Genomic DNA, 111,413 nt, shown 5'->3' on the forward strand with positions numbered 1-111,413 from the left:
ACCTTGCGGCTCGCCGCCTTCACCGTCGGGTCCACGGCGGTGTAGATCGGCAGGCCGTCGGTGGTCGTCGAGCGGCTGATGTCGTAGTGGCCCACGGCGATCGTGGCCACGTAGCTCGCCATGGGTTCGGCGGTGTGCCAGCGGAAGGTGGTCCGGCTTCCGGCCGTCGTCTCGCTCGTCAACTCGCCGTTGGAGACCGCCTGCAGGCCCTTGGGAACTGTCACCGCGATGTCGTAGGTCGCCTTGTCGGAGGGGTGGTGATTGCCCGGGAACCACGTCGTGGAGCCGATCGGCTCGCCCAGGGCGAGGGCGCCGTCCGCGGTCGGGAGCCAGCCCTCCTTGGAGCCGTCGGGGTCGGTGATCGTCTGCGGGGTGCCCCGGTAGCGGACGGTGGTGCGGAAGGTCTCGCCCTCGTCGAGGTCGTCGTGGGGGCGGACGGTGAGTTCCTGGCCGGCGCGGTTCCAGCGGGCGGGGCGGCCCTCGACGCTGACGTCCGTCACGTCCAGACCCCTGAGGTCGAGGTCGAAGGCGGAGAGGTCATGGGTGGCGCGGGCGGTGACGGTCGCCGTGCCGGTGAGGCGACCGCCCTGCCGCTCGCCGTCCTTCGGGTCGTACGCGAGGGTCAGGTCGTAGTGCGTGACGTCGTAACCGCCGTTGCCCGCCTTGGGGAAGTACGGGTCCCGTACGCCGGAGCCGCCCGGTGTGCCCCGGACCCCGCCGTCGCATCCGGCGAGACCGCCCCCGGCCAGGAGGACGGTGAGCAGCAGGGCGGCCGGGGCGAGGGGGACGGATCGGGGCACGTCCGTGATCCTAGGCGGCCGGGGGGCCGGCACGGCGTGACACCATCGCGTACGTGCTCGACATCGGCTACGCCCTCTCCAACCGTTTCCCCGACCCGCCCCAGACGGACTACCGCCGCGTGGACGTCCACGCCCTGCGGCACGACCTGTTCTGCGGGGACGTCTATCTCGCCGACACCAAGGCCGACCGGGAACTGTCCACAGCCTGGGGATGGGTGCCGGTGCTCGACTTCGCGTGGGCGTTGTGCGACATCGTGGAACAGCTGGACAAGGACCCGGCGGGATCGCGTGCCGCGCGTCCGCAGCGGGCGGAGCTGGACTTCACGGAGACCACCGACCGCATGCTCTTCGAGCGGCGGTTCGGGTGGGTGGACGTCGAGTCGGACTGGATGCCGGCCGACGAGCCACCGCTGTCCTTCTCCCACGGCGAACTGCGGCGCGAGGCACGGGACTTCCTCCAGGACCTGATCGCCGACCTGGTGGACCTGCACGAGGACCTCGGCGAGAACCCGGCGATCTGGGCCCTGCAGGCCAAGTTTCCCCGGGTGGACTGACTCACGAGGGGCACAGACACGGTCCCGCCGATAGGCTGAAGACGCTCGGGTACCAGTGCGCACTCCGCAGGAGCTTCCGCGATACGCAGCACAGGAGGAACCGTGGCCGGCCAGTTCGAGGCGACAACCGACATCAACCGCTCCATCGAGGACGTCTTCGCCTTCCTCGCCGAGGGGACGAACGACCCCAAGTTCAGCCCTCGGGTCCAGTCGATCGCGAAGAGCCCGGAAGGGCCGACGGCCGTGGGCACGGTCTTCACCAGCACGGTCAAGGACGCCGGCATGAAGTCGGCCCGGACGTTCCGGATCACCGAGTTCGAGGCGCCCCGTCGGATCCGCTGGGCGGAGACCTCGAAGAACTCCGTGACGGCGGACGAGGGCGGCTACGACCTGGAGTCCACCGGTCCCGGCACGACCCGCGTGCGGATCTACAACGTCCTCGAAGGCCACGGCATCGGAAAGCTGCTGGTGGGCTTCGCGGCGGCCGCGGCCCGCAAGGACGCGCCCGCGTTCGGCCAGCGGATCAAGACGGCGGTGGAGGCGGAGACCAAGCCGGCCTAGAGGCCCGGGGGCCTTGGGGCTCCGCGGGCTTCGAGGTCTGGGGATTTCGAGGCCTGGGGGCTTGGGGACCCGCGGGCTTCAGGACCCGCGGGCTTCAGGACCCGCGGGCTTCAGGAGTCCCCAGGGCCCTGCGAGTTCGCGCGCATTCCCCGCCACAGCAGATCCGTGAGGTCCGCGATCTGGGCCCGCTGGTCACCGCCCGGGTCCAGGAGGAGCAGCCCGCCCAGGCCCCGCATGACCGTGCGCGGGTCCAGGTCCGCGCGCACGGTGCCCGCCTCGACGTTGGCTCTCACCAGCGCGGCCAGCGCGACGGTGACCTCCTCGTAGGCCCGGTTGTACACCTCGCCGCCGGTCGCCGCGGCCCGCAGCGCGTCGCCCAGGCCGCGCTTCGTCGCCATGTAGTGGGCCAGGTGGTCGGTGACCCAGATCCGGAAGGCCTCCTGCGGCGGGTGCGCCTCGATCAGGCTCGGCACGATCTCGATGAGGTGCCGCACTTCGGCCTGGTAGACCGCGAGGACGAGCGCTTCGGGCGTCGGGAAGTGCCGGTAGATCGTGCCGACGCCGACTCCGGCCGCCTTCGCGATGGCGTTGAAGGAGACCTCGCCCGACTCGGCCAACGCCCGCTCGGCGGCGGCGAGGATGCGCTCGCGGTTGCGTCGCGTATCCGCTCGGCGCGAGCTGATGGGCTCCGTTGTCATGGTCACAGGCTACTTTCTTGCCGAGCGGATAATTATCCGGTACGTTTCCGAGACCAGAACGGATAATTATCCGCTTCCTGTGAGGAGAGGGCCAACCATGAACACATCCCTTGTCGGAGCCACCCGCTCCACCCCTGCGGGGAACTGGATCGACGGCCGGTGGAACTTCGGCGGCGAGATACACGAGTCCCTCGACCCCTCGACGGGCAAGGCGGTCGGCACCTTCCACTCCGCGGGCGCCGCCGAGGCGCGGTCCGCGATCACGGCCGCCCGGGAGGCGTTCGACACCACCGGCTGGTCGCGCCTGGCCGAGCCGCGGGCCCGGGCGCTCGACGAGTTCGCGGACCGCGTCGAGCGCCGCACCGACGAACTCGGGCACCTGCTCTCCCGGGAGACCGGCAGGCTCCTCTGGGAGACGCGGATGGAAGCCGAGATGGCCGCGCGCCTGCTGCGCCTGAACGCGGCCCGGGCGCGGGTCCAGACCGGCGGGCAGGCCCTTGAGCAGGCGCCGGAGACGTACTGGCACGCCGTACCGGAACCGGCCGGCGTGGTCGGGATCATCGTGCCGTGGAACGGGCCGCTGCTGCTCGCCGTGCGCGCGATCGGGCCCGCGCTCGCGGCGGGCTGCACGGCCGTCGTGAAGCTGCCGGGGCAGACGGCGCTCACCAACACGCTGCTGGCCGAGACCGTGGCGGAGACCGTCTCCCTGCCGCCCGGGGTGCTCAGCCTCCTCACCGAGGCGGGCAACGAGGTCGCGCCGCTGCTGGTCGACTCACCCGAGGTCGACGTGCTGAGCTACACCGGCAGCACCAGGGTCGGCCGGCTGGTGGCCTCCGGGGCGGCGGCCCGGGTCAAGCGGACGACGCTCGAACTCGGCGGCAAGACACCGCTGTTGATCTTCGACGACGTGGACGTCGACGCCATCGTGCCGGTCGTGGTCCGGGCGGCCACCCTCATGAACGGCCAGTACTGCGCCACCGGGTCACGCGTGCTGGTGCACCGGGCGGTGGCCGACGAACTCCGCACCAAGCTCAGCGCCGCGCTGCGGTCGGTGCGGGTCGGCCCCGCCGACGACCCGGCCAGTCAGCTCGGCCCGCTGATCGACAAGGCGGCCGTCGACCGGGTGGACCGCCTCGTCGAGGAGGCGGCCGGCTATGCGAAGGTGCTGGTCCGCGGCGGGATTCCGGACGAGCCCGAGCTGCGCGACGGCGCGTTCTACCGGCCGTCCCTCGTCGAGACCGACGACGTCGACGTGCCCCTCGTCCAGGAGGAGGTGTTCGGCCCGGTGCAGACCTTCGAGGTCTTCGAGGACGAGGCCGACGCGATCCGGCGGGCCAACGCCACCGATTTCGGCCTGGCCGCCTCGGTGTTCACCGCCGACGACTTCCGGGCCCGCCGGGTCGGCCGCGAACTGCGCATGGGCGAGGTCTGGTTCAACGCGCACGGGATGACGACCTCCCAGCTGGCCGGAACACCGGTCAAGCAGAGCGGATACGGCAGCTTCGGCGGTTCCGCGGCCCTGGAACAGTTCCAGGTCCTGAAGAGGTACGGCACCGCACGGCCGAGGTGAGGGCACGCCCCCTTGAGCCCTCAGAGGTGAAGGCACGCCTCCTTTGGCCCTCAGAGGTGAAGGCGCGCCCCCCTTGAGCCCTCAGCCTTCCACCCTGATCCCCAGCTCCCCCGCCAACACCGCCGCCAGATCCACCAGTTGGGCCGGGCTGATCACCGAGCCGGCCAGTTGGCCCACGCCCCGTGCGATGTCCAGTTCCGCCGCGCCCCTGAGGTCCACGTCCTTCAGGACCGCGCCCGTCAGGTCCACCTGTCTCAGGGCGCAGTCCACGAACTCCACGCGTTCCAGGCGGGCGCCGCCGAAGTCCGGTTCCACCAGGACGCAGGACTCGAAGACGACGTCCTTGAGCCTCGCCGTGCGCAGGTTGAGGTAGTCGATCTTGCCGCCGCGGATCACCACCCGTTCCAGTACGGCGCCGTGCAGCTGGGTGCCGCCCAGGCGGGCGTCGATCAGCTCGACGTCACGGAAGGTGGACTCGGCGAGGTCGGTGCCGACTCCCCGTAGGCCGGTCAGGACGGAGTCCAGGACGCGGGCGTGGTGCAGTCGCGTCTCGTCCAGCGCGCACCCCGTCAGCGCGCAGTCCATGAAGCGGGCGCCCCCGCCGTCCTGCCCGGCGAGGTCCAACTCCCGCAGCTCCAGGCCGTCGTAGTCGCCGTCCGGCGCCAACTCCCCGTCCCTGAAGGGCTCCAGCGGGGGAAGGCGGATCTCCGGGCGGCGCGCCGCCTTCACCGCCGTGGCACCCGTGCCCGTCGCGCCCGTTCCGCCCGCACCACTCGTCGCTCTCCTCGCCATGGGCCCATCCTGCACCCCGCCACTGACAATCCCCCGGGCCGGGCTCTGACCAGCGACTACGCACCCTCATGTCACATTTCCGGGCCCCGATCAGTCGTACAGGGAGAAAGGCCGTACAGAGCGGGACCCGATCCGAGGGAGAGCCATCCATGCACCGCATCACCGTCATCGGCGGCGGGTTCGCCGGACTGACCGCGGCCGTCACCGCTGCCGAGGCGGGCGCCAAGGTGACCGTGTACGAAGCGCATCACACCCTCGGCGGGCGGGCGCGGACCGCCGAGGGGCCGTATCGGACGAACGACGGACCGCACGCGCTGTACAGCGGCGGCCCGCACTGGACCTGGCTCAGGCAGCGGGATCTGATCGGGCCGCTCGCGCCGGTGCCGCCGTTGGAGGCGGCCCGGATGCGGCTGCGGCACCAGGGCGTGCTGCGCCGGACCCCGCCGTTCGCGATGCTCAAGCTGCTGCGGCCGGGTGTCCAACAGGCGCCTGTGGACGTCGACTTCCGCACTTGGGCCACCGGAATCGCGGGGGAGGAAGGGGCGCGAGCCGCCGCCAACTACTCCGCCGTGGCGCTCTTCCATCACGATCCCGGCGCACTGTCCGCCGCGTTCGTGCAGGAGCGGTTGCGGCGGGCGACCAGGTTGCCGCCCGAGGCGCACTATCCGCGCGGCGGCTGGGCGACCGTGATCGACCGGATGGCCGCGCGGGCCTGGAATCTGGGCGTGCGGATGGAGACGCTGGCGCGCGTCGACACCCTGCCGACCGATGGGCCGGTCGTCGTCGCCACCTCCCTCGACGCGGCCCGGCGGCTGCTCGGGGACGACTCCCTGACCTGGCCGAGCGGCCGTACCGCACTGCTCGACCTCGCCCTGCGGACCCGGCGCGGGGACGCCTTCGCGGTGTCCGACCTGGACTCCCCCGGCTGGATCGAGCGGTTCACCGCGCAGGACCGGACCCTCGCGCCGGCCGGCGAGCAGCTCCTGCAAGGACAGATCCCGCTCGCTCCGCACGAACGCCGGGCCGACGGTGTCGCCCGCGCCGAACAGCTCCTCGACCTCGGCTTCGAGGGCTGGCGCGAGCGCGTTACCTGGCGGCGCGAGGGCACCGCCAACGGTCGTACGGGAGCCGTGGACCCGCCCGGCTCCAGCTGGCGGGACCGGCCGGCCGTCGAGCGGGGCGACGGCGTCTATCTCGCGGGCGACCAGGTCGCGGTGCCCGGTGTGCTGTCCGAGGTCTCCTTCAACAGCGCGCTGACCGCCGTCTCCCTCGCCCTCGGCGCACGCGGCCGTGACGCCCTTGACCTCAAGCATGCCTGAGGTTGGAGGGTGGGTCGCACGAGCCAAGAGGCCCGCAAGCCAAGAGGCCCACGCGCCGGACGCCTCACGGACAGCAGGCCTCACGGACAGCAGGCCTCACCGACAGCTGGGGGAACCACCATGCACGCCATCCGTCTGCACACCTTCGGCCCGGCCGAGAACCTCACCTACGAAGAGGTCCCCGACCCACTGCCGGGCCCGGGCCAGGTCCGTATCGCCGTCGAGGCCGCCGGAGTGCACCTGCTGGACACCGCTCTGCGCGAGGGCGACCAGGGGCCGCTGCCCCGGCCGACCGTGCTGCCCACCGTGCCCGGCCGTGAGGTCGCCGGGGTCGTCGAGTCGCTCGGCGAAGGGGTCGCCGAGCTGTGGCTCGGCCTGCGGGTGGTCGCGCATCTGGGCTTCGCCCCGGGTGGGTACGCCGAACTCGCCGTCACCGATGTCGACCGCGTGCACGAGATCCCGGCGAACCTGGACTTCGGCGAGGCCGTCGCCATGATCGGGACGGGGCGTACGGCGATGGGGATCCTGCAGTTCGTCGAGCTCGGCGGGGACTCGGTGGTCGTGATCCCGGCCGCCGCCGGTGGGATCGGGACGCTGCTCGTGCAGTACGCCAAGCACGCCGGTGCCCTCGTCGTGGGGCTGGCCGGCGGGGCCGGGAAGGTCGCGCGCGTGCAGGCGGGCGGCGCCGATCTCGCCGTCGACTACACGGATCCGGGGTGGGCGGAGAAGGTGCGCGCCTTCCTGGGCGGGCGGCCCGCCACCGTCGTCTTCGACGGGGTCGGCGGGGCGGTCGCCCGGGAGGCCGTGGGGCTGCTCGGGCCCGGCGGCAAGCACCTCGTCTTCGGGTGGTCCGCCGAGGGCATCCGGGGCGGCGAGCCCTACCTCGTGGACGGGGTCTCCGAGCAGGTTCTGGGCCCCGTGATGATGCGGCGGGCCGGCGGCCCCGACCCCGTACGCACCCTCGAACTGCGCGCCCTCGCCGAGGCCGCCGAGGGCCGGCTGATCCCCGCCGTGCAGCGGTTCCCGCTCGCCGAGGCGGCCGCCGCGCACCGCGCGCTCCAGACGCGCGCGACGACCGGAAAGGTGGTACTGGAGCCATGACCAGCAAGTCCGCACCCGAAGATGCGACCGGCCCCCGTTCATGGTCTTCTGGCCAGATGAGTGGCACCCGGACAGGTGAGAACGGCCCGCCCGTGGACGCCGATCCCCGCCGCTGGTGGGGCTTGGTGATCATCGCGCTGGCGCAGTTGATGGTGGTGCTCGACGCGACCATCGTGAACATCGCGCTCCCGTCCGCCCAGACCGACCTGCACATGTCCGACGGCAACCGCCAATGGGTCATCACCGCCTACACGTTGGCCTTCGGCGGGCTCCTCCTGCTCGGCGGCCGGATCGCCGACCTGGTGGGCCGCAAACGGACGTTCATCTTCGGGCTCATCGGCTTCGCCGCCGCCTCCGCGCTGGGCGGCGCGGCCACCAGCTCGGGCATGCTCTTCGGCGCCCGCGCGCTGCAGGGCGTCTTCGCCGCCGTGCTCGCGCCCTCCGCGCTCTCCCTGCTGACGACGACCTTCACCGACCCCAAGGAACGCGGCAAGGCCTTCGGCATCTACGGAGCGCTGGCGGGCAGCGGTTCGGCGATCGGGTTCATCGTCGGCGGGCTGCTCACCGAGTACCTGGACTGGCGCTGGTGCCTGTACGTGAACGTGCCGATCGCGGTCGTCGCCGTCTTCGGCGCCTTCGCGCTGCTGCACGACCGGCCGGGACACAGCGGCGCCCGGCTCGACGTGCCTGGTGTGGTGCTCGGTTGCGGCGGTCTGGTCGCGATCGTCTACGGCTTCAGCGAGGCCGAACCCCGGGGCTGGAGCGACCCGTTGGTGCTCGGGCTGATCTTCGGCGGGGTGGCGCTCCTGGTCGCGTTCGTGTGGTGGCAGACGCGGGCGCCGTCGCCCCTGCTGCCGCTGCACATCGTCAAGGACCGCAACCGTGCCGGGTGCTTCCTGACCATGGGGCTCGCCGTCATCGGCATGTTCGGGCTGTTCCTGTTCATGACCTACTACCTCCAGGTCATCCTCGGCTACTCGCCCGTGAAGACCGGTCTGGCCTTCCTGCCGCTGACCGTCGCGATCATCATCGGCTCCACGCAGATCTCGGCCCGGCTGCTGCCCCGTGTCGCGCCGCGCGCCCTGATGGTCCCCGGCATGGTCCTCGCCGCCGGCGGCATGCTGATCCTCACCCAGATGACGGTGAACTCCGACTACCCCACCGAGATCCTGCCCGCCCTGCTCCTGATGGGCCTGGGCATGGGACTCACCTTCATGCCGGTGTTCTCCACGGCCACCGCCGGAGTCGCCCCGCAGGACGCGGGCGTGACCTCGGCGACCGTCAACACCTCGCAGCAGGTGGGCGGTTCGATCGGTACGGCGCTGCTCAACACCATCGCCACCACCAGCGGCGCGACCTACATCGCCGCACATCTCCACAACCCCGCCCAGCGCGCCCTGGTCACCAGGGAGGGCATCGTGCACGGCTACACGGTCGCCATCTGGTGCGCCGTCGGCATCATGCTGCTGGCCGGTCTGGTCGCGGGCCTGATGGTCACGGCGAAGCCGCCCAAGCAGGGCGCACCGGCGGAAGCGGCGGTGCCCGAGTCGGTCGCGTGAGGAATCCGGTGGCATGAGAAAGGGGGCCGCGATCCACGCGGCCCCCTGCCCCCTCCCCCGACTACCGCACTCGACTAGGTCACTTGGCGACCGCCTTCGTCGCCTTGCTCACCGCCGACCCGTCCTTGTGACCGGTGCGGTGGGCGACGACCTTCACGGTGATCTTCTTGCCCTTCTGGGCCGCCTTGAGCACCAGCGAGGTCTTGGTGGCACCGCTGATCGCCTTGCCGTTGGCGTACCACTGGTACGAGTACGTCGTCGGGCTCGGACTCCAGGTCCCCTTGGTCGCCTTCAGCGTCTTGCCGACCTTCGCCGTCCCGCTGATCACCGGCACCTTGCTCGCCTTGGGCGCGTCCCCCTTGGCGACCGTCACGGCCGCCGAGGTCGCCGTGCCGTTCCGGTACCCGCTCCTGACCGCGGTGACGGTCACGCTCAGCTTCTTGCCGACGACCGAGGCGGGGACGGTGTACGTCGACGCGGTCGCGCCGCTGATCGCCGTACCGTCCGCCTTCCACTGATAGGTGTACGACGACGGCGCGGCCGACCAACTGCCGGGCGCCGCCGTCACCTTGGCCCCGGCCTTGACCGTGCCCGTGATCTTGGGGGCGGCGGTGTTGGTCAGTTGGGCCTGGGTGACGGTGAAGGTGCCGCGCTGGAACTCGCAGCACCCGGCGAACACGCTGACGTTCCAGGTGCCGGGCGTGACGCCGGTCAGGTCGAGGGTCGCGGTCAGCGTGCGGTTGTCCGCGGAGACCGAGTCGGTCTTGGCGGTGACGGTCGTGCCGTTCAGGTACAGCCGGACCGTGGCGGTCGCGGGGAGCGCGGTGCCGGTCACCGTGAGCGTGGTCTTGGTGCCGGACACGCCCGTGTCGGGGCTCACCGCGCTGACGGCCACCCTGTCCGGGCCGCACAGCGAGGACGCGCAGGTCAGCTTGGCACTGTAGGCGGTGGTGGACGTCTTCTCCGGCAGGCCGAGCACCAGCAGCGAGGGCGCGGATCCGCTGGTCGAGCCGCCCGCCGAGCACGCGTAGCCGGAGCTGGACCCGTAACAGCCGTTGGCCCACTGCGCGTTGTAGAGCGAGGGCACCGCCGTCTCGGTGCCGCCGGCGGTGTCCTTGATCTCCGCGTCGAAGCGGTCGTACCCGGCCGTCGGCAGTACCGCGCACACCGCGCTGTGCTGTTCGTCGAGCGTTCCGGTGACCGGCCCGTAGCCGTAGGACACCGACGGGACCCTGGTGCACTCCGGGGCGGGGCCGGCCGCGGTCGCGATGCGCAGGGCGTCCAGGTGGTACTCAGGGGCCGCCTTGAGGGTGGCCGGGGTCTGGACGAGGACCTGGTGGACGGTCGAACCGGTGGCCGTGCAGGCGCGGTTGGCGAAGGAGCACTCCATCTTGCCCGCGCCGTCCAGCACGGCGGTGTTGGCGGTGCCCAGCGCGTCCCGCACATTGACGTGCAGGACGTCGGTGGCCGCGTCGGTGGTGATCTGACGGCAGCTGACGGTACCGGGCTCGCCCTGGGCGACGGTCGTGGACGGCCCGCCCACCTTCGTGGCCGCACCCTGCACGCAGCCCACCGAGGACGCGCTCGCCGTCACGTCACGCCGGCTCAGGGTGTACGTGGCGGGCAGGTCGCGGCCGGTGACCAGCACGGTGTGGGCGACGCCCGGGGTCAGCGTGCAGACCGTCCAGCCGTTGGTGGTGGCGGTGCGGTCGCAGACCTTCTTGCCGGTGGCGTCCAGCACGGAGAACTTCGCCGGTACGCCACCGGAGGTGCCGATCAGCTGGAAGAGCTCCGCGCCCGTGTGGGAGTAGGCGGGGATCGTCATGCACTGCGAGAAGACACCGCCGCCGGTGGCGAAGGCGGCCTTGGCGCCGTCGGCGGTGAAACTGCCGGCGGCCAGGACCGGGCAGTCGCCGGCCGCGTCGGTGCGGTGGAAGGCGATCGTGTAGGGGCCGGTGGCGTCCTCGCCCGAGTCGTCGGTGTGCACCAGCGCCCGGTAGGGGGCCCGGCCGGTCAGCTCGCAGTCGCCGTCCGACAGCTTCGTCTCGTCGCACAGCACGAGGCCGTCCGCGTCGTAGACCGCCAACTCGGCGTCCACGCCGGACGCGGCGAGCGGGGTGAGCGCGGCGATGGAGGCGCCCTGCGGGAGGTCCAGGGTCAGGCAGTCGTACTCGCCGACCGTGCTCAACTCGCCCTTGTACACGCCGGTTCCGGTCGACACGCAGCCTGCGTCGGAGGCCTGGTCGAGGACGATCACGTCGTCACCGCTGTCGGAGACTCCGATGACGGCGGTGTAGGTGCCCGCGGCCGGCAGCCGGCAGGGGTCGCTCTCCCGGCAGGCGATCTTCCCGGCCGCGTCGTAGACGAGGGCGGGGCTCGCGGAGTCGTCGTCGATCTCGTGGACCAGGTACCGGCCGGCCTTGCCGACGGTGAAGGTGAAGCAGGGGTTGGCCTGGAAGTCCAGGCCCTCCAGGGTTCCGAAGGGGCGTACGGACGCGGTCCGGCAGCCCTGCGGGTCGGACAGCGAACGCACCCGGGCCGTGTACGCGGCGGGGAAGCCGTGCTCCGACTCGGTCACCCGGGAGATCAGCCGGTAGGGACCCGTGCCGGGCAGCACACAGCTGAGGGTGTCCTCGTCGTCCTCCGTGATGCGCGGGCAGACGCGGACGCCGGTCGAGTCGGTGATCCACGCGAGGACGAAGCCGTAGACCTCGGTGGCCCGGCTGAGCAGGACACGCTCGCCCGGTGTGCCCTCGAACTCCTGGCAGTCGATCTCCACTCGGCTCGCCGAGGTGCGGACCGGCGAGGGCACGTCCCAGGCCGTGGAGACCGGCGCCAGGCAGCCCTCCGTGGCCGAGCTCAGCGGGACGACGGTGAACGGGATCTCCATGTCCGACCAGCCGTTGTTGACGACCTGGAGGGTGTAGTCGCCGGCCGTCGGGACATCGCAGCGGCCCGCCTCGGAGAACTGCTCGTCGTAGCAGTCGACTTCGGTGCCGTCCGCGGCGAACAGGCGGGCGTACGCGCTGCTGCTGTCGTCGAGGGTCACCAGGTAGCGGCCGGCCGCCGGGGCGGCCATGGTGAAGCAGGCAGTTCCGTCGATCGGGACGCTCGCCTTGTTGAGGGCGTCCCCCGGGTCGCCGAACGAGGCGAGCGCGAGCGGCGCGCACTCCGGGTCGGCGGCCTCGGCGGTGCCCGCTCCGGTCAGCGAAAGCAGTCCGGCGAGCAGCGCGACCAGGGCCGCGAGAGTGGTGAACCGTCTGTGCCCGGGTCTCGGACAGCCAGCGGTGTCGGACATGAATTCCCCCTGGATCATCGGCCTTTGGGGCGATGATCGCACACGGGTACGACAGCGCACCCGTGGGTTTCAGGAGGTCTCCGCAGCCTCAGTGGCGGCCGGACACCCGGTCCGCGATCCGGGCCAGCCGGGACGACCGCGCGGCGTGCGTGGCGGACTCCCGCCGGTCCGCGGTCCGGTAGGTGGCGTACATGCCCTGCACGCCCAGCCAACGCAGCGGCTCCGGCTCCCACTTGCGCACCCGGTGGTTCACCCAGGGCAGTTCGGTCAGCTCGGTCGGGCCGCTCTCGCCGGAGTCGGATCGCACGAGGTCGCGGAGTGTGCGGGCCGCGAGGTTGGTGGTGGCGACGCCCGAGCCGACGTATCCGCCCGCCCAGCCGAGCCCTGTCGAGCGGTCCAGGGTGACCGTCGCGCACCAGTCGCGCGGCACCCCGAGGACGCCCGACCAGGCATGGGTGACGGCGACCCCGGCGAGGGAGGGGAAGAAGCGGACGAGGAGGTCGCGCAGCGCCTCGATCGTCGTCTCCTGTGTCCGCCCGTCGTTGTCGGTACCGGATCCGAAGCGGTACGGCACCCCGCGCCCGCCGAGCGCGATACGGCCGTCGGCGGTGCGCTGCGCGTACATGTACGCGTGCGCCATGTCGCCCAGCGTCTCGCGCCCCGCCCAGCCGAGCGCCGCCCACTGCTCCTCCGTGAGCGGCTCGGTGGCGATCATCGACGAATTCATCGGCAGCCACGTGCGCTTCTGGCCCTTGAGGTCGGCGGTGAACCCCTCGGTGCAGCGCAGGACGTAGGGCGCGCGGACGGTCCCGTACGGCGTCACCGCGTGCTTCGGCCGGATCTCCGTGACCGGCGTCGACTCGTGGATCGTCACGCCGAGGTCCTCCACGACCGCGGCGAGCCCCTTCGCGAGCTTCGCCGGGTGGAGCCGGGCGCCGTGCGGGGTCCAGGAGGAGCCGACCGCGTCCGCGACGGTGATCCGCTCGGCCGTCTCCGTGGCGCCGTACAGCTCGCGGTCCTGCTCCCCGTACGAGAGCTCGTGCGCGTGGAAGTCCTTCAGGCGGGCCAACTGCGCGGGTGTGCGGGCGACTTCGAGCACCCCGCCCTTGTGGATGTCGGCCTCGATGCCCTCCGCCTCGGCGACCGCGATGACCTCGTCGACAGTGTCGTTCATGGCCTGCTGGAGGCGTACGGCGGCCTCGTGGCCGTGCAGGGTCGCGTACCGGTCGCGGCCCGCGATGCCGTTGTAGAGCCAGCCGCCGTTGCGCCCGGAAGCGCCGTAGCCGCAGAACTTCCGCTCCAGCACGGTGACGCGGAGACCGGGCGTGGCCTTCTTGAGGTAGTACGCGGTCCACAGTCCCGTGTAGCCGCCGCCGACGACCACGACATCGGCGCTCGCGTCCCCGGCGAGCGGCGGGCGCACCGCGGGGAGGCCGTCGTCCGCGTACCAGAAGGAGATGCCGCCGTTGACGATATCGGTCGCCGAGGTGCCCATACAGTGACGCTAACCCTTGACCGGAGCCCTTGTCTCCTTCGGATTCCGTGTTTTTCCGCGCCCCCGCGTCAGCGGATAGCACCCGAGCCCGATCAGTACGGAGACGAAGTGCCCGAGATCGGTGAAGGTGGGCGTGGAGGTCAGCGGGTAGCAGTAGACGCCGAGCACGACCGCCAGGTACAGGTACCGCCAGGGCGCCGGGATCCGGTACGTCAGCACCGCGACGACACCGGCCAGCGCGTAACTCACGCCGATGTCCAGGGTGTTGAGCGCCGAGTGCGGGGCCATGCCCTCGTTGACCGCCCGCAGCAGCGCGCCCTCGCTGATCAGCGTCGCGAGCACGTGCGCGGCCACGCAGACCGTCAGCCACCGCAGGGTGCCGAGCCAGCGCTCGGCCTGCGCGTGGAAGACGGTGTAGAGGACGGCGTACGGCACCCAGCGGCCGCCGTCGATCCACATCGCGCTCTGCACCAGCACCCGCACGGGGTTGTCCGACAGCTCGTTGATGTTGGTGGACCGCTGCCGCAGGAACTCCTGCTCGAACTCCGGCGACATGTGGTGCATGGCGACGGTCGTGACGAACAGGATGGCCAGCCAGGCGTACGTCCCGGGCGCGCTGCGGACGTACGCGCCCACCCTCCTCAGCCCCCGGTCGATCCGCCCCCGATCAATTCGCATGAGCCGATTCACGCACGCAAGTATCGTCGCGGGGGTGATCGACATTCCGGGCGGGCTGGCGGCGGCGCAGGAGAAGTACAACGGGGCGGTGGGGCGGGACTTCGTGGCCGGGCTGCCCGATCTGGCGGCCTCGTTCCTGGACCGGTGGGGGCTGCGCCTCGACGGTCCGGCGATGCACGGGGTCTCGGCGCTGGTGCTGCCGGTGGTGCGGGCGGACGGCGTGCCGGCCGTGCTCAAGCTGCAGCTCCTGGACGAGGAGAGCGTGGGCGAGCCGGTCGCGCTGCGCGTGTGGGACGGCGACGGGGCGGTACGGCTGCTGGACCACGACGAGCCCACCGGCACGATGCTCCTGGAGCGCCTCGACCCGGCCCGCATGCTGTCCTACGTACCCGACTCCCGCGAGGCCGTCCTGGTCATCGCCGATCTCCTGGCCCACCTGACCGCGGGGCCAGCCCCGGCCGGCCTGCGCCGCCTGGGCGACATCGCGGAGGCCATGCTGGAGCGGACGCCCCGGACCCTGGAGCGCATCCCGGATCCCGCCGACCGCCGACTGGTCGCGGACTGCGCGGCCGCCGTGCGCGAGGTGGCCGACACCCCCGGTGACCGGCTCCTGCACTGGGACCTGCACTTCGAGAACGTCCTCGGCGCCGACCGCGCCCCCTGGCTCGCCATCGACCCCAAACCCCTCGCCGGCGACCCCGGCTTCGACCTCCTCCCGGCCATCGACAACCGCTTCGACCCGGCCGAGGTCCGCTGGCGCTTCGACGCGATGACGGACGTACTGGGCCTGGACCGGGAGCGGGCCCGGGCCTGGACGCTCGGCCGGGTGCTGCAGAACTGTCTGTGGGAGGTGGAGGAGGGGCGGTCGCTGGAGGAGGAGCAGGTGGAGATCGGGCGGCGGTTGCTGGTGGGCGGGGTCGGTTAGGGGCCTGTCCGGCGGCAGGTCCCGCCGGACAGGCCCTGGTCACTGGACCCGAGGTGGGCTCAGCGTTTGAGCGTGAAGGTGAAGTCGCCGGTGAGCCTGGCGGTCAGCCGGACCGCCGAGACGAGCTTCCCTTCCTCGATCAGCCGCTCCACCTCGGCCTGCGAGAGACCGCGCCCTTCGGCGATCAGCCGCACCGGACGGACCGGGATCCGCGCCGCGAAGCGGACCGAGATGTCCACCACCTCGCGGTCGAGAAGGTCCGATGCGCCGCCGGTGTCGAGCCGCCAGGCGCCGGTCCAGTCCAAGGCGATGCGATTACGGCGCAGCACGACCGGATCCTGGAGCAACTCGGCTGCCAGGGAAGGGTCGTTGGCGTGCATCCTGGCCAGCAGTTCGGGCCGCAGGGAGCGCACGTTGGTCCGCTCCAGGACCGTGAGCTTCGTGGTCTCCCCGCACCCGGTGCAGAGCGCGAGGAGCCAGCCGTCGATGAGCTTGTGATGGGCGTTGACCCGGAATTTTCCGCCGGTCCGGAAGGTCTCCGCCGCGCACGCGTGGCAGCGGCGGCGGACGAGCGGGAGGCAGGTGGGCATGACCACCCAGTTTTCGAGCACGGAGAAACACCGTCTCTGTGAGAAGTCCGCAGCAAAAAGGGGCGCGGCGCACTTGCGCGACGCGCGACGATTCAGCGCTCGGGAGGTCTCACACGGTGTACAACGGCACGTCCTTGCCCAGACGACTCGGTCCGGCAGCACGGTAGGGGCGTGCGGCGACGGTGGTCCACCGGTTTTCGGGGGCCTCGTCGCCGGGTCGCAGGCTCTAGCCTTCAGACATGATCCGTACCGCCACCCCCGCCGACATCCCCGTCATCCGCGTCCTGGTCCGCGAACTCGCCGAGTACGAGAAGGTCCCGCACGAGGCGAAGGCGACCGAGGAGCAGCTGCGCGAGGCGCTGTTCGGCGAGCGGCCCGCCGCGTACGCCCATGTCGCCGTCGACGACACGACCGGCGAACCGGTCGGCTTCGCCCTCTGGTTCCTCAACTTCTCGACCTGGCGCGGCGTCCACGGCATCTACCTGGAGGACCTCTACGTCCGCCCCACCGCCCGCGGCGCCGGCCACGGCAAGGCCCTGCTGACCGAACTGGCCCGTATCTGCGTCGAGCGCGGCTACCAGCGCCTGGAGTGGTCCGTCCTGAACTGGAACACCCCGTCGATCGCCTTCTACGAGTCCCTCGGCGCCCGGCCTCAGGACGAGTGGACGGTGTACCGGCTGACGGACGGGGCGTTGGCGAAGCTCGGGGCGGCGGGGTAAGCGGGGTCAGCTGGGGCGACTATGTGAAGGTTCCGCATGCCCGTCCACAGAATGGGCACGGCTCCCCGACATGAGCAACACGCATATGCCGCCCTTCCTTTCGGGTCTAGAGCTCTCCCGGCGCTTATACATCGAAGCGGTACGCCCCTTGCTGGAGGAAGCCGCCCCGGGCATCCCCCACTCCGCCGCCCGCCTGGGCAGCGGCTCCGAGGTCCTCGGCTTCGACACGGCCGGCCGCTCCCCCGACCGCGCGCGCCCTCTCCGCCTGCAGCTCTTCCTCCACCGTCACGACGTCCCCCGCACCGCGGGCCGCATCAGACACGTCCTCGCCGAGCACCTCCCGGACACCTTCCACGGCCGCCCGGTCCGCGCCGGAGTCGAAGTCACGCACACCGCGCCCTGGTTCACCGCGACGCTCGGTTTCGACCCCGCGCACCTCACCCCGCAGGACTGGCTCGCGACCCCCACCCAACTGCTCGCCGAGGTCACCGCGGGCGCCGTCTTCCATGACGGACTCGGCGAACTCGCCCGCGCCCGGGCCGCGTTGCGCTGGTACCCGCACGACATCTGGCTGCACGTCCTGGCCTGTCAGTGGCAGCGCGTCGCCCGCGAGGAGGCCCTCGTCGGCCGCTGCGGCGAGGTCGGCGACGAGATCGGCTCCGCGGTCGCGGCGGCCCGGCTGGTACGGGACCTGATGCGCCTGTGCCTGCTCATGGACCGCCGCTATCCGCCGTACGGCAAATGGCTCGGCACCGCCTTCGCGCACACCTCCGCCGGCCACCGCCTCACGCCGGTGCTGACCGCGGCCGTGACGGCGGGCGACCGGCACGGCCGCGAGAAGCACTTGGCCCAGGCTTACGAGACCGTCGCCGGTCTGCACAACCAGCTCGGGCTGACCGACCGCGTCGAACCGACCGCCCCGCCCCACCGGTTCACCCGCGCCCTCACCGCCCGTATCAGCGACCCGGCCGTCAAACAGCTGCAACTCGTCGGCTCGGTCGACCAGTTCGTCGACAGCGCGGAGGTGCTGACCCGACCGGAGCTGGCGCGGGCGGTGTATGCGGCCGCTATGTCAGCGCGAAGGCCAGCAGGGCCGTCGTCGTGAAGTCCAGCGCCGGCTCCACCGTCTGCCAGGCGCCCACGTCGTCCACGTACCGCGCGCCCTTGCCGTCGAAGTCGGTCCAGGCTCCCTCCGGCGGGCCGGCGGAGCACTTCTTCATGGTGGGGAAGCCGTTCAAGTCGGTCAGTTTTTCCGCCGCGTTGGGTCCGTTGACCACCGCGCCGCGCAGGATGGCGCCCTTGCCGTCGAGGCTGCCGCGGAGGTTGGCCAACTGGTGTTCCGGGCAGTGCGGATAGACCTCACCGGCACCGATCATGAAGCTGGTGCCCCAGGCGTTGGCACCGAGCGCCCAGCCGCGCTGCCGCCCGGCGAAGGCCGCGTAACGGGTGTCCCCGGTGGCCTTGGCGTAGAGGCGCGCGGTGGCCACGAGACCGAAGGTGTGCGGTACGGCGTCGAAGTCGTCGTAGACCGCGCCCGCTCCGAACGGGTCGTGTCCGGCGCGATCGACGCCGTCGTCCAGTTGGCGGCGCAGGTCCTCGTGGAGGTCCGCGGCTGCCACGCCGTTGCTGCGGGTGCCGTCCAGGGCGGTGGCCAGGTCGACGTGGGCCAGGGCGCTGACGTCGGCGACGTTGAGGGTGCCCTTGACGTCGGAGTCGAGATAGGCGCGGGCCCAGCGGGCGGAGTCCTCGGTCCACTCCCCCTCACGGTCGTCGCCCAACATCCGTGCCGCCAAGGCCATTTCGGCCCCCGCGAACTCCATGTCGTCCTGCCAGGAGTCCTCGGGGTAGAAGGTGCTGGGGAAGGCGGTGACGAGCGGTTCGTCGGGGTCGTGGCCGGTGTCGGCCAGGTCGTAGACGGCGGCCGCTTTCTCCAGCCACTCCCCCGCCTCGTCCGGGTCGGTGTCCGCGACCCGCTGCGCGGCGAGGGCGAAGACCGCGGCCACGCGTCCGGCCAGGCTGGGGGTGATCGGCTCGCCCGGGTCGTTCGCGCGGAAGACCGGGCGGTGCTTGATCGTGTAGTCCGGGTCGCCGGGTGACACGTCGAGCCGGTCGTCGGCCTCCGGCAGCCGCCATACGTCGTGGTCGGTCCGTACGGCGTCGTTGCCCGCGCCGATGCCGACCTGGGCGTAGAGCGTCCCGCTGTCCCCGTCCCACATCCTGTCCAGCCACTCCAACCCGTGCGTGGCCTCGGCCGACAGCTCCTTCATGTCGGGCAACTCCCGTTGGGCGAGGAGGAGTTCGGCGACGGAGTAGGAGGTGGTGCCGGTGAACTTGAGAAAGTCCCCCGCGTCGAACCACCCACCGGAGACGTCGACTTGCTCACCGGTCGGGGTCAGTCGCTCGTCGAGAAGCTCCTCGCCCTCCTCGTCGTACTCCGGGTCGGCGTAGACGGTCGCGTCGTCGTCGGCGAGGTGGGACGGACCGTGCGTGAGGGGACCGCCGGACAGCACGTCGGCTCCGTCGCGCTGGGCTTGCAGGAAGCGGACGTTGTCCCGGACCAACGGGGTCATCAACTCCCGCGCACCGGCGATCCGGAAGGCGGGCGAGCGGCCGGCCGCGGTGCCGGTGAGGACGATGCGGTAGGTGCCGGGGGTGTTCAGCGCGGAGAGGTCGACGGTGCGCACGGAGGGGTACTTGGCGTTCCAACGCCCGGTCACGGCACCGAGCCGCCCCGCCGCGACGGCCTTGTCCTCGTCCTCGACGTCGACGACCTTGAAACGGGCGCCCGCGAGAGCCTTCGACGACCCCATCACATACGCCTGCTTCGTCTCGCCGCGCAGATAACCGACCTGATCGACCCGCACGGCCACGTCGGTCGAGACGGCCGAACGGGAGCCGTCGAAGGGCACGCCGAACACATTCACAGCGACGAGCAGAGTGCCCAGTCCTACGACAGCGGCGCCGACCACCAGCCCCGGGCTACGCAAAGAGTTCATGCACTCACGGTGCCGGGGGCTTCATGAGATGACGATGAGGACGGGTGGGGGGGCGAGGGCGAGGGCGAGGGCGAGGGCGAGGGCGAGGGCGAGAGAAGGGTGAGGCAGGGGCGGGACGGGGGCAATGCGGGGGCGCCTGGTCCTACGCCGAAGTGACGTGCGTCGGGATCCGCAACTCGGCGAGCAGGCCCCCGCCGGGCGCGTCCGCGAGGCGAGCGGTGCCGTGATGCAACTCGGCGACCCAACGGACGATGGCGAGGCCGGCCCCGGTGCCTGCGGCGCTGGTGCTTGTGGTGGCGCTGGCGCCTGTAGGGGCGCTCATGTCGGGAGTGCCCCTCGAAGCGGCTCCCCTACGCAAAGTGCTCCCCGCAGCCGACGCGGCTCCCGCACCCGCGGCACCCTTCCGCCGCCAAGCGCCCTTCCGCCCCGGGGCGACCCCCATACCCGGGGCGGCCGGCGAAGCCGACCCGGCGCCTGCCCCCGAGCCCGGCCCGCCGCCCGAACCCGTCCCGGACACCCCGGTAACCCCCCGCCCGAACACCCGCTCCCGATCCTCCGCCGGCACCCCCGCCCCGTGATCCCGTACCGTCACCACCCCCGCCGCCGTGACCGTCACCTCCACCGGTGAACCGGCCGGTCCCCCGTGCCGCTGCGCGTTCTCCACCAGGTTCCGGACCGCCTGGGCCAGCAGGTCCGGGTCGCCGAGGACCACCGCCGGGTCGGACGTCACCGTGACGTTCTCGTGGTCCGGCAACTCCTCGACCGTGGTCTCCACCAGCTGGTCAAGACGCAGCGGCACCAACTCCACCCGCTGTGCCCCGGATTCCAGCCGGGCCCTGGCCAACAACCCCGTGACCAGTCGGCTCAGCCGGTCCACCAGGCGTAGCGCCTCGTCGGAGGAACCGCCCCGTTCCACCACTAGCCGCAGGGTCGCCAGCGGCGTACGGAGTTCGTGTGCCGCCTCGGCCAGGAACTGTTCCTGTTGGCCAAGTCCGCGCAGCGCCGGGCGCATCGCCCGGCCGGACAGCAGGTGGCCGACGGCCGCCGCGCAGCAGACCAGCGCCGTGCAGCCGAGGGCGAGCCAGCGTACGAGGACGTCGTGGTCGTGTTCGCTGCGGGCCAGTTCCGTGCCGACCAGCACGGCCGCGCCGATCCGGTCGCCGTCCCAGACCGGCGCCGCCGCCCACCGCAACCGCGCGCCGTGCGCGGAGGGCGCGCTGAGGACGACGGTCTCCTGTTCGTCCAGGACGCTCCGCCAGACGTCGTCCAGCCGGTCCGCGGCGGGCAGCGCCGAGCGTGCCGGGACGACGGTGCGCACCGACGGCGACTTTCCCGACGCCCCCTGCAACACGGCCAACACCTCGGCGCCCCGGGCAAGTTCGTCCTCCCGCAGCGGCTCCAGGTGCAACACCCCCGCGTCGAACCACACCGCCCGCGACAGACCGGCCGCGCGACTGTCCACCTCGTGGTCGAGGCCGGAACGGCGGGAACCGGCATCGATGCGGATCGCGACCGCGGCGAGTACGACGAGACAGGCGGCGGTGGTCGAGGCGAACAGCAGCGTCATCAACCGCCGGGTCCGCCGCAACCGAGCCACGGCGGGCGACGGGGCGGAAACGGGATCTCGGCTCTTCACCTCTCGCCATCCACGCTCAGCACGTAACCGACCCCCCGCACCGTCCGAATCACATCAGGCGGCCCCAGCCGGCGGCGCAGTTGGCCGATCAGGACGTCCACCACGTTGGACATCGGCTCGCTCGCCTCGTCCCAGCAGCTCTCGATCAGCTCGGTGCGGGTCACCACCTCGCCGGCGCGCAGCATCAGGACCTCCAGCACCGCGAACTCCTTCGCGGAAAGGCTGAGCAGCACCCCCGCCCTGGACACACGGCGCCGAGGGAGGTCGACCTCCAGGTCGCCCGCCCGCAGGACCGGCGGGCGCGCGGGTCGCTCACGCCTGCACAACGCCCTTACGCGCACGACCAGTTCCGCGAAGGCGAACGGCTTGACCAAGTAGTCGTCCGCGCCGTGCTCGAAACCGGCCACCCGGTCGCTCACCGCGTCCAGCGCGGTGAGGAGGAGGAACGGCAGCACCGATCCGGCCCGGCGCCGCGCGGCGAGCAGGGTGAGCGAGTCGCCGTCCGGTACCGAGCGGTCGGCCACGACACAGTCGTATCCATTGACGGAGAGCTTGAGATCCGCCTCGGCCAGCGTCCCCGCGAGGTCGACCGCGAACCCCGCGTCCCGCAGCTGAGCTGCGACGACGGGTCCCAGTTCGGGATCGTCCTCCAAGACCAATACGCGCATGGCCCGGAGCTTAGACGTAAGGAGGGTTCCTCTCGCCCGGCCCCGAGCGGCCGCGACTTTCGTCGTGCCCGCATGCGACGAACGGATGCTGTGCGCCCGGCCGGAGATGCCTACCGTGGGCGCGTGAACGTGACGACGAAGGCCCTCGGTGTCCGGAAGCGGCTGGGCGCGGCGGACCTGTGGCCCTGGCGGCGGATCGTCGGCGAGACGGTGCTCGCGCTCGTCCTGGCGCTGCTCGCGATGGTGAGCGTGCAGGGCGAGGGCGCGCTGGTGGCGGTCGGTGTGGGGGTGGCCGCCGTGGCGGCCTCGCTCTCGCGGCGGGCGTTCCCCGGCAGCGTGCTCGTCTTCGCCGGTGCGGCCGACGGCGTGTTCGGCGGGTTCTGGGCCCTGCTGATGGTCGCGAGCTGGTCGGCGGGCTCCCGGATCGAGGCACCGCGCCGCGCACTCGCGCTGTTCGCGGCCTCGTACGCCCTGTGCGCGGGAGTCTCCGTCCAGCAGGAGCACTTCGGCCTCGCCGATCAGCAGGCCGGCCTCGTCCTGTCCGTGTCCCAGACGCTGCTGTTCACCACGCTCGCGTTCCTGGCGACGGCGGTCGTGCCCGGCCTGGCCAGCCGCTACCGCTCCCAGCGCCGCAGGCTGCTGCGCGCGCTGCACGAGCACAACGCCCAGTTGCTGCGCGAACGCGAGATGATCGCGTCCCACGCCCGCCTGCGGGAGCGCCAGCGCATCGCGCAGGACATGCACGACAGCCTCGGCCACCAGCTCGCCCTGATCGCGGTGCACACGGGCGCGCTCGAAGTGGACCGGGACCTGACGGACGTGCAGCGGCAGGCGGTCGGCGTCCTGCGGGACGCGTCCGTCGCCGCGATGCACGAACTGCGCGAGGCCGTCGGCATCCTGCGCGACGGCACCCCAGACCCGGCACGGGCGCGCGAGGGCGAGACCGAACCCGCCGCGCGGGGCGTCTCGGGGATAGACGGCCTGGTCACGGCCTCGCGGGGCACACGGGCGGTCGTGGAACTGCGGCACACCGGCGAGGCACGGCCCCTGGCCCCCGCCGCCGACCACGCGGCGTACCGGATCGTGCAGGAGGCGCTGACCAACGCGCTCAAGCACGCGCCGGGCGCCCCGATCGCCGTCGAGCTGCGGTACGAGCCGGACTCGCTGGTGGTCGAGGTCGCCAACGGGCCCGCGGCGGCCGGGGAGGGGCGGCAGCCCGCGGTCAGCGGTGGGCAGGGGCTGACCGGGCTGCAGGAACGGGCCCGGCTGGTCGGCGGCATGGTGCATGCGTCGGCCGCGGCCGACGGCGGGTTCCGGGTCGCGGGCGTACTGCCCTACCCGGGGCGGGAGATGACGACCTTCGGCGATACGACGGACGACTTCCGGGGGCAGAGCGAGAGCGGCCCGCCCGGCGACGGTGGCGACGTCATCGACTGGTCCGGTCCGCCGGACAGGCAGAAGGAGTTCGACATCGCCATGGGACGCAAGAAGAAGGGCGTCATGATCGGCTGCGGCGCCGCGCTGCTGGCCTTCGTGGTTCTGGGAGTGGTGGCCGTCGTGTTCGTCGTCAAGCTGGTCGGCGACGAGACCGACAAGCTCATGATCGATCCGTCGGTCTACCGCTCGGTGAAGGTCGGCGACACCGAGTCGGCCGTCCGGGACAGGCTGCCGCACGGCAAGTCGTTCATGGCCGAGGCCCTGGACACGGACGCCGGCGCTCCGCCCGTACCGAGGGGCGCGACCTGCTCGTCGTACCTCTCGACCGGGGACTGGCCGGAGGAGGGCAGCAAAGTGCCCGCCTACCGCTTCTGCTTCCGGGACGGCACACTGATCGAGAAGCGGGCCTTCATGAGCACCTCATAACCACGACGTAGCCAAGACCACCTTGCAGGAGAGCTGTGATCAGGGTTCTCGTCGCGGACGACGAACCGCTCATCCGGGCGGGCATCAGGATGATCCTCACCTCCGCCGACGACATCGACGTCGTCGCGGAGGCGGCGAACGGCCGCGAGGCGGTCGAACTGGTCCGCGCGCACGCCGTCGACGTGGCCCTGCTCGACATCCAGATGCCCGTGCTGGACGGCCTGTCCGCCCTGGCCGAACTGCGGCGGGCGGCGCCTTCCGTACGTCCCCTGATCCTGACGACGTTCGGCGAGCGCGAGAACGTGCTGCGCGCGCTGAGCCACGGCGGCGCCGGCTTCCTGCTGAAGGACTCGGCACCGGCCGAACTGATCCAGGCGGTACGGGCGGCGGCGGCCGGCGACGCGTATCTGTCGCCCGCCGCCACCCGCCACGTCGTCGACTCGCTCGCCTCGGGCCGGGCGGCGGCGCGCGGCGAGGAGGCCCGACGGCGCCTGGAGGCCCTGAGCGAACGGGAGTTGGCGGTCCTCGCCCTCCTCGGCGAGGGCCTGTCCAACGCCGACGCGGGCGCCCGCATCCACGTCAGCGAGGCCACGGTGAAGACGTACGTCAGCCGCATCCTGACGAAGCTGCACTGCGAGAACCGGGTCCAGGCGGCCCTGCTGGCGCGGGACGCGGGGCTGGGACCGGACTGACCGCTCCTTCAGCTACCCCGTTTACTTCAAAGCCGCCGAGAACAGCGGTACGACCTGCTCCACCGCATACCCCACCGACAGAACCGAGTTGGTGGCGAAGGCCTGGCTCACGTTCGGGTCGTCGAAGACGACCGAGTGGCCCGCCTTCACCGCCGGCAGCGACTTGTACAGCGGATCGGACGTGATCTTGGCGGCCTTGACGCCGATCGGGGCCATCACGATGAGGTCGGCGTTCAGCAGCTCCAGGTTCTCCTCGGAGACCGGCACGGAGAACGCGGAACCGGCCTTGGCGTCGACCTTCGGGTTGTTGCGGAAGCCGAGCGCCTGGACGAAGTCGATCCGGCCCGTGCCCTTGACGTAGGCGCCCCAGCCGCTGGAGGTGCGGGACCCGACCGTGATGGTCCTGTCCTTGAACTCCGGGTGCGCCTTCGCTGCGGCCGCGGACTTCGCCTCCGTGTCGGCGATCAGCTTCTCGCCCTGGTCCGCGAGACCCAGCGCCTGCGCGACCATCGTGGTCTGCCGCTGCCACGAGATCTTGTACTGGTCGCCGCCCTTGGGCACCCCGATGGTCGGCGCGATCTTGCTCAGGGTGTCGTAACGGGTCTGGTCGCCACTGGACTTGACGTCCAGGATGAGGTCGGGCCTGAGCGCCGCGATCTTCTCGTACTCGGGCTCAAGGGTGCCGATCTTCTCCGGGCTCTTGTCGTAAAGACCCTTGGCCCACGGACCCACACCGTCACCACCGAAGGCCAGCCAGTCGCTCTCGCCGACCGGCTGCACGCCGAGCGCGAGGGCGGTCTCCGCGTCGCCCCAGCCCAACGCCACCACGCGCTTGGGCTGCGAACTCACCGTGACCGTACCGAACTTGGTGGCCACCTTGGCGGGGAAGGCACCGGAGGCGGATGTCGACGTCGAGGCGGACGCGGTGTCGCCGTCGTCCGAGGAGGAACCGCAGGCGGCGACCGCGCCCAGCAGCGTGAGGACGAGGACGCCGGTGAGCGCGCGCCGGGTTCTGCGCGCGCGGTGGGCGGGAGAGGGCGAAGACTTGGTGTCCGGGGACATGGTGACTCTTTCTGTGCGGTACGCCGTCAGCCGGACGGCGTGACGTGGTGGCGGCCGAGGGGGACGACCATCGGCGTGCCGGACGCCGGGTCGGGGATGACCGCCGAGCGGAGTCCGAAGACCTCGTGGACCAGCGACTCGGTGACGATGTCGCCGGGAGTGCCCTCGGCGACGATGCGGCCCGCCTTCATCGCGATCAGGTGATCGGCGTACCGGCAGGCGAGGTTGAGGTCGTGCAGGACCAGCGCGAGCGTGACGCCCCGGTCCCGGTTGAGGTCGGTGAGCAGGTCCAGGACCTCGAGTTGGTGGCTGATGTCGAGGTACGTGGTCGGCTCGTCGAGGAGGAGTACGTCGGTCTCCTGGGCCAGCGCCATGGCGATCCACACGCGCTGGCGCTGCCCGCCGGAGAGTTCGTCCACGGACCGGTCGGCGAGGTCGAGGACGTCCGTCGCGCGCATCGCCGCGGCCACCGCCTCGTCGTCGGCCCGCGTCCAACGGCGGAACCAGCCCTGGTGCGGATAGCGCCCCCGGCCGACGAGATCGGCGACCACGATGGCGTCCGGCGCCACCGGCGACTGCGGCAACACCCCGAGCGCGGCGGCCACTTCTCTGGTCGGCGTCCGGTGGATGTCCCGCCCGTCGAGCAGGACGGATCCCGCAAGCGGCGGCAGCAGCCGGGCCATCGCCCGCAACAGGGTGGACTTTCCACACGCGTTGGGCCCTACGACGACCGTGATCCGCCCGGGCGGCAGGGTCACGTCGAGCCGGGAGACGACCTCACGCTCGCCGTAGCCGAGGCTCAACTGCCGTGCCTGGAGCGTGTGGGAGGAGGTCACCGTCGTCTCCTTGTCCGGGTCAGTACGGGTGCCCGTACCGGGCGGGCGAGGAAGGTCGGATGGACGCACGTCAGCCGCCCTGCCCGACCCGGTTGGCCCGCGCCAGCAGCACCAGCAGATACGGCGCCCCGATCACGCTGGTGACGACGCCGACCGGCAACTGCGTGTGCGGCAGGGCGTGTTGACCGGCGAGGTCGGCAAGACCGACCAACGCCGTGCCGGTGAGCGCGGCCGGCACCAGAGCCGCCCCGTGTCCCGGCAGCAGGCGCCGCGCGATGGGCGGGCTGACGAACGCCACGAACCCGACAGGACCCGCGGCGGCCGTAGCCACCCCGGCCAGCGCAGTCGCGCAACCGAGCAGCAGCAGCCGGTCCCGCTCCACCCGCGCCCCGATCCCCGCCGCCGTACCGTCGCCCAGCTGCAGTGCGGGCAGGGCCCGGGACGCGACGAGCGTGAGCGGCACGAGGACGAGCACGGCACCGAGCAGCGGCCAGAACTGCGGCCAGGAACGCCCGTTGAGACTTCCCGCCAGCCAGACGAACGCGCTCTGCGCCTCGGTGACCTCCGAGCGCGTCATCAGATACGACACGATGCTCGACAGACCGGTGCCCACGCCCACGCCGATCAGCACGAGCCGCTGTCCGTTCACCCCGCGCCGCCAGGCCAGCAGATAGACACCCGCACCGGCGGCCGACGCGCCCGCCAGCGCCGTACCGGACAGCGCGATCCCGCTGACGCCGTAGACCATCGAGGCCAGTACGGCCGCCGCGGCGGCGCCCGAGCTGACGCCGATGACGTCGGGGCTGGCGAGTGGATTGCGCAGCAAGGCCTGGAACACGGCCCCGGACAGACCGAAGGAGAACCCCACCAGCAGCGCCAACAGGGCGCGCGGCAGGCGCAGTTCGACGACGACGAACCGGCTCCCGGCATCGCCCCCGCCGAGCAGCGTGTCCCAGACGTCCCCGACCGGCAGCGCGATGTCCCCCGTACACAACGCCACCACCAGGATCATGAGGACCGCGAGGAGGAGGCCGAGGCAGACCGCGCCGAAGCGTCTGTGCCGGCGCCGGCGCAACCGCCCGAGCCGAACGGCCGCCTCGGACACGGCCAGTTGGTCGGCCTTGGTCCCGAGGTCGCCGCTCACAGCGCGCCCCGTGCGGAGCGGCGGACGAGGTAGATGAAGGGCACGCAGCCCAGGGCCGCGGTCACCACGCCGACCTGCACCTCGCCGGGCCGGGCCACGACCCGTCCGACGACGTCCGCGAGCAGCACGAGGGTCGGTGCGAGCAGCGCGCTGTACGGCAGGATCCAGCGGTAGTCGGGCCCGGTGACCAGCCGCACGGCGTTCGGCACGGCGAGTCCGACGAAGCCGAGCGGTCCGGCCACGGCGGTCGCGGCGCCGCACAGCAGCACGACCGACACCGCACCCAACGCCCGTGTGGTGGACAGCCGTTGGCCCAGTCCCCGGGCGACGTCGTCGCCGAGGGCGAGCCCGTTGAGCCGGGGTCCCATGGCATGGGCCAGCACTCCGCCGATCACGACGAAGGGCAGCGCCTGCCGCAGGACATCGATGTCACGCCCGTTGAGCGCGCCCACCTGCCAGAACCGGAACTGGTCGAAGGTCTGGCTGTCGGTGAGCAGCATCGCGCTGGTGACGGAGGACAGCGCGGCGGTCGTGGCGGCACCGGCGAGGGCCAGCTTCACCGGCGTGGCGCCCTCGCGGCCGAGGCTGCCGACCCCGTACACGAGCACGGCGGCGAGACAGGCGCCGAGGAAGCCGAACCAGATGTACTGACCGGGCTCGGTCAGCGACAGCACGCTGATGGCGAAGACCACGAACACGGCGGCGCCGGCGTTGACGCCGAGCAGCCCCGGATCGGCGAGCGGATTGCGGGTCAGCCCCTGGATCACGGCTCCGGCGAGCCCGAGCGCGACGCCGGCCAGCAGCCCGGCCAGGGTGCGCGGCAACCGCACTTCCTGGATGACGAGTTGCCCGCGTACGGACCGGTCCGGGTCGAGGACGCCGTACAGGACGTCGTGCGGGGCCACGTGCCCGGACCCGACCACCAGGCTCAGCCCGGTCGCGACCAGCAACAGCAGCCCGAGCAGGGCGAGTCCCGCGCCGAGCGCGACCGTGCCGCCCGGCCGGGACGGCGCGGGGAGGGCGGGCGAGAGGCGCATGGGAGGGTCCTTGGACATGACAGGAAACCGGAGCGATCTTCTCCGAATAAAGGTAAGCCTAACCTAATATTTGACCGCCGCGGGAGCACCGGACGGCAAATGACTGATCCAGCTGTGATTCACCTAAGCGGCAGCTACTGTGTTCGACCGTGGAGGAAACCGGAACGGCGCACCTCAGGTTCTCCCTTCTCGGTCCGCTGCGCGCCTGGCGCGGCGCCGCGGAACTGGAGCTCGGCTCCCCCCAACAGCGCGCCGTCCTCGCGATGTTGCTCCTGCGCCGAGGACACGCGGTCGGTGTGGCCGACCTCGTCGACGGGATCTGGGGCACGGAACCGCCGCCGGGCGCGGTCTCGGTGCTGCGTACCTACGTCTCCCGGCTGCGCAGACTCCTTGAGCCCGACCGCGCGCCGGGACGGCCGTCCCATCTCCTGCTGTCCGTACGGGACGGCTACGCCCTGCGCACCGACGCCGTCTCCAGTGATGCGGCCGACTGCAGGGAGGCGGTGACGCGGGCGGAGCAGCACCGGGCCGCCGGCGAGACGGCCGCCGCCCTGCGGCTGCTGCGCACCGCGCTGGCCGCCTGGGAGAGCCCCGCGCTGGTCGGAGTGCCCGGCCCGTACGCCGAGAGCTCGCGGACGGAACTGGCCGAACGGCACCTCGGCGCCCTGGAGTTCAGGCTGCGCCTGGAGCTGGAGCTGGGCCGGCACGAGGCGGCGGTGCCGGAGCTGCTGGCCCTGCGCGACGCGCACCCGCTGCGCGAGACCCTGAGCGAGCTGCTGCTCGTCGCCCTGTACCGGTCCGGGCGACAGGCCGAGGCGCTGGAGGCGTACGCGCGCACCCGCCGCATCCTGGTGGACGAACTCGGCGTCGAACCGGGGCCCTCCTTGCGCGCCCTGCACGCCCGTCTGCTGGCCGGCGACCCCGACCTGTTACTGCCGCCCCCGCGCGGGCCGGCGTTCGAGGACGACCGGGAGAGACCGGGCGGGGCAGCCCACCCGGACCGGGCGGACGAGGCAGCCGAGCCGGGCACGGCCGCCCCGTACCGCCCCGGCACCCCGGCCGGACCGGCGCCCGGCGACAGCGCGCCGGACCGCCCCCGCGCCACGGTGCGTCCCTCCCAACTCCCCGCGGACCTGGCCACGTTCACCGGCCGCCGCGCCGAACTCGCCCAGGCCTCCGCCCTGCCGGCCGACGGCGACCGCGCGAGCACCGCCGCGTCCGCCATCGTCGTCATCGACGGCATGGCCGGCGCCGGCAAGAGCACGCTCGCCGTGCACTGGGCCCACCGCGTCGCCCACCGCTTTCCCGACGGCAGCCTCTACGTCGACCTGCACGGCTACGACCCCGGCGGTGCCCGGATGGACCCCGGCGAGGCGATCGCGAACTTCCTGGTGGCCCTCGGTGTGGCCCCGCACGACGTCCCCGAGGGGCTGGACGCGCAGGCCGCCCTGTACCGCAGCGTGCTGGCCGACCGCCGGGTCCTGATCATGCTGGACAACGCCCGCGACACCGAGCAGGTACGGCCGCTGCTGCCGGGCGCGGCCGGCTGTCTCGTCATCGTCACCAGCCGCAGCCGGCTCACCGGCCTGGTCGCCCAGCACGGGGCTCATCCCCTCACGCTGGGTCTGCTGAGCGCCGAGGACGCGCGCGAACTGCTCGTCCAGCGGCTCGGCGGTGCCCGCGTCGACGCCGAGCCGGAAGCGGCCGACGCCATCGTCGAGCTGTGCGCCCGGCTGCCGCTGGCCCTGGCGATCGTGGCCGCGCGGGCCGCGCACCACCCCGGCTTCCCGCTCGCCGACATCGCCGCCGAGCTGCGCCGCGACCACGGCAGCCTCGACGCGTTCGTCGGCCAGGAGACCGGTTCGGACGTACGCGCCGTCTTCTCCTGGTCGTACCGCGCCCTGTCGCCCGAGGCCGCCGGGCTGTTCCGGCGGCTCACCCTGCACCCCGGACCGGACATCGCCGCCGCGACCGCGGCGGCGCTGGCGGGCGTGGACCGGCCCCGGGTCCGCACCCTGCTGACGGAGCTGACCGGGGCGAACCTGCTCATCGAACGGGTCCCGGGCCGGTTCGTCCTGCACGACCTGCTGCGCGCCTACGCCCGCGAACTCATCGCCAAGCAGGACAGCCCGCAGGAACAGGAGGCGGCGCACCTTCGGCTGCTGGACCACTGTCTGCACACCGCCGACCACGCCGCCGCCGTCCTCGGCCCGTTCCGCGACCGGATCCCCCTGCCCCGCTGCACCCCGGGCAGCGAGCCGCTGCGGTTCGACGACGGCCGACAGGCGACCGCCTGGCTGCGCACCGAACGCCATGTGCTGCGCGCGATCGTCGAGTACGCGGCCGACCAGGGCCATCACGACCACGCCTGGCGCATCGCGTTCACCCTGGACCTGCACTTCGACCGGCTCGGCTACCGGCACGACCTGATGGAGATCAACAAGGCCGCGCTGCACGCCGCCCGCGCCCTGGGCGACCCCATCGGCCAGGCGCACGCCCTGCGGGGCCTGGGTTTCTGCCACACCCACTTCGACCATCCGGACGAGGCGGTCCGGCTCATGGACCAGGCCCTGGAGCTCTTCCGGCAGGCCGGCGACGCCCTCGGCCAGGCCCGCACCCACCGCTGCCTCGCCCACCAGGCCGACCGGCTGGGCCGCTACGACGACTCGCTCGACCACTACGTCCAGGCCGGTGAGCTGTACCAGTCGCTGGGCCACCGCAGCGGCGAGGCCGGCATCCTCAACGACATCGGCTGGACGTACATCCGGCTGGGCGCGCCCGAACACGCCCTGGAACACTGCGCGAAGTCCGTCTCGCTGCTCCAGCAGGCCGGCGACCTCAACGGCGAGGCCGCCGCGCACGACAGCATCGGCTGGGCGCAGCACCTGCTCGGCAGGTACGACGCGGCCGTCGAGCGGTTCGAGACCGCCATCGGCCTGTACCGGGAACTCGACAACCGCTACCTGGAGGCCGACACCCTGCGCCATCTCGGGGACTCCCACCGCGCCGCCGGCGACCTCGGGGCGGCCCGCACCGCGTGGTCCGCCGCGCTGGCCCTGCTGGCGGAGGGCGGCCACGCGGAGGCCGACGAGGTCCGGCAGGACCTGCGCGAACTGGACGCGGGCGAGCGGGCGCCGGGCGCCGCCGACACGCTGCGGCGCACCGGCTACCGCAGACCGCGCTCCGCCAGCGCCACCTTCAGGCTGCGCAGGGCGTAGAACACCCGGGACTTCACGGTGCCCTGCGGGATGCCCAGGGTCTCGGCCGCCTGCTGGGTGGTGCGGTCCGCGAAGAACGTCGCCAGGAGCACCTCGCGGTGCGCGGGCGTCAGCGTCTCCAGCGCGTCGCGCACCACCAGCGACGACAGCATCCGTTCGATGTCGTCCGCCTCGGTGCCCAGCTCGGTCAGCCAGGTGTCGCCGCCGATCTCCAACGGCCGCGCCATCCGCGTCCGATGCCCGTCGATGACCAGGTTGCGGGCGACCCGGAACATCCACGGGCGCACCGCCATCCCGTCCTCGTCGATCAGGTTCCGCTTGTTCCAGCAGCGCAGCAGCGCCTCCTGGACCACGTCCTCCGCGCGGTGGCTGTCTCCGTCCAGCATGCGCAGCACGTACGAGTGCAGCGCCGGACCGTGCTCCAGGTAGAGGTCGCGCAGTGCTCGCTCCTCGGCGGACAACGAGCTGGCCGAACCAATGACCGTCATGTTCATGGTGTGCTCCTGCTCCTCGGGACCGGATCGGAGTGTTCCGAGGGGCGTTCCACATTCGTTTGACACCGCGTGTACGCGTCGATTGACGAGCTGGTCGGCGCGGCGGCGTCACGCGTACACCGCCAGTGCCTCCACCTCCTCGCGGACCAGCCCGGCGAGTTCCGCGTCGCCCGGTGGCAGCAGTCCGCCGCGGTCCAACGCGGCCCACATGTGCAGCAGTTCGCGGCCGTGGACGATCAACGCCCGCTCGTCGTCGAGCTGTTGCCAGGCGGCCGCCGCCCGCACCACGTCCGCCGCCGCCCGCCCGTCCATGGCCCCGCACCGGATCCGGGCCACGGCCAGCGCGAGCACGACGGCCTGCCGGTGGTCGCCGCGCAGATGCGCGAGGTAGGCCTCCAACGCCCTCGCCTCCACCGCGCAGGGGTGGCTCGCGCCCGTCGAGCCGGTCAGCTCCTCGCGCAGCGCGGTCGCGCGGGCGAACGCCTCGTCCAGCCGGCCTGCGGCGGCCGACTCCTGGATACGGCCGACCTGTTCGGCGAGTTCGGCGGGCACGTCGGTGACCGCGCCGGTGGTGGCGCGGGCCCGGGCGCGGGCGACCGCGGTGGCCACGGCGGAAGCGGCGGCGGGCGCGGGCGCCGGTGCCTGCTCGGGCTCGGGCACGAGGACGCTGCTGGAGCCGTCCGGCGACACCGACAGGACGAAGTGGGGGGCGCCGGGGCCGTCGTGCACCGTCGCCTCGACGACGGCGGCGCACTCCTCGGCGCGGCGCTGCAGCTCGTCCAGCACGGCCTCGTGCACGGACTCGCCGGGTGCGGGCACGAGGGGGTCGCCGTCGATCTCGGCGAACCCCTCGTCACAGATGCGGACTTCGAAGCGGGCCATGGTGGTCCTCCTCACGGGTCGACCGGTTCGGTGGGGGTGACTCCGGGCGTGGCGCCCTCGGGCGGGGCGGCGAGGCCCTGGTACTTGGCGAACTGGGCGCGCACGGACAGGACATAGCCCAGGGCGCTGTTCGTCTTCGGCACGCCACGGGCCGCGCGGACCTCGTCCCACCCGACGTCGTAGCCGGCCAGGGCGAGGTCAAGGACGCTGTTGGTGATGCCGGCGTCGTCCCCGGTGGCCGTGTCGATCCCGCCGCCGTCGATCAACTGCTGGGCCTGGGCGGCGAGATCGCACATGTAGCGGCCTTGCGCCATGATCGAGTCCTCGGGGTCCAGGGCGGAGGTCTCGCCGGAGTCGTCGTCGTCCTTGCCGTACTTGGTGAAGATCTCCGGCGGCAGCTGGGAGATGCCCTGCTCGCCGTTGGGTCCGACCAGGGCGGCGTTGAAGCCGGACTCCTTCTCCACCTGCGAGGCGATGACGATCGGGCCGATCGCGTCGCAGAGTTCGCCGGCCTTCTGGATGGGGTCCAGCAGGTCCTCGGGGACTGTGGTGGTGTCCAACTCGCCCTTGCCGTCGCCCTGGAGGACGTCGAGCGACTGGTCGGCGATCTGCTCGTTGGCGCTGTCGCTGCCGCCGCCTCCGCCGAAGAGCAGGATCAGCGCGATCAGCGGGGCGAGGAGCACCCCGAACCCGCCGACCACCACCGTGACGATCACCCCGCCGACCAGGACGACCGGCGCCAGCAGGCAGCCGCAGCCGGTACCGGCGATCGCGGTGTTCCTGGCGGTGTTCGAGCCGCCGCCCCCTCCGCTACCCGCGCTCATGGGCGCATTCCTTCTTCCTCTCGTCTTGAACCGCCGTGCCCGCACGGCCCGTTGTGCTGTCCGCCGGGCTTGAGAGGTCCAAACGGGCCCGGGAGCGAAGAAGTTCAAACCAACCGAAAACGCACCAACCAGAACAGCGGAAGACCCAGCGAAGAGGGGGGCGAGACGCACATGGGCACTCCTACGGCAATGCCGTCGGGCCCGCAGTCGTGGGAACGGGGCCCGAGGACCCCACGGCCCGCTCCCGGCGGCGACACGACCGGTCCGCCGACGGGAACGGACGGGCCCACCACCGGCCGGACGACGAGCACGGCGGACGTGGCGCCCCGTGACCGGACCGCCGTACGGACTCCGGCCCCGGCCCCGGCCCCGACTCCGGCCGCCCGCACCCGCCGTGCCGCTCCCGCGCGGACCGCCACGCGGGTCTCCGAGGCGACGACCCCGGCCCGGCCGCGGCGGTCCCAGGGGGCGCGGTCGGGGGACGAGATCGGCTGGGTCCAGGCGCACGGCGGGGCCGGTGCGACCTCGCTGGTCGAGGTCCTCGGCGGCGTGGACGTAGGAGCCCGCTGGCCGGAGCCCGCCAAGGGGGAGCCGCACCGGATCGTGCTGGTCGGCCGGACCAGCGCGCGCGGACTGCGCGCCGTCTCCTGGGCGTTGGGCGCGCTGGACGAGGGGAAGGCCCCGCGCGGGCTCGACCTGCTGGCCGTGGTCCTCGTCGCGGACGCCCCAGGGCGGCTGCCGCTCGCGCTGCTGCGCCGGATCCGGGTGCTGCGCTCCGTCGCCCAGGTGCACCGGGTGCCGTGGATCCCGGCCTGGCGCACGGGCGGCCATCCGAAGGCCCCGCCCCGTCAACTCGTGCGGCTGGCCGGCCTGGTGGGGAGCGAACGGCTCGGCCAAGGGGCCGGATTGTGAGCCTCTGGCAGGCAGGTGTCCAGTTCCTGGCCGACAAGCCCAAACCGGACGACCCGGTGTACGAGCCGACCTGGGAAGCGGACTACCTCATCAACCTGCTCGCCTGGTGCGCCACCGCCTGCGGTGTCGCCGGACTGATCATCGTCGGCATCCAGATGTCGATCCAGCTCAACCGCGGCGAACCGGGCGAGGGCGCCTCGCACTTCCGCGGCTTCTTCTTCGTCACCCTCGGCTGCCTGGTCGCCACGTCGGCAGGCCCGCTCGTCTCGTTCCTCGGCGACCTGCGGCTCCTGGGAGAGCTCACCAAGTGACGCCGGCCCACCTTCCGTAACCACACCTCACCCACACACCCGCCGCTTCCGTCGGCCACCTACGTCCCGGAGATCACCATGTCCGCTCTGCTGTCCGAAGTCTCCAATTTCCTCGCAGCCGCCACCCCCGGCGACGAAACCGCCGTGCCCTCACCGGTGCCCAAGGCTCCCGGCGAACTGACCGGCAAGGTCAACACGGTCCTCGGCATCGCCGCCTGGGCCGGCACCGCCGCCGGTGTCGCCGGTGTCCTGATCACCGGCGCGATGATGGCCATCTCCGTCAAGCGGGGCGAGAGTTCCGAGCACATGAGCCGCCTCGGGATGGTGCTCGGCGGCTGTGTCCTGGTGTCCACCGCCGGCCCGCTGATCAACTTCGTCTTCGCGTGAACCGGGGGGCGGCGCAGATGTTCACACGCAGGGAACGACAGGCCGGGCGCGACACCGGGCAGATCGAGCACCCCGGGCCGTACTGGAAGCAGCGCGGCTGGCAGGTGTCGGCCGGATTCCTCGGCATCGTGCTCCTGGTGGGCGGGATCGTCGCGCTCACCTCCGGCCCGGACGACCAGGGCGACCGGGTGAACAAGGTGGTGGCGGACGGACCGCTGTCCGGGAAGGCCGTGCTGACCGACGGACGGCCCCTGGGCTGCCGTACCGACGACAGCGCGGGTGACGCGCTGCCGCAGGCCGCGCCGACGGATGTGCGCTGGCGGATGCTCGGGATCTCGCGGGTGCCCGTCTCGGCCGCGGCCGGACCCACCAAGATCGAGAAGAACCTGTGGTGGTGCTTCGCCCACACGCCCACCGGCGCCGCGCTCGCCGCCCACATCATCCCCTCCCAGATGAGCGGGTCCGGCTGGCGCGTGGTGACCAAGCAGCAGGTCGTCGCCGGTCAGGGACGCGACCTGTTCGAGTTCACCCGCGCCACCGTCCAGGACACCGACGTACGCGACAGCAGCACGTCCGTCGCCTCGTACGCGGGCTTCGCTGTCACCTCGTACAGCAGCGAGGCGGCGACCGTCAGGCTGCTGATGAAGGGGGACCAGGGCTATATGGCGACCGCCATCCAGCTGCGCTGGAGCGGCGGCGACTGGAAGGTCCAGCCGAACGACGACGACGGCTCCCTGCATTCGCCGGTGTCGAGCGTCCAGGGCACCGACGGCTTCGTCCTGTGGGGGAGTTGACATGTGCTCCGGAAACCCGGTCACCGACGCGGTGGCGACCTTCTTCAGCTTTCTCGGCAACCCCATCGGGACCATCATCAACCTGATCGCGAAGGCCATCCTCGCGGGCGCGGTCGCCGTGTTCGCCGGCCTGACCGAGGCGATCCCGACCATGACCAGCCCGGAACCCTCGAAGGCGGTCGGCAACCAGACCTACTGGCTCGTGGTCTACCTCGCGGTCGGCTCGCTGCTCTTCGCCGCCGCCCGGATGGCCATCGAGCGCCGGGGTGACGCGGGCCGCACCGCGCTGAAGGGCATCGTGCGGGTCGTTCTCGTCTCGGGTGCCGCCACCTCGGTCCTCATGGCCGCGGTCGCCGTCTCGGACGGCTTCGCCCAGCATCTGCTGAAGCTGGGCGTGGAGGACAACCTGCAGAACGTCGGCTCCTGTTCGCAGGGGAACGGGATCGAGACCTTCGCACTGCTGGTCCTGGCGTTCCTGCTGCTGATCGCCGGGATCCTCCACACGATCCTGATGTACATCCGGCTCGGCGTCATGATCGTGCTCCTGGGCACCCTTCCGCTGGCCGCCGCGGCCTCCATGACGGACTGGGGTGCCGGCTGGTGGCGCAAGCACGTGGGCTGGCTGATCGCCTGGGTGCTCTACAAACCCGCGGTCGGTCTCGTGCTGTACGCGGGCTCGGAATTGCTCAACAGCAAGGACACGGACTACGGCAACACCGTCAACGAACGCATCGCCGGCATCGGCCTGATGCTGCTGTCCGCCGTGGCGCTGCCCGCGCTGCTGAAGGTCGTCGTGCCCGCCACCGCGGCCATCGGCACCGGCGACGGCATGTCCGCCGTGGGCGGAGCGTCGAGCAGCTTCGCGACCGGAGCGGTCCAGTTCGCCGCGATGAGCGGCGGGGGCGCGGGCCCGCAGGGCGCGTCCGGATCGGGCGGTGCGTCCGGCTCCACCGGCTCGGACAGGTACACGAGCTCGACCGGACAGGGCGGTGGGAAGGGCGGTACCTCGGAAGGCGCCCGGACCAAGACCCCAGCCGGATCGGGCGCGGGCGCCGCCGGCGCCGGGTCCGAGGCGGCCGCGGCCATGGGCGGCCCCGCCGGCATCGCCATCCTCGCGGCGGTGGCCGCCTCCCAGGCAGCCGCCGGAACCATCAGCGGCGCGGTCGAGGGCGCGGACGGCGAGAAGGGCAACAACACGTGACGCGGGGCTCCTTCGGAGGGATGAGCCGCCCGCCAGGAGCGGTGAACCGCGCCGAAGGGCAAGCCACCCACCGCGGGCGGTGAGCCACCCTCGGGGACGGCCCGCCACCCGCCGAGGGAGCTGCCGGAGTCGGTGAGCCGACCGCCCCGTCCTCGCCGCCCACCCCGAACGGCCGTCGAACTCCCCCTCCCCCCGCGGGAGTTCGGCGGCCTCCCCGCTCTCGTACACCTCAGGTCAGTCAAGGAAGGGAACCGGACCTCATGTCCACGCAAGCCGTCACTCATCCGACCTACGGGAACTGGCGCCGGCCACGCCGGGCGGGGCTCGGTCCGCTCGGTCTGCTCGGCACCTTCGTCGTCTTCGGCGGACTCGTCATCACCCTGCTCGCGTCGCTGATCTCGCTGTACGCGGCGCTGACCGTGCTCGTGCCGATCGTGCTGTTCCTGATCCCGCTGGCCATCCGCACCCAGGACGGCCGCAACGTCTACCAGCTGATCACCCTGCGGATCGGCTGGTGGCGCCGCAAGGCGAAGGGCGCCCATCTCTACGTGTCCGGCCCGCTGTCCGCCCGCCCCGGCGGCCGGTTCCGCCCGCCGGGCCTGCTGAACAAGGTCACCGCGACCGAGGGCCGGGACGCCTACGACCGGCCCTTCGGCGTCCTCCACCACCCCAACCGCAACCTGTACACGATCGTCCTCGGCTGCGACCCCGACGGCGGTTCCCTCATCGACCCCGACCAGGTCGACATCTGGGTCGCGCTGTGGGGCGAGTGGCTGGCCCGGCTGGCCCACGAACCCGGCCTGCGCGGCGCCTCCGTGATCGTGGAGACCGCCCCCGACACGGGCACCCGGCTCGCCAACGAGGTGCTCCCCCGCATCCACCCCGACGCCCCGCCCGCCGCCCGCGCGGTGATGGAGGAGGTCGTCGACCGCTACCCGACCGCGTCCTCCGAGATGCACACCTACGTCTCCCTCACCTACGGCGTCCCCGGCGGCCAGAAGCGCAAGCGGGACGACGTGATCACCGACCTCGCCATCCGCATCCCGGGCCTGCTCAGCGGACTCGTCGCGGCCGGCGGCGGCTCCGCGTACCCGCTGACGGCCGAGCGGATCGCCGAAGTGGTCCGGGTCGCCTACGACCCCGCGGTCGCCGCCGACGTCCTCAACGCCCGTGCCCAGCACGGCGGAACGGGCCTGGAGTGGGACGACGCAGGACCCGCCGCCACCGTCGAGACCGTGAGCAGCTACCAGCACGACTCGGGCGTGTCACGGACCTGGCTGATGACCCTGGCACCCCGCGGCACCGTCCGCTCCTCCGTACTGCGGGGCATGCTGGAGGCGGCCCCCGGCACCCGGCGCAAGCGGGTCGCGCTGGTCTACCGCACCATCGACCCGGCCACCTCGGCCCGGATCGTCGAGGCGGACCGGCGCAGCGCCCAGTTCATGGCGACCTCCGGCAAAGGCATGGTGCAGGCGCGCGCCGCCTCCGAGGTGCGCGCGGCGGAACAGACCGCGACGGAGGAGGCCGCGGGCGCGGGGCTCGTGGAGTTCTCGCTGATGCTGACGGTCACCGTCGACACGGCACAGGAACTCGCCGACGCCAGCGTGGCCGTACGGAATCTGACCGCGGCCTCCCGGGTGCTGATGCGGCCCGCCGACCGGATGCAGGCGGCCGCGTTCACCTGCACCCTGCCGACCGGGATCCTCCCTTGGGAGCAGACCCTCGTCCCGCACGAGTTGCAGGAGGCGCTGTGAGTCGGCGCAGCGAGGAGAAGAAGGCGGAACTGGCCGACCGGCTCGCCGAGTCGGGGAAGTCGCCCGCGAAGAAGCCGGGGAAGCCCGCGAAGGCCGGTCCGCCCAAGGAGCTGTACGTCCCGGCCCGCGGCTGGGTGGGCGCGGGCGGCGGCCGGGTCGGCTATCTGGATCCGCCGACCATGTGGCGGGCCACCACCGTGCAGGCCTGCGGCATGTGGCCGTTCGCCGCCGGCTCCGGCTCGCCCATGACCGGAGTGCCGCTCGGGCAGCACCTGTTCACCGGCGCCACCGTCTGCGGGGATCCGCTGAACTGGTTCACCCGGGCCCGCTACATCTCCAACCCCTCCCTGTTCATGCTCGGCATGCCGGGCCTGGGCAAGTCCACCCTCGTCAACCGGATGCTGATCGGGCTCGCCGCGACCGGGGTGATCCCGCTGGTCCTCGGCGACCTCAAACCCGACTACGCCGACACCGTCCGCGCGCTGGGCGGCCAGGTCATCTCCATCGGCCGCGGCCGGGGCGGCATCAACGTCCTGGACCCGGGCGCGATGGGCGCCGCCGCCGCGAGGATCGGCGGCCAGGCCGGTGACGTACTGATGGCCGAGGCGCACGGCCGGGTGCTGAACATGGTGGCCGCGCTCATCACCATCGTGCGCGGCCGGCCCATGGACGACCACGAGCAGTCCGTGCTCTCGGCCGTCCTGCACCATCTGCGCGAACGCACCACCGTCGGCCGTCCCGTGCTGCTGCCGGACGTGCTGCGGGTGCTCACCGAGGGGCCCGACCGGGTGCGCGCGGTCACTCTCGACCGCGGCGACGACACCCGCTACCGGGACGCCGTCGACCCGCTGCACCGCTCGCTGCTCGGCATCCTCGACGGCCCGCTCGGCGACACCTTCGCCTCCGAGACGTCCACCCACATCGACCCGAACGCGCCCGCCGTGTGCATCGACATCTCCGGCATCGGCGAGGCCGACACCCAGCTGACCGCCGCCGCGATGCTCGCCGCCTGGTCCGACGGGCTCGGCACGGTCGCCGCCTCGCACGCCCTCGCCGACGCCGGACTCGCCCCCAGGCGCTGGTTCTTCACCGTGCTCGACGAGCTGTGGCGCCCGCTGCGCGCCGCCACCGGCATCGTCGACCGCATCGACGCCCTCACCCGGCTCAACCGCTCCCTCGGCCTCGGCGACGCCAAGATCACCCACACCCTCAAGGATGCCGAGGCCCTGGGCACCGACGCCGACCGCGCCAAGGCCCGCGGCTTCGTGGAGCGGGCCGGGATGGTGGTGTGCGCGGGTCTGCCGAAGGCGGAGATGGAGGACCTCGGCAAGATCGTGGGTCTGTCCCGGCGCGAGATCGAACTCGTGTCGTCCTGGTCCTCACCCCCGGGCTGGGGCGTCAACGGCGACAACGAGGAACCGCCCGGCCGCGGCCGCTTCCTCATCAAGGTCGGCGGCCGCCCCGGCATCCCCATCAAGGTCGCGATCACCGACGCGGAACGCCACCTGCACAACACCAACCTGCGCTGGACGACCAACGAGGAGGCCGTCGAACGGGCGGCGGCCCTCGCGGCGGGCCAGGTCGCCAGAGCTTCCCAGGAGGGGGCACATCAACTCCCTTCCCAGGAAAGGGCATACGACCCTCACGGCACCCCCGGCACCCCCTCCCCGGAGACCCCGTCGGAGAGGCGGACGGCATGAGCGCCCCGCGCGGCGACATCAACGAGCAGTTGCCGTGGGCCCTGACCGCGATCGCCGGCGGTGGCCTCGTCCTGTTCCTCGGCGCCTGGTCCGGCGGCACCCTCGGCGCGGGAATCGCCGGGTACGGCTGGGACGCACCGCCGTTCGCCCTGTCCACCGTGGTGCGGCTGACCTCCGACGGGCCGGACGCCCTGTGGCCCGGGGTGCCGGCCGCCGTCGTCTACGCGGGCATGTTCGGCCTGCTGGCGCTCTTCGCGATCCCGGTGGGCCTCGTCCTCGGCCTCTTCCTCAAGCGCGCCGACCGCCCCAAGGGCCTCGCGGGGCGCCGCGAACTCGCCGCCATGTGCCCCAAGGGCATCACCGCCCGGGCCCGCGAACTGCGCCCCACCCTCAAGGGCCGCGAGCAGCTCCACCCGGACGAGACCGGCAACCTCCTGGGCGACCTCGCCCCCAACGGCCCCGAACTGCGCAGCAGTTACGAGGACGTGGAGCTCGACCTGATGGCACCCCGGGCCGGCAAGTCCACCGGCATCGCCGTCCCCCGGGTGCTGCGCGCCCAGGGCGCCGTGCTGCTCACCTCGAACAAGTCCGACGTGTACGCCGTCACCCGCGCCGAGCGCGAACGGGCGGGCACGGTATGGACGTTCGACCCGCAGGGCATCGCCCACAGCCCGCGCGCCATGTGGTGGGACCTGCTCAGCGAGTGCCACACCACCGAGGGCGCCCGCCGGCTGGCCGGCCACTTCGTGGCGTCCGTCAACGACGACACCGCGAAGAAGGACTTCTGGATCTCGGCCGCCCAGAACACCCTCACCGCCCTTTTCCTCGCCGCCGCCCGCAGCGGTTCCTCGGTCACCGAGCTGCTCGGCTGGCTGGCCGACCCCGCCGACCGCACCCCGGTCGACCTGCTGCGCGACCACGGACTCGTGGCGATGGCCGAGCAGTTGCAGGGCACGGTCCGCGGCGCGGTGGAGACCCGGGACGGCATCTTCGAGACCGCCCGCCAGACCGTCTCCTGTCTGCTCGACCCGGAGATCCTGGCCTGGGTCACCCCCGATCCCGCGTTGCCCGAGTTCCGCCCCGAGCACCACGTCCTGGGCACGGACACTCTCTATCTGCTGTCCAAGGACGGCGGCGGCTCGGCGGCCGGTGTCATCGCGGGCATCGCGGACGCGACGATGCGGGCGGGCGTGGTCGCCGCCGAGCGCATGGGCGGCCGCCTCGACCCGCCCCTCACGGCGGTCCTCGACGAGGCGGCCAACGTGTGCCGCATCTCCGACCTCCCCGACCTCTACTCGCACTTCGGCTCGCGCGGCATCAACGTCGTGACCCTGCTGCAGAGTTACCGCCAGGGCGCCCGGGTGTGGGGCGAGATGGGCATGGACGCGCTGTGGAGCGCGGCGACCGTCAAGCTCCTGGGCGCGGGCCTGGACGACGCCGACTTCGTCCAGAAGATCTCCACGCTGGTCGGCCAGCACGACGTGAAGACGCCGAGCATCTCCCGTGGCAGGGACGGCACTTCACGCTCGTACTCCTACCGCCAGGAGGCCGTCCTGCCGCCCGACCGGATCCGCGCCCTCCCGAAGGGCACCGCGCTCCTGCTGGCAACAGGCGTCAAACCGGCCCTGATCCGACTGCGCCCCTGGTACAAGGAGCCCGGCGCGGGCGCCATCTCGGCGGCGGCGAAGGCGGAGTCGGCGGCCATCACCGAACGCGCGGCACGCCGTCATCCACGGGGCGTGTACCTGTCCAAGCCGGCGTTCGCGGACGAGTTCCCCGTGTGACGGCACGCAGCAACAGCTCCACGGGCCCGTACCGGACTCGCCCCATCAGGCGCATGCCGAGGGCGAGTTGGGCCACGTACAACCCGACGCACCCCACCCCGACGAGCGCGGTACCGACCCGACCGTAGAGCCCGAGCCCGTACCCGGTGAACACGCACGCGAGGACGAGCGACTGGGTGAGGTAGTGGGTGAGCGACATCCGCCCGGCGGCCGCGAGCAGCCGGGTGAGCAGGCCGGCGACCCGCCCGCGGCAGCCGAGCAGCAGAAGCAGCCCGCAGGCGTACGACGCCGTCAGCGCGGGCGCGGTGAGCGTCGTCACCGCCTGCCCGACCATGAACCACCGGCCGTCCAGCGGACCTTCGACACAGCACGCCGCGAACACACTGCCGGCCAGACCGACCGGCAGCCACCGTACGACGACCCGCCGCAGCCACGCCCGGTCCCGGCCCCGCCGCTCCACGAGCCCCGCCTTCGCCGCCGCGAGCCCGGCCAGGAACGCGGCCAGGATGTCGGGCGCGTACAGCAGGTCGGCGCCGATGTGCGCGGGGAGTTCACTGAGGTGGGCGCCGACGACGGAGAGGAATCCGCCGCGGTACTCGTACACGATCGGGGGCACATAGGCGACCGGCGCCGACGGGGCTGCCGGCGCCGCCGGCTCGGCGAGGACGAGCAGCCCGTACCCGAGCAGCAGCACGGCCAGACCCACGACCAGGGCCACGCCGATTCTCAGCGCGCCCCGCGGGCCGAGCCCCCGCAGCCCGTACAGCACCAGCCCCAGCACGGCGTACGTCATCAGGATGTCGCCGGGGAAGAGCAGCACGGCGTGCACGAGGCCGAGCGCGAACAGGGCGAGCGTGCGGCGCAGATGAAGCGACGCGAAGGCGTCGCCGGCACGCCGGGCGGCCAGTTCCTGGAGCACGAAGCTGTAGCCGAACAGGAAGGAGAACGGCAGATAGAACTCGGTGGAGAACACCGCGGTCACCAGCCAGCCGGCCACGCGGTCGAGGACCGGTCCCCCGGCTGCCCCCGTCTCCACGACATAAGTCCCGGCGATCATCCGGGCGTTGACGAGCAGGATCCCGAACAGGGCGAACCCGCGGAGCATGTCGATCTCGTGGACGCGCGAGGGAAGGCCGCGTGCGCGCGGTACGGATTCGCGCGGTACGGAGAGGTGGTCCTCGCTCACGGTGAGACCACCGCCGAGCTGCCGAAGGCCACCGCCGACGACAGGAACCACCCGAACGCCGGTGCCAGCAGATGCCGTACGTCCCAAAGCCGGGCCGAGGAAGGCCTGTTGCGCACGTAGACCACCGGCACGCTCCCCCCGGCCGACGGCAGCCCGCACAACGTCCCGTACCTCCCGGGGTCCACCACGACGGCCCGCCCGAGCCGGTCGCGGAACACCACGAGCCCGCGTCGCCGCCCGCCGACCCGCACCCGCGCGGTCACGACCCCGACCGCCCGCAGCCCGCGCAGGCGCAGCCGCAGCGCCGTCGCACCGGCCCACAGCCCCATCGACAGGAACCCGAGCCCCAACCCCACGAACAGCGCAGGCAGCACCAACCGCGCCTCCATAAGACCCAGCCCCCTTCATCGGCGTCATCGGGCGTCCGCCCGTCCCGGGCACAACGGCTCCCGCGCACCGCGTGGTTCACGTACGGCCCTTGAACCGCCGTACGCCGCAAGCCCGTTGTGTGAGCGCACGGACCGGGACGACCGGAAGACACACCGGATGACACATCCGAAGGGAGCTTCGACCCAGATGAGACAGCCTCTGCGCACACACGGGTACCGGACGGCCGCCGCGGTCGCCCTGGCCTGCGCCCTGACGGCGGCGACCCAACAGACGGCCCGCGCGGACCCCCAGACCCTCACCGAGGTACGCGCCGAACTCCAGCGCCTCTACCACGACGCCGAGGTCGCGACGGACAAGTACAACGCCGTCGACGTGAAGGTGACGCGCCAGAAGAAGCGGGTCAGCGCGCTCGACGCCCAGGTCCAAGCGACGGAGCAAAAGCTGAACCGTCTCACTTCTCGGGCGGGTTCGGCGGCGGCGGCCCAGTACCGCACGGGAGGCCTGCCGGCCGAGTTCCAACTGACCCTGGCCTCGGACCCCGAAAACGCCCTGAACAACGCGGCGTTGGCGAACCAGGCCCAACAATCAACTCAGACCCTCCTCAAGGCCCTTTCGACCACCCGCCAGGAACTGCACACCCGCACCGAGGACGCGTCCGACGAACTGTCCCGCCTCCAGAAGAACCGCCGCGCCATGGACACGGAGCGCCGGACGATAGAGCAGCACATAGCCGAGGCGAAGAGACTGGAGTCAAGCCTGGCAGCAGCGGAACGTCGCCGCCTGGCGGCACTGGAGGCGAAGGAGGCGGCAAAGTCCCAGGCGAAATGGGAGGCAACGACCCCCCTCACTCCGTCAAGCACCGAGGCAACCCCGTCTGCCCGCAAGGCCATCGCCTACGCCGAACGCCAACTCGGCAAGCCCTACGTCTGGGGCGCCGAGGGCCCCAACTCCTTCGACTGCTCAGGCCTGACCTCAGCGTCCTGGCTGGCAGCGGGAGTAACCATCCCCCGCACCTCAGAACTCCAGTGGTCCCAACTCCCCCACGTCCCCACGTCCGCGATGCGCCCAGGCGACCTGGTCATCTACTTCTCGGACGCAAGCCACGTGGCCCTGTACATAGGCAACGGCAAGATCATCTCGGCACCTCGGCCGGGGAGGGTGATTTATATATCGCCGGTGGCGTCCATGGAGATCTTGGGGGTGGTGCGGCCGGGCGGGTGAGGTCGGGCCCATTCAGGCGGATGCGCGCGCGAGGCGCGCATCCGCCTCATGATGCCTGCTCGAAGCGACTCGTTCAGGCAGGATCGAGCGGCGGAGGCTCTGGAAGCGGCCCGAATGGGTCGACGGCCTCCACGGGCGGCGACTCCTTCGGCCGGTGTGTGCCGAACTTGCAGCCGGCGAAGGGGCCCATCGGGTCGCGCAGGGAGTTCATCACGGATACCAGGTAGTCACGGTGCCAGTTCGCGGGCCCGCACAGTCCCGAACCGGCGCCCGTCAACTCAGCCCAGGCGAGCCACAGTCCGTGGAGTTGGGCCACCGCTTCGGGGTGTTCCCACCAGCACGGGCACCAGGGAGCCGTGGAGGTGGCCTCCCTGGCATAGACCGGCAGTAGCACGTGATGGGTCCACAGTGTCAACTGACGCAATGCGTGGGCGTATTCGGGTCCGTCCAGATAGACGATGAATTGTGGCGGGGACGGGTCCGACGGAGGCGGAGACTCCTGCTGTGCAGCCGTCCCCTCAGGGGGCAGGTCGGTTTCCCCGGCGGGAGTGGCCACCGGCTCGGTTACGGAAACCTCAGAGGTCCGAGTGGACATGACCGTCCTGCTTTCTCTCGGCGACTTCTACTGAATCGGTGCACGCACACGACGTCCGCGGAGCGCCTACGGTTCACCAGCCGCCGGACGACTAGCGGCTCGACCTCCGATCCGAATTTCCCTGTCGGCGCCGCCCGTTTGAACCAACCGCTCTCCGGTTCCGTTGTGTCCCGTCAGCAAGCAGATCTCTCGCTTCACGAAAGGGAGTGGATTCCAGCATGGGTACACCACCGGAACCACTAAGGCGAAGGACCACCGCACCGACCGCACCAATCCCACCGAGCGAGGACTTCCGCTACTCGCCGACGACCCGCACTGCCATCCGCCTGCCCGAAAGGGAACAGCTCCGCGTCGATGACGTTCCCGGGGAAGGGGGAACGAGGGCAAGGATCCTGGACGAGGAGAGCGGAAGGGTCTTCGGAGTCCACCGCAGTCCAACTGGTGTCGTCAGCGTGTTCCTGTGGGCCAGGGAGAGCGCCGAGGCAACGGCCCGCTGGTTGAGCGCGACCAGCAGGCGTACATGGGATGTCGTCAACTGGGCGCGGGAGAACCAGGCGAGCATCATGAAGTTCGCCACAGATGTCGCCCCTGTCATCATTGCAAACGTGGGCAAGGGCATGAGGACCCTCTCGTCGGATCCGACCGTCCAAAGAGTCGGTGTGGTCATTGAAACGACCGGCAATGTGACGTCGGCAGGCAAGGGCATCAAAGCTATGCACGATGGGAAGAGCACGGAGGGGGTGCTTAGCGGCTTCGCCGGTGCCGTGTCAGGGATAGTGGGTGGCGCCGCCACAGCGGCCGCCCCCCGCCACCAGGGAGCCTCGGACGTCCTGAGTAGCGTCTCGACCGGCTTTGGGACTTTGGCCGCCGGGGCCAATTACAGGGAGGATCGGCGCAAAGCGAAGGAAACGGCGGCTCAAACAAGCACTACAATTGCGTCGGTCCCCGCAGAATCCCGGCAGCAGACACCCCAGGAACCCCGGCGGCGGACATCCCAGGAACCCCGGCAGCGGCCTTCCCGCAGGAACACGGAAGAGCTCGCGGAACCAGGCCGGTCGCGCCACGCGCCCCGGGTGAACCCGGAGCGGAGGACCACCGACCAGAGGCCCGCGAACCCGGAGCGGAGGACCACCGACCAGAGGCCCGCACCCGCGCGAATACCCTCGAATGGGAGCAGTCCGGACTCCTTCGCAAGCGCAAGGTCCCAGCCCTCGCCGAGGCGCACGTCCTCGTCCGAGCGCGAGGACCAGCCGATATCGAGGCACTCGTCGGCGACGTCCAGGCCGACGTACCCCGAAACCGTACGCGAGCGTCCTGCAGCTCCGAGGCGTCAGGATACGTATACGACTACGGCTCAGATGCCGCGCGATGGGGAAGCGCGGCAACGAATCATGGCCAGCCAGCCGGCCAGCAACGGTGGCACCTCCGCTACCCGGCCAACAGCGGAGAACGGGAGCAGGCACGCCAGCAACACCTACCACCCAATGGGCAAGTAACCCGCAAAGGTAAGCAACACAGTCACTGACAAACTCGCGTGAGGAGGGCACCCGGTGATTCAGCTCGGCTCGTCGTAGACATGCCGATATCGTGATCACCGGGCGCCCGTACGCGGGCCTCTGCGGGCTTCCAACCGTAGAGGGATCGTACTGAACCACTCGCGGTACACGAGCCGTTGTGCATCTCGAACCACCACGGATTCCAGTCCACAGGTTGGGGAGGCACGCACATGCCCACTGCCAAAACGTGGCGACTCGCGCCACACGGTCTGCTGAAGCGGCGCCGGCCCTCGTCGCACTCGGAAGCGTGTTATCCCAGTCGACCCGCGCCACTACCGGCCGCCAGCACCACCCCACCGGCCCCCAAGTCCCCATTGCCTCCCGGCCTGTTGCCGTTGCCGCCGGGATTCGAGTTGTCGACCACCCCGCGCTGAACCTGAAAGAGGGGCAACGTGGCGGACGAGAGTACGGCTGCCTCGACCAACAGACGGTCGCTCAGAGAACGGCAGAGCCAGGGCCAGAAAGCCAAGACACCGAAGAAACTGTCCAAGCCCAAGGACCGCCCGCGCGCCAAACCCGGCAGGCCAGGGTTCTGGAAGCGCCTCCGGAATCAACTCGCGGAGGAATGGAAGCTTCTCATCGACAGCCTCATAGAAGCCTCCTTGGGCCTGTCGGAGATACCGTTCCTGCCCCCGTCCCCGCCCCCGTCTCCCGGAGTCGGACAGGCGACCGGCTCACCCGAACCGGGCATCCAGGAAGCGGCCCGTCAACTGATGGCTCTCCAACCCGAAGCCTTCGAGGACGCGATTCTGCAACTGGTCAGGACCAACGAGGTTTTGAAGCACGCGTACGACAAAGCCCCGCAAGACATTCCGGATATCGCGCACCACGCCAACAACGCGTACTGGCGGGAGTTACAGCGAGAGGCCAACACCGCGGCAGCCCGACAACACTGGGAGCGGGGCCCGCATCCGACCGCCTCTCCGCAACCGGTGCCCACGGAACCGGTGCCCCCCGGGCAATCCCTGCTCGGCCCCGAAGGACTCCGTGCGATTCGCAACTCACAGGATTCCCAGCCGAATCAGGGTGACTCGCCCAGCGCGACATCTCGTTCGCCCCTGGCCTCCAACAACCCATACCGCACGCCCGATAGCGCTCCCAGCACTACCCACACCACCCCGAATCCACGAAGCCGATAACGCCATCCCACCACCGCTGAACCCTCCCCCACCCCCCATCCGTCGTGCCTACGCAAGCGACAACTGCCCACCGAATCAAGCAAGTCGCAGCCCGCCCCATGGACGCAGACCCGACGGAAAGGCACCCCCAATGCGCACCCCGCACCTCCCACACCCCCCACGCTTTCCGCGCCTCCCGCGCCTCCCCCGCCCCATAAGCAGACGCACCTCCTTCCTCCTAGCCCTCCTCCTGGTCATCGTCGGAGTGACAGGCACCACCATCGGGATCCAGTCCCACAGCTCGGACGCCACCGGCATCAACGAAAAACCCGCCGCCGACACCGCCACCCCCGACCACACCGTCACCCTCTGGAACAACACCACCGAACGCATCTGGATCGGCACCACAGTCAACGCCGACGGCTCGGCCAACCTCACCGGTCTCCCGAACCTCGACCCCGGCCAACCCGCCACCGTCACCATCCCCGAGACCCAAGGAGGCCACTGGCGAGGGAAGTTCTTCGCCCGCCAAGGCTGCACCGGCGAGGAAGGCAGCACCTTCCACTGCGCCGTAGGCGACTGCGGCCCGTACGCCGACCACTGCACCCTCACCGAAGAACCCACCGGCCTGGCCGAGTTCAACTTCGACCCCGCCGACGCCGCGGCCCCCTGGTACGACGTCAGTTACGTCAACGCCGTAGCGATGCCCATCACCATCACCCCGAACGACGTCACACCCCCCGAGACCGGCGAGTGCGCGATCGCCGGCTGCCCCGAGGACCTGCTCTCCGCCTGCCCCGCCGACAACCTCACCAAGGACCCGGCATCCGGCCAGCCGTTGGTGTGCGTGAACCCGAACCGCGACGCGAAGACCCCGTACAGCGACATGGTCAACCAGAAGTGCCCGACCGCGTACGCCTGGTCCAAGCAGGACGCCGAACCAGGCAACAAGGTCATGTACCAGTGCACCAAGTGCTCCGGCCTGACCGTCGTCTTCGGAAACGCCGGCACCATCCCCACAGACACCGCCACCACCCCAACCACCCCCACCGACCCCACCACCACCGCGACAGCCACCGCCCCCGCCCCCACCGTCCCGGCCTCCGACACCCCCCACAAGGGCGTCAGCCTCAACCCCTTCGACGGCATCTCCCAGGCCCTCACCGACTCCGGCGCCTCCTGGTACTACAACTGGGCCTCCTCAACCGGCTCCGTCACCAAGCCGGAAGGCGTCGAGTACGTCCCGATGATCTGGGGCCGCGACTCGGTGACCGACGCCGAACTCGCCCAAGCCGCAAGCCAGGGCAAGGAGTTGCTCGGCTTCAACGAACCCGACCTGCCCAGCCAGTCCGACCTCACCCCCGAAGAGGCCCTCGACTTCTGGCCCCGACTGGAGTCCACCGGCCTGCGCCTGGGCGCCCCGACGGTCGCCTTCGGCGCCGACACCCCCGACGGCTGGCTCGACCGCTTCATGAAGGGAGCCGATGACCGCCACCTCCGCGTCGACTTCATCCCCCTGCACTGGTACGGCGCCGAATTCGGCCCCAACGCCGTCAACCAACTGCGCGCCTACATAGAGGCCGTCCACGCCCGCTACCCCGACAAGCCGATCTGGCTGACCGAGTACGGCCTCATCGACTTCTCGAAGGACGCTCAGGACCCAGCCCGCTATCCCAGCGCGCAGCAGCAGGTCGACTTCATCAACGCCTCCACGCCGATGCTCGACGGCCTGGACTACGTGGAGCGCTACGCCTGGTTCACCCTCTCCACCCAGACCAGCCCGACCGGCCTCTACGACGGCACGACCCCGAACGCGAGCGGCCAGGCCTACCGCGCCGCGGGCTGACACCGAGCCGGTTTTGAACCGCCGCCGCACCCCGGCCCGTTGCGTTGGAGCGGACACCATCAGGAAGGAATGGCAATGGACTTGAGCCGGGGTGAAGAAGCAGACGAGCCGAACACCGGGGGCAACCACTTCGACGTGGTCATCGCCGGCGACGGCTCCGCCGCCATCGACGGCCGCCCCGTACCGGCGGCACGGGGCGAGGCCGTCGACGCGGCGATCCTCGACACGCTGCACGCCTACGCACGCGACCGGAACACCACCGTGACGGCGGACATCTCCGACCCGTCGGCGGACTACGTCGCCCACGTCGAGGTAGCCCCCGACGGTTCGAGCAGACTCCTGGAGGAACACCGGGAGAACACCCCCGCCCCCGCCGAAACCACGCTCGTCCCCCTCACCGAGCACGAAGACGAGGACGACGAAAGGGACGACGAGTACGAGGAGTACGAGGAGTACGAGGAGTACGAGGAGTACGAGGCCTTCGACGAAGACCTCACGGAGGAGCCGGAGTCATACGCCCTCCCCGACCCCACCGATCCCCCACCCCCGCTAAGCCCCTCCACCGCCACCACCACTACCCCCGGCCCAACCACCCCCCGCCCCCTGATCAACCGCGCCAACCACCCCCGCCAGTCGGACGACGAGTACGAGGGACCGGGCCTGCTCCACAAACCCCTCGTCGTAGGCCCGGTAGCCCTCACCGTCGCAGCCCTCGTCGTCGTACCCCTCGTAATCCTGGGCAGCAACGCACCGGCCGACAGCGGGAAGGAGACACAGGCCGCCCGCACGAAGCCCGACTCGACCGCGACCGGAGCCCCACTGCCCCCGGAACCGTCACCGACGTTCACCGAGATCCCCACCACGGTGCCTACGACACCCAGCGCGACGCCCACGACGCGGAAGCCCGCGCCGAGGACGACGCCCGCCCCGAACGGCGGCGCGGGCACCGTCACCGTGACGGCGAGGCCGCCGCAGGTCACCGTGACGGCGAAGCCCCCGAAGCCGGTCACCGCCGCCACCGCCGTGCAGCGCCTGGCCAGGAGCCACCCGCACACCCGGCACATCTGCTACCGCGCCTACGTCAGCGGACAGGGCTGGCAGAAACCGGTGTGCGACGGCGCGACGGCCGGGCGGCCGGGCAAGAAGAAGCCGATCAAGGCCCTGAACATCGCGGTGTCCGGCGTCGGCGGCTCGTCCGCGAACGCCTTCGTCCACGACCCCGCCTCGATCAACGGCGAGGGCAAGTGGAAACCGGAGTGGACGGACCTCGCCGCCGACGGCGCCAGCAACTACATCGGCAGCGCCAAGAAGTCCGCCCCGAACCTCCTGGCCTTCGCCATCAACATCGGCAAGGGCCGAATCTGCCAGTCCGGCAAGGTCCACGGCAGCACCTGGACCGCCAAGAGCTGCGCAAACGCCCGCCCGGACCTGCTCACGGTCGGCACCTTCAACAACAACAGCTACCTGGAAGCCGTAAAACTCACGGTCTGAACCACGTTCACCTGATGCCGAGGGTCAGTCGCGGGTACTGACGAAACGCGCGTGGGGTCCCGAGTTTGGCACGAGCTCGTCGATGGTCGTTCAACTCCGCCTCAGCCAGAGCTCGTTGTGCGTAGTCTGGCTCGCTGGCCCCAGCCGAGACAGCGCCGGCCGCCACGCTCAAAGCCACCCCCTTCGTCGGTCAGGCGCCTCGCGGCCACGTCATCGGGCCGTGGGGTTCCGACACAGGCCAGATATTGAATAAACCGAGAAAGAATAGCAGCATTCGGTACGGAATGAGGAATTCATGTTGCCGTTTGAGCGACTCGATTTCGGCATGAGTGAATTCGTGACGAGCATCTCCGAGACTGTCGCGCAACTTAATGACCCGCTTTTCTCTGGCCCATATATCTACACAAGGGACATGGGGGTTAATTTAACCACTCGAGTGATCGATGGAAGGGGCGCAAGTGCCTGGCAGCCCACGCAGACCGAGCGTTGGCGTAGCTCGGACGGATCGGGTCGCCTCGTGCGCAGAAATTACCCTTTCGAGTTCACCTCGGCCGGTTCAGCGCGGCTATGGAAGGAAGCGGATTCGGTGCTCCCCGATGTACAGGTCGTGGACCGCATGGTCCGGGCCGGGGAGTTCAGCACGCTCAGGGACGTATGGGAAGGCGTAATGCCTTTGTCTGACGATCTCGACAGTCTTTCACGGGAGTTGATTTTTGTGAGCGGGGGAAGCCCGCAGGGTCTGCTCAGAGCTGTGAGAGACGTCTATTACGACTTGGGGATCGTGGAAGCATCGCTGCGTGCCGCGATGCTGCGTGTGCTGGCAGGAACGGCAGGCCTGGCCCTTGCGGGAGTCACCACGGACAGATCCGGCCGAGAGGTTTTCGGTGTCTCCGCACAGACAGACAGCCAGGGGGCTCAGCTCACTCTTCTTTTGGATCTGGCGACAGGGGAGATGAACGGATACCAGGAAGTCCTGGTGAAGCGTGCCGAGAAACTTGACCTGGAGCCACACGGGCTCCTCTCCTACGGAGAGCGTCAGATCTGGGCAAGAACGGGAGACATCAGGTCGCGACCCTGAGCCCGGCGGCGCCAGAACCACCAAAGCCGAAGGCAGCGGCACCACAGAGACCAGAACTGAGACCCTCAACCGCGGCAGGGCCCGCGCTCGGCGCCGCCGCAGCCGCAGCCGCTGAACGCAAAAGCCCAGCTCAGACGCTGTCAGAGCTGGGCTTGCAGGAGAGCCCCCTGTCGGATTCGAACCGACGACCTACGCATTACAAGTGCGTTGCTCTGGCCATCTGAGCTAAGGAGGCCTGCACGCGCCCGCGACCCGCGCGGCGGGCGTGCCCGTGCAGTGTACCCAGCTCACAGTGGCGCCCTGTCGAATATTTCCGCGAAGTTCACATGCTCACGGGTACTGACAGATCAGGCGAACGCGAGGTACCGTCCGAAGCCAGTCCGCTCTTGTGGACTACACCACCTTCCTACAACGGATCGTCCGGCACGTTCCTGCCGGTAGAAGGGGGCCTTCACCATGGCCACTGTCTCGTTCGACAAGGCGACCCGGATCTACCCGGGCACCGAGAAGCCCGCCGTCGATGGACTGGAGATCGAGGTCGGGGACGGCGAGTTCCTCGTCCTCGTCGGTCCGTCCGGCTGCGGCAAGTCCACCTCGCTCCGCATGCTCGCGGGGCTCGAGGACGTCAACGCCGGCTCCATCCGCATCGGTGAGCGCGACGTCACGCACCTGCCGCCCAAGGACCGGGACATCGCCATGGTGTTCCAGAACTACGCGCTGTACCCGCACATGAGCGTCGCCGACAACATGGGCTTCGCCCTGAAGATCGCCGGCGTCAACAAGGCGGACATCCGCAAGAAGGTCGAAGAGGCCGCGAAGATCCTCGACCTCACCGACTACCTGGACCGCAAGCCGAAGGCCCTGTCCGGTGGTCAGCGCCAGCGTGTCGCGATGGGCCGCGCCATCGTGCGTGAGCCCCAGGTATTCCTCATGGACGAGCCGCTGTCCAACCTGGACGCCAAGCTCCGCGTCTCCACCCGTACGCAGATCGCCTCGCTGCAGCGCCGTCTCGGCATCACCACCGTCTACGTCACCCACGACCAGGTCGAGGCCATGACGATGGGCGACCGCGTGGCCGTCCTCAAGGACGGGCTGCTCCAGCAGGTCGACTCCCCGCGCAACATGTACGACCGCCCCGCCAACCTCTTCGTCGCCGGCTTCATCGGCTCCCCGGCCATGAACCTGGTCGAGGTCCCGATCACCGACGGCGGTGTGAAGTTCGGCAACAGCGTCGTCCCGGTCAACCGCGACGCCCTGAAGGCCGCTACCGACAAGGGCGACAAGACGGTGACCGTCGGCGTCCGTCCGGAGCACTTCGACATCGTCGAGGAGAACGGCGGCGCCGCCTCGTCCCTGGAGAAGCACTCCGAGGACGCCCCGGCCGGCCTCGCGGTCTCCGTGAACGTCGTCGAGGAGCTGGGCGCGGACGGTTACGTCTACGGCAGCGCCGAGGTCGGCGGCGAGACCAAGGACCTCGTCGTCCGCGTCGAGGGCCGCCGCGTCCCGGAGAAGGGCGCCACGCTCCACGTCGTGCCGCGGCCGGGCGAGACCCACGTCTTCTCGACCTCCACGGGCGAGCGCCTCACCGACTGACCCGAGGAACAGCACCCGCAACAACCGCATACGGAGAGGGGCCCTCGCGGGCGCACCGCGGGGGCCCCTCTCCGTATCCCGGACACCCAGGTCCCCCCGCCCCCCGTCCCCCCGTCCCCCCCGTCCCCCCGCGCCTCGGATACCCCGGCACTCCGGACGTTTCGAGCAGCCGCGTCAACCCGTTACCCAAAAAGAGGCACCACTTCATCCCCCGAACCGGTGACTAAATGTCGCCAAATCATCACCGGGCGCTACCCTCACGAGCGTGAAGCACTCCACTAACCAACAGACGCGACGCGGCCGGGGCCCCGCCCGCCGGATCGGCCGCACGCTCGCCCTTGTCCTGCCCGTCGTCCTGGTGCTCTCCGGGACCCTCGCGGTCACCCGAGTCAACTGGTCGGGGAACTCCTCGTCCTCGGTGCTCACCGCCTCCGACGCGATCGACGACGCCAAGGGCGCCGCGGCGGTCCACCGCGCCCCCCAGGACGTACTGCGCGACCAACTCCTCGCCGAGCTCCAGGAGGAGAACCCGGGCGAGGTCCTCACGCACCTCCAGCAGGCGGTCACCGAGCGCCCCTCGCTCGCCGAGCACTGCGTGTCCATCGCGCGCGCCCTCGGCAAGGCCGCGGTGCGCGTGTACGGGCCCTCCAAGGCGCAGTCGTACGCCCGCCCCGTCTGTGACACGTCCTTCGCCTCGGGGGTCGCCGCGGTCCACAGCTGAGGCACACGAGGGTTCCCGGCCCTCCTCCGGACCGGTCAGGTGCGGAGGAGGGCTACGGCTCATCACGGAACGGTTGCCGACTCCGGCCGCCCGCGGGGCGCGTCGTACAGTTCGAGTCATGACCGATCCGAACGCCGCCGCACGCCCTGTTCAAGCCGTCGTCCTGGCCGGTGGCCAGGGTTCCCGGCTGCGTCCGTACACCGACGACCGGCCCAAGCCGATGGTCGAGATCCCCGGCACGGGGACTCCGATCATCGGCCATCAGCTGTCCTGGCTGGCCGAGGAGGGTGTGACGGACGTGGTCGTCAGCTGCGGCCATCTCGCCGACGTCCTGGAGAAGTGGCTGGCCACCGCCGACCTGCCGGTGAACGTCAAGACGGTCATAGAGACCGAGCCGCTGGGCCGCGGTGGTGGCCTGAAGTACGCGGCCGCGCATCTCCCCCACCCGGACCGCCCTTGGTACGCCACCAACGGCGACATCTGGACCCGCTTCTCCCTCCGTGAGATGGCGGACTTCCACGCCGAGCGCGACGCCGTCGCGACCCTCGCCCTGGCCCGGCCCCGCATCCCCTGGGGCGCCGTGAAGACGGACGGCTTCGGGCACATCACGGACTTCATCGAGGCCCCGCCGACGACGTACGAGATCAATGCGGGTGTGTACGTCTTCGCGCCCGGGTTCGCGGATCTGCTGCCCGAGCGGGGGGACCACGAGCGGACGACGTTCCCGCACCTCGCGCGGGAGCGGCGGCTGGCCGGATTCCCCATCCCGCACGGGGCGTACTGGCGGGCCATCGACACGGCGAAGGACCTGACAGAGGCGGCGAAGGAACTGGCCGCGCTGGGGCGTTGAGGGTCCGGGCGAGCCAACAGGAGGCCCAGGCAAGCCAGAAGGGGTCCCGCACCTGAATCCGGTGCGGGACCCCTCGTGTATCTGCTCTGCGGGCGATCGTTCAGCCGGCGGGCGTGCCCAGGATCTTGCCCACCGGCTCGGCTACCCCAACAGGCCGCCCACCAGGCCCGGTTGGCCGGAGGAGGTGCCCCCGGTGCCGGTGCCGCCTGTCGAGCCGGTGCCGCCGCTCGTACCGCCGGAGGTGGGTCCCGAGCTGGTGCTCGGGGCGCCGCCGCCGGCGGGTGAGGACTGCTGGGGCGGGGCCTGGCCGCCGGTGCCCTGGGTCTGGCTCGGGGCGCCGCCACCGGTGGTGGTGCCCCGGGTCGCGCTCGGGGTGGTCGCCTTGCCGGACGGCGTGGCGCCGGTGGTGGCGGCCTGCGAGGGAGTCGTCGAGGCCGATGGCGACTCGCTGTGCTTCTTGCCGGACTTCTCCGGGAGCGGGGAGCCGGGCAGTTCGTTGCGCGGGGCCTCGCCGGGGCCGGGGACGACCACGCGGTCGGCGTCGCGGACCGCGCCGCCCAGCAGGGAGCCGAGCAGCAGGGTGAGGCCGGTGACGATCGCGGTGACGAGGATGCCGCGGCGCAGCACGTACTGGCGCAGCTCCCAGATGTCGGCGCGCGGTCCGAGGCGGCGCCAGGCGCTGCCCGCGAGGCGGCCGTCCACGGAGTAGACGGGGGCGCCCGCGATGATCAGCGGGGACCAGGCGGCGAGGTAGATGATGTCGGGGGCGTCGTAGGCGGGGACGGTCTTCCAGCTGACGGTGACGATGAGCGCGGCCGACAGCAGCGCGCCGAAGACGGCGGCGACCCGCTGCCAGCAGCCCAGCACCGTCAGGACGCCGACGACGACCTGTGCGAAGGCGATGACGAGGCCGGAGCCGACCGGGTGGTGGAGGGCGAACTGGCGCAGTGGCTCGGCGACTTCCCACGGATGCAGGGTGTTGAGCCACTTGACCATGGAGCCGCGCTTGCCGCCGTCGAAGTAGACGGGGTCGCACAACTTGCCCATGCCGGCGTAGATGGAGATGAAGCCGAGGAAGATGCGCAGGGGGAGCAGGACGACGCCGAGGTTCATGCGGCGGCCGGGGTAATAGGCGTGCCGCGCCGGGTCGACGCCGCGCCGGGCCTGCCGGCCCTCCCCCGTGCCGTCCTCGAAGTCCTCGAACTCCTGGTCCCCGTAGGCGGGTTCCTCGTCGTAGGCGCTGCCGACGGGCCGCATGTCGGGCAACAGGCGGGTGCCGCCGGTGTCCTCGCGGCTGCGCTGAGCGCCGACGATCGGGGTCTCGACGGTCTGGTCGAGCGAGTCGTAGACGTCGTCGTAACCGCCTACGTCCACGCGGGGGATGACCTGGGTGGCCCCGGCGTCGCCCGACGACTCGTCCGGATGGCCGACGCTGCCGCTGCGCACGGCCTGGAGCAGGCGGTGGGCGCCGGTGTCGTCGGGGGCGGCGCTGCCGCTCCACACGACGGGGCGGCGGCGCGGTGCGCGACCTCCGGCGGGGATCCGGGCGTTGTCGTCGGCGGGCCCCAAGTGCCGTGCGATCCGCGGCGATTGGGGACCTCGGGTCGAGGCGCCCAACTGCACGCGGAAGCTCGCATGATTGACGATGACCTGCGCCGGATCGCTCGGCACCTTCACCATGCTCAGCGCGGGAGCGTCGTCGAATCCCGACGGGCCGTCCCCCGTGGGTGTGCGGGGTGTTCTGGTGTCCACACTCATCTAACCGAGTGACGTGTGTTTAGGACACTGCTTTGACTGGGCGGATCTGTCCGGACTCCGTCAAGGTTGCCCTCCTCGCCCGGATTGACCCGCAAGGGTGAGGAGGGGCACGCCTGTTCAGTCCGTTCGGCCCGCCGCGGTCAGGCACCGCGACCCGTCCGCCGTCAGACCCTGCGGCGCGCAGCCTCGTAGAGGACGATCCCCGCCGCCACACCGGCGTTGAGCGATTCCGCACCACCCGGCATCGGGATGCGCACGCGGTAGTCGCAGGTCTCGCCGACCAGTCGGGACAGGCCCTTGCCCTCGCTGCCGACCACGATGACCACCGGGCCGCCCAGCGCGGCCAGTTCACCGATCTCGTGCTCACCGTCGGCGGCGAGCCCGACGACCGCGATGCCCTGCTTCTTGTACGCCTCCAGGGCGCGAGTGAGGTTCGTGGCCCGGGCGACGGGCGTACGGGCCGCGGCGCCGGCGGACGTCTTCCACGCACCGGCCGTCATCCCGGCCGCGCGCCGCTCCGGTACGACGACGCCGTGCCCGGCGAAGGCGGAGACCGAGCGGACGACGGCACCCAGGTTGCGCGGGTCGGTGACGCCGTCGAGGGCGACGATCAGCGGGTCCTCACCGGCGTCGTAGGCGGTGTTCGCCAGTTCCTCGGGGTGCGCGTACTCGTACGGCGGGACCTGGAGGACCAGGCCCTGGTGGTTGAGGCCGTTGGTCATGCGGTCGAGCTCGGGGCGGGGGGCCTCCATGAGGTTGATCCCGCCGCGCTCGGCGGCGAGCTGGAGGGCCTCGCGGACGCGCTCGTCGTTGTCGATGAACTGCTGGACGTACAGCATGGACGCGGGCACGCCCTCGCGCAGCGCCTCGACGACCGGGTTGCGGCCGACGACCAGCTCGGAGGTGGACCGGCCGCCGCGGCCGCGGGCCGTGGGCCGGCGTACGGCCTGCTTCGCCTTGGCGTTGGCGACACGGTTCTTCTTGTGGCCCTTGCGCGCCTCGGCGGGCGGGGTCGGGCCCTTGCCCTCGAGACCCTTGCGCCGCTGGCCACCACTGCCGACCTGCGCGCCCTTCTTGCCGGACATGCGGCGGTTGTTAGTGGCCATGACCTACCTGTCTGTATGAAGCGTTCGGACGTACGTATATGGATTGTGCCGCCCGGTGGCCCGGACGGCACAATCGATCAAGAGATCGGTCAGGAGGTCGGGTGCCGCGTCAGCGCGGGCCGAGGCTCCAACGAGGGCCCTGCGGCCCGTCCTCGATGGCCAGCCCGGACTGCGCGAGCTGGTCCCGGATGGCGTCCGCGGTGCCCCAGTCCTTACGGGCCCGCGCCGCCTCCCGCTGATCCAGCACAAGTCGTACGAGGCTGTCGACCACCCCGTGCAGGTCCTCGCCGCGGTCGCTCTCGCCGGCCCAGTGCGGGTCGAACGGGTCGAGGCCGAGGACGCCGAGCATGGCGCGCACCTCGGCGAGGCGGGCCACGGCGGCTTCCTTGTCGTCGGCGGCCAGCGCGCTGTTGCCCTGCCGGACGGTGGTGTGCACGACGGCGAGGGCCTGCGGGACGCCCAGGTCGTCGTCCATCGCCTCGGCGAACGCGGGCGGCACCTCGGCGGACGGCTCGACGGAGCCGGCCTTCTCCACCACGCGCTGCATGAAGCCCTCGATCCGCGCGAACGCCGACTCGGCCTCGCGCAGCGACTCCTCGCTGTACTCGATCATCGAGCGGTAGTGCGGGGTGCCCAGGTAGTAGCGCAGCACGATCGGGCGCCAGGCCTTGACCATCTCGCTCACCAGGACGCTGTTGCCCAGCGACTTGGACATCTTGTCGCCGGCCATGGTCACCCAGGCGTTGTGCACCCAGTACTGCGCGAAGTCGTCGCCGTACCCCTTGGCCTGGGCGATCTCGTTCTCGTGGTGCGGGAAGATCAGGTCGAGGCCGCCGCCGTGGATGTCGAAGGCGGGTCCCAGGTACTTGTGCGCCATGGCCGAGCACTCCAGGTGCCAGCCGGGCCGGCCGCGGCCCCACGGGGTCGCCCAGGTCGGCTCGCCGGGTTTCGCGGCCTTCCACATGGCGAAGTCGCGGGGGTCGCGCTTGCCGGTCTCGCCCTCGCCGGAGGGCTGGAGCAGGTTGTCGAGCTCCTGCCGGGACAGCTGGAGATAGCCGGGGAAGGAGCGCACGTCGAAGTAGACGTTGCCGTCCACCTCGTAGGCGTGACCGCGCTCGATCAGGCCCTGCATCATCTCGACCATCTCGGTCACGTGCCCGGTGGCACGCGGCTCGTAGGTGGGCGGGAGGCAGCCGAGGGCGGTGTAGCCGTCGTTGAACGCGCGCTCGTTCTCGTAGCCGATGGACCACCACGGGCGGCCCTGCTCGGCCGCCTTCGTGATGATCTTGTCGTCGATGTCCGTCACGTTCCTGACGAACGTCACCTCGTAGCCGCGGTAGGCGAACCAGCGGCGCATGATGTCGAAGTTGAGGCCCGAACGGATGTGCCCGATGTGCGGGGCCGCCTGGACGGTGGCGCCACAGAGGTAGATCGAGACACAGCCCGGAGTGAGCGGGACGAAGTCGCGAATCTGCCGGGCACCGGTGTCGTACAGGCGAATAGTCACGAGTCCAGGGTAGTGGGCCGGAGGCGATGCGTTGCACCGGACTTGTAACATCGCGCGCGCCCACGAGCGACCCGGCCGGCGCCGGTGATCCACAGTCAGCCGGTACGCACCACCAGGGCCGTGGCGACCGCCATCAGCCCCTCCTCGCGGCCCGGGAAACCGAGCCCGTCCGTCGTCGCGCCCGACACGGAGACCGGCGCCCCGGCCGCCTCCGACAGCAGCTTCTGGGCTTCGTCGCGCCGCTTGCCGATCTTCGGGCGCGGTCCTACGACCTGGACGGCGATGTTCCCGACGCGGAAGCCGGCCTCGCGGACGATACGGGCGGCCTCGGTCAGCAGCGTGACGCCGGAGGCGCCGGACCACTCGGGGCGGCCGGTGCCGAAGTGCTGTCCCAGGTCACCGAGGCCGGCGGCGGAGAAGAGCGCGTTGCACGCGGCGTGCGCGACGACGTCCGCGTCGGAGTGACCGGCGAGCCCCGGCCCCTCCCCCTCCCACTTCAGGCCCGCGCACCACAGCTCGCGGCCCTCCTCGAAGGCGTGGATGTCGGTACCGATGCCGACCTGGGGCAACGGGAGGGCGTCGTAGGAATCAGAAGCCATCGTTGAGCCTCCTGCGGGCCAGGACCGCCTCCGCGAGGACCAGGTCCAGCGGGCGCGTCACCTTGAAGGCCTCCTCGTGCCCGGGCACCAGTAGCACGGTCTTGCCGAGCTTCTCGACCATGCTCGCGTCGTCGGTGACGTCCTCGGTGACCGTCTCGTGGGCGCGGATCAGGGTAGCCCGGTCGAAACCCTGCGGCGTCTGCACGGCCCGCAGGCGGGCTCGCACCGGGGTGGCGACGACGGGCTCCGGCTCGCCCGGGGTGCCGGCCGGCTCGACCTCCTTGACGGTGTCGGCCAGCGGCAGCGCGGGCACGACGGCCGGCGCTCCGGCGCGTACCGCCTCGATCACCGCGTCCACCGTGTCCACGGGGACCAGCGGCCGGGCGGCGTCGTGCACCAGCACGATGTCGTAGTCGGGCGGCAGCGCGTCCAGACCGAGCTTCACCGACTCCTGGCGGCTCTCCCCACCCGGCACGACCAGGAAGTCGGTCCGGTCGGGCAGCGCGTGCGCGTCGAGCAGCGACTTGACCTCGGGCGAGCCGTCCGGCGGGGCCACGACGACGACCAGGGAGACGGCACGGGACGCGGCCATCGCGCGCACCGCGTGGATGAGCATCGGGGTTCCGCCCAGCGCACGGAGCGCCTTGGGGGCGCCCGGACCAAGGCGTACGCCCCGGCCGGCGGCCGGAATCACGGCAGCCGTCCGGGCTCCCGCGGGCGAAGTGCACGAATCGTCAGACATCGGTTCCTGTCAGGTTTGTGTGCTCGGCCTACGTGGGTATGGCCTGGGAAGTGCCGGGCGCGACGGCCCTGACCGGACCCTTCCGTGACCCTGGTCGAGCCAGCCGCCCGGGCCCGGCACGCCAAGTATCGGGGGAACCTCCCCGAGTGGGACGTACGAAGGCGTACGGAAGCCGTGGAAGAAATCGCGGAAGACGTATGCGAAGGCGCTCGGGCACGAACATGCCGCAGCGCCCGGCGACAGTGAATACGTCATCGGGCACCGCGGCATTTCGATGTGCTGACCGCTGTGTACTGAGTGCTGAAGTCGGCCTGCGCCTACGTCAGTTCAGAGCAGTCGGTTCAGGACGCGAGGACCTCGTCGAGCAGGGCCTCGGCCTTGTCCTCGTTCGTGTTCTCCGCGAGGGCGAGTTCGCTCACCAGGATCTGGCGGGCCTTGGCGAGCATCCGCTTCTCACCGGCGGACAGTCCGCGCTCACGCTCACGACGCCACAGGTCACGTACGACTTCCGCGACCTTGATGACATCGCCGGAGGCGAGCTTCTCCAGATTTGCCTTGTAACGACGGGACCAGTTCGTGGGCTCCTCGGCATACGGCGCGCGCAGCACCTCGAAGACCCGGTCCAGCCCGTCCTGACCGACCACATCACGTACGCCGACGAACTCCGCATTGTCCGCTGGCACACGTACCGTCAGGTCACCCTGGGCGACCTTCAGCACCAAGTAGGTCTTGTCCACGCCTTTGATCTGGCGAGTTTCGATAGCCTCGATCAGCGCGGCCCCGTGATGGGGATAGACCACGGTGTCGCCAACCTTGAACGTCATGTGACAGGTACCCCTTCCGTGGCTATCCAGGGTAACACGGAAACGGCGGGTTCTGAATGGCGTTTTCGCAGGTCAGGGCATATCTCGGGGCTTGACAACTGCAACAGGAACGTGCTGCGGAGGCCGAGCGGAAGAAGGTATTCGCAGGTCGGAGCGGCTCTCCGGGGGAGGAGAAACGCGCACGTTACACACATCCGGAGCCCCCGCCAAGTGGACTAACGTCCCCAAATGTCCGGTTCCAAGTGTGCGACTTCCGCTACTCCGTTCGGTGCGCCGGAGACGCTTCCGCGCCGATTCCGGAATTGATCACGGTCCGACTGCGCGGTCGGTTGATGGCGGGTTCATGGGTGGTTCATGCGGGGGTTGATCAACGGGTTGATCGACGGGTTGTTCCGCCGCTCCAGATCCTTCACGTGATCAATTCCGGGTACGCCGTCTATTCCTTCACGGAAAATTTGCGCGCCGTCCTCTGGCGTTTCCGGCGTAACCGGGAACGGCTTATGTGAATGCCGGACGAACGTGCGGGCCAGGGGCTGTCGGCAGCCTCTACCCCCCTGCCGGGGGAAGCCGACGCTCCACGGGGGAGGGTCGGGTGCGGCGGTGCGGGAACGGCTCGGTAACCTAAGCCCGCTGACAGACACTTAGGGCGGCTTTATGGGCCGCCACGTTCGAGTCAAGGAGTTGCCGCCGCCGTGAGCAGCAGCCTTCGACGGGGCGCACTCGCCGCCGCCGCCATCGCGTTCTCGATCGCCTCGCTCGGTGCGTGCGCCGCCGGCAACGACGCCCAGACCCTGGAGGTCAAGCCGGACAACGCGGCGACCACGGTGGGCGACATCAAGATCCAGAACGCCATCGTCATCACCCAGCCTGACCTCGAGTCGACCGGGCCGGCCGTGATCTCCGCGACCCTGTTCAACAACGGCCGCACCGCCCAGACCCTGGACTCGATCACCCTCTCCGGCTCCGGCAAGACCGCCGAGCTCAAGCCGGCCAAGGGCAACGGCCCGCTGACCGTCCCGGCCGGCGGCCACATCGTGCTCGGCGGCAAGGGCAACGCCTCCGCGGTCCTGGCCAGCAGCCGCGAGTCCGTGCAGGACGGCAACGCGCAGAAGGTCACCTTCACCTTCAGCACGACCGGAGACGTGAGCCTGCGTGCCTTCGTCCAGCCCGCCGACAGCTACTTCAGCACGTGGGGCCCGACCGAGATCCCCTCGGCCCCGGGCGCCACGCCCACGGCTTCGGACTCCTCGACGCCGAGCGGCGACACGTCGGCCACGCCGACCGACTCCGCGAGCGCGACGGCGACCACGCCCGAGGGCGGCACCCCGACGGACGCGGCCTCGGCCAGCGCGACGGCCTCCGGCAACTGAGCGGCTGAGGGCACGCCGAACACGTACGCCGAAGGGCGGGCCTCCTCCGGGAGGACCCGCCCTTCGTTGTTCTTCACGGCCTACGGCATATGGCCTAAGGGGTCATCGGTTTACGGCTCGAACTTGTAGCCGAGACCACGCACCGTCACGAGATACCTGGGCGCACCCGGGTCCGGCTCGATTTTCGCGCGGAGGCGCTTGACGTGGACGTCGAGGGTCTTGGTGTCGCCGACGTAGTCGGCGCCCCAGACCCGGTCGATGAGCTGCATGCGGGTCAGGACTCGGCCCGCGTTGCGCAGCAGCATCTCCAGGAGGTCGAACTCCTTGAGAGGCAGGTCGACCTTGGAGCCGGAGACGGTGACCACATGGCGATCCACGTCCATGCGGACCGGACCGGCTTCGAGGGCGGCCGGGGTGACCTCCTCGGGCTCGCCGCGGCGGCGCAGGACGGCCCGGATACGGGCGACCAGTTCGCGGGACGAGAAGGGCTTGGTGACGTAGTCATCGGCTCCTATTTCCAGGCCGACGACCTTGTCGATCTCGCTGTCCTTGGCGGTGACCATGATCACCGGGACATTGGAGCGACCGCGCAGCTGGCGGCAGACCTCCGTGCCGGGCAGGCCCGGCAGCATCAGGTCGAGGAGGACGAGGTCGGCGCCATTGCGCTCGAACTCGTCGAGTCCGTCGGGCCCGGTGGTCGCGACGGCGACCTCGAAGCCCTCCTTGCGGAGCATGTACGACAGGGCGTCGGAGAAGGACTCCTCGTCCTCGACGACGAGCACTCGGGTCACGGAAGGACCTCCGGGGCGGGAAGCGGTTCATACGGGGATGACTCTGGGTGTGAGTCTGGCTGACCGGCCTCGTCGTCGAGGTCCGGGTGCTGCTGTGCGCGGTCGCGGGCAGCCCCCGCCTCCGGCAGCCGCAGGGTGAACGTGGAGCCCTGTCCCTCAGAACTCCACACCGTGACCTCCCCGCCGTGCGAGGCGGCCACGTGCTTGACGATCGCCAGGCCCAGACCCGTGCCGCCGGTGGCACGGGAGCGGGCCGGGTCGACCCGGTAGAAGCGCTCGAAGATGCGCTCCTTGTCCTTGTCGGTGATACCGATTCCCTGGTCGGTGACGGCCACTTCGATGTGGTCGCCGCCGGGCGCGTTCACCCGGCGGGCGGCTATGCCCACCCGGGTGCGGGCCGGGGAGTAGTTCACGGCGTTCTCCACGAGGTTGCCGAGGGCGGCGGCGAGCTGGCCCCGGTTCCCGTAGACGTGCAGGTCGGCGGTGCCGCCGGCGGCCATGGTGATCTGCTTGGTGCCGGCCGCGTGCCGGCAGCGGTCGATGGCCTCGGCGACCAGCTCGTCGACCCGGACCGGCTCGGCGTCCTCCAGGGGGTCGTCGTTCTGCACCCGGGAGAGGTCGATGAGCTCCTGGACCAGATTGGTCAGCCGGGTCGCCTCGATCTGCATGCGCCCGGCGAAGCGCTCCACGGCCTCCGGGTCGTCGGAGGCGTCCATGACGGCCTCGGACAGGAGGGAGAGCGCGCCGACGGGCGTCTTCAGCTCATGGCTGACATTCGCGACGAAGTCGCGGCGTACCGCCTCTATCCGTCGGGCCTCGGTGAGGTCCTCGACGAGCAGCAGCACCAGCCGCGACCCGAGGGGCGCCACGCGCGCGGAGACGGCGAGTGCCTCTCCGCGCCCGGTGCCCCGTCTGGGCAGGTCCAGCTCGACCTGCCGTATCTCTCCGTCTCTCCTGGTGTCCCGGGCCATCTGCAGCATCGGCTCGACCGAAAGGCGGCCACCGCGCACCAGTCCCAGGGCGTACGCCGCGGAGCTGGCCTTGACGACGGCGTCGGCCTCGTCCAGGACGACGGCCGAGGAGCGGAGCACGGACAGGACGGTGTCCACGCCCGGCGGAAGCACCGGGTCCGTGTGCAGAGAGGTGCGAGTGGGGCGTTTCTGCTCCCGCTCGCTCCAGCGGAACGCCAGCATGGCGATGACACCGGTGCATACCCCGGCGATCGCTGCCGCTGCGGCGACCGCCGCGTTCACGTCCATGCACCCAGGTTAGGCATGCGGTACGACATCCCCACAGCCATCGAGGTGCGACCTCGAACACTCGTCGCCCAGAGTTCACCTAGGAGCTAGGGGTGATTCATTTGAGAGGGCGGAAACGGACGCGTACAAGCCAGATCGTGGGAGCGTGGGTGCGAAGCGCCGGTTTTCGGAAACCTGACGCACGGGCCCCTGCCCCGGCAGCCCCGAAGAATACGTACGAGAGGGAACCCTGATGCGGGACGCGTACCACGAGGAACTTGATTCGATCGGCGACGGTCTGGTGGAGATGGCCCGGCTGGTCGGTTCGGCGATCGGGCGCGCCACGACCGCCATACTCGACTCCGACCTGAAGCTGGCCGAGAGCGTCATCGAGGGCGACAAGAAGGTCGACGAGCTGCAGCACGACCTGGAGGCCCGGGCCATAGCCCTGCTGGCCCGCCAGCAGCCGGTGGCGACCGACCTTCGGATCGTGGTGACGTCGCTGCGGATGTCCGCCGACCTGGAGCGCTCGGGCGACCTGGCCCAGCACGTGGCGAAGCTCGCCCGGCTGCGCTTCCCGGAGCGCGCCATTCCGCACGACCTGCACGCGACCATCCTGGAGATGGGGCAGCTCGCGCAGCGTCTGATGGCGAAGGCGGCCGAGGTCATCATCACCAAGGACGTCGACCTGGCGCTCCAGCTGGAGTCCGACGACGACGAGATGGACCTGCTGCACCGCACGCTCTTCCAGCACCTCCTGGACGACCGCTGGAAGCACGGCATCGAGACGGCCGTCGACGTCACGCTGCTGGGCCGCTACTACGAGCGCTTCGCCGACCACGCGGTGGCCGTCGCCAAGCGCGTCGTCTTCCTGGTCACCGGCGAGCACGCGGACGACCTCCAGCCCGACATCCAGCCGGAGATCCAGCCGGCGACGGCGGTCGAGGAGGCGTAGGCCTCTCGGCGGGCGGGGCGTCCGCGAAGGGGCGCCCCCGTGCGCCGTTGATGCGCCCAGCGGAACGGGCATGCAATGGGCAAAGGCACGAGCCTCCAGGAGGACCCATGGCCGAAGCCCCCAGCACACCCGACCCGACGCAGGAGCGCGAGACGGACCACCCCGCCGAGATCAAGAGCCTCCCGCTCTTCGGCGCATGCGGCTGCGGCTCGGGCTGCGGCTGCGGATGCCAGTCCGGCAATCCGTGCCAGTGCGGCTGAAAACGTACGACGACGAAGGGCCCCGGTGATATCGCCGGGGCCCTTCGTCGTGGGGGCTGTCAGTGCCGGGTGCCAGACTCGGCGTATGGGCGAAGACGTGCGGCCGGACGTCCGGCTGAGGGATGTCGAGGAAGGCGATCTGGAGGTCTTCTTCGCGCAGGAGCACGACGAGGAGGCGGTCCGACGATCGAGGTTCACGCCACGGGGGCGGGAGAGATTCATGACCCACTGGGTCACGAGGATCCTGGGCGACGACACGGTCTTCGTACAGGCGGTGACCGTGGACGGCGAGCCGGCGGGCCACATCGTGTCCTGGTGGGAAGAGGACCGCCGCTTCATCGGCTACTGGCTGGGCCGACAGCACTGGGGCCGAGGTACGGGCACCAAGGCCCTGGCCCTCTTCCTCCAACAGGAGCGAACGCGCCCCCTCCACGCCGACCCGTTCACCGGAAACACGGGCTCGGTACGGCTGTTGGAGAAGCTCGGCTTCCAACGCACCGGAACGGTACGGCACGGCGAGGACGAGCACGTGATGCTCGTACTGACCAGGCCGGTCACCACGACCACCGCGACCACCACCACAACAACTACCGCTTCCGCGCCCGGTACCGCCTCATCAGCTCGGTGATCCTCGCCTGGTCCGCCTGGCCGTTGAGCTCGGTCAGGAGGTCGTCGGGGCACAACTCGTAGAGGTCGCCCCACCATCGGCGTCCTCGGTTGTCCCAGATCCGGTAGCCACCGGGTACGCCGCGGGCGACGTAACGTCTCCTGCTCACAGTCCCCCTCCCCGCTGGATTCGATCATCCCGGGCGACCAGAGTGAAGGGGAAGGGGGGCGAGCAGGCCCTCTGGGGTGCAGCCACCTACACCTTCGATCCGGTAGGTCCCGTCATGGTTCCGGAGGGCGGCCGACGGCATCGTTGAACCCAACGGATCCCAGAGGTTCGCAGTCCCCAGCCGGAAGGAAATGCCATGAAGTCGCTGCTGTCCTCCACGACGAGCACCACGATGGACGACCCGACGGAGACCACCGGCGAGAACGCCCTCGCCCCGCTGCTCACCGCCTGGGACCTGGCCCACCCCACGGTCGCCGACCCCGAATGGCGCCACCTCCTGGACGAGATCGCCCACCCTCGCACGACGCAGGCGTTCTACCGGCTGGCGACGGCGGCGGTCTGAGCACGCGGTCTCCCCTTCGCGCGAAGCTCGTGCTGGACTGCCCCGACACAGTCCGTACACGACGAGTCCGTTCACGACGATGGGGTGACCGCGATGCCTCCCGAGGGCGAGTACGACCCGAGTCCGATGCAGTGGATACGCGAACAGGTCGAGCTGTACGAGAGTTCGGGCGGCACACAGGGCACAACGCTGTGGGACACGGGCCTGCCGGTCGTCATCGTCACGATGCGCGGCGCGAAGAGCGGCAGGATCCGCAAGATCCCGCTGATGCGCGTGGAGCACGAGGGACGGTACGCGGCGGTGGCCTCCAAGGGCGGCTACCCACGCCACCCGGTCTGGTACTTCAACCTCAAGGCCGCCCCACGGGTGCATCTCCAGGACGGCCCCAAAGTCCAGAGCATGACGGCCCGCGAACTCACCGGCGACGAGAAGACCCTGTGGTGGCAACGCGCGGTCACCGCGTATCCGGCGTACGCCGAGTACCAGGAGAAGACCGACCGCGTGATCCCGGTCTTCGTACTCGAACCCGACCACCACTAACAGGTCAGCCCCAGCACAAAGCCCCCTCCCCGCGAGGAAATCGCAGGTCGGGGGCTTATCGGTGTCGCGCTACTTCTTCTTGCCCTGGTTCTTAACAGCCTCAATAGCCGCCGCAGCCGCATCCGGGTCAAGGTACTTGCCACCCGCCGTGACCGGCCTGAAGTCCGCGTCCAGTTCGTAGGCCAGCGGGATGCCCGTCGGGATGTTCAGGCCCGCGATGTCCGCGTCCGAGATGCCGTCCAGGTGCTTGACCAGGGCTCGGAGTGAGTTGCCGTGGGCGGCGACCAGGACCGTGCGGCCCGCGAGGAGGTCGGGGACGATGCCGTCGTACCAGTACGGGAGCATGCGGACGACGACGTCCTTCAGGCACTCCGTGCGGGGGCGCAGCTCCGGGGGGATGGAGGCGTAGCGCGGGTCGGCGGACTGGGAGAACTCCGAGTCGTCCGACAGGGGCGGCGGGGGCGTGTCGTACGAGCGGCGCCACAGCATGAACTGCTCCTCGCCGAACTCCGCGAGGGTCTGCGCCTTGTCCTTGCCCTGGAGGGCGCCATAGTGACGCTCGTTCAGGCGCCAGCTGCGGTGGACGGGGATCCAGTGGCGGTCCGCGGCCTCCAGCGAGAGCTGGGCCGTGCGGATCGCGCGCTTCTGGAGGGACGTGTGGACCACGTCGGGGAGGAGGTCGGCGTCCTTCAGGAGTTCGCCACCGCGGACCGCCTCCTTCTCGCCCTTCTCGTTCAGGTTCACGTCCACCCAGCCGGTGAACAGGTTCTTCGCGTTCCACTCGCTCTCGCCGTGGCGGAGGAGGATCAGCTTGTACGGTGCGTCGGCCATGGGTCAGAGCGTAATCGACGGGTTCGGGGCGCAGGAGGCCCGTCCGGCAGGTGGAGCGGCCGGTGCGGCGGTCCGGGGACAGTTGACGGGAATCGTTAATCGAGTGGTCATCCCGCACCCCGTCTTCGTAAGTTGTGCCCGCGGGTTTAGCCGCTTACCGCTTGCCGCCTGCCGCTTATCGCTTGCCGCTTACGTCCGTGGGGGACCCCTATGCCACTCGCCAGCCTGAGACGCGCCGCCCGTGAGTCCGTCTCCGGGCTGCCCCGCGAGTTCTGGTGGCTGTGGACCAGCACCCTGGTCAACCGGCTCGGCGCCTTCGTCGCCACCTTCATGGCGCTGTATCTGACGCTGGACCGGGGGTACTCCGCCACCTACGCCGGTCTCGTCGCCGCCCTCCACGGGCTCGGCGGGGTCGCCTCGTCGCTCGGGGCCGGCGTGATGACGGACCGGCTCGGGCGGCGGCCCACCCTGCTGATCGCCCAGGCGTCCACCGCCGCGTCCGTCGCGCTCCTCGGCTTCATGCACGACCCCGTCGCCATCGCCGCGGTCGCCTTCCTCGTCGGCATGACCTCCAACGCCTCCCGGCCCGCCGTGCAGGCGATGATGGCCGACATCGTCCGGCCGGAGGACCGGGTGCGGGCCTTCTCGCTCAACTACTGGGCCATCAACCTCGGGTTCGCCGTCTCCTCCATGGGCGCCGGGTTCATCGCCGAGTTCAGCTACCTCGCCGGGTTCCTCATCGAGGCCGGCATGACCGCGCTCTGCGCCGTGGTCGTGTTCCTGAAACTGCCCGAGTCCCGGCCGCAGCGCACCTCCGCCGAAGCCGGCGCCAAGGACGACGTCCGGCTCGGTACCGTCCTGCGCGACGGGCGCTTCATGGGCGTGGTCGGGCTGTCCTTCCTCGTCTCCGTGATCTTCCAGCAGGGCTCGGTCGGGCTGCCGGTCGCGATGGGCGAGGCCGGGTTCACGCCCGCCGACTACGGCATGGCCATCGCCGTCAACGGCGTACTGATCGTCGCTCTGCAGATCCCGGTCACCCGGTTCATCGAGCACCGCGATCCGCGGCGGCTGCTCGTCGTGTCGTCCGTCCTCGCCGGATACGGCTTCGGGCTCACCGCCTTCGCCGGGTCCGTCGGCCTCTTCGCGGTCACCGTCTGCGTGTGGACACTCGCCGAGATCGTCAACGCGCCCACCCAGACCGGCCTGGTCGTCCGCCTCTCCCCCGTCCACGGGCGCGGCCGCTACCAGGGCATGTACACCCTCTCCTGGGCGGTGGCCGCGCTCGTGGCGCCCCTGATGTCCGGATTCATCATCGACCGGTTCGGGGCGGAGTGGTTGTGGGGGGTGTGCGCGGTGATCGGGACGGTGGCCGCGGTCGGCTACCACGTCCTGATGCACAACCTGCCGGCCGAGAAGCCGACGCCGGTCACCACACCCACGGCGACAGAGGCCGAGGTCAGCGCCGCGTAGCTCACGGATGCATCCGCGCGCCCTTGATCACCTTGTCCACCGCGTTCTTCGGCCCGTACACCGCCAGTCCTACGAGATCCAGCTCCCCCGTCGGCACCGCCCGCACCGCCGCCCGATTGGCGCCGTCGTGGCCGGTGCCGAACAGGTCGGAGGTGAAGACGGCACGGGGCAGGACGCGCGAGAGCGCCTTCGCGTGGGCCGACGTCAGCGTCTCCTTCGTCCCCTCGAAGACCAGCACCGGCTGCCGGAACATCGGCAGATAGGGCACCCCGTCGGCGTCCTCGTACGGCTCCCCGATCACCTCCGGGACCTGCGTGCCCAGGCCGCTGACCAGGAACGCGGTGACGTTCAGGCGTTGCCAGGGCTCCAGGTCCTCGCGCAGGATCACGGCGATCTTGGTGTCGAAGCGGACGGGGGCTTCCGCGGGTGCGGTGGTGTCGAGCGCATGCGTGTCGGTCGCGTTCATACGACGAGACTGCCGAGCCTCGTACGACGTCGTCTTGTACGTTCTTTGCATGGCCGCCGAGCAGGAAGTCACCGCCTGGCGCCCGCAGGTTCCGGGCGTGGTGGAGGTGTTCCATGCCCACTTCACCGAGTACGCGTATCCGATGCACGTGCACGAGGCGTGGACGCTGCTCATCGTGGACGACGGGGCCGTGCGTTACGACCTCGACCGGCACGAGCACGGGACGCCGGACGACACGGTGTCGCTGCTGCCGCCGCACGTTCCGCACAACGGGGCCGCCGCCACCCCGGACGGATTCCGCAAGCGGGTGGTGTATCTCGACGGGTCGCAGCTGCCCCACGACCTGATCGGTGCCGCCGTCGACGGCCCCGATCTGCGCGATCCGCTGCTGCGGCTGCGCGTCGGTCAGTTGCACACCGCGCTCACCCGGGCCGGGGACGAGCTGGAGGCGGAGAGCAGGCTGACGTTCATCGGCGAGCGACTGCGTGAACGGCTGCGGCCGAGCACGGACTCCGCTCCGCGCCCGGACCCCGTGCTCGCCCGCCGCCTGCGCGAACTCCTCGACGCGCACGTCGTCGACGGCCTCACCCTCGACCGGGCCGGCGCCCTCCTGCACGCCCATCCGGCCCATCTGGTACGGGCGTTCAGCACCGCCTACGGCATCGCCCCGCACCAGTACCTGATGTCCCGCCGGGTGGACCGCGCCCGCCGCCTGCTGCTCGACGGCTGCCCCGCGAGCGAGGTCGCCCCCGCGACGGGCTTCTTCGACCAGCCCCATCTCACGCGCCACTTCAGGAAGTTGGTGGGCGTGACACCCGGCCAGTACGCGAAGGGACGGGCCACGGCTGGACGGGCCGCAACTGGACGGGCCCCAACTGGACGGACTACAGCTCCCGTTGGGCCTCGTACAGGTTCCGTGGCCTGACCACGTCCGTCGTGCCGTAGAGCTCCAGGCGCGCGTGCAGGTCGCCGGTGAAGTCGGGGACGTCGATCTGGTCGAACTCGGTGACTTCGTTGAGGCCGATGGTCGCGCTGTACGGGGCCAGGCCGTCGATCTTCATCAGGCCCGCGCGGGCGTTGGTGACGCGGACGTTCCAGTGGGTGAAGCGGGCGCCGAAGAGCGGCCCTGCGATGGCGTCGCCGCCGTGGCGGCCGTTGTTCTCGACGGTGATGTCGGTGCGGACGTTGGCGAAGGGCAGGCCGCGGTGGCTGTCGAAGGTGCCCATGCGCATGTCGCCGCGGGACCAGACGTTGTAGGAGGAGAGGCCCTCCACGTTGATGCCGTGGAGCTGGGTGTTCGAGGGGGCCGGGACCGTGCGCTGCTCGATGGTGAAGTCCTCGATCAGGTTGTCGTGCGCGCCCTCGCGGCAGAAGTACGGATGGTGCGAGCCGCGGCCCGCCACCGTCGTACCGCGCAGGGTGCAGGCCGACGCGGCCACCAGCCCGAAGCCGTTGTCGACGTGACGGACCGTCACATCGTCCACCCAGCAGTCGTAGGCGCATTGGAGTACGACGCCGTTGTAGCCCTTGTCGAGGAGGTGCGGGGACTGAGGGGTCTCCACCGCTTCCAGGGTCAGGCCCTCCACGCCTGAACCGGTCAACTCCTTCACGTGGGTCACCAGTTGGGGAGTCCACTCCGGGCGTACGTCCAGCGGGAGCGGGCGTTCCAGGGTGACCCGGCGGCCGTGTACGCGGGTGATGCGGACCGGCCACTCGTAGGGGACGTACGAGGTCAGCTTGGTCTTGTCGTCCCAGAAGTACGCCTCGGGGCCCGGACCGCCGCCCGACATGTGCTCCAGGAGCGTGTGGTCGGCGTCGTCGGCCAGGCGGAGCAGGACCAGGGCGCCTGGGCGCAGGTGGGAGGGGTCGGCGACCTTCACCGTCGAGGCGCCCTGGCGGGCCGGTTCGACCGTGGTGAGGGGCGTCCACTCGTCGCGCTTGTTGCCCGTCCAGCCCTCGAAGGGCCAGGCCTTGGCCTTGATCGCGGTGACCAGGGAGTTCCAACGGGCTTCCGGGGCAAGCCAGATGAGGCCGCCGGCCCAGGACCAGGACGACTTGTCGCCGCCGTAGCGGGAGCCGTACACGCCGATCAGTTCGGTGAGGTTCTTGGTCGCGTACAGCTTCGTACGGCCGCTGCCCGCGCCGCGCAGGACCACGTTCGAGTGGCCGATGCGGATCAGGTCGTCGATGCGGAAGGTGCCGGGCGGGATGGTGACCGTGCCACCGCCGGCCCGACCGGCAGCGGCGATGGCACGGTTGATCGCGGGGGCGCAGTCGGTGACGCCGTCCGCCACGGCGCCGTACTTCGTCACGTCGGCGACGACCCTGTGGCGCGGGAGACGGCGCGCACCGGCGTAGGCACCGGCCCGGCCGATGTACGGGATCTGGGGGTGGGTGAACGGGGTGCGGGTGAACTCACCCCAGATGTGCGGGACTTCACCCCTGGCCCCCGGGGTGGCTCGCGCTGTCCCCACTCCGGTCGTCGCCGCCAGCGCGACGGCCGTGGCTCCGCCGAGCAGGGTCCGTCTCGTGAGGTGTGCGGTGCTCTTGTCCGAGGTGCTCATGCCCCACCCGTCCTTCCATGCGGCTCTTCATGGATGTGAACGCTGTTCAGATGTGCGATGGCGGTGAGCATGGCATTGCCGACCCCTGGCAGGGAAGGGGTTGAGTGGCGTCAGTCCGGCGGAATTTCGTTCATGTCCATGAACTCATCAAGAATGCGCTTTCGCGGGGTCCACGGAAGGCCTCCGTCCGGTGACCGCCGCCGGTTAGCGTCCCGTCCATGGATGACACAGAGCGCACACAGGACGCACAAGAGCCTCAGGCCGCCCGCGCCTTATCCGCCACCAGCCGCCGTTCCCTGCCGCTCAGACGCTTCTCGACCGCCGTCGCCGGCGCGACCGCCCTGGTCGCCCTCAGCGTCGGCGTCGCTCTCGCGGCGACCTCGGACGACGATCCCGGACCCCAGCCGACCGTCTCGGCCTCGGGCCCGGACACAGGCAGCATCGACGGCGGCACGACCGGCGGAGACGAGTCCGATCCGAGCCCGTCACCCACAGATGTGACCGACCCGCCGGTCCCCGGCGGCGATCCCACGCCCACCGCCGAGCCCTCCTCACCGACCGACCTGGACGAGCTGAACCGGCGGATCACCGAACTCGACCACAAGGTCGACCAGTTGCCCACCAAGAAGGAACTGGCCGACGCTCTACGGGCCTTCGCGGACGAGCTCGACAGGAGCGGCGCCGAGTAGTCCGCGCAGTCCGCCCAAGTCCGGTCCGCCCGGGGTCAGTCGGCCGAGCGGCGCGTCAAGTGCTCGAACGCGTCCAGGTTCCGTGTCGACTCGCCCCGGGACACCCGCCACGCGTACTCCTTGCGGATGGCTGAGGCGAAGCCCAGTTCCAGCAGGGTGTTGAAGGCACCGTCGGCCGCTTCCAGGACCTGGCCGAGCAGCCGGTCGAGTTCGTCCGGGGTGACGGTGGCGAGGGGGAGGCGGCCGGTGACGTAGACGTCGCCGAGCTGGTCGACGGCGTAACTCACGCCGTACAGTTTGAGGTTGCGCTCCAGGAGCCAGCGGTGGACGCCGGACTCGTTCTCGTCGGGGTGGCGGATGACGAAGGCGTTCAGGGAGAGCGAGTGGCGGCCGACGAGGAGCGAGAGGGTCGTCGACAGCTTGCGCGTGCCCGGGAGCTTGACGACGTAGGAGCCGGGCTCGGGGCTCTCCCACTCCAGTTCGTCGTCCTTCAGGACGGCCTCGATGACGGCTGCCGCTTTCTCCGCCGCGGCCTGTCCCGGCGCTGACCTGTGCGCATCACCCATGGTGGGAGCGTACGTTACGGCGGTGCGCCTGCATCGCGGCCGTGTAGACGTCCGCCGTGGCGGCGGCCGCGGTGTCCCAGCCGAAGGACTTGGCGTGCCTGGCCGCCGCCGCGCCCATCCGGTCCGCCAGCTCCGGGTCGTCGGCGAAATCGGCCAGCACGCGCGCGTAGGCGGCGGGATCGTGGCCCTGCACCAGGAAGCCGGTGTGCCCGTCGCGTACGGCGACCGGGAGGCCGCCGACCGCGGCCGCGAGCACCGGCGTACCGGCCGCCTGCGCCTCTATGGCGACCAGGCCGAAGGACTCGCTGTACGACGGCATGACCAGCACCGACGCGGCCCGGAACCAGTCCGCGAGCTGGTCCTGGCCGACGGGCGGGCAGAACCGTACGACATCCGCGATGCCGAGCCGGGACGCCAGTTTCTGCAGGCCCTCCGGCTTGGCGAGGCCGCTGCCGCTGGGGCCGCCGACGACGGGGACCAGCAGGTGGGAGCGGAGTTCGGGGCGCTCGTCCAGGAGGACGGCGACCGCGCGCAGCAGGACGTCCGGGGCCTTCAGGGGCTGGATGCGGCCCGCGAAGAGCGGGATCAGGGCGTCCTGCGGGAGGCCCAGGCGGGCGCGAGCGGCGGCTCGGGCGGTGGCGGCCGTGGCAGTGGTGGAGGGGTTCCCTGAGGGGCCGAGGTCGACCGCCCCCGGGAACAGCGCGTCCAGCGCGTCCGGGTCCTTCGGGAACGGGCTGAAGCGGTCCAGGTTGACGCCCGGGTGGACGACCGCGACCTTGCCGGGGTCGGCGCAGTAGTGCTGGACGAGTTCGTCGGCCTCGCCCGAGGTGTTGGCGATCAGCCGGTCCGCGGCGGCCACGATCTGGGTCTCGCCGATGACGCGGGCGGCGGGCTCGGGGGTGTCGCCGGCGGCCAGGTTGGCGTTCTTGACCTTGGCCATGGTGTGCATGGCGTGCACCAGGGGCACGCCCCAGCGCTGGGCGGCGAGCCAGCCGACGTGGCCGGAGAGCCAGTAGTGCGAGTGGACGAGGTCGTAGTAGCCGGGGCGGTGGCCGGCCCACGCCTGCATCACGCCGTGCGTGAACGCGCAGAGCTGGGCGGGGAGTTCCTCCTTGGCGAGGCCCTCGTAGGGGCCCGCGTCCACGTGCCGGACGAGGACACCGGGGGCCAGTTCCACCGTGGGCGGGAGGGCCGCCGTGGTCGCGCGCGTGAAGATCTCGACCTCGATGTTGATCGCGGCGAGGCGCTGCGCGAGCTCCACGATGTAGACGTTCATGCCGCCCGCGTCACCGGTGCCCGGCTGGTGCAGCGGTGAGGTGTGCACGGAGAGCATGGCGACGCGGCGCGGGCGGCGGTGCAGCCTCAGTCGCGAGGGCGTCGCCGACGAGCGCCGCCCGAGCCTGCTCACGTACTGGCTCACGTGGCGTTCCTCCTCGCTGCGGGCATGCCGGACGGAGGACGTGGAGCGCCCTCCAAGGGAGGCAACAGCGGAGGGAGGCATTCCCATTCCAGGGGGAGTGGTTTTTGCTGAGACATTACCGACGGTCGCTCAACCGTTCGATGCGCGCATGCGTCCTCGTACCGGCGGCCACACACCCTCGCCGCATCCCCTCGCCACATACCCTCGTACGTATGACAGCCCGCGCAGCCCACCGCCCCGTGGGCACCGTCACGCGCGGGACCACGAACCCGAACCGGCTGCGCCGCATGGACCGCTGGATCGCGGCCACGCACGGCGCCGAACTGCGCCGCGCCGCCGACCCCGTGGCCGTCGACCTCGGGTACGGAGCGGCGCCCTGGACGGCCGTCGAACTGCTCGCCCGGCTGCGGACCGTGGCGCCACGCGCGCGTGTCGTAGGGGTGGAGATCGAGCCGGCCCGGGTCGCGGCGGCGAAGCCGTACGAGCGCGACGGCCTGGTCTTCCGGCACGGCGGCTTCGAGATCCCCCTCCCCCAGCGACCGCTGCTGATCCGCGCCGCCAACGTGCTGCGCCAGTACGACGAGTCGGAGGTCGGCGCGGTGTGGGAGCGACTGTGCGCGCGGCTCGCGGACGGCGGGCTGCTCGTCGAGGGGACCTGCGACGAGATCGGGCGCCGGCACGTCTGGGTCGCGCTCGGTCCGGAGGGGCCGCGGACGGTCACCTTCGCCACCCGGCTCGGCTCGCTGGAGCGCCCGTCGGACCTCGCCGAGCGACTGCCCAAAGCGCTCATCCACCGCAATGTGCCCGGCGAACCGGTGCACGCCTTCCTGCGCGACTTCGACCGCGCCTGGGCCGCCGCCGCGCCCTACGCCTCCTACGGCGCCCGCCAGCGCTGGATCCGCTCGGTGCGGGACCTGAGCGCCGACTGGCCGGTGACGGACGGGCCGGGCCGGTGGCGGCAGGGCGAAGTGACGGTGGCGTGGGGGGCGTTGGCGCCGAGGCGCCGACCTGAGCGGCTGACCTGAGGGTTCCGCCCGGACCGGCGTTTCCGATGGAACGATCTCGGTGAGTCGTTCGTCACAAAGAACGGGAGATCGAATACGGGGCCGTGAGGGGGGAAATCCGACTTCCGTACACCTCTGTCGATTTGCGCGTCACCGTGGCACGATCCCCGGGCGGCCGTAAGTTACTGACGGGACATCAGATCTGGGGGCAGAGGTATGGCACCGGGCAAGCGCAGCGCGTACATCGCCGTGACCGTGGTCTGTGCGGTCACCGTGCTGGCCGGCGCAGGCACCGCGTTCGCGAGCCCCACACCGACCCCATCGGCCTCCGCGGGGACCTCCGCATCGACCTCCGCGAGTTCCCCCAAGGCCCCGACTCCCCTGCCGAACAAGGACCTTGAGGCCGTACGCCAGAAGCTCGACACCCTCTACCACGACGCCGCCGTCGCCACCGACTCCTACAACGCGGCCGAGGAGAAGGCCCAGCAGCAGTCTGCCGCGATCGTCGATCTGGCGAACAAGATCGTCCAGGGGCAGAAGAAACTGGACGAGTTGAAGGAGCGCGCGGGCGCCGCGGCCGCCGCCCAGTACCGCAACGGCGGGCTGCCCGACGAGGCCCATCTGCTGCTCAGCGACAACCCGCAGCAGTTCCTCGACGGAGCCGGCCGGGTGCTGCAGGGCCAGCGCGCCACCAAGGGCCTGATCGCCGAAATGACCCAGACCCAGCAGGACTTGGAGCAGTACGCCGCAGACGCCTCCACCCAGTGGAAGCGGCTGGAGGCCAACCGCAAGACGAAGGACGCGGCCCGCAAGAAGATCAAGGCGCGGATCGCGGCGGCCGAGAAGCTCGAATCGAAGCTGGCCAAGGAGGAGAAGGAGCGCCTCGCCGAGCTGGAGGAGGAGGCCGCGTACCAGGCACAGACCACCTGGCTCGGCTCCGGCATCCTCGACGAGATCAACGGCAAGGCGTCCGCGCAGGGCAAGAAGGCGGTCGCGTTCGCCACGGCCCAGATGGGCAAGCCGTACGAATGGGGCGCCGAGGGCCCGAAGACGTACGACTGCTCGGGGCTGACGTCCCAGGCGTGGCTGAGCGCCGGGGATCCCATCCCGCGTACGTCGCAGGAGCAGTGGAAGCAGCTCAAGCACATCGACGTGAAGGACATGCGGCCCGGCGACCTGATCATCTACTTCGACGACGCCAGCCATGTCGGGATGTACATAGGGGACGGCGCCATCGTGCACGCGCCGCGGCCGGGCCGGACGGTGACGATCGCGGGCGCGGGGTCGATGCCGATACTCGGGGTGGTCCGGCCGGACGCATGAGCCTGTGGGCCCGTAGGCCCGTGGCGGGCACGAGGGGCCGGAGGCGTCAGGAGACCGGCGTCACGTGACCCACGGCACCCCCGGCCGCTCCCAAACCCCCCACCGACGTGATGTTCGTCATCCCCCCAGGTGGGGCACCCTGTCCAACTGCGGTACAGAACGCGGCATATGACAGCGGCGGGTGTGCGGGCGACGTGGCTCACACCATTCCGTTCGCCCGCCGAATACCGCTATGGTCCCCGTCGGTGGATCGAGGACCCTCGCCCCACCGCGCCCTCGGGGGGAGGGAAGGAACCCAAGACGATGCCCGTACCCATACCGCGGCAGAGAGCGATCCCGGCCGCGGAGAGTGGTCAGGCGCAGGCCGTGCACGGAGGCGGCCCTTCCAAGGAAGAGACCCCGCGCAAGGAAGCCCGCACGGAAGCCCGCAAGGAAGCCACGGTCGACAACAACGCCGCCACCCATCTGACGCTGCTGCTGATCGAGGACGACCCCGGCGGCGCCACGGTCGTGCCCGAACTGCAGGACGCGACCGGCCGGCCGTTCCGGGTCCGCAGCGCCCGCAACCTCACCGAGGCCGAGCGGCTGCTGACCGACGACGTCCACTGCATCCTGCTGGACCTCGCCCTGTCCGAACCCGGCCAGGGCGCGGACGCCGACGAGCTCGCCGTACTGCGTCATGTCCTGGAGCTCGCGCCCCGGCACGCCGTCCTCGCGCTCACCGCGTCCGGTGACGCCGAGCGCGGCGCCGAAGCGGTGCGCGTGGGCGCGCAGGACTATCTCTTCCGGGACGAGCTGGACGCCCGGCTGCTGAGCCGCGCGATCCGGTACGCCGTGGAGCGGAAACGTTCCGACACGGCCGAGCGCCGGCTCGCCGAGGGCCGTCTGCGCGCCCAGGAGAACCGCCGCCTGGAACGCGGGCTGCTCCCGACGCCCCTCCTGGAGGGCTCGTCCCTGCGCTTCGCCGCCCGCTACCGCCCCGGCCGCTCGCGCGCGCTGCTCGGCGGTGACTTCTACGACGTCGTACGCACCCCCGACGGGACCGTGCACGCGATGATCGGTGACGTCTGCGGGCACGGCCCGGACGAGGCCGCGCTCGGCGTGGAACTGCGGATCGCCTGGCGCGCGCTGACCCTGGCGGGCCTGTGCGGCGACCAGCTCCTCGGCACCCTGCAACAGGTCCTGGAGCACGAGCGCTCCGACGACGAGATCTTCGCGACGCTCTGCACGGTCGACATCGCGCCCGACGGCAAGCGCGCGGGCCTGTGCCTGGCCGGCCATCCGTCCCCGCTGATCGCCCGCCCCGGCCGCCCCGCGGAACTGCTCCCCTACGACAACAACGGCCCCGCCCTCGGCCTCCTGCCCGGCGCCCGCTGGCCCCGGATGCAGGTCGAACTCGGCCGCGAGTGGAGCCTGATGCTCTACACCGACGGCCTGATAGAAGGCCGCATCGGCGCCGGCCGCGAACGGCTCGGCCAGGACGGCATGGTGGCGATGGTGCGCCGGCAACTCGCGGAGGGACTGCGCGGCGAGGCGCTGCTGCGGTCGTCGGTCAACGAGGTGCGGGAGCTGAACGGCGGCGAGCTGACGGACGACGTGGCGGTGCTGCTGCTGGACCGGGTGCCGTAGGCGTAAGTGGCGGGAGGCAGGGCCCTTGGGCTCCGCCCCCGCCCACCAGACCCTTACCGTCCGCCGTTGTACGGCCCGTACGGACCGTCGCTGCTCGAACCGCGCCGGCTGCGACCGCCGCCGGACAGGCCGCGCAGCGCGGGGCGTACGTCGACCATGTACACGATGGTCGCGACCAGCCCGATGATGGGCAGGAACGACAGGATGTTGAAGATCAGGTTCACCACGAAGGCGAGCCCGAGCACGATCAGCCAGAAGACCTTGGTCTTCTTGTCGGCCGCGCGGTAGGCGTCCTCGCGGCGCGTGGCGGCATCGATCAACGCGAAGCCGCTGAACAGGATCAGGGCCACACTCAGCAGCCACATGAACCCTGCGAACCCCTGCATCAGCACTACGTCCACCACCAGACTCGGCTTGTCCCTACGCCGCTCACCGTACCCGTTCCCACCGGCCCTCTACCCGAAGAACGGGCCGGGCTCTCATGGAGTGCCCGGCCCGTCCTGGTTGCCCGTGGTTACTTGGCGGGCGGAGTCGTCTTCTTGGCCGTCGTCTTGCGGGCCGGAGCCTTCTTCGCGGCGGTCTTCTTGGCGGCGGCCGGCGCAGGGGCGGCCTGGGCGGCCACGGGCTTGGCGGCGGGCTTGGCGGGCTCCGCCTGCGCGGCCTTCTCCTCCTTGACCGGGACCGGCGTCGGGTCGGGCTCGACGGCGATCGCCAGTTCCTCGATCTCGTCGGCGGCCTCGCCGCGCCAGGTCTTCACAGCCTGCTCGCCGTGCTCGGCGACCTTCTCGTAGGCCTCACGGGCCTTGACGGCGTACTCGGCGGCGACGCCGACACCGCGCAGCGCGAAGTCCTGGGCGCTCTCGCCGAACTTCTTCAGGTCGGCGTCGAGGGTGGCGCCGAGCTTCTTGAAGTCGCCGTCGAGGGAGGTGATGAACTCGTTGACCTTGGACTGCAGGGTCTCCTGCGCCTCCTTGGCCTTGGCGGAGGCCTCCTTGGCACGCGCGGAGGCCTTCTCCTGCACGGCCTTCGGGTCCGCGGTGCCACGAACGGCCTCGAACCGGGCCGGGGCCTCGGTACGCAGCTGCTCCACCAGCCCGGGCACCTTCTTGGCCTGCTGAAGGGCCAGGTCGGCGGTACCGGCGGCGAAGTACAGCGGCGTCGGGTCGCTGAGGGTCTTACGGAGATCGTCGGTGATGGCCATGGTGATGGTCCTCCCGGGTCGCTTTCAGCTGAGGGTTTTGGGTTCCGCGAACGTGCCGGCCGACAACTGGATCAACTGGCCGGCTGCTGCGGGTCGGCATCGCTGCCGTCGTCCTGCGCACGGGTGCGGGTCGTACGGGCCTTACGGGTCTTGCGGGTACGTCGCTCAGGGGCGTCGTCTTCGACGGGGTCAGCGGTGTCGACGGCATCGACGGCGTCGGCCACCTGCATGACGTCCTGCCCGACGTCTTGCCCGACGTCGACGGTGTGACCCGCCTCGTCGGCTTCCTCCTCCGCCCCGATCCCGAACCCGTTCTCCTTGCGGAAGGACTCGTAGATCTGGAGCAGGACCTGCTTCTGCCGCTCGTTCAGCGTGGGATCGGCGGTGATGACGGCACGCGTCTCCACCTCGTCCCGGTCCCGCTCGGCGTCGAGGATGCCGGCCCGGACGTACAGCGTCTCGGCGGAGATCCGCAGCGCCTTGGCGACCTGCTGCAACACCTCCGCGCTCGGCTTGCGCAGCCCGCGCTCGATCTGACTCAGATACGGATTGGACACCCCGGCGGCCTCGGCGAGCTGCCTGAGCGACAGCTGCGCGGTGCGCCGCTGGTCCCGCAGGTACTCACCAAGATTGCCGACGTTGAGCGATGCCATGGCCCCACTGTGCATCACTCGCGCTAACTATTGCAAGCAGACGCTTGCAAAAGTGCGCCATGCCACTTGAATGGCCGTACGGGCCGCTTCACCCGCACCGCGGCCCCGGCCGACCCGCGCGCTAGCGTCGCCCCCATGATCGTATGGCTCAACGGCACCCACGGCGCCGGCAAGACGACGACCAGTGCGCTGGTGCAGCAACTGCTTCCGGATTCGCGGGTGTTCGATGCCGAGAAGGTCGGTGAGACGCTCATGGACATCTCGCCGGGGCTGCCCGAGACGGACAACTTCCAGCACTGGCCGCCGTGGCGGCCACTCGTGGTCGAGACGGCTCGCCGGGTGCTCGACTACACCGGCGGCACGTTGGTGATGCCGATGACCGTGCTGGTCGAGGAGTACTGGCGGGAGATCAGTGCCGGCCTGGCTCAACACGCCATTCCGGTACGGCACTTCGTCCTCCATGCCGACCAGGACACTCTGCGCGCACGCATCGCGGGCGACACCGTCATCGGCCCCAACTCCTCGTTCCGGCTGCGCTATCTGGAGCCCTACGCCGAGGCGGCCCGTACGTGGTTGCACGACGAGGCCGAGGTCGTCGACACCACGCGTCTGACCCCCGCCGAGGCCGCCTCACAGATCGCGGAGGCCGTCGCGAGTTGAGGTCCTCCGGTGTGGGGAACCATGGGGCATGCGACCGGATGACTGGTACCTCACCGAAGACGTCGACGAATTCCTGACCCGCACCGGGGACTTCCTGCGCACACGGCCCGGCCTGCACGTCATGCAGCTGACCTGGGCGGAGAGGGTACGGAAGCGGGGGGTGGAGGCGTTCGCCGGCGTCCCCCTCTTCGGCGTACTGGAGCAGGCGGGTGAGGTCCGGGCGACCTTCTATCGCCTCCCGCCCGGTTCCCTCGGCCCCTCCCCGCTCACGCCCGAGCAGGCCGACTCCCTCGCCGCCCGGCTGGCCGCCCTCGGGCACCCCCTTCGTTCCGTGAGCGCGGGGCACGACACGGCGACCGTCTTCGCCGAGGCCTGGCAGCGGCACACCGGGGCGACGCCGGCCATCCGTGACATACGGCTGCGCCTGTACGGGCTCGGCACGCTCACCCCGCCGGAACCGCACCCGGCCGGCCGGAGTCGCGTCCTGGGCGAGCAGGATCTCGACGAAGTCATGTTCTGGTGCGGCGAGTTCGCCAAGGCCGTCGGCGAGGACGTCGTCATCAACGCCGACACCTGGGCCGACACCCGCTACGCCGACAAGCGCTACACGCTCTGGGAGACCCCGGACGGCACCCCCGTCTCCGTCGCCGGCATGAACCCGATGATCGGCGGCCAGATCCAGGTGGACGTCGTGTACACACCGGCCCATCTGCGCGGCCACGGCTACGCGGCCGCCGCGTCGGCGGAGGTGAGCCGCGCCGCCCTGGCCGCGGGCGCGAAGGACGTCGTCCTGTTCGCGGACCTCGCCAACCCCACCAGCAATGCCCTGTACCAGCGTCTCGGTTATCGCACGCTCACGGACTGGGCGGCGTACGACTTCGCGCCTGCCGGGCCGGAACCCGAGGGGCTGGTAGGGAAGGAAGACCTTCACTAACATGCCGATAAACGTTGACGGGCACGACATTGGCGGTCGGGGAAATGACCGATGGGCGAGTCAGTGACACCGATGGGGAACTCAGCGACGAGGAGATCCGCGAGAAGCTCGCGGAACTGAGTCAGCTCGCCAAGGCCTACGCCGCCACCGTGGGGCGAATCCTGCTGACGGGTGGCGTGGCCGCCCTGCTGGTTATTTGCGCACGCTTGTTCGGTAAGAACTCTGTCGCCGCGATGGGGCTTGAAGCGCCCCTTCGGCATGCCTGGATATTGTTCGTCGCGATAACCGTCGCCCATGTGTTCTGGGCCAAATTCCTGGCTGACACGCTGTCGGCCATGGAGATGCTGGACGGCAGCCAGGCGACAGGCAAGGCCCTTCTGCGGACGGTCAGAACCGAGTCCGGCCTCATGCTCCGCGGACTCGTTCCGAGGGTGGACCGCATCGGCGACAGCCACGTCTATGCCATGAGCCGGAAAGATCCGTCCACCTGGCTTTCCTTCGGTCTTGCGCTGTCCGCCTACATCGCCATTCTGCCGTGGCGCATAACACACGGGAGTCTGGAACTGGACGGGTCGGTGGCGCGGCTCATTGTCCTGGTAATCGTAGGTCTCGTCGCGCTGTACGTGAATTGGCTCATCGGCGGAACCTGGATCTTGATGCTTTCGGAACTCGCGAATCCGGAGGGAAGCCGTGAAATCTATGTGTTTGCAGGGTCCTGGGTGCGCTGGTGGGGCGATTTCTTCTTCGTCACGGTCTTCGGCGTGATCTTCATTCTCGTAGCGTCCCCCTTCGTGATACTGGTGGTCTTTTGAGCAGAGGACCTCGCGGGCCTGCTCCGCGGCACGGTCAGGCTGGACGAGGCCGCGAGCGAGGAGACGTCCAGCGGATCGGGCCGGGCCCGCCGGACGCGGTCGCCGAGAACCTCGTAGCGACCGTGGACCACCCGCTCCGCCTCGATCAGTCCCAACTCCAGTGGCCGCAACGCCTCCCACACGGCCTTGACCGCGAGCAGCCGCCGGTCGCACAGGACGTTCGCGTCGACATCCTGGCGAGTCTGCTGCCGGACCGGACGGAATGCCACTGCTCACTGCCGGGCCCGGCGCGCCCCGATCCACTCCTCCAGGACGCCGAAGTCCGCGTCGGTCAGCCCGAGTCGGTGGTCGACGCGGTGCAGGAGGGCGCGTTCGGGATGGTGGCCGGCGACCCAGACGCGGTCCACGTCGGTGATCTCGTCGTCGACCCAGACGAAGGGCCGCCCGGCCGCCCAGTCCACCAGGGGCCGGGTCTTCCAGTGCAGCGGCGCCGGGAATTCGTCCTCGTCCGGCCAGTCCACCGAGGGCAGTTGGGGCAGTCCGAGCCACGGCGCGAGACAGACGTTCACGTCCTCCATCCAGGTCGTGGCCCACACCAACTCGCAGTCCAGCGCGGCCAGTCGGGCCCCGAGCGCCGGATCCACACGGCTGAGCAAGGGATGCCCGTCGGCCACCCCGGGCACCTCGAAACGCGGCGCGTACGCCGGATAGGCCCCGGCCGCGCCGAACGGGAGCAACGTTCCGTCGACGTCGAGGAAGAGAAGCATCAACACCAGGATCGACCAGGACGAGGATCGGCGAAAGCGGTACGGCGACGGTGGCGGGAAGCGGGTGTACGGCTGGGCAGGGCGGGCCGGCGCGGGGCAGGTGCGGCGGACGGTCAGCCCTCCATCCCCCGCCCGACTCCCCCCTCAGCCCTCGAACCCCCGCTCCGCCAAGATCTTCTCGACCCGGGCCCGATGCGCTGCCTCCCAGTCGTCCAGCGTCTGGTCCGCCTCCTTCGCCAGCTTGGCCAGGGCCGCGTCCAGCACCTCGGCCCGCCGCGCGGCCGGCACCGCCACCACGCCCTCCTCGTCGGCCACGATCACATCGCCGGCCTCGACCCGCACCCCACCGCAGGTCACCGGCTCGCCCAGCGGTGCTACGGCCGCCTTGGCGCCCGGGATCGGGATGACACCCCGCGCGAACACCGGGAACCGCGCCTCCCGCACCTCGGCGAGATCACGGATCAGCCCGTCCAGGACGAAGGCCGCGACGCCCCGGCGCTGGGCGATCGCGCAGACGTTGCCGCCGGCCAGCGCCCAGTCCAGGTCGCCGGACTCCACGACGATCACCGAACCGGGCTCGGCGCGGTAGATGGCGGTGTGCAGCATCAGGTTGTCGCCGGGTGCGCAGCGCACGGTGTACGCGGGTCCGGCCACCCGCCCGACCGGCCCCCACAACGGCCGGATGCCGAAGTCCATGATCCGGTCCCGGTCGAGGATCTCGCCGAGGGTGGTGGTGGGAACGCGCTGGAAACCGGTGGCGTCAGTCATGCACCGGACGCTACCGTCCCTCCCATGACTGCCGGGTCGGCCTTGAGCCGTGAGCGAGTCGGGTACCCGGCCTCTGAGTGAGGCCGGGGCGGGCCAGGAGCCCGCCGTCTCTTTCTCTTCGCGATCTGCATCACCGGAACACACCACCGGAATCCAGCGACAGAGAAAGAGAAGAGAGAAGACTTGCCCGACGAGAACAACAACCCCTTCCAGAATTTCAACCAGCAGGTCATCGACGAGTTCCGCGCCAACCGCGGTCGCGTCGGCGGCTACTTCGAGGGCGCCCGCCTGCTCCTGCTGACCACCACCGGCGCCCGCACCGGCACCCGCCACACCACCCCCGTCGGCTACCTCCCCGACGGCGGCGAACGCGTCCTGGTCATCGCCTCGGCAGGCGGCTCGCCCCGGCACCCGGACTGGTACCGCAACCTCCTCGCCGACCCCCAAGTCACGGTCGAGAGCGGGGTGTTCACGTACGAGGCACAGGCCGTCGTACTGGCCGGCGAGGAACGGGACCGCGCCTGGGCCCGCGCGGTGGAGGCCGACTCGGGCTGGGCGGCGTACCAGAAGAAGACCGAGCGGGTGATCCCGGTGGTCGCCCTCCACAACACCGCGCAGGGCGGCCCTGGGAACATCAACGCGTCCTCGATGGGCGAGGCGATCAAGGTGGTGCACGACGCCTTCCGCCGCGAACTCGCCCTGATCCGCGAGGAGATGAGCAAGGCGGCCAGCGGGGGCGGCACCCTCGGCGCCCAACTCCGCGTCAACTGCCTGACCTTCTGCCAGGGCCTGCACAACCACCACACCGGCGAGGACCAGGCCCTGTTCCCGTTCATCGCCGATCGCCACCCGCAGACGGCACGGGTCATCGCGCGGCTGCGCGAGGAACATGAGCAAATCGCCGCGCTCGTGGAGGAGTTGCGCCGCACGTTGGCCGCTGAGGCCGGCGACCCAGCCTCCGTGCGCGCGGAGGTGGAGCGCCTCACGCTCGCGCTGGAAGCTCATCTGGACTATGAGGAAAGGGAGTTGATCCCGACCCTCGACGCGTCCGCCTGAACCACCCGCGGGCGGCCGCTGCCGTTCTGTTCCCGTCCCGCCCTCAGAACGGCAACGGTCGCCCGTGCACCACCTCCAGCCGCGACACCGCCCTGGTGAGCACGACATACAGCCGATGCAGCCCGCGTGCCTCCGCCTCCGCGATCGCCGCGGGCTCGACGGCGACGACATGGTCGTACTCCAACCCCTTTACGAGAGAAGCCGGTACGACGGTCACGCGCGCCCGCAGCTCGTCCATCCCGCCCACCACGACCCCGGCCGCATCGAGCGCACCCCGAACCCACCCCGCATCCGCATCAGCGGCGACGACCCCGACCGACCCTTCCCTCCCCAACGCATCGCGGACGGCGGCCACGACCGCCCCCGCCACATCCCCGCCCACCGCCTCCCGCACCCACAACTCACCGTCCCGGCGCAGGGACTTGCCCGGTGCCACGTCGACGTCGAGCCGGGCCAGGAGCCGGTTGGCCAGGGTGACGACGGCCTCCGGCACGCGGAAGCCGATGGTCAGCGGTACGACGGCCGCGTCCGGCTTGCCCAGGTGGCGCAGGGAGGTGTCCCAGGAGCGCGCCGCCCAGGGCGTGGTGCCCTGCGCCAGGTCGCCGAGGACGGTGAGCGAACCGAAGGGCGCGCGGCGCGCGATGGCCCGGCACTCCATCGGGGAGAGGTCCTGCGCCTCGTCGACGACGACATGGCCGTACCCCTCGGGGTGTTCGACGAGCCCGGCGACCTCGTCGAGCAGAACGAGGTCGGCGGCCGACCAGCGCGCCGACTTCCACGACCGCGGCGGCCGTTCCCAGAGCACGGCGCTCTGCTCGTCGGCGTCCAGCAGCCCATCGGCGGCCGAGCTCAACACGTCCGGGCCGGCGAGGAGTTCGGCCACGACCTCCTCGGGCCGGACCCGGGGCCACACGGCATCGACGTACGCGCCGACCGCCCGCGCCCGCGAGATCTTCTGCACCCACGCTCCCGACCGCGGCCCGCTCCGCCGCTCGGCCTGCAACTGCACACTCCGCACGACCCGCGACCGCACCCGCTCGCGCCCGATCCCGTAGGGCGGTTCCTCGGTGCGCACTCCTTGGACGATCCGAGCGAGTTCGCCGACCCCGACCCGCCATTGATACGAACCGTCGGGAATGAGAACGGGCTTGATGACTTGGTCCGAGACATGGGCGTACAGCGCGCGGCGCAGCACCTCCGCCATCCGGGCGTCGTGCTTGACCACGGCCGCCCGCTCGCTGTCGGTCCCCCGCACGGGATGGCGCGCGATCTCCTCCCCCAGCGTCGACTGCCGTACGCCGGTCTCGCCCAGGGCCGGGAGCACCTCGGAGATGTAGGAGAGGAAGGTGCGGTTGGGGCCGAGGATGAGGAGGCCGGCGCGGCGGATGCGCTGGGCATGGGTGTAGAGGAGATAGGCGGCGCGGTGGAGCCCGACGGCGGTCTTGCCGGTGCCCGGGGCGCCCTGCACGCACACGGACAGCCCGATGTCACCGCGTACGAGATCGTCCTGCTCGGGCTGGATGGTGGCGGCGATGTCGCGCATGGGCCCGACGCGGGGGCGTTCGATCTCGCGCGCGAGCATGTTCCCGGTACCGGACTCGCCTCGGCCGAGCCGTTCGTCCTCCAGCCCGGTGAGGTCGATGGACTCCCCACGGCTCCCGGGCGCCCACCCGAAACGCCGGCGCACGTCGACGCCCTGCGGGTCCCGGGCGCCGGCCTGGTAGAAGGCGCGGGAGACGGGGGCGCGCCAGTCGACGACGAGGGGTGGGGCGGCGGGGTGTTCGGAGACGCGCAGGCGGCCGATGTAGTAGCGCTGGCCGGAGTGTTCACCACCCGCGCCAGCATTCTGGGCGAAGTCCAACCGCCCGAAGAACAAGGGCCCTTGAGGCAGCTCTCCCAACTCCTTGGCCTTGCTCCGCAGTTGATAACCGAGCACCTCGGCGTCGGCACCGGAGGCGGAGACGTCCTCGCCGGTGATGACGTGTTCCTGAGCGCCGGTGACCATGGCGTCGAAGGCGGTACGGCAACGGTCGTGGTGGGCGCGCTCGCGGTGGAGGGACTCTTTGAGGTCGGAGTGGGGGTGTGAGTGGGCGTGCGAGTGGGCTGACGTCATGGGGACGACCGTACCCAAAAAACGTAACCGAGTTAAATATATTACCGAGTCTCATCCTGGCTGAAGTGCGGCAACCCGGCCGCGAGCAGGCCGAACGCCCGCTCCGCCGCGGCAACGGCATCCGCCCGCACATCCTCGACCCGCTCCCCGTCGGCGATCCGCCGCCAGTTCTCCAGCGCGAGGATCCGCCGCACCGCGACGATCTGCCCGGCGGCCAGCCGCGCGTCCAGCCCACCGCCGAGCGCCTCGGCGAGCGTGGCTTCCGCCTGCTCCTGGTAGCCGTACACCCGGGCGACCAGGGCGGGAGTCCCGTAGAGGAGGGAGTGGAAGGCGAGCACCTGCGGATGGTCGCTGAGCCCGGTGACGGGGTCGCATCGCGCGAGCCCGTCGAGGAAGTGCCGCCGCAGCGCGGAGACCGGCGCGTCCTCCGCCTCGACGACCACCCTCGCGGCCTCGTCCTGATGGTCGGCGATCCGATGCAGGACGAGGTCTTCCTTCGCCGGGAAGTACCGGAAGAGGGTCGGCTTCGAGATCCCGGCCGCGGCGGCGACCTCGGCGACGGAGACGGCGTCGAAGCCCTTCTCCATGAACAGGCGGATGGCTGTTTCGGAGACGTCTTGGTACATCCGCTGTTTTTTGCGTTCTCGGAGGCCGGGGGTGGTCATGGGTGGGAGCCTAGCCAGCCGCCGGATCCGCAGGTGTCAGACGGCGGTCTCCCGGCGCCACGCGGGCACCTTCGCGAGGGCCCAGAGATCGTCGAAGTGTTTGTTCCAGATGGTGACGGCTTCTCCCGCGGCAGCCGTCCCTTCCCGGGACCAGACGTTGAGGTCGGTCCCGTAGCCCCTCGGATCGTAGAACTCGGGTCCCATGTGGATCAGCCGCGTCCGCGTGGAGAGGTCATAGAGGCCCTGCAGGACCTGCTCCCGGTTGAGGATGCAGATCTTGTCGCGCGGGATACCGGGGTAGCAGCGGTACTCGCACTGCACGGACACCCGTCCGGTCTCGTTGAGCCGCTCCGCGAGTTCCGAGAGGATGCCGTCGTATTCGCGGCAGCGCTGCTCCATCCGCCTACGAAAGTCGGGATCATCCACGGGGCCACCGTCGTCACCGACCCTGGCGGGCACGATCATCGGCTGTCCGAAGTCCGGTACCAGCATCCGGACCAGAACTCGCCGAGTCGGTCCCGGGTCGTCGAAGAGGCCTTCGAGGTGGTGATACACGGAGTGGTAGAGCGTCTCGCCCGTGTAGCCGAGAAAGCCGATCTCCACTCTGCGTGCGTGAAACGCCTCGCTGACGAACTCTCCCACTTGACTTGAGCTCACCAGAGCACGGTTCGGTACCCGGGTCGACGCGACCAGTTCCCTCAGTTGGCCGTACAGCACATAGCCGACGAGGCTGAGCAGCGCACCGCCCAGATAGGCCTTGCCCTCCAAGGCGTCGCCGAGCGGCTTGACGAACTGCGCGGCCAGTCCCGTGAAGAAGATCCCGAGCAGCACCAATCGCGTCACGACGGATTCGAACCGTTCCTGATAACGCCTCAGTTGCCGCCCTAAACCGTTCTCGGCCTGCCTGTTCCCCCGCTCGACCATGCACGCCCCTCCCCCGTAGGCGGGTTCGGGGCACTGTCATGAACCCACGAAGATGCCAGCCTTTGGTGGAGTCATGGTCTGCCTATGTCAGGGTGGAAGCAAGATACGGGTGCGTCGTCCGGCGGGGCCGCAGGCCCAGGGACGCGGTGGCCGCGGCGAGGGTCATCGCATACGAGTCGACGGCTCGCCGTACGTTCGGGGCGTCGAGGCTCGCACCCGTCACCAGCCGGTCCATGTCGACGTATGCGGACCGTACGATCTCGATCCACCGATAGACGCGCCAGTCCTGCCGCCACGCTTTCGTGTGCGCGGGTGGCAGAAGCTGTTCCCACCGGCTGAACATCCGGTCGCGGATCTCGGGGCGGGTGGGCGTCAGGTGCATGTGCCGGACCAGGTCGTAGAGCGGGTCGCCGACGAGCGCCATCTCCCAGTCGATGATGGTCAGCGCCAGGTCGTCGTCACGGCGGACGAGGTTCCATGGGTTGAGGTCACCGTGCAGCAACGCCGGATCCCGGTGGTTCACTGTGTGCCGGGCCAGGATCTTCGCCAGCAAGTCGGCATCAGGTAGCCCTAGGAAACGGGCCAGTTGCTGCGACTGCTTGGGCAACTCCCCGACCATGGCCACCAGTTGTTCGCACAGCCACTCGTAGAAGTGTCCCTGACCGGCCAGCGGGTCGACCTGGCGGTAGTCCACCGTCGTCAAGGCATGGAGCTGATCGACGAGCTTGTCCGCCTCGCGCGGCAGCAGACCGTGCACCGGGTGGTTGGGAGGACGTTCGGTGTCGCTCGGTCCTTCATAGGTGTGGATGGCGAAGGGCTGTCCGTCATGGCTCCAGCCCAGGGCGAGGATTTTCGGCGCTGCCACGCCCTTGCCCGATTGCTCGATGGTTCGTAGTACGGCGTGCTCGCTCAGGAAGAAGCCACGCTCGCGTCTTCGGACATCTGCCGCCATGCGCCGCACCACGACGCTGGAGGGGTAGTCCGACACTTCGACCACCGTGTTCAGGTGCGCGGTTCCCTTGAACACCCTGCCGGCCGGCGCCGTGCCCTCCGCCAAAAGGGCATTCTGCACGGCCTGCTGAGAGAAGTCCTTGCGCTCTGGCACGCGGTCGTCCCGGTGCCAGTCGAACGCCCCGACGCCGAAGCTGCGGTCGCCGAAGCGAGCTGCGGCCCAGCGGAGGAGGATCTGCTTGATCTGCCGCTCACTCGGGATGTTGCTCAGCCTCAGCGGATCCACTGCCGCTTCCAACGCCCGCCGTATCGATTCCGTTGCCGCGTCGATGTGCTGCTGATCGCCGGAACCCTCCAGCGAGCGAGCGGCGCGCATCACGTCCGGGTAGACGGACTGCGCCTGCTCGAAGGCGACGTAATGACGGAGATCCCTGGCCACACCGTTGACTGCGGCAGGGCGAACCTCTCGCATGGCGTCTACCCACAGATCGATGACCTCGTCCCACTGGTACGCCGGGTAATGCATCCGGACCAGGTGTGTGGCGAGGTCGTGCAGAGGGTCCCCGTAAGTGGCCAACTCCCAGTCGACGCAGATCAGAGGGTGCTCGCCGCCGTACGACATGATGACGTTGTCGCGATGAAGGTCCGCATGGAGCAGGCTGTAGGGGCGTCGCGCCATCGCCGGCACTCGGTCGGCCAGCCGGAGCAGGGCGTCCTCAGGGATGCCGAGTGCCGCGAACAGGCCGCCGAAGTCGTGCCAGTTGGGGCGTCGGATCTGTTGGTCCGCCTGACGCGCGAGAGTCTGCAAGAAGCCACGGCTGTCGGTGTGATCGCTGGGCCAGTCCGTCGGCAGCGCCGGTAGCGCTCTGCGGCGCACCTGTGCCGTCTCCGCGAGCAGGGCCGCCAGCGCTTTGATGAGCCTGGTGTCGACCGGCTTGCCGTTGCCGCAGATGCTCGAAAGGGGTACGCCCTCCACATAGCTGTGAATGGCGAAGCCTTCCCCTTCGAAGAGGCACTCCGGCACGTTGGGCAGCACGCCCTTGATGGCGCGCAGGATCTCGGACTCGCTCTGCCAGGTCCTGATGACCACAGGCAGCGCATCGGCGCGTCGGACTCGCGCGATGACGGACGTACCGGGAGCACGGGCGACCAGACGTGCCACGGGCTGCGTCAGTGGCAGTACGTGGTTCTGATTGTGGAAGCCGTTGCTCGCCTGCCCTAACTGCTCGGCACGCCCCAGGAACGCCTTGTAGACGGCGTCCGGCCGGGCACCGGCAACACGCCCCGCAGCCAGAAAAGGGGAGACAGGCGGTGTAACCACTGGCCGCTCCGGGGTATGTGACTCGACGAATGGGAAGGGTCGAAGCCCTCAAAATGTAAGAGTTGTGCACAAAGCGCCCGATGTCAGCGGAAATGGCCAAAACGGGTGGTTTGCCACACACCTGTACCCGGATGCTCAGGGCTGACGTGTGCGCCAGGCCCTTATATACGCACGAACACGAGCGGTTGCTCAGTCGAGGTTCGGGGATCCTAGCGTACGGAGTTTCCGACGCGATTGCCGCCCCCCTTCCTGTCGCGGCACACTTCGTGACCTGCGAGAACACACTCGGCCATATGCTCGACGAGTCGGATGTTGCTACCGTGACGCGCGCAAGGAGCCTCCGTCCCGCCCGCGGTTGCAGCCGCGGGAACGCCGAGACGAAGACTCCTTGCTCCGGAAGCGAGGGCCTTGGCCGGCGCCTCTCTCAGAGAGACCGTCAGCTGAGGCCTTTCGCTATTTCCACGGCGCCCACAGCATCACGCCGACGACCAGGTCCGCAGCCCCGAAAGCCACGAGAACCCGTTCCGCCGTGATGGCCGTACGCGCTTGCCTCTGCCAGTCCTGGACCAGCCTCTTGAGCCTGTTCAGAACCGACCTCCCTTCTCCACGAGCCGCGCACGGAGCGCGCGGCAGGGATCGCGAGGTGCGATCCCCGACGATGGCGGAACCAGGTTCACGCATCGTGGAATTGGTCGGAGGGAGTACTAATCGCTATTACTGACGAACGGGAGCGGTTGCTCACTCGAGGTTGCGGGATGCTAGCGCATGGCGCCCCTGTCGCCGCGTTAGGCCACCTATTCGGCAACCAGGTCCCACACCGAGTCGAACCACGTCTGCATGGTGTCGACGAATACGGATCCGGGTGACTCAGGGTCACGATCCTTCACGTGATGGGTCAGTGTGGCGCCGAGGCCGAGGACGTCGAGGGCCGTGACCACCTCTCCGTCCGGCCCGAGCTGCATCGGACGCTCGATCACTTCGTACATTCCATGCAGGACTTCGACCCCGTTGAGCAGGTAGAGCTTGAACGTGGGGATCAGTGGCGCATGGCGAACCTGAACGTCGACGGAGTCCACCAGCCGCTCGGTCTGCAAGTCCTCCAACAGCCCCCGCAGCGAGTCGGTGGCCCGCCGAGTGATGGCCTGTAGCCGCTCCCGCGGGCGGAGGTCGCCCTTGTCACCCTTGACGCGGGGATAAGGCAGGGCCATCGACTCGTCGGGCAGGAGCATGCGAAGGGCGATGCGCTCAGGGGTGATCACGCGGCCATGAATACGCTCGGCTTGGAGCTTGATGTGCATGTCCAGCGATTCCGACGTCAACGTGCTCACATCAAGGGTGACTTCGGGCCGCTCGAAGGCCTCGCTGATGAGCGGCCCCAGTGTCATGCCGCGCCGCGTCCGAGTGGCCCTGGGGGTCGAGGACTGTATGCGCTGGATCCTGATGGCGCGTGAGCCGCTGCCCTGCCGCGACTCGATCCACCCCTCGTCGACCAGTTCCCGCAAGGCCCGCTGAACTGTGTCCCGGGAGACCCCGAACTCCTCGGCGAGATCCCGCTGGGAAGGCAAGAAGGAACCCTGCACGTACGTCCCGTCGGTCATGCGGACTCGCAACTCGTCAGAGACCCTCTGGAACTCCCTACCACCGCCCTCGGCGGTCAGTCCGTTCATGCCCAGAACGTACCGTCGGTTCAGGCCTGATCCCGCAGCAACCGCAGCACCGGCAGCAGCGAATCCACGATGTTCTGCGCGCCGGCGTCCTTGAGCAGTTGGAACTTGTACTCGTTACGCGCGTAGCCAAGGAACGGCACTCCGGCCCGTTCCGCCGCGTACAGGTCGGTGGGGGCGTCGCCGATCATCAGGGCCGCGGAGGGGGCCGCGCCCATGGCGTTGAGGGCGCGGTTGAGGCAGTGCGGGTCCGGCTTGAGGAGGTCGAGTTCGCCGGTGCGGCCGTAGACGTGCGGGGCGAAGCAGCCGGCCAGGCCGCGGTCGGTGAGGTAATTGGACACCGTGCGGGGGGAGTTGTTGGTGGCGACCGCGAGTCTGCTGCCGACGGCGGCCCAGGTGCGTATCAGCGGATCCGCGTACGCCGTCGGCATGGCGGTGGCGATCGCCTTGAGTTCCTGCTGGGTGAGTCGCTCCTCCAGTTCGGCCACCAGATCGCTGTGCGGGTGGCGTCTGTTGACCGCGTAGAGCACCACCATCGGGTCCGGGTGGCCTCGTTCCTCCTCGGTCAGCAGGCTGTGCAGGCCCTGTCGTGCCAGCCAGTCGACGAGTTCCTTCGCGACCTGCTCCGCCTTGTGTCCCGCGAAGAGTTGGCAGATCGGGCCGTCGAAGTCGAACAGGACGAAGCGGGCATCGGTGATCAGTTCTCGCAGGTTCCCTGTCTCTACCGTCACCAGTTCAGTCTGCGTCGTATCAGGAGTCACTAGGAGAGTGTCAGGTCCGTGGTGATGGTTTCCCAGAGGGCGTCGAACCACTTCTGGGATTCCTCCACAAACGCCGCGTCCCGCTGACCGGCGCGGGTCTCGAAGGAGAAGAGGAGCGACTGGGAGCCCAGGGCGTCGTACATCTCCAGGGTCTGGCTCTCGTACTCCTCCGCCCGTTCGGTCAGGACGTAGTACCCGAGCAGGACTTCTTCCCCGTTGAGCACGTACAGCTTGACCGGTGGGGTGAACGGCAGGGCCCGGAAGGCGACATGGACGTCGATGCCGTGCGTGGAACGCAGGGCCTGCAGATTGTGGCGGAGTACGTGGATCTGTGCGTTGCGCATCGCCAACCACCGTTGGTGGACCGCGTCCTCCTCGCCCTGCTCCTCCTCCACCAACCGCGGGAACGCGAGGTCGATGTCCCGGGACGGCAGCAGGATGCGGACGTCGATCGACTCCGGGCGGGCCGTGCCCTCGTGGATCTGGCGGACTGATTCGCCGAGGGCGATCATCAGGGTCTCCGCGGTGTGGCACACGACGTCTATACGGACGTGCTGGGCGGCGAAGGCCTGGGTGAGGCGCGGTGCCAACCCCACCATCGTCGGCTGCGGTTCACCGCTCGCCGCCGGTGGCTCCGCGATGCGCGGTGGGCTGCCCTTGCTGACGTTGCTGAGGAGGCCGTCCTCCTGGAGGGCGCGGAGGGCCTGGCGGACGGTGCCGCGTTCCACGCCGAACTCGTCGGCGAGTTCGGCCTGGGTGGGCAGGCGGTCTCCGGCTTTGAGGTCGCCGGTGCGGATGCGGTCCCTGAGGATGTCGGCGATCTCCTGGGGGGAGAGCTTTCTGCTGCCGTTCACTGCCACGTTCTCCTGTGTCACGACCAAACGCTACAACTCGAATCCATCTACGGGGAGTTGTTGGTGACTTGTTTATGAGTAGGTACCAAGTGGGGATAACTTAGGTGGAGTTGGTTGCCAACTTGGTTGAGTTGGCGGAAGTTTTGCTTCCTCTACCGGCAACACCCCCCACGCACCGTCCCGCCCGCGAAGCCTGAAGGGGGAACCACCGTGCCTGTCCTCGCTCTCCTCTCCGCCGTCTTCGTCGTCGGCATCGAGCAGACCCTCCAGTGGAAGTACGGCGTCACCGGGATCATCGGGCTGCTCCTGCTCACCATAGGCATCAAGGCCAAGAGCCCGGCCGTCAGTTCCATCGGCGCCGTCGTGCTCGCCCTGCTGGTGACAGGGCCCGCTCTATGAGCGGTGCCACCGTCCGACCCCTCACCGCAGGAACCGCACGAACCGCACGAACCGTGGAAACCGTGGGAGACATCAGCTCGTGAGCGTCAGCTCCGAACTGATCGTCTCCCACAGCGCGTTGAACCACAGGTGGGACTGCTCCACGAAGGTCGTGTCCCGCAGGCCGGCGCCCTGGGAGAACGAGAACAGCATCGACTGCGTGCCCTCGGCGTCGTACATCTCCAGCTGCTCGTGGTCGATCTCCGCCTCGCGCCGCTTGAGCGTGTAGTACGCGAAGAGCGCCTCGTTGCCGTTGACCAGGTACAGCTTCACCGGCGGGGTGAAGGGCAGGGCGCGGAAGGTGACGTGCACATCGATCCCGTGCGTGGCGCGTAACGCCAGCAGGTTGTGCTGGAGCACCTGCCCCTGGGCGTTGCGCTGGGCCAGCCAACGGCGTTGCAGCCGGTCGTCCGTGGAGTCGTCGTCCACCGGGGTCGGGAAGGCCAGGTCGATGTCCCGCGAGGGAAGCAGTACGCGGACATCCACCTTGGCCGGATTTAGCTGTCCCGCGTGGATCTGGCGCAGCGGTTCGCCCATCGCCAGGGTCAGCGAAACCGAGGTCAGACACAGGGCGTCTATCTCGACGTGCGGGGTCGCGAAGGCGGCCGCTATGCGGGGAGCGAGGGCGACGGTGGTGGGCTGCGGGGGCGCTGCGGGGCCGGTCAGAGCGTTGCCGAGGCCCAGGTCGAGGGCGACGGTCGCGGGGCTGCCCTTGGACACGTTGGTCAACAGGTGCTCGGACTGCAGAATCCGCAGCGCCTGGCGTACGGCACCGCGCTCGACGCCGAATTCGTCGGCCAACCTGGCCTGGGTGGGCATGCGTTGGCCCGCACGCAGCGCGCCGCTGGTGATCCGGGCGCGCAGCTCGTCGGCCACGTCGTGATGGGACAACTGTGGCCGCTGTGACCTCGTCCGCCCATTGACGGCGCCGTGTTTCGGGTCCACGACCAAACACTACAACTTCCCGCCATCTTTGGGCAGTTCTCCCGAAGGTGGTTATGAGACGCTTCCAAGTGGAGATAAGTGAAGTGAAGTTGGTCGCCAACTTCAGCAACATGGTCAAACTTCAGGAGGGTTGGCCAACCGGGGTCCGCCTCCCCGTCCCGAAGGAGGGACCGTTCATGCCGCTCGCACTCTTCGTCGCCGCCCTCGCCATCGGTTTCGAGCAGCTCGTCCAGTGGCGGTACGGCCCGATGGGCATCATCGCCATCGTCGCGCTGACCGTCGGGATCAAAGCCCGCAACACCGTGATCAGCGGCATCGGAGCGGTCATCCTCGTGATGCTGCTCGCCCAGTCCGGCTGAGCCCACAGTCCGGCTGACCGAGCTCCCTTCCGGAGGGGAGCCGGGAGCTTGGTCAGTCTGCACCAACCGCACAGTCACAACTGAACACCGACAACTGAACAGCTCCACCAGCACAGTCACAACTGAACAGCACAGCTACGGATGACAGAAACGGCAAGACAAGCACGACCAGCAGGAACCACCGTCGGAAGAACAGGAGCTCTCAGAACATGTCCGGGCACCAAGGCCGCCTGGACGTACGCAGCAGGGCGTCGGCCACGCGGCCGGCGCCCGCTCGTTCTTCCTGGACCCGCCCGAGTGCGAGCAGCCGCGCCACCGACTCGTCACCGAGCCACAGCGCCGCCAACTCGGCCACATCGAGGGAGAGTTCGGCGCTCTCGGTGGTCGGCACGCAGGACGCGCCCTGCGGCGAGGCCGCCAACCGGTAGCGCCCGCCGGTCAGTCCGGCCGGGTCGGTCACCTCCAGGACCAGGGACCCCGTCCCCTCGTACGTACGCGCCTCCAGAGCCCGTACGACATCCAGGATCCGCACCCACAACCAGTCCGCCTGCGTGGTGAGGCGGGCGGTGCGCGGGTCCGGCAGGAGAAGGGGGAGCAGGTCGTCGGGGGCGCGGGGGCCCGACTTCACCCGGGTCACCCAGTCGATCGAGCAGAGGTAGTGCCACAGGGCGCGCTCGGCGGCCGGTGTCGCCGCGCTCAGCCAGCGCACGGTCGCGGTGTCCAACGGCTGCTTGTTGTCAGTCCAGTTGTCGTCCACCTCGTAGGCCGCGAGGCCCTCGACCGTGCCGTCCGGCGCGCGGTACGCGACGAAGAACGGGACCGTCCACGACTTCTCGACGCGTACGGCGCCGGTCCTGAGCTGCCACCACCAGTCGTCGCGACTGACGGCGCCCGGCATCCCGCGGCGCACCCGCTCATGCAGCTCCGGGCCGATCTTGCGCACCTCCTCGGGGTCCACGAGGTCGATCCGCCCGCCGTCCGCCGGCCCGGCCCAGCGCCGGTCGAGCCCGGTGCGCGGTACGTCGACGACCCACTCGGTCGCCGTGGTGGCGGGACCGAAGCCGTAGCGGCCGTAGATCGGGTACTCGGCGGCGATCAACGTGGCGACCACATCACCGCGTTCCTTCGCGGCCGCGAGGTCCTGGTTCATCATGCGCGTGAGCAGGCCGCGCCGGCGATGGGTGGCCGTGACGGTCACCCCGGTGACGGCATCGGCGGCCACCGGCGCACCCCCGACCGCGGTGACCTCCTGCGCGAACGACCGGAACGTCGCCACGCACCGGTCCCCGTCGAACGCCCCCAGATACCGCCCCGCCACGAACTGCGTACGCCGAGCCGCCAGTTCGTCCTCCCCCACCACCGGCTCCCGCAGGAACCCGGTGTTCACCGCACGCAGCCAGTCGGGAAACTCGGCCTCGGTGACGGGACGGACGTCGACATGCGTGGATCGGCTCATGGAATCACCGTAGATCTACGGCGGTGAGGTCGTCGCGCGGATTTTCGAGACGCCTCCGCCACGTGCGAGACGCGCCCTCCGCACACGAGAACGCCCCCTCCCCGCAGGCAAGGCACTCAGAATCCCGCCCGAATCTCCCCCACCACCCGCCCACCCCCCGACAACCCCACCCGCCCGATCCGCTCCACCACCGGCGACTCGACGCCCAGCAGGGTCAGCACCCGTGCCAGTACCGGCCGCAACGCCCGTACCGCCCCGTCCTCGATCTTGAAGGCGAGGGCGCGGCCGTCCGGGAGGGCGGCCGCCTGGACGCCCTCCGCGCCCATTTTGGACAGGACGCCCGGGACCTCGCGCATCAGCCAGGTGTCGTGGCGGTGGGTGCCGGCGACGTACTCGGGGTGGGCGCGCATGGCGTCGGCGACTCGGCGTTCCGGGGAGTCGGCGGGCGCCAGGACGAAGGTGTGGAAGGCGCGGGCCAGGCCGGTCAGGGAGATCGCCATCAGGGGCGCCCCGCAGCCGTCCGTACCCACCGCCGCGACCCGCTCCCCCGACGCTTCCTCCACAACCCTGTGGATGAGCTGCTGGAGCGGGTGGGCCGGGTCGAGGTAGGTGTCCAGCGGCCAGCCGTTCAGCGCGGACGCGGCGAGCATCGCGGTGTGCTTGCCGGAGCAGTTCATGGTGACGCGGTCGCGTACGGCGCCGGCGGCGAGGTAGGTCTCGCGCTCCACCTCGTCCAGGGGGAGGTCGGGCGGGCACTGCAGCAGGCCCGCGTCCAGCCCGTGCTCGTCCAGCATCTTCTGGACCAGGTCCCGGTGGAAGGGTTCGCCCGAGTGGCTCGCGGCGGCCAGCGCCAGTCGCTCACCCGCCAGGTCGAGGCCCGCGCGCAGCACCCCTGCCGCCTGCATCGGCTTGTTGGAGGAGCGCGGGAAGACCGGTTCCGTCACCTCGCCGAGGGCCAGTTCCACCGCCCCGTCCGCGTCCAGGAGGACCAGGCTGCCCCGGTGTCTGCTCTCGACGAACCCGGAACGGACGACTTCGGCGAGCACAGGGGATATGGAGGAGCGGGCGGAGACGGACATCGGCGGTGGCCTTCCGGAGAGGGTCCCGGATGAGCCCTGACGCACCCGGGTGTGACAGACCCGCCCGGACGCGTGACGCCACCCGGGTGGAGCCGACCCGCTCGGAGGCCCGGCGCACCCGGGATCGCCGGGGCCCCGCCTCACATCAGCAGGTCGTCGACTTGCGCTTCCCCTTCACGGTACCTGCGGGCGATCTCCCCACTGCAGTCGTCCGCCGTGCGCTGCAGCCGCTGCCGGCGCCGGGAGACCTGCTGCTCGTAGCGCACGAGCCGGCCCATCGCCGTGTTCAGTTCCAGGTCCGTACGGGCGTCCAGGTCCGACAGCTCGACCTCCGCGAGCATGTCCGCGGCCAGCCGCCGGTACTCCTCGCTGTGCGGCGTACCCAGCGTCACATGGCGGGCCGAGGAGCGGTGCCGGGCCGGGGCGTCGGTCAGGATCTCGCCGAGCCGCTCGACCACGACCACGGAGGCGGCGCCGGCCGGGGAGCGCCGGGCCAGTTCGGCGCGGAGGATGTCGATACGGCCCTGGAGCAGCCGGCGTACATAACTCAGGTCGGCCTCGTCGCGCTGCGCGTCGCGGCGCAGGGTGCGCAGTTCGGGCAGGCTCAGCACGGGCAGGTCGGGCTCGGGCGGGTCGGCGGGCAGACCGGAGCTGTCGCCGCGCTGTCCCGGACCCCCGTTGCTCGGCCCCGGGCTGTCGGTGCGCTGCGTGGGCGGCCGTAGCGGCGTGCGGTCCTCGTCACGGATCGACGAGACCGCCCCGGGTGGCTGCCCGGTACTCGGTGTGCTCATGTGCCTCTACCGTCCCCTCGACCGGATGTGTGAAGCATCGTGCCACCCCAAGTGGCCGCTATGTGACCGAGTGCCCCCGATCGGCCCCAGATGGGGGGTTAAGGATCAATAAGAAGCCGCCTTCGAACACGTCTCAGGCGCAGGGCATCATGGTCCGCATGCGAGCAGTGGTGCAGCGGGTGGACAGTGCGAGCGTCGTCGTGGACGGCGAGACGGTCGGGGCGATCGAGGGCGAGGGCCTGTGCGTCCTGGTCGGCGTCACGCACGAGGACACCAAGGAGAAGGCGGCCCAACTCGCCCGCAAACTCTGGTCCGTTCGCATGCTGCACGACGAGCGGTCGTGCAGCGACATCGACGCCCCGCTCCTGGTCATCAGCCAGTTCACCCTGTACGGCGACGCCCGCAAGGGCCGCCGCCCCACCTGGAACGCGGCCGCCCCCGGCGACATCGCCGAACCCCTGGTCGACGAGGTCGTCGCCCAACTCCGCGCCCTGGGCGCGACGGTGGCCACGGGCCGCTTCGGCGCCCAGATGCGGGTGTCCCTGACGAACGACGGCCCGTTCACGGTCCTGCTGGAGATGTGAGCCGCGCGTTTCCCTCAAGGACCTACGGCTCTACGACGACTTCCTGGGCCGCGGCCGTGGCGTCGGCGAGCAACCGCGCGTCCAGGGGCACGTTCCGCTTCACCAACGCGAGGGCGATCGGGCCGAGTTCGTGGTGGCGTACGGCGGTCGTGATGAAGCCGATCTTGCGGCCGTCGGGGCCCTCGTCGGCGACGCGGAGTTCCGTGCCCGCGGCGGGCAGGTGGACCTCGCTCCCGTCGAGGTGGAGGAAGACGAGCCGACGCGGAGGCTTGCCGAGATTCTGGACCCGGGCGACGGTTTCCTGCCCTCGATAGCAGCCCTTCTGCAGGTGAACGGCCGTGCCGATCCAGCCCAGCTCGTGCGGGATGGTGCGGTGGTCGGTCTCGAAGCCGAGCCGAGGCTGGTGGTGCTCGACGCGCAGGGCCTCGTAGGCGAGGATCCCGGCCGGTGGACCGGCCTTCGCGGCGAAGGACTCCAGCTCGGCGCGGGGCAGGAAGAGATCACGGCCGTACGGCGTCTCGCGCACGACGACGCCTTCGGGCACCTCGGCGATGGACCCGGCGGGAAGGTACACGACCCCGAACTCATCGCTGCGGTCGGCGACTTCGACCCGATAGAAGAACTTCATCGACTCCAGGTAGGCGATGAGCGCCTCCTGGGTGCCGGGCTCCACGTGGATCCAGACCGTCGTGCCGTCGTCGACCAGGTACAGGGCGTGCTCGATGTGGCCGTGCGCAGAGAGGATCAGCGCCTCGGTGGCGAGGCCGGCCGGCAACTCGCTGACGTGCTGGGTGAGCAGCAGGTGCAGCCAGCTCAGCCGGTCGGAACCGGTGACGGCGACGACGCCCCGATGGGAGAGGTCGACGAATCCGGTGCCGTCGGCGAGGGCACGCTGCTCGCGGAACAGGTCGCCGTAGTGGGCGGCGACGCTTTCGTCCACGCCCTCGGCGGGAACCGCGCCGGGCAGGGACAGCAGAGGGCTCTTCATACGCACAAGCCTACGACTCGGTAGTTGAACTCTTGAGCGAGCAGTCCCGGCACCGACCGAAGATCGCGAAGTGCTTCATGTCGGTCTCGAAGCCGAAGTCCTCACGGAGCTTGGCCGTGAACTCACCGGCCACCGCCACATCCGTCTCGATGACGTTGTCGCAGTCCCGGCAGACCAGATGGATGTGATGGTGCCGGTCCGCGAGGTGGTACGTCGGCGCCCCGTGCCCGAGATGCGCGTGACTGACCAGCTGGAGCTCCTCCAGCAGCTCCAGGGTCCGGTACACGGTGGAGATGTTGACCCCCGAAGCCGTCTTCCGCACTTCGCCGAGAATGTCGTCGGGGGTCGCGTGTTCCAGGGTGTCCACGGCTTCGAGCACGAGTTGCCGCTGCGGCGTCAGCCGGTAGCCGCGCTGCCTGAGGTCACTCTTCCAGTCGGTGCTCACCACACTGGAAGTGTAGGACTACGTCAGCCACCCGGGCAGTCGTCCGGGTTTGCAGCTCGGGTCACCGATGGCTTCGGCGAGACCCGGCCGCGTCCAGCCTCACCCCACGAGGGTGCGAGCAGGGGCCGCTGACCTGGCCCCGCGGACCCACAGACACCAGCCGCGTGCGGCGATGTTGTGGGACGCATTCAGATCCGCGTGCTCAGCGAAACCGCAGGATCTGCAGACGAACACGGCTTGGGACGGCCGGTTACGCCGGTCGACGTGATGGCACTGGGAGCATTGCCGACTGGTGTGGGCGGGGTCGACGTGTACGACCGGCACCCCGGCGCGCTTGGCCTTGTAGGCGATGAACTGCCCGAGCTGATGGAACGCCCAGGAATGCAACCTGACGCGCTGGGGCTTCTTGAGCCGTACCCGCTCGCGGATGCCGCCCAGGTCTTCCAGAGCGATCCCACAATCGGTGCTCCCCCACTGCCTTAAGGGCGCGGGAGGTACCCCCAGCCTCCGCCACGATGCACTTACTGATCTTGTGGTTGATGTCACGAGCCCGACGTGCTTCTCGGCCTGCGCGCCTTTTCGCCCTCCGCTTGGCGGACTTGGTTCCCTTCCGCTGCAGCTTGCGCCGTAACTTCAGGTCGCGCTCGCGGCAGCGGTTCAAGCTCCGTCCGCTGTGTCGTCGCCCGGTCGAGGTCGTGGCGATGTTCACGATCCCCAGGTCCACCCCGATGAACCCGTCCGGACTTTTGTTCTCGTCCGCCTCGGGGACTTCGCAGGTCGCCGTCAGGTACCACTGTCCGTTGTGACACGACAGATCCGACTCACCGCGTCGGTAGCGTGCAAGTAGTCCCATCTGCTGCGGGTGCCCGGTAAAGGCGATGTTCTTCAGCCGCCCGTTGACCGTCCAGATCGAGACCGTTGTGGCGTCCACTTGCCAGGACAGGCAACGGTCGTCGAAAGGCTGAGCCGCTCCCGGACGAAACGTGATCGGCTTCGAGGTGACTCGCGCCTGCGCCTTCACCGCCGCGTACCCGTCGGCGACCTTCCGCACCACATGCAGCGCAGGCTGCGCCGACAGCCCCCGCGCCCGGAGATCGGCGTATGCGCGGGCCTGAAGCCCCGCGCGGGAGGTCACCTGATGAGTGAACGCTTCGGACGACAGCCAGTTCGCCGCATCGTTGCAAGCGTGCAGCGTCGCCTCAAGCGCCGACGCCTGCTCGGGCGTCGGCAGGAGCTTGACCCGCACCGCCAACTTCACGAGCAGAACGCTAGGCGGGGGTCCGAGCCACGTCCCGCCGATCCATGGCCGTCACTCGAACAGGTGACCAAAGCCCGGTAGCTCGAAGTCCTACTTGAAGAAAGCGATCCCGTCGTCCGGCATGTCGTCCGGGAGGGCCTTCGCCCAGCGTTCGACGTCTTCCGGGGTGACGACCTTCTTGAGGTGCGCGGACATGTAGGGGCGGAGCTCGACGTCCGGGGTCTGCTTCTCGCCGACCCACATGAGGTCGCTCTTGACGTAGCCGTAGAGGCGCTTGCCGCCGGTGTAGGGGCGGGAGGCGGCCGTGCGGGCCACGGCGTCCGTGACCAGGTCGATCTGGGGCTTCTGCTTGGCGAGCTCGCCGTACCAGATCTCGATGACGCCGTCGTCGCGGGTCATCGTGACCTCGACCTTGCGGTCGGCGTCGATGCGCCAGAAGCCGGACTCGGACTCCAGGGGGCGGACCTTGTTCCCGTCGTTGTCCAGCACCCAGGTGTGGGAGCGGTACTCCAGGAAGTCACGGCCGTCGTGCGTGAAGGAGACCTCCTGGCCGAAGTTGCACTTCTCGGAGCCGGGGAAGTCGTGCACGCCCGCGCCGGCCCAGTCGCCGAGCAGGAAGACGAGGGGGACCAGGTCCTTGTGAAGGTCGGACGGGATCTCGATCATGGGATCGGCAGTTCCTCTAAGGCTTTAAGTCTTTACGGGGATCAGCGCTGGCCCTGGTACAGCTTCTTCACGGTCAGCCCGGCGAAGGCGAGGACGCCGACGCAGACAAGGGCGAGCAGGGCTTCGAAGAATGCCTCAAGCACGGGGGCTCCTCGGACGATCGGAAGTGGGCGGTACTGAGCCGGGCCCCAGCTTAGTCGGCCCGGGCCCGGCTCTCTCCGCGAGGTACACCCTGCGGGGTCAGCTCAGCAGCTGGGTCTGCAGCGTGACCGTCTGCTGGAAGGGCACGGCCTCCGCGTACCCCTTGCGGGACTGCACGACCAGGGCCAGTACGTCACCGGCGGACAGGTACGCCTGCCGGACGTGCTCGGCGCCGTACGGCTTGGTCTCGACGTACACGGAGTGCGGGATCTCCCGCACCTTCGCCGCCTCCGGGAACGCCTGGTCGACGACGGAGGAACCGACACCGCGCAGGGCGTAGCCGGGGCTGCTGTACGGCGCGATGTCGGAGCTGAACATCTCGTCGACGACCGCGGCCGTGCCGAACTGCAGCAGGTACACGCGCGTGTGCGTGCCGTCCGCGGTGGTCCAGCCGCGGGCCGCGATGTGCCGCAGCCCCTCGTCGGTGAACGTCTGCGCCAGTGCGGCCCGGTCGTCCTTCTCGGCGTACTGCGCCAGGAAGTCCTTCGTCGCCAGCCAGCCGTCCTCGCCGCGCAGCGACTTGTCCTCCGTCGCGCCCTTCGGCGCGGGCAGGACGAGGGCGCGCAGGTCGGCGTAGTGCGCGCCGGCCTTGTTGGCCTCGGCGAAGGGCGCGGGGCTGCCGGAGGGCAGCGGCGGCAGGGTGAGCGTGGGGTAGTCCCACCGCCCGTCCGCCGCGGTGGCCAGTCCGGGTACGTCCGTCCGCTCCATGCCGGTGATCGCGTACTCAGTCCCGCCCATGGCCGCCGCGAACACGACGGCGGCCGCGGTCCAGCGCAGTACGGCCCGCAGGGCGCGGCGGTCCTTCTCGGGCGTCTGGGGAGTCTCGGGAGCGTCCGGCACGAGCGGTGCCATGCCGGGCTGTGCCGGTGCCGGCGGCTGCTGTTCCGTCTGCCGTTCCGTCTGCTCGCTCATACGGCTTCCCCCGGCTCCGCGATGCGGTCGAGCTGCTCGCCCATGAGCGAGGCGACCCCCTTGGTGTCGAGCGGCTCGGGCCCCTCCGCGCTGACGCTGACCAGGACGTCTCCCACATGCCCGGAGCAGTACATGCCGGTGAGGACGGAATCGTCGTTCTTCGGTTCCAGGAAGCACCTGGCGTCCTTGTGGCCCTTGACGGCCGGGCCCTTGCGGAAGATGTCGAGGCTCTCGAAGAGCTCGTTCTGGACCGTCGAGAGCGTCTTCGCCTGCGCCCGGCTGTCCATCCGGGTCAGTTGGACGTCGGCGGCGAAGACCTTCTCGTCCTCGCCGAGTTGCCCCAGGTCGGAGTTGTAGTAGCTGCGCATCGCCATGCCCTTGACCGGGTGCTTGTCGTACTCCTTCCGCAGTTCCGTGCGCTCGGAGCGGGGCAGATCGCCGAGCGACTCATTGCGCAGGGCCGAGGCCTGGGCGCCGCTCAGCTCCGTGTCCGAGCCGAACTCCCCGATGTCGGGCCCGCGAGTCCAGTCGTCGGTCCCGTACGGGACGAGCAGGGCCCCGAGCCCGTTCGCGGGCTGCTTCCCCGCACCCTGCCCGTCCAGCCGCCTCGACGGGAACTTCCACTCCGGCGCCTCGGCGTCACGGTCGGCGCCGCGCACGGTGATGACGGTGTACGCGACCCCGGCGACGACAGCCGCGACGAGCAGCACGACCGTGGTGATCCTGGCGCCACGGCCCGGCCGGACGCGCTCCCCGGTCGGCGGCTCGACGACGGCGATCGGCTCCTTCTCGTACTCGCTCACAGCCGCTCCATCTGCCGGTTGGCCAGGTCCATGATCTTCGACTTGGAGATCGGCCTGGTGTCGTAGACCCACATCTCCATGGCGACGTCACCGCGGAAGGCGTGCGCTTCGGCGCTGTACACCGGCAGGTACCCGTCCTCGGTGTGCGGCTTGTTGTGCACGTACGCCTTGCCCCCGCCGGTGCCCGGTAGGGACCAACTGTCGGTGCCGTGCTCGCTGTCGGCCCAGTACTGGTTGTTGTCCATGGTGTCGGCGGCCGCGGCGGACTCCTCCTGGCGGAACTGGACCAGGTGGATCTCGACGGTCTGCTGCCCGGACTCCCAGGAGGTGACGGCGGCCCGGCGGAACTCGTCGACGGCCAGCGTGCCGAACATTTCGTCCGCGTCCTCGTACTCGTCCGCGTAGGCGGCCAGGTCCTCCCAGCCGTCGTCGGGCAGCTCCAGCCAGTCGGCGTTCTTCGCGCCGGCCGGCTTCTTCAGCAGCAGTTTGCGCAGATCGCCGTCGACCTTCACCTGGCGGTCCTGCGCTGCCGACAGCGGTTCGGGGCCGGGGCCCTTCGCCCGCGTCAGCGGCGCCTGGGACAGCGAGGGCAGACTCGTCGGTTCGGCATCGGCCTGGACCACAAAGCCCAGGCAGGTCCCCGCGGCGGCGCCCTTCGGGTAGGTCCACAACGTCCCCCCAGAACGTGTGGCGCACATGACCTGTGCGCGTATCTAGGAGACCCACGGACGAGGCCCGTAGTTGTAGGGGACGCTGATTACGATTCCGCCATGGCAAAGAAGCTCGTGATCAAGGTGACGGCCGGCGCGGACGCCCCCGAACGCTGTTCCCAGGCCTTTACGGTCGCCGCGGTGGCCGTGGCCAGCGGGGTCGACGTCTCCCTCTGGCTGACCGGCGAGTCGGCGTGGTTCGCCCTGCCGGGGCGCGCGGCGGAGTTCGACCTCCCGCATGCCGCGCCGCTGCCGGATCTGCTGGCGTCACTTCTCGCCGGCGGCAAGGTGACCCTCTGCACGCAGTGCGCGGCCCGACGGGACATCACGGAGAAGGACGTCATCGAGGGCGTACGGATCGCCGGGGCGCAGGTGTTCGTCCAGGAGGCGATGTCCGACGGGACGCAGGCGCTCGTCTACTGATGCCTCGCCTCAGCGGCACCGAACCCCTCGGCACCGAACCCCTCCGTCCCCGCATACCCGGCACCTGTGGAGTTTGTGGAATTAGCGCCGTCAGGCGATGAAGAACGGCCCGTCACCGGCGTATCGGCCCCGCTTCCGGGCCATCCTCGTATCGACCCGGTATACGCAGAGTATTACAACTGCCGTATTTCTTAGAGATGTTGGGCAAAGGGAGCAAAGCGCATGCAACAGGAGTCGACCCCCACCCGTCACGAACCCGGCACCCTTCTCTTCGACCCCTCCACCGACAAGGTCGGCGAGTTCCGCGACCGCGTCGGACCGTACGTGCTGCTGCGTCCCGTCGGCGGCGGCCGGGAGTGGCGGGCGGCTGCGGCGTCGGTGCGGCCCGCGACCACGCGGGAACGGCTCAGCGCGGGCGTGCGCGCGGCGAACGACCGCAGTCAGACCAATCCGTCGCCCGACGCCGAGGACATCAGTCGCCCACCTGCGCCCGTCCCCGGCTGCGCCACCTGCGCCGACCTGGAGCGGCGGCGCCACAACTCCCGTGCCGCGCACGACCGCAGCGCCGAGACCGACGCGAACGTCCTGCTGCGGCAGCACCGGCGCGAGGCACACCGGCCGTGAGGCGTCGGGGGTTCTCCTGTCACAGCTGATCAACAATCCGACTGCGTTCCTAGGCCACGGGGTTAATCTCACGCTGGGCGGCCACCCGGTCGTCAGTGACCCTCGTCTGTTGACCGCCTAGGTAGGGGACCCGAATGCGCGCCCTGCGAATACTTCTGATCGTCGTCGTGATCCTGGGCGGCCTCTTCGTGATCGCGGACCGGGTCGCCGTGCACTTCGCCCAGGGCGAGGTCGCGGACAAGCTGAAGACCACCGAGAACCTGTCCGCCACTCCGGACGTGTCCATCAAGGGGTTCCCGTTCCTCACCCAGGTCGCCTCCGGTGAGCTGGACGACGTCGAGATCGGCATCAAGGACTACAACGCCGACACCGGCAACAGCGCGGGCGACGGTCCGCAGACCATCCGTATCGACGACCTCAAGGCCCGGATGAAGGGCGTCGACTTCTCCGGCGACTACAGCTCCGCCACCGCCGCGAACGCGACCGGCACCGCGACCATCGCCTACGACGAGCTGCTCAAGGCGGCCAAGTCCGAGCCGACGCAGGTCTTCACCGGCGTCCAGGCCCAGGTCATCGGCCTCTCCGACGGCGGCAACGGCAAGATCAAGGTCGACGTGAAGGTCACGGCGCTCGGCCAGTCGCAGACGTACCCCGTGCTCAGCACGGTCACCGTCGCCGGCGACACGGTCAAGGTGCACGCCGACAACCTGCCCAAGCTGGTCGTCGATCTCGCCGACTCCCGGATGCGCTCGATCACCGACTTCCAGCAGACCATCGACCAGCTGCCGGGCGGCATCAAGCTGGACAGTGTGCAGGCCGCGAAGAGCGGTGTGGAGATCGCGGTGAAGGGTTCGAACGTCAAGCTGGCCGGGTAGGACGAGGGGCGTTGACGAACGGACGGTGTCCGACAGACGAGACGGCGCCGTCCGCACCGTAGATGTGATGACCCATACAGGGGCCCGGCGGCCGTGCGGGACGCGTCCGTCCTGTCGCCGCATCCCACAGTGCGGACGATCGCGTCTCAGGATTTGACACGCCGGTGACATGTCCGGCTTTCCGTCCCTACGATCGTCACCATGAAGCGACAGGCGGACCTCACGAAGCGGCGGGCAGTCGACCTGTGCCGCGTCGCCGCCATGCTCTGTCGCCCCTTCTGAGCGGGAGCGTTCGGCTTCCGCATCTCCCCGCCCTGTTCAGGGCATCCGTGCGCACGCCCTCGCACGAGCGCGCGCACCCCGCACCTCGCACACCCCGCCGCACCTGCCCCGGAGGAGAAAGAGCATGAGCCGCAGCGACGT

108 protein-coding genes, 1 tRNA gene and 1 pseudogene (2 of these 110 running past the window's edge) are annotated in these 111,413 nt (G+C 70.4%); 51 read left to right on the forward strand and 59 right to left on the reverse strand.

The window, feature by feature from the left end:
- A protein-coding gene (locus ACWDR3_RS04305) for a M1 family metallopeptidase (protein ID WP_450350661.1) crosses the window boundary here: on the reverse strand, positions 1–800 show its 5' portion. Its footprint begins 622 nt before the window's first position; the window shows 800 of its 1,422 coding nt (coding positions 1–800); the start codon lies at positions 798–800; the stop codon falls past the left edge of the window.
- Positions 801–853: 53 nt separating this feature from the next.
- Between ACWDR3_RS04305 and ACWDR3_RS04310 the strand changes: the two genes are divergently transcribed.
- Both ACWDR3_RS04310 and ACWDR3_RS04315 read left to right on the forward strand, forming a co-directional pair.
- Positions 854–1,354, forward strand: a complete 501-nt coding sequence (locus ACWDR3_RS04310) for a hypothetical protein (RefSeq protein WP_450350662.1) — start codon at positions 854–856, stop codon at positions 1,352–1,354.
- Between the two features lie 102 nt (positions 1,355–1,456).
- A complete protein-coding gene (locus tag ACWDR3_RS04315) occupies positions 1,457–1,915 on the forward strand; it encodes an SRPBCC family protein (protein ID WP_450350664.1) in 459 nt (152 codons plus the stop codon).
- 110 nt (positions 1,916–2,025) lie between these two features.
- Here the strand turns inward: ACWDR3_RS04315 and ACWDR3_RS04320 are convergent, their stop codons facing one another.
- Positions 2,026–2,613 (reverse strand): TetR/AcrR family transcriptional regulator, encoded by a 588-nt coding sequence (locus ACWDR3_RS04320; protein ID WP_450350665.1) that lies wholly within the window; start codon positions 2,611–2,613, stop codon positions 2,026–2,028.
- A 97-nt stretch (positions 2,614–2,710) separates the two neighbouring features.
- On the opposite strand from ACWDR3_RS04320, the gene ACWDR3_RS04325 reads away from it, so the two are divergent.
- Positions 2,711–4,183, forward strand: a complete 1,473-nt coding sequence (locus tag ACWDR3_RS04325; protein WP_450350667.1) for an aldehyde dehydrogenase family protein — start codon at positions 2,711–2,713, stop codon at positions 4,181–4,183.
- Between the two features lie 81 nt (positions 4,184–4,264).
- On the opposite strand, the gene ACWDR3_RS04330 is transcribed toward ACWDR3_RS04325, so the two are convergent.
- Positions 4,265–4,975 carry a pentapeptide repeat-containing protein gene (locus tag ACWDR3_RS04330; protein ID WP_450350669.1) on the reverse strand — a complete coding sequence of 237 codons (711 nt, stop codon included), beginning with the start codon at positions 4,973–4,975 and terminating at the stop codon, positions 4,265–4,267.
- A 149-nt stretch (positions 4,976–5,124) separates the two neighbouring features.
- Here ACWDR3_RS04330 and ACWDR3_RS04335 point away from each other — a divergent pair, with 149 nt between their 5' ends.
- From ACWDR3_RS04335 to ACWDR3_RS04345, 3 genes are all read left to right on the forward strand, one after another.
- Positions 5,125–6,294, forward strand: a complete 1,170-nt coding sequence (locus tag ACWDR3_RS04335) for an FAD-dependent oxidoreductase (RefSeq protein ID WP_450350671.1) — start codon at positions 5,125–5,127, stop codon at positions 6,292–6,294.
- Between the two features lie 120 nt (positions 6,295–6,414).
- Positions 6,415–7,395 (forward strand): zinc-binding dehydrogenase, encoded by a 981-nt coding sequence (locus tag ACWDR3_RS04340; protein ID WP_450350672.1) that lies wholly within the window; start codon positions 6,415–6,417, stop codon positions 7,393–7,395.
- Positions 7,396–7,451: 56 nt separating this feature from the next.
- Positions 7,452–8,954 (forward strand): MFS transporter, encoded by a 1,503-nt coding sequence (locus ACWDR3_RS04345; protein WP_450350673.1) that lies wholly within the window; start codon positions 7,452–7,454, stop codon positions 8,952–8,954.
- A 79-nt stretch (positions 8,955–9,033) separates the two neighbouring features.
- Here ACWDR3_RS04345 and ACWDR3_RS04350 read toward each other — a convergent pair whose 3' ends face one another.
- From ACWDR3_RS04350 to ACWDR3_RS04360, 3 genes are all read right to left on the reverse strand, one after another.
- The gene (locus ACWDR3_RS04350) at positions 9,034–12,252 is read right to left on the reverse strand and encodes a Tat pathway signal protein (RefSeq protein WP_450350674.1); all 3,219 of its coding nucleotides are present in this window, start codon (positions 12,250–12,252) and stop codon (positions 9,034–9,036) included.
- A gap of 88 nt (positions 12,253–12,340) precedes the next feature.
- Positions 12,341–13,747 (reverse strand): NAD(P)/FAD-dependent oxidoreductase, encoded by a 1,407-nt coding sequence (locus tag ACWDR3_RS04355; protein ID WP_450350675.1) that lies wholly within the window; start codon positions 13,745–13,747, stop codon positions 12,341–12,343.
- Between the two features lie 9 nt (positions 13,748–13,756).
- Positions 13,757–14,425, reverse strand: coding sequence for a rhomboid-like protein (locus tag ACWDR3_RS04360; protein ID WP_450350676.1), 669 nt, complete (start codon positions 14,423–14,425; stop codon positions 13,757–13,759).
- Between ACWDR3_RS04360 and ACWDR3_RS04365 the strand changes: the two genes are divergently transcribed.
- Positions 14,424–15,350, forward strand: a complete 927-nt coding sequence (locus ACWDR3_RS04365) for an aminoglycoside phosphotransferase family protein (RefSeq protein ID WP_450350678.1) — start codon at positions 14,424–14,426, stop codon at positions 15,348–15,350. The genes ACWDR3_RS04360 and ACWDR3_RS04365 overlap by 2 nt on opposite strands.
- 59 nt (positions 15,351–15,409) lie before the next feature.
- Here the strand turns inward: ACWDR3_RS04365 and ACWDR3_RS04370 are convergent, their stop codons facing one another.
- Positions 15,410–15,961 carry a DUF1062 domain-containing protein gene (locus tag ACWDR3_RS04370; protein WP_450350679.1) on the reverse strand — a complete coding sequence of 184 codons (552 nt, stop codon included), beginning with the start codon at positions 15,959–15,961 and terminating at the stop codon, positions 15,410–15,412.
- 218 nt (positions 15,962–16,179) lie between these two features.
- On the opposite strand from ACWDR3_RS04370, the gene ACWDR3_RS04375 reads away from it, so the two are divergent.
- Both ACWDR3_RS04375 and ACWDR3_RS04380 read left to right on the forward strand, forming a co-directional pair.
- The gene (locus ACWDR3_RS04375; RefSeq protein ID WP_450350680.1) at positions 16,180–16,659 is read left to right on the forward strand and encodes an N-acetyltransferase family protein; all 480 of its coding nucleotides are present in this window, start codon (positions 16,180–16,182) and stop codon (positions 16,657–16,659) included.
- A gap of 70 nt (positions 16,660–16,729) precedes the next feature.
- A complete protein-coding gene (locus tag ACWDR3_RS04380) occupies positions 16,730–17,764 on the forward strand; it encodes a DUF4037 domain-containing protein (protein WP_450350682.1) in 1,035 nt (344 codons plus the stop codon).
- Here the strand turns inward: ACWDR3_RS04380 and ACWDR3_RS04385 are convergent.
- From ACWDR3_RS04385 to ACWDR3_RS04395, 3 genes are all read right to left on the reverse strand, one after another.
- Positions 17,727–19,655, reverse strand: a complete 1,929-nt coding sequence (locus ACWDR3_RS04385; protein WP_450350684.1) for a glycoside hydrolase family 9 protein — start codon at positions 19,653–19,655, stop codon at positions 17,727–17,729. The genes ACWDR3_RS04380 and ACWDR3_RS04385 overlap by 38 nt on opposite strands.
- Before the next feature lie 142 nt (positions 19,656–19,797).
- Positions 19,798–21,222: an ATP-binding protein gene (locus tag ACWDR3_RS04390; RefSeq protein ID WP_450350686.1), complete on the reverse strand. Its 1,425-nt coding sequence runs from the start codon at positions 21,220–21,222 to the stop codon at positions 19,798–19,800.
- Positions 21,223–21,287: 65 nt separating this feature from the next.
- Positions 21,288–21,959 carry a winged helix-turn-helix domain-containing protein gene (locus tag ACWDR3_RS04395; RefSeq protein ID WP_450350688.1) on the reverse strand — a complete coding sequence of 224 codons (672 nt, stop codon included), beginning with the start codon at positions 21,957–21,959 and terminating at the stop codon, positions 21,288–21,290.
- Positions 21,960–22,031: 72 nt separating this feature from the next.
- Here ACWDR3_RS04395 and ACWDR3_RS04400 point away from each other — a divergent pair, with 72 nt between their 5' ends.
- Together ACWDR3_RS04400 and ACWDR3_RS04405 are read left to right on the forward strand one after the other, a co-directional pair.
- Positions 22,032–23,822: a sensor histidine kinase gene (locus ACWDR3_RS04400; protein ID WP_450350689.1), complete on the forward strand. Its 1,791-nt coding sequence runs from the start codon at positions 22,032–22,034 to the stop codon at positions 23,820–23,822.
- Positions 23,823–23,857: 35 nt separating this feature from the next.
- Positions 23,858–24,514: a response regulator transcription factor gene (locus ACWDR3_RS04405; RefSeq protein WP_450350691.1), complete on the forward strand. Its 657-nt coding sequence runs from the start codon at positions 23,858–23,860 to the stop codon at positions 24,512–24,514.
- A gap of 21 nt (positions 24,515–24,535) precedes the next feature.
- On the opposite strand, the gene ACWDR3_RS04410 is transcribed toward ACWDR3_RS04405, so the two are convergent.
- The 4 genes from ACWDR3_RS04410 to ACWDR3_RS04425 form a co-directional block, all read right to left on the reverse strand.
- A complete protein-coding gene (locus tag ACWDR3_RS04410; RefSeq protein ID WP_450350692.1) occupies positions 24,536–25,576 on the reverse strand; it encodes an iron-siderophore ABC transporter substrate-binding protein in 1,041 nt (346 codons plus the stop codon).
- A 26-nt stretch (positions 25,577–25,602) separates the two neighbouring features.
- The gene (locus tag ACWDR3_RS04415; protein WP_450350693.1) at positions 25,603–26,412 is read right to left on the reverse strand and encodes an ABC transporter ATP-binding protein; all 810 of its coding nucleotides are present in this window, start codon (positions 26,410–26,412) and stop codon (positions 25,603–25,605) included.
- Between the two features lie 70 nt (positions 26,413–26,482).
- On the reverse strand, positions 26,483–27,556 hold the full coding sequence (locus tag ACWDR3_RS04420) for a FecCD family ABC transporter permease (RefSeq protein ID WP_450350694.1): 1,074 nt from the start codon (positions 27,554–27,556) through the stop codon (positions 26,483–26,485).
- Positions 27,553–28,593, reverse strand: a complete 1,041-nt coding sequence (locus ACWDR3_RS04425) for a FecCD family ABC transporter permease (RefSeq protein ID WP_450350695.1) — start codon at positions 28,591–28,593, stop codon at positions 27,553–27,555. The genes ACWDR3_RS04420 and ACWDR3_RS04425 overlap by 4 nt, the downstream gene beginning before the upstream one ends.
- A gap of 149 nt (positions 28,594–28,742) precedes the next feature.
- On the opposite strand from ACWDR3_RS04425, the gene ACWDR3_RS04430 reads away from it, so the two are divergent.
- A complete protein-coding gene (locus ACWDR3_RS04430) occupies positions 28,743–31,811 on the forward strand; it encodes an AfsR/SARP family transcriptional regulator (protein ID WP_450350696.1) in 3,069 nt (1,022 codons plus the stop codon).
- On the opposite strand, the gene ACWDR3_RS04435 is transcribed toward ACWDR3_RS04430, so the two are convergent.
- The 3 genes from ACWDR3_RS04435 to ACWDR3_RS04445 all read right to left on the reverse strand — a co-directional run bounded on the left by ACWDR3_RS04435 (position 31,760) and on the right by ACWDR3_RS04445 (position 34,011).
- A complete protein-coding gene (locus ACWDR3_RS04435) occupies positions 31,760–32,305 on the reverse strand; it encodes a sigma-70 family RNA polymerase sigma factor (protein WP_450350698.1) in 546 nt (181 codons plus the stop codon). The genes ACWDR3_RS04430 and ACWDR3_RS04435 overlap by 52 nt on opposite strands.
- A 108-nt stretch (positions 32,306–32,413) precedes the next feature.
- A complete protein-coding gene (locus ACWDR3_RS04440) occupies positions 32,414–33,187 on the reverse strand; it encodes a hypothetical protein (RefSeq protein WP_450350700.1) in 774 nt (257 codons plus the stop codon).
- Between the two features lie 11 nt (positions 33,188–33,198).
- The gene (locus ACWDR3_RS04445; protein ID WP_450350702.1) at positions 33,199–34,011 is read right to left on the reverse strand and encodes a transglycosylase SLT domain-containing protein; all 813 of its coding nucleotides are present in this window, start codon (positions 34,009–34,011) and stop codon (positions 33,199–33,201) included.
- A 318-nt stretch (positions 34,012–34,329) separates the two neighbouring features.
- Here ACWDR3_RS04445 and ACWDR3_RS04450 point away from each other — a divergent pair, with 318 nt between their 5' ends.
- The 8 genes from ACWDR3_RS04450 (at position 34,330) to ACWDR3_RS04485 (ending at position 42,854) form a co-directional block, all read left to right on the forward strand.
- On the forward strand, positions 34,330–34,923 hold the full coding sequence (locus ACWDR3_RS04450; RefSeq protein ID WP_450350704.1) for a hypothetical protein: 594 nt from the start codon (positions 34,330–34,332) through the stop codon (positions 34,921–34,923).
- Positions 34,920–35,234, forward strand: a complete 315-nt coding sequence (locus ACWDR3_RS04455) for a hypothetical protein (protein ID WP_450350706.1) — start codon at positions 34,920–34,922, stop codon at positions 35,232–35,234. The genes ACWDR3_RS04450 and ACWDR3_RS04455 overlap by 4 nt, the downstream gene beginning before the upstream one ends.
- A gap of 78 nt (positions 35,235–35,312) precedes the next feature.
- Positions 35,313–35,621, forward strand: coding sequence for a hypothetical protein (locus ACWDR3_RS04460; protein ID WP_450350708.1), 309 nt, complete (start codon positions 35,313–35,315; stop codon positions 35,619–35,621).
- 17 nt (positions 35,622–35,638) lie between these two features.
- Positions 35,639–36,415: a hypothetical protein gene (locus ACWDR3_RS04465; RefSeq protein ID WP_450350710.1), complete on the forward strand. Its 777-nt coding sequence runs from the start codon at positions 35,639–35,641 to the stop codon at positions 36,413–36,415.
- 1 nt (position 36,416) lies between these two features.
- Positions 36,417–37,616, forward strand: coding sequence for a hypothetical protein (locus tag ACWDR3_RS04470; protein WP_450350712.1), 1,200 nt, complete (start codon positions 36,417–36,419; stop codon positions 37,614–37,616).
- A 260-nt stretch (positions 37,617–37,876) separates the two neighbouring features.
- Positions 37,877–39,370, forward strand: coding sequence for an SCO6880 family protein (locus ACWDR3_RS04475; RefSeq protein WP_450350714.1), 1,494 nt, complete (start codon positions 37,877–37,879; stop codon positions 39,368–39,370).
- Positions 39,367–41,070 carry an ATP/GTP-binding protein gene (locus ACWDR3_RS04480; RefSeq protein ID WP_450350716.1) on the forward strand — a complete coding sequence of 568 codons (1,704 nt, stop codon included), beginning with the start codon at positions 39,367–39,369 and terminating at the stop codon, positions 41,068–41,070. The genes ACWDR3_RS04475 and ACWDR3_RS04480 overlap by 4 nt, the downstream gene beginning before the upstream one ends.
- Positions 41,067–42,854: a type IV secretory system conjugative DNA transfer family protein gene (locus tag ACWDR3_RS04485; protein ID WP_450350718.1), complete on the forward strand. Its 1,788-nt coding sequence runs from the start codon at positions 41,067–41,069 to the stop codon at positions 42,852–42,854. Before ACWDR3_RS04480 ends, ACWDR3_RS04485 begins: the two co-directional genes overlap by 4 nt.
- On the opposite strand, the gene ACWDR3_RS04490 is transcribed toward ACWDR3_RS04485, so the two are convergent.
- Together ACWDR3_RS04490 and ACWDR3_RS04495 are read right to left on the reverse strand one after the other, a co-directional pair.
- The gene (locus ACWDR3_RS04490) at positions 42,775–44,040 is read right to left on the reverse strand and encodes a DUF418 domain-containing protein (RefSeq protein WP_450350720.1); all 1,266 of its coding nucleotides are present in this window, start codon (positions 44,038–44,040) and stop codon (positions 42,775–42,777) included. The two genes, ACWDR3_RS04485 and ACWDR3_RS04490, sit on opposite strands and share 80 nt — an antisense overlap.
- Positions 44,037–44,429, reverse strand: coding sequence for a hypothetical protein (locus ACWDR3_RS04495; protein ID WP_450350722.1), 393 nt, complete (start codon positions 44,427–44,429; stop codon positions 44,037–44,039). Before ACWDR3_RS04495 ends, ACWDR3_RS04490 begins: the two co-directional genes overlap by 4 nt.
- A 187-nt stretch (positions 44,430–44,616) precedes the next feature.
- Between ACWDR3_RS04495 and ACWDR3_RS04500 the strand changes: the two genes are divergently transcribed.
- Complete coding sequence (locus ACWDR3_RS04500) at positions 44,617–45,651, forward strand: NlpC/P60 family protein (protein ID WP_450350724.1); 1,035 nt, start codon at positions 44,617–44,619, stop codon at positions 45,649–45,651.
- A gap of 73 nt (positions 45,652–45,724) precedes the next feature.
- On the opposite strand, the gene ACWDR3_RS04505 is transcribed toward ACWDR3_RS04500, so the two are convergent.
- The gene (locus tag ACWDR3_RS04505) at positions 45,725–46,246 is read right to left on the reverse strand and encodes a DUF4913 domain-containing protein (RefSeq protein ID WP_450350726.1); all 522 of its coding nucleotides are present in this window, start codon (positions 46,244–46,246) and stop codon (positions 45,725–45,727) included.
- A gap of 2,939 nt (positions 46,247–49,185) precedes the next feature.
- On the opposite strand from ACWDR3_RS04505, the gene ACWDR3_RS04510 reads away from it, so the two are divergent.
- From ACWDR3_RS04510 to ACWDR3_RS04520, 3 genes are all read left to right on the forward strand, one after another.
- Positions 49,186–50,766: a glycosyl hydrolase gene (locus tag ACWDR3_RS04510; protein WP_450350728.1), complete on the forward strand. Its 1,581-nt coding sequence runs from the start codon at positions 49,186–49,188 to the stop codon at positions 50,764–50,766.
- Between the two features lie 75 nt (positions 50,767–50,841).
- On the forward strand, positions 50,842–52,257 hold the full coding sequence (locus ACWDR3_RS04515) for a hypothetical protein (RefSeq protein ID WP_450350730.1): 1,416 nt from the start codon (positions 50,842–50,844) through the stop codon (positions 52,255–52,257).
- Positions 52,258–52,552: 295 nt separating this feature from the next.
- A complete protein-coding gene (locus ACWDR3_RS04520; RefSeq protein ID WP_450350732.1) occupies positions 52,553–53,335 on the forward strand; it encodes a hypothetical protein in 783 nt (260 codons plus the stop codon).
- A gap of 161 nt (positions 53,336–53,496) precedes the next feature.
- On the opposite strand, the gene ACWDR3_RS04525 is transcribed toward ACWDR3_RS04520, so the two are convergent.
- Positions 53,497–53,570: transfer RNA gene (locus ACWDR3_RS04525), tRNA-Thr, on the reverse strand.
- A 221-nt stretch (positions 53,571–53,791) separates the two neighbouring features.
- Here ACWDR3_RS04525 and ACWDR3_RS04530 point away from each other — a divergent pair.
- The 3 genes from ACWDR3_RS04530 to ACWDR3_RS04540 all read left to right on the forward strand — a co-directional run bounded on the left by ACWDR3_RS04530 (position 53,792) and on the right by ACWDR3_RS04540 (position 56,499).
- Positions 53,792–54,928, forward strand: coding sequence for an ABC transporter ATP-binding protein (locus ACWDR3_RS04530; protein WP_450350734.1), 1,137 nt, complete (start codon positions 53,792–53,794; stop codon positions 54,926–54,928).
- Positions 54,929–55,193: 265 nt separating this feature from the next.
- The gene (locus ACWDR3_RS04535; RefSeq protein ID WP_401715803.1) at positions 55,194–55,649 is read left to right on the forward strand and encodes a hypothetical protein; all 456 of its coding nucleotides are present in this window, start codon (positions 55,194–55,196) and stop codon (positions 55,647–55,649) included.
- Positions 55,650–55,767: 118 nt separating this feature from the next.
- On the forward strand, positions 55,768–56,499 hold the full coding sequence (locus ACWDR3_RS04540; protein ID WP_450350736.1) for a nucleotidyltransferase family protein: 732 nt from the start codon (positions 55,768–55,770) through the stop codon (positions 56,497–56,499).
- A 141-nt stretch (positions 56,500–56,640) separates the two neighbouring features.
- Here ACWDR3_RS04540 and ACWDR3_RS04545 read toward each other — a convergent pair whose 3' ends face one another.
- From ACWDR3_RS04545 to ACWDR3_RS04570, 6 genes are all read right to left on the reverse strand, one after another.
- Positions 56,641–58,257, reverse strand: a complete 1,617-nt coding sequence (locus ACWDR3_RS04545; protein ID WP_450350738.1) for a DoxX family membrane protein — start codon at positions 58,255–58,257, stop codon at positions 56,641–56,643.
- Positions 58,258–58,421: 164 nt separating this feature from the next.
- Complete coding sequence (gene rlmB, locus ACWDR3_RS04550; protein ID WP_450350739.1) at positions 58,422–59,363, reverse strand: 23S rRNA (guanosine(2251)-2'-O)-methyltransferase RlmB; 942 nt, start codon at positions 59,361–59,363, stop codon at positions 58,422–58,424.
- Positions 59,364–59,472: 109 nt separating this feature from the next.
- A complete protein-coding gene (gene cysS / locus ACWDR3_RS04555; RefSeq protein WP_450350741.1) occupies positions 59,473–60,870 on the reverse strand; it encodes a cysteine--tRNA ligase in 1,398 nt (465 codons plus the stop codon).
- A 95-nt stretch (positions 60,871–60,965) separates the two neighbouring features.
- On the reverse strand, positions 60,966–61,469 hold the full coding sequence (gene ispF, locus ACWDR3_RS04560; protein WP_450350743.1) for a 2-C-methyl-D-erythritol 2,4-cyclodiphosphate synthase: 504 nt from the start codon (positions 61,467–61,469) through the stop codon (positions 60,966–60,968).
- The gene (gene ispD / locus ACWDR3_RS04565; protein WP_280879342.1) at positions 61,459–62,211 is read right to left on the reverse strand and encodes a 2-C-methyl-D-erythritol 4-phosphate cytidylyltransferase; all 753 of its coding nucleotides are present in this window, start codon (positions 62,209–62,211) and stop codon (positions 61,459–61,461) included. Before ispD ends, ispF begins: the two co-directional genes overlap by 11 nt.
- A gap of 341 nt (positions 62,212–62,552) precedes the next feature.
- Positions 62,553–63,035: a CarD family transcriptional regulator gene (locus ACWDR3_RS04570; RefSeq protein WP_003953493.1), complete on the reverse strand. Its 483-nt coding sequence runs from the start codon at positions 63,033–63,035 to the stop codon at positions 62,553–62,555.
- A 692-nt stretch (positions 63,036–63,727) separates the two neighbouring features.
- Between ACWDR3_RS04570 and ACWDR3_RS04575 the strand changes: the two genes are divergently transcribed.
- A complete protein-coding gene (locus tag ACWDR3_RS04575; RefSeq protein ID WP_450350745.1) occupies positions 63,728–64,405 on the forward strand; it encodes a DUF461 domain-containing protein in 678 nt (225 codons plus the stop codon).
- A gap of 110 nt (positions 64,406–64,515) precedes the next feature.
- On the opposite strand, the gene ACWDR3_RS04580 is transcribed toward ACWDR3_RS04575, so the two are convergent.
- A complete protein-coding gene (locus tag ACWDR3_RS04580) occupies positions 64,516–65,196 on the reverse strand; it encodes a response regulator transcription factor (protein ID WP_015659563.1) in 681 nt (226 codons plus the stop codon).
- Positions 65,193–66,455, reverse strand: a complete 1,263-nt coding sequence (locus ACWDR3_RS04585) for a sensor histidine kinase (RefSeq protein WP_450350747.1) — start codon at positions 66,453–66,455, stop codon at positions 65,193–65,195. The genes ACWDR3_RS04580 and ACWDR3_RS04585 overlap by 4 nt, the downstream gene beginning before the upstream one ends.
- Before the next feature lie 232 nt (positions 66,456–66,687).
- On the opposite strand from ACWDR3_RS04585, the gene phoU reads away from it, so the two are divergent.
- The 3 genes from phoU (at position 66,688) to ACWDR3_RS04600 (ending at position 68,277) form a co-directional block, all read left to right on the forward strand.
- Positions 66,688–67,389 carry a phosphate signaling complex protein PhoU gene (gene phoU, locus ACWDR3_RS04590; RefSeq protein ID WP_450350749.1) on the forward strand — a complete coding sequence of 234 codons (702 nt, stop codon included), beginning with the start codon at positions 66,688–66,690 and terminating at the stop codon, positions 67,387–67,389.
- Positions 67,390–67,496: 107 nt separating this feature from the next.
- Positions 67,497–67,649, forward strand: a complete 153-nt coding sequence (locus ACWDR3_RS04595; RefSeq protein ID WP_450350751.1) for a hypothetical protein — start codon at positions 67,497–67,499, stop codon at positions 67,647–67,649.
- Positions 67,650–67,734: 85 nt separating this feature from the next.
- On the forward strand, positions 67,735–68,277 hold the full coding sequence (locus ACWDR3_RS04600) for a GNAT family N-acetyltransferase (protein ID WP_450350753.1): 543 nt from the start codon (positions 67,735–67,737) through the stop codon (positions 68,275–68,277).
- Here the strand turns inward: ACWDR3_RS04600 and ACWDR3_RS04605 are convergent.
- On the reverse strand, positions 68,237–68,425 hold the full coding sequence (locus ACWDR3_RS04605) for a hypothetical protein (RefSeq protein WP_450350755.1): 189 nt from the start codon (positions 68,423–68,425) through the stop codon (positions 68,237–68,239). The two genes, ACWDR3_RS04600 and ACWDR3_RS04605, sit on opposite strands and share 41 nt — an antisense overlap.
- 195 nt (positions 68,426–68,620) lie before the next feature.
- On the opposite strand from ACWDR3_RS04605, the gene ACWDR3_RS04610 reads away from it, so the two are divergent.
- Both ACWDR3_RS04610 and ACWDR3_RS04615 read left to right on the forward strand, forming a co-directional pair.
- Positions 68,621–68,827 carry a hypothetical protein gene (locus ACWDR3_RS04610; RefSeq protein WP_450350757.1) on the forward strand — a complete coding sequence of 69 codons (207 nt, stop codon included), beginning with the start codon at positions 68,621–68,623 and terminating at the stop codon, positions 68,825–68,827.
- Positions 68,828–68,920: 93 nt separating this feature from the next.
- Positions 68,921–69,367, forward strand: a complete 447-nt coding sequence (locus tag ACWDR3_RS04615; RefSeq protein ID WP_450350830.1) for a nitroreductase family deazaflavin-dependent oxidoreductase — start codon at positions 68,921–68,923, stop codon at positions 69,365–69,367.
- 69 nt (positions 69,368–69,436) lie between these two features.
- On the opposite strand, the gene ACWDR3_RS04620 is transcribed toward ACWDR3_RS04615, so the two are convergent.
- A complete protein-coding gene (locus tag ACWDR3_RS04620; protein WP_450350759.1) occupies positions 69,437–70,198 on the reverse strand; it encodes a phosphoglyceromutase in 762 nt (253 codons plus the stop codon).
- Positions 70,199–70,408: 210 nt separating this feature from the next.
- On the opposite strand from ACWDR3_RS04620, the gene ACWDR3_RS04625 reads away from it, so the two are divergent.
- Positions 70,409–71,668 (forward strand): MDR family MFS transporter, encoded by a 1,260-nt coding sequence (locus ACWDR3_RS04625; RefSeq protein WP_450350761.1) that lies wholly within the window; start codon positions 70,409–70,411, stop codon positions 71,666–71,668.
- Position 71,669: 1 nt separating this feature from the next.
- On the opposite strand, the gene ACWDR3_RS04630 is transcribed toward ACWDR3_RS04625, so the two are convergent.
- Positions 71,670–72,134 (reverse strand): DUF2000 family protein, encoded by a 465-nt coding sequence (locus ACWDR3_RS04630; protein WP_450350763.1) that lies wholly within the window; start codon positions 72,132–72,134, stop codon positions 71,670–71,672.
- 49 nt (positions 72,135–72,183) lie between these two features.
- Here ACWDR3_RS04630 and ACWDR3_RS04635 point away from each other — a divergent pair, with 49 nt between their 5' ends.
- Entirely contained in the window at positions 72,184–73,059 is an 876-nt protein-coding gene (locus ACWDR3_RS04635; protein ID WP_450350765.1) for an AraC family transcriptional regulator, read from the forward strand.
- Here ACWDR3_RS04635 and ACWDR3_RS04640 read toward each other — a convergent pair.
- On the reverse strand, positions 73,019–74,698 hold the full coding sequence (locus tag ACWDR3_RS04640) for a glycosyl hydrolase family 28-related protein (RefSeq protein WP_450350767.1): 1,680 nt from the start codon (positions 74,696–74,698) through the stop codon (positions 73,019–73,021). The genes ACWDR3_RS04635 and ACWDR3_RS04640 overlap by 41 nt on opposite strands.
- Positions 74,699–74,916: 218 nt before the next feature.
- Between ACWDR3_RS04640 and ACWDR3_RS04645 the strand changes: the two genes are divergently transcribed.
- On the forward strand, positions 74,917–75,387 hold the full coding sequence (locus ACWDR3_RS04645; protein ID WP_450350769.1) for a hypothetical protein: 471 nt from the start codon (positions 74,917–74,919) through the stop codon (positions 75,385–75,387).
- A gap of 35 nt (positions 75,388–75,422) precedes the next feature.
- Here the strand turns inward: ACWDR3_RS04645 and ACWDR3_RS04650 are convergent, their stop codons facing one another.
- Both ACWDR3_RS04650 and ACWDR3_RS04655 read right to left on the reverse strand, forming a co-directional pair.
- A complete protein-coding gene (locus ACWDR3_RS04650; RefSeq protein WP_450350772.1) occupies positions 75,423–75,953 on the reverse strand; it encodes a YbjN domain-containing protein in 531 nt (176 codons plus the stop codon).
- Complete coding sequence (locus ACWDR3_RS04655; RefSeq protein ID WP_450350774.1) at positions 75,946–77,373, reverse strand: glycosyltransferase; 1,428 nt, start codon at positions 77,371–77,373, stop codon at positions 75,946–75,948. The genes ACWDR3_RS04650 and ACWDR3_RS04655 overlap by 8 nt, the downstream gene beginning before the upstream one ends.
- Positions 77,374–77,585: 212 nt before the next feature.
- Between ACWDR3_RS04655 and ACWDR3_RS04660 the strand changes: the two genes are divergently transcribed.
- The 3 genes from ACWDR3_RS04660 (at position 77,586) to ACWDR3_RS04670 (ending at position 81,329) form a co-directional block, all read left to right on the forward strand.
- Positions 77,586–78,398, forward strand: a complete 813-nt coding sequence (locus ACWDR3_RS04660; RefSeq protein ID WP_450350776.1) for a class I SAM-dependent methyltransferase — start codon at positions 77,586–77,588, stop codon at positions 78,396–78,398.
- Between the two features lie 195 nt (positions 78,399–78,593).
- Positions 78,594–79,700, forward strand: a complete 1,107-nt coding sequence (locus tag ACWDR3_RS04665; protein ID WP_450350778.1) for a C40 family peptidase — start codon at positions 78,594–78,596, stop codon at positions 79,698–79,700.
- Positions 79,701–80,003: 303 nt separating this feature from the next.
- A complete protein-coding gene (locus ACWDR3_RS04670) occupies positions 80,004–81,329 on the forward strand; it encodes a PP2C family protein-serine/threonine phosphatase (protein ID WP_450350780.1) in 1,326 nt (441 codons plus the stop codon).
- Positions 81,330–81,382: 53 nt separating this feature from the next.
- Here ACWDR3_RS04670 and ACWDR3_RS04675 read toward each other — a convergent pair whose 3' ends face one another.
- The 3 genes from ACWDR3_RS04675 to ACWDR3_RS04685 form a co-directional block, all read right to left on the reverse strand.
- Positions 81,383–81,715, reverse strand: coding sequence for a DUF2516 family protein (locus tag ACWDR3_RS04675; protein WP_401716953.1), 333 nt, complete (start codon positions 81,713–81,715; stop codon positions 81,383–81,385).
- A gap of 128 nt (positions 81,716–81,843) precedes the next feature.
- Positions 81,844–82,530, reverse strand: a complete 687-nt coding sequence (locus ACWDR3_RS04680; RefSeq protein ID WP_450350782.1) for a hypothetical protein — start codon at positions 82,528–82,530, stop codon at positions 81,844–81,846.
- A 71-nt stretch (positions 82,531–82,601) separates the two neighbouring features.
- On the reverse strand, positions 82,602–83,183 hold the full coding sequence (locus ACWDR3_RS04685; RefSeq protein WP_450350784.1) for a helix-turn-helix domain-containing protein: 582 nt from the start codon (positions 83,181–83,183) through the stop codon (positions 82,602–82,604).
- A 135-nt stretch (positions 83,184–83,318) separates the two neighbouring features.
- Between ACWDR3_RS04685 and ACWDR3_RS04690 the strand changes: the two genes are divergently transcribed.
- From ACWDR3_RS04690 to ACWDR3_RS04700, 3 genes are read left to right on the forward strand one after another with little or no spacing between them, the layout of a single operon-like run.
- On the forward strand, positions 83,319–83,843 hold the full coding sequence (locus ACWDR3_RS04690) for an AAA family ATPase (protein WP_450350786.1): 525 nt from the start codon (positions 83,319–83,321) through the stop codon (positions 83,841–83,843).
- 28 nt (positions 83,844–83,871) lie between these two features.
- Positions 83,872–84,777 carry a GNAT family N-acetyltransferase gene (locus ACWDR3_RS04695; RefSeq protein WP_450350788.1) on the forward strand — a complete coding sequence of 302 codons (906 nt, stop codon included), beginning with the start codon at positions 83,872–83,874 and terminating at the stop codon, positions 84,775–84,777.
- Positions 84,778–84,821: 44 nt separating this feature from the next.
- Entirely contained in the window at positions 84,822–85,589 is a 768-nt protein-coding gene (locus ACWDR3_RS04700) for a hypothetical protein (protein WP_450350789.1), read from the forward strand.
- 272 nt (positions 85,590–85,861) lie between these two features.
- On the opposite strand, the gene ACWDR3_RS04705 is transcribed toward ACWDR3_RS04700, so the two are convergent.
- On the reverse strand, positions 85,862–86,356 hold the full coding sequence (locus ACWDR3_RS04705; protein WP_450350790.1) for an HAD domain-containing protein: 495 nt from the start codon (positions 86,354–86,356) through the stop codon (positions 85,862–85,864).
- 144 nt (positions 86,357–86,500) lie between these two features.
- Positions 86,501–87,124: an RraA family protein gene (locus ACWDR3_RS04710; RefSeq protein WP_450350792.1), complete on the reverse strand. Its 624-nt coding sequence runs from the start codon at positions 87,122–87,124 to the stop codon at positions 86,501–86,503.
- 183 nt (positions 87,125–87,307) lie between these two features.
- On the opposite strand from ACWDR3_RS04710, the gene ACWDR3_RS04715 reads away from it, so the two are divergent.
- The gene (locus ACWDR3_RS04715; protein WP_450350793.1) at positions 87,308–88,180 is read left to right on the forward strand and encodes a nitroreductase/quinone reductase family protein; all 873 of its coding nucleotides are present in this window, start codon (positions 87,308–87,310) and stop codon (positions 88,178–88,180) included.
- A gap of 43 nt (positions 88,181–88,223) precedes the next feature.
- On the opposite strand, the gene ACWDR3_RS04720 is transcribed toward ACWDR3_RS04715, so the two are convergent.
- The 7 genes from ACWDR3_RS04720 to ACWDR3_RS04750 all read right to left on the reverse strand — a co-directional run bounded on the left by ACWDR3_RS04720 (position 88,224) and on the right by ACWDR3_RS04750 (position 97,460).
- Positions 88,224–90,293 (reverse strand): HelD family protein, encoded by a 2,070-nt coding sequence (locus ACWDR3_RS04720; protein WP_450350794.1) that lies wholly within the window; start codon positions 90,291–90,293, stop codon positions 88,224–88,226.
- Positions 90,294–90,334: 41 nt separating this feature from the next.
- Positions 90,335–90,958 carry a TetR/AcrR family transcriptional regulator gene (locus ACWDR3_RS04725; RefSeq protein WP_450350796.1) on the reverse strand — a complete coding sequence of 208 codons (624 nt, stop codon included), beginning with the start codon at positions 90,956–90,958 and terminating at the stop codon, positions 90,335–90,337.
- Between the two features lie 36 nt (positions 90,959–90,994).
- Positions 90,995–91,801, reverse strand: coding sequence for a hypothetical protein (locus ACWDR3_RS04730; protein WP_450350797.1), 807 nt, complete (start codon positions 91,799–91,801; stop codon positions 90,995–90,997).
- A 163-nt stretch (positions 91,802–91,964) separates the two neighbouring features.
- The gene (locus ACWDR3_RS04735; protein WP_450350799.1) at positions 91,965–94,154 is read right to left on the reverse strand and encodes a phosphotransferase family protein; all 2,190 of its coding nucleotides are present in this window, start codon (positions 94,152–94,154) and stop codon (positions 91,965–91,967) included.
- 794 nt (positions 94,155–94,948) lie between these two features.
- The gene (locus ACWDR3_RS04740) at positions 94,949–95,821 is read right to left on the reverse strand and encodes a GntR family transcriptional regulator (RefSeq protein WP_450350800.1); all 873 of its coding nucleotides are present in this window, start codon (positions 95,819–95,821) and stop codon (positions 94,949–94,951) included.
- Between the two features lie 20 nt (positions 95,822–95,841).
- A complete protein-coding gene (locus tag ACWDR3_RS04745; RefSeq protein WP_450350801.1) occupies positions 95,842–96,579 on the reverse strand; it encodes an HAD family hydrolase in 738 nt (245 codons plus the stop codon).
- Positions 96,579–97,460 (reverse strand): GntR family transcriptional regulator, encoded by an 882-nt coding sequence (locus tag ACWDR3_RS04750; protein WP_450350803.1) that lies wholly within the window; start codon positions 97,458–97,460, stop codon positions 96,579–96,581. The genes ACWDR3_RS04745 and ACWDR3_RS04750 overlap by 1 nt, the downstream gene beginning before the upstream one ends.
- 183 nt (positions 97,461–97,643) lie before the next feature.
- On the opposite strand from ACWDR3_RS04750, the gene ACWDR3_RS04755 reads away from it, so the two are divergent.
- Entirely contained in the window at positions 97,644–97,832 is a 189-nt protein-coding gene (locus ACWDR3_RS04755) for a hypothetical protein (protein ID WP_123996644.1), read from the forward strand.
- A 72-nt stretch (positions 97,833–97,904) separates the two neighbouring features.
- Here the strand turns inward: ACWDR3_RS04755 and ACWDR3_RS04760 are convergent, their stop codons facing one another.
- Entirely contained in the window at positions 97,905–98,822 is a 918-nt protein-coding gene (locus ACWDR3_RS04760; RefSeq protein ID WP_450350804.1) for a winged helix-turn-helix domain-containing protein, read from the reverse strand.
- Between the two features lie 170 nt (positions 98,823–98,992).
- Between ACWDR3_RS04760 and ACWDR3_RS04765 the strand changes: the two genes are divergently transcribed.
- Positions 98,993–99,175, forward strand: a complete 183-nt coding sequence (locus ACWDR3_RS04765) for a hypothetical protein (RefSeq protein WP_450350806.1) — start codon at positions 98,993–98,995, stop codon at positions 99,173–99,175.
- A gap of 202 nt (positions 99,176–99,377) precedes the next feature.
- On the opposite strand, the gene ACWDR3_RS04770 is transcribed toward ACWDR3_RS04765, so the two are convergent.
- The 3 genes from ACWDR3_RS04770 to ACWDR3_RS04780 all read right to left on the reverse strand — a co-directional run bounded on the left by ACWDR3_RS04770 (position 99,378) and on the right by ACWDR3_RS04780 (position 102,501).
- On the reverse strand, positions 99,378–100,631 hold the full coding sequence (locus ACWDR3_RS04770; protein WP_450350807.1) for a GNAT family N-acetyltransferase: 1,254 nt from the start codon (positions 100,629–100,631) through the stop codon (positions 99,378–99,380).
- Between the two features lie 116 nt (positions 100,632–100,747).
- Positions 100,748–101,710: an asparaginase gene (locus tag ACWDR3_RS04775; protein WP_450350809.1), complete on the reverse strand. Its 963-nt coding sequence runs from the start codon at positions 101,708–101,710 to the stop codon at positions 100,748–100,750.
- A gap of 140 nt (positions 101,711–101,850) precedes the next feature.
- Positions 101,851–102,501, reverse strand: coding sequence for an RsiG family protein (locus ACWDR3_RS04780; RefSeq protein WP_450350810.1), 651 nt, complete (start codon positions 102,499–102,501; stop codon positions 101,851–101,853).
- A 158-nt stretch (positions 102,502–102,659) separates the two neighbouring features.
- On the opposite strand from ACWDR3_RS04780, the gene dtd reads away from it, so the two are divergent.
- Positions 102,660–103,085, forward strand: coding sequence for a D-aminoacyl-tRNA deacylase (gene dtd, locus ACWDR3_RS04785; RefSeq protein WP_450350811.1), 426 nt, complete (start codon positions 102,660–102,662; stop codon positions 103,083–103,085).
- A 22-nt stretch (positions 103,086–103,107) separates the two neighbouring features.
- Here the strand turns inward: dtd and ygfZ are convergent, their stop codons facing one another.
- The 8 genes and pseudogenes from ygfZ to ACWDR3_RS04825 form a co-directional block, all read right to left on the reverse strand.
- Positions 103,108–104,073 (reverse strand): CAF17-like 4Fe-4S cluster assembly/insertion protein YgfZ, encoded by a 966-nt coding sequence (ygfZ, locus tag ACWDR3_RS04790; RefSeq protein WP_450350813.1) that lies wholly within the window; start codon positions 104,071–104,073, stop codon positions 103,108–103,110.
- Positions 104,074–104,083: 10 nt separating this feature from the next.
- Positions 104,084–104,521, reverse strand: coding sequence for a Fur family transcriptional regulator (locus ACWDR3_RS04795; RefSeq protein WP_450350814.1), 438 nt, complete (start codon positions 104,519–104,521; stop codon positions 104,084–104,086).
- 96 nt (positions 104,522–104,617) lie between these two features.
- A complete protein-coding gene (locus tag ACWDR3_RS04800) occupies positions 104,618–105,064 on the reverse strand; it encodes an RNA-guided endonuclease TnpB family protein (protein WP_450350831.1) in 447 nt (148 codons plus the stop codon).
- A gap of 19 nt (positions 105,065–105,083) precedes the next feature.
- Positions 105,084–105,371: pseudogene (locus ACWDR3_RS04805) on the reverse strand (transposase); the annotation flags it as partial.
- A gap of 495 nt (positions 105,372–105,866) precedes the next feature.
- Positions 105,867–106,442, reverse strand: a complete 576-nt coding sequence (locus ACWDR3_RS04810; RefSeq protein ID WP_123996635.1) for an FABP family protein — start codon at positions 106,440–106,442, stop codon at positions 105,867–105,869.
- Between the two features lie 240 nt (positions 106,443–106,682).
- Positions 106,683–107,555 (reverse strand): hypothetical protein, encoded by an 873-nt coding sequence (locus ACWDR3_RS04815; protein WP_450350816.1) that lies wholly within the window; start codon positions 107,553–107,555, stop codon positions 106,683–106,685.
- The gene (locus ACWDR3_RS04820; RefSeq protein WP_450350818.1) at positions 107,552–108,358 is read right to left on the reverse strand and encodes a hypothetical protein; all 807 of its coding nucleotides are present in this window, start codon (positions 108,356–108,358) and stop codon (positions 107,552–107,554) included. The genes ACWDR3_RS04815 and ACWDR3_RS04820 overlap by 4 nt, the downstream gene beginning before the upstream one ends.
- Complete coding sequence (locus ACWDR3_RS04825) at positions 108,355–109,029, reverse strand: hypothetical protein (RefSeq protein ID WP_450350819.1); 675 nt, start codon at positions 109,027–109,029, stop codon at positions 108,355–108,357. The genes ACWDR3_RS04820 and ACWDR3_RS04825 overlap by 4 nt, the downstream gene beginning before the upstream one ends.
- A 99-nt stretch (positions 109,030–109,128) precedes the next feature.
- On the opposite strand from ACWDR3_RS04825, the gene ACWDR3_RS04830 reads away from it, so the two are divergent.
- The 5 genes from ACWDR3_RS04830 to ACWDR3_RS04850 form a co-directional block, all read left to right on the forward strand.
- Positions 109,129–109,491, forward strand: coding sequence for a DsrE family protein (locus tag ACWDR3_RS04830; RefSeq protein ID WP_450350821.1), 363 nt, complete (start codon positions 109,129–109,131; stop codon positions 109,489–109,491).
- A gap of 222 nt (positions 109,492–109,713) precedes the next feature.
- The gene (locus ACWDR3_RS04835) at positions 109,714–110,115 is read left to right on the forward strand and encodes a hypothetical protein (RefSeq protein ID WP_450350822.1); all 402 of its coding nucleotides are present in this window, start codon (positions 109,714–109,716) and stop codon (positions 110,113–110,115) included.
- A gap of 134 nt (positions 110,116–110,249) precedes the next feature.
- A complete protein-coding gene (locus tag ACWDR3_RS04840; protein WP_450350824.1) occupies positions 110,250–110,990 on the forward strand; it encodes an LmeA family phospholipid-binding protein in 741 nt (246 codons plus the stop codon).
- A 201-nt stretch (positions 110,991–111,191) separates the two neighbouring features.
- Positions 111,192–111,272: an Ms5788A family Cys-rich leader peptide gene (locus ACWDR3_RS04845; protein WP_350751515.1), complete on the forward strand. Its 81-nt coding sequence runs from the start codon at positions 111,192–111,194 to the stop codon at positions 111,270–111,272.
- A gap of 124 nt (positions 111,273–111,396) precedes the next feature.
- On the forward strand, positions 111,397–111,413 hold the 5' end (the start) of the coding sequence (locus ACWDR3_RS04850; protein WP_123996630.1) for a sulfurtransferase. The gene runs 823 nt beyond the window's last position; 17 of the gene's 840 nt are visible here — the first part of the coding sequence; its start codon is at positions 111,397–111,399; its stop codon lies beyond the right edge, outside the window.

The organism is Streptomyces sp. NPDC001002, from assembly GCF_053599215.1.

Coding starts and splice junctions, on each gene's coding strand:
- ACWDR3_RS04320 (WP_450350665.1), bottom strand. CDS start 2,613: ATGACAACGGAGCCCATCAGCTCGCGCCGAGCGGATACGCGACGCAAC.
- ACWDR3_RS04325 (WP_450350667.1), top strand. CDS start 2,711: ATGAACACATCCCTTGTCGGAGCCACCCGCTCCACCCCTGCGGGGAAC.
- ACWDR3_RS04330 (WP_450350669.1), bottom strand. CDS start 4,975: ATGGCGAGGAGAGCGACGAGTGGTGCGGGCGGAACGGGCGCGACGGGC.
- ACWDR3_RS04335 (WP_450350671.1), top strand. CDS start 5,125: ATGCACCGCATCACCGTCATCGGCGGCGGGTTCGCCGGACTGACCGCG.
- ACWDR3_RS04340 (WP_450350672.1), top strand. CDS start 6,415: ATGCACGCCATCCGTCTGCACACCTTCGGCCCGGCCGAGAACCTCACC.
- ACWDR3_RS04345 (WP_450350673.1), top strand. CDS start 7,452: ATGAGTGGCACCCGGACAGGTGAGAACGGCCCGCCCGTGGACGCCGAT.
- ACWDR3_RS04350 (WP_450350674.1), bottom strand. CDS start 12,252: ATGTCCGACACCGCTGGCTGTCCGAGACCCGGGCACAGACGGTTCACC.
- ACWDR3_RS04355 (WP_450350675.1), bottom strand. CDS start 13,747: ATGGGCACCTCGGCGACCGATATCGTCAACGGCGGCATCTCCTTCTGG.
- ACWDR3_RS04365 (WP_450350678.1), top strand. CDS start 14,424: ATGAGCCGATTCACGCACGCAAGTATCGTCGCGGGGGTGATCGACATT.
- ACWDR3_RS04360 (WP_450350676.1), bottom strand. CDS start 14,425: ATGCGAATTGATCGGGGGCGGATCGACCGGGGGCTGAGGAGGGTGGGC.
- ACWDR3_RS04375 (WP_450350680.1), top strand. CDS start 16,180: ATGATCCGTACCGCCACCCCCGCCGACATCCCCGTCATCCGCGTCCTG.
- ACWDR3_RS04380 (WP_450350682.1), top strand. CDS start 16,730: ATGAGCAACACGCATATGCCGCCCTTCCTTTCGGGTCTAGAGCTCTCC.
- ACWDR3_RS04385 (WP_450350684.1), bottom strand. CDS start 19,655: ATGAACTCTTTGCGTAGCCCGGGGCTGGTGGTCGGCGCCGCTGTCGTA.
- ACWDR3_RS04390 (WP_450350686.1), bottom strand. CDS start 21,222: ATGACGCTGCTGTTCGCCTCGACCACCGCCGCCTGTCTCGTCGTACTC.
- ACWDR3_RS04395 (WP_450350688.1), bottom strand. CDS start 21,959: ATGCGCGTATTGGTCTTGGAGGACGATCCCGAACTGGGACCCGTCGTC.
- ACWDR3_RS04400 (WP_450350689.1), top strand. CDS start 22,032: ATGCGACGAACGGATGCTGTGCGCCCGGCCGGAGATGCCTACCGTGGG.
- ACWDR3_RS04410 (WP_450350692.1), bottom strand. CDS start 25,576: ATGTCCCCGGACACCAAGTCTTCGCCCTCTCCCGCCCACCGCGCGCGC.
- ACWDR3_RS04425 (WP_450350695.1), bottom strand. CDS start 28,593: ATGCGCCTCTCGCCCGCCCTCCCCGCGCCGTCCCGGCCGGGCGGCACG.
- ACWDR3_RS04435 (WP_450350698.1), bottom strand. CDS start 32,305: ATGAACATGACGGTCATTGGTTCGGCCAGCTCGTTGTCCGCCGAGGAG.
- ACWDR3_RS04440 (WP_450350700.1), bottom strand. CDS start 33,187: ATGGCCCGCTTCGAAGTCCGCATCTGTGACGAGGGGTTCGCCGAGATC.
- ACWDR3_RS04445 (WP_450350702.1), bottom strand. CDS start 34,011: ATGAGCGCGGGTAGCGGAGGGGGCGGCGGCTCGAACACCGCCAGGAAC.
- ACWDR3_RS04460 (WP_450350708.1), top strand. CDS start 35,313: ATGTCCGCTCTGCTGTCCGAAGTCTCCAATTTCCTCGCAGCCGCCACC.
- ACWDR3_RS04465 (WP_450350710.1), top strand. CDS start 35,639: ATGTTCACACGCAGGGAACGACAGGCCGGGCGCGACACCGGGCAGATC.
- ACWDR3_RS04470 (WP_450350712.1), top strand. CDS start 36,417: ATGTGCTCCGGAAACCCGGTCACCGACGCGGTGGCGACCTTCTTCAGC.
- ACWDR3_RS04475 (WP_450350714.1), top strand. CDS start 37,877: ATGTCCACGCAAGCCGTCACTCATCCGACCTACGGGAACTGGCGCCGG.
- ACWDR3_RS04485 (WP_450350718.1), top strand. CDS start 41,067: ATGAGCGCCCCGCGCGGCGACATCAACGAGCAGTTGCCGTGGGCCCTG.
- ACWDR3_RS04495 (WP_450350722.1), bottom strand. CDS start 44,429: ATGGAGGCGCGGTTGGTGCTGCCTGCGCTGTTCGTGGGGTTGGGGCTC.
- ACWDR3_RS04500 (WP_450350724.1), top strand. CDS start 44,617: ATGAGACAGCCTCTGCGCACACACGGGTACCGGACGGCCGCCGCGGTC.
- ACWDR3_RS04505 (WP_450350726.1), bottom strand. CDS start 46,246: ATGTCCACTCGGACCTCTGAGGTTTCCGTAACCGAGCCGGTGGCCACT.
- ACWDR3_RS04515 (WP_450350730.1), top strand. CDS start 50,842: ATGGACTTGAGCCGGGGTGAAGAAGCAGACGAGCCGAACACCGGGGGC.
- ACWDR3_RS04520 (WP_450350732.1), top strand. CDS start 52,553: ATGTTGCCGTTTGAGCGACTCGATTTCGGCATGAGTGAATTCGTGACG.
- ACWDR3_RS04530 (WP_450350734.1), top strand. CDS start 53,792: ATGGCCACTGTCTCGTTCGACAAGGCGACCCGGATCTACCCGGGCACC.
- ACWDR3_RS04540 (WP_450350736.1), top strand. CDS start 55,768: ATGACCGATCCGAACGCCGCCGCACGCCCTGTTCAAGCCGTCGTCCTG.
- ACWDR3_RS04545 (WP_450350738.1), bottom strand. CDS start 58,257: ATGAGTGTGGACACCAGAACACCCCGCACACCCACGGGGGACGGCCCG.
- rlmB (WP_450350739.1), bottom strand. CDS start 59,363: ATGGCCACTAACAACCGCCGCATGTCCGGCAAGAAGGGCGCGCAGGTC.
- ispF (WP_450350743.1), bottom strand. CDS start 61,469: ATGGCTTCTGATTCCTACGACGCCCTCCCGTTGCCCCAGGTCGGCATC.
- ispD (WP_280879342.1), bottom strand. CDS start 62,211: ATGTCTGACGATTCGTGCACTTCGCCCGCGGGAGCCCGGACGGCTGCC.
- ACWDR3_RS04570 (WP_003953493.1), bottom strand. CDS start 63,035: ATGACGTTCAAGGTTGGCGACACCGTGGTCTATCCCCATCACGGGGCC.
- ACWDR3_RS04585 (WP_450350747.1), bottom strand. CDS start 66,455: ATGGACGTGAACGCGGCGGTCGCCGCAGCGGCAGCGATCGCCGGGGTA.
- phoU (WP_450350749.1), top strand. CDS start 66,688: ATGCGGGACGCGTACCACGAGGAACTTGATTCGATCGGCGACGGTCTG.
- ACWDR3_RS04595 (WP_450350751.1), top strand. CDS start 67,497: ATGGCCGAAGCCCCCAGCACACCCGACCCGACGCAGGAGCGCGAGACG.
- ACWDR3_RS04600 (WP_450350753.1), top strand. CDS start 67,735: ATGGGCGAAGACGTGCGGCCGGACGTCCGGCTGAGGGATGTCGAGGAA.
- ACWDR3_RS04610 (WP_450350757.1), top strand. CDS start 68,621: ATGAAGTCGCTGCTGTCCTCCACGACGAGCACCACGATGGACGACCCG.
- ACWDR3_RS04615 (WP_450350830.1), top strand. CDS start 68,921: ATGCCTCCCGAGGGCGAGTACGACCCGAGTCCGATGCAGTGGATACGC.
- ACWDR3_RS04620 (WP_450350759.1), bottom strand. CDS start 70,198: ATGGCCGACGCACCGTACAAGCTGATCCTCCTCCGCCACGGCGAGAGC.
- ACWDR3_RS04625 (WP_450350761.1), top strand. CDS start 70,409: ATGCCACTCGCCAGCCTGAGACGCGCCGCCCGTGAGTCCGTCTCCGGG.
- ACWDR3_RS04630 (WP_450350763.1), bottom strand. CDS start 72,134: ATGAACGCGACCGACACGCATGCGCTCGACACCACCGCACCCGCGGAA.
- ACWDR3_RS04635 (WP_450350765.1), top strand. CDS start 72,184: ATGGCCGCCGAGCAGGAAGTCACCGCCTGGCGCCCGCAGGTTCCGGGC.
- ACWDR3_RS04640 (WP_450350767.1), bottom strand. CDS start 74,698: ATGAGCACCTCGGACAAGAGCACCGCACACCTCACGAGACGGACCCTG.
- ACWDR3_RS04645 (WP_450350769.1), top strand. CDS start 74,917: ATGGATGACACAGAGCGCACACAGGACGCACAAGAGCCTCAGGCCGCC.
- ACWDR3_RS04650 (WP_450350772.1), bottom strand. CDS start 75,953: ATGGGTGATGCGCACAGGTCAGCGCCGGGACAGGCCGCGGCGGAGAAA.
- ACWDR3_RS04660 (WP_450350776.1), top strand. CDS start 77,586: ATGACAGCCCGCGCAGCCCACCGCCCCGTGGGCACCGTCACGCGCGGG.
- ACWDR3_RS04665 (WP_450350778.1), top strand. CDS start 78,594: ATGGCACCGGGCAAGCGCAGCGCGTACATCGCCGTGACCGTGGTCTGT.
- ACWDR3_RS04670 (WP_450350780.1), top strand. CDS start 80,004: ATGCCCGTACCCATACCGCGGCAGAGAGCGATCCCGGCCGCGGAGAGT.
- ACWDR3_RS04675 (WP_401716953.1), bottom strand. CDS start 81,715: ATGCAGGGGTTCGCAGGGTTCATGTGGCTGCTGAGTGTGGCCCTGATC.
- ACWDR3_RS04680 (WP_450350782.1), bottom strand. CDS start 82,530: ATGGCCATCACCGACGATCTCCGTAAGACCCTCAGCGACCCGACGCCG.
- ACWDR3_RS04685 (WP_450350784.1), bottom strand. CDS start 83,183: ATGGCATCGCTCAACGTCGGCAATCTTGGTGAGTACCTGCGGGACCAG.
- ACWDR3_RS04690 (WP_450350786.1), top strand. CDS start 83,319: ATGATCGTATGGCTCAACGGCACCCACGGCGCCGGCAAGACGACGACC.
- ACWDR3_RS04695 (WP_450350788.1), top strand. CDS start 83,872: ATGCGACCGGATGACTGGTACCTCACCGAAGACGTCGACGAATTCCTG.
- ACWDR3_RS04700 (WP_450350789.1), top strand. CDS start 84,822: ATGACCGATGGGCGAGTCAGTGACACCGATGGGGAACTCAGCGACGAG.
- ACWDR3_RS04705 (WP_450350790.1), bottom strand. CDS start 86,356: ATGCTTCTCTTCCTCGACGTCGACGGAACGTTGCTCCCGTTCGGCGCG.
- ACWDR3_RS04710 (WP_450350792.1), bottom strand. CDS start 87,124: ATGACTGACGCCACCGGTTTCCAGCGCGTTCCCACCACCACCCTCGGC.
- ACWDR3_RS04720 (WP_450350794.1), bottom strand. CDS start 90,293: ATGACGTCAGCCCACTCGCACGCCCACTCACACCCCCACTCCGACCTC.
- ACWDR3_RS04725 (WP_450350796.1), bottom strand. CDS start 90,958: ATGACCACCCCCGGCCTCCGAGAACGCAAAAAACAGCGGATGTACCAA.
- ACWDR3_RS04740 (WP_450350800.1), bottom strand. CDS start 95,821: ATGAACGGACTGACCGCCGAGGGCGGTGGTAGGGAGTTCCAGAGGGTC.
- ACWDR3_RS04765 (WP_450350806.1), top strand. CDS start 98,993: ATGCCGCTCGCACTCTTCGTCGCCGCCCTCGCCATCGGTTTCGAGCAG.
- ACWDR3_RS04770 (WP_450350807.1), bottom strand. CDS start 100,631: ATGAGCCGATCCACGCATGTCGACGTCCGTCCCGTCACCGAGGCCGAG.
- ACWDR3_RS04775 (WP_450350809.1), bottom strand. CDS start 101,710: ATGTCCGTCTCCGCCCGCTCCTCCATATCCCCTGTGCTCGCCGAAGTC.
- ACWDR3_RS04780 (WP_450350810.1), bottom strand. CDS start 102,501: ATGAGCACACCGAGTACCGGGCAGCCACCCGGGGCGGTCTCGTCGATC.
- dtd (WP_450350811.1), top strand. CDS start 102,660: ATGCGAGCAGTGGTGCAGCGGGTGGACAGTGCGAGCGTCGTCGTGGAC.
- ygfZ (WP_450350813.1), bottom strand. CDS start 104,073: ATGAAGAGCCCTCTGCTGTCCCTGCCCGGCGCGGTTCCCGCCGAGGGC.
- ACWDR3_RS04810 (WP_123996635.1), bottom strand. CDS start 106,442: ATGATCGAGATCCCGTCCGACCTTCACAAGGACCTGGTCCCCCTCGTC.
- ACWDR3_RS04815 (WP_450350816.1), bottom strand. CDS start 107,555: ATGAGCGAGCAGACGGAACGGCAGACGGAACAGCAGCCGCCGGCACCG.
- ACWDR3_RS04830 (WP_450350821.1), top strand. CDS start 109,129: ATGGCAAAGAAGCTCGTGATCAAGGTGACGGCCGGCGCGGACGCCCCC.
- ACWDR3_RS04835 (WP_450350822.1), top strand. CDS start 109,714: ATGCAACAGGAGTCGACCCCCACCCGTCACGAACCCGGCACCCTTCTC.
- ACWDR3_RS04840 (WP_450350824.1), top strand. CDS start 110,250: ATGCGCGCCCTGCGAATACTTCTGATCGTCGTCGTGATCCTGGGCGGC.
- ACWDR3_RS04845 (WP_350751515.1), top strand. CDS start 111,192: ATGAAGCGACAGGCGGACCTCACGAAGCGGCGGGCAGTCGACCTGTGC.